Source organism: Geodermatophilus sp. SYSU D00879 (assembly GCF_054050375.1).
This window is the reverse complement of the sequence record NZ_JBJGZF010000001.1, coordinates 222523-333901: the sequence shown is the minus strand read 5'-3', so window position 1 is coordinate 333901 and position 111379 is coordinate 222523. Positions and strand designations below refer to the sequence as shown.

Genomic DNA, 111379 nt, shown 5'->3' with positions numbered 1-111379 from the left:
GCCCTCCCAGACCTCGCTCATCGCCGCGTGCAGCAGGGTCAGCGCGCGGGCGCGCATCTGCGAGACGCGGGAGAGCGTGACGCCGAGGTCGGCGGCGATGTCGGTGAGCGACTCCCCGCCGAAGAAGTTGCGCTCCACGACCTCGTCGAGCCGGTCGGGCAGCGCGCGGATGGCGTCCTGCAGGTAGCGGGCGCGCTCGCCGCGCAGCACCGCCCGCTCGGGGGACTCGCCGGGGTCGGGCAGGTCCAGCGTGCCGCCCTCCGCGCCGGACTCGGCGTCGATGCTCACCATGACGGCGCGGTGGACGTCGACCTGCAGCGCGTCGAGGTCCTCGCGGCGCACGCCGAGGGCGTCGGCGAGCTCCTCGCGCGTCGGCGGGCGGCCGAGCCGGATGGTCAGCGCGTCGGACGCGGCGTCCGTGCGGCGGGCCGCGGCCCGGACCGAGCGGCTGGCCCAGTCGCCCGAGCGCAGCTCGTCCAGGACGGCGCCCTGCAGGCGGGGCAGGGCGTAGGTGGCGAACGTCGCGCCGGCCGACGGGTCGAAGCGGCGGGCCACCTCGACCAGCGCCACCTTCGCGCAGGACAGGAGGTCCTCCCGGCTGACGTGGCCGGGCAGCGAGATGCGCGAGGCCACCGCGTTGACCGCGAACGAGCACAGGGGCAGGTGCTCGGTCACGAGCGCCTCGACCTCGACCTCGGAACGCAGGACCTCGGGGCGCACGGCGTCCGACGGCTGCGGGGGAGCGGAGCGGGCTGCTGGCACGGTCCCTCTCTCGGCAGGGACCGCACCGTCCCGGACGCACAACTCCTGCCAATCCTGGGAACTCGGCTTGAGGGCCGCTTGCCCGCTGCCGACCGTCTGTCCGCGAAGGCGGGGACACCCGCCGGGAGACGAGGGAGGCGGTGGCGGACGTGGACTTCCAGCACCTGTCGACGCTGCTGTGGCGCGAGCAGGAGCTGCTCGACCTGCTGCTGTTCAAGGCAGAGGAGAAGCAGTACCTGATCCTGTCCGGCAAGACCCGCTGGCTGGCCCGGATCGCGCACGAGATCGAGGTCGTCCTCGACCAGCTGCGCGTCCTCGAGGTCGAGCGGGCCGCCGCCACCGAGGCGATCGCCGTCCGGCTGGGCACCGGGGTCAACCCGTCGCTGCGCCAGCTGGCCGAGTCCGCCCCCGCACCGTGGAACGACCTGCTGGCCAAGCACCACGAGGCCCTGCTCGTCCTCGTCACCGACCTGCGCAGCCTCTCCGACGCCAACCGCGAGCTCATCGAGGGCGGCCTGTCCGCGATCGGCGACGCGCTGCTGTCGGTCCGCCACCCCACGGCCGGCACCTACGGCGCCACCGGCCGCTCCGAGCACGGGTCCTCCCGCGCGGTCACCCTGGACGGCGCCCTGTGAGCACCTTCTCCGCCCTCAACACGGCGTCGACGGCGCTGTGGGCCGCCCAGCGCGGCCTCGACGTCACCGGCCAGAACATCGCCAACGTCAACACCGCCGGCTACTCCCGCCAGCGCGTGGACCAGACCGCCATGGGCGGCACCGCCGTCCCCGCGATCCACTCGGTCAGCACCGGCGTGGACGGCGGCGTCGACTCCGACGGGGTCCGCCGCGTGCGCGACGCCTTCCTCGAGGCCCGCGCCCAGCTCGAGACCTCCTCGAGCGCGCAGCTCACCGCGGAGGCCGACGCGCTCTCGCAGATCGAGGACGCGTTCCGCGAGCCCGGCGACACCGGCCTGCAGAGCATGCTGTCCGACGTCTGGTCCGGCTTCTCCGACCTGGCCGACAGCCCGCTCACCCTCGCCTCGCGCAGCCAGGTGCTCGAGCGGCTCGACGTCCTCGCCGACGGCATCCGCACCACCCGGGCCGCGCTGGACCAGCAGTGGGAGCAGACCCGCGACGGCCTGCAGGCCCTGGTCGCCGACGTGGACACCGCGGCCGCCTCGGTTGCCGAGCTCAACGGCGCGATCCGGCAGGCCACCCTGTCCGGCCTGCCGGTCAACGAGCTCTCCGACCGGCGCGACGCGCTGGTCCTGCAGCTGTCGCAGAGCATCGGCGCCACCGCCGTGCCGCGGGCCGACGGGGTCGTCGACGTGACCGTCGGCGGCACCAGCCTGGTCGCCGGCAGCACCGCCACCGCCGTCCGGCTGGCCGGCTCCGACAGCGCGGACGGGATCGGGGCCGACGCGCCGCGGCTGGAGACCCACCCCGGCGGGTCGACGCTGCGCGTGGGCGGCACCGCGGCCGGCCAGCTCACCGCCCTGACGCAGACGGTCCCGGCCTACCGCACGCAGCTCGACGAGTTCGCCCGCTCGGTCGCGACGACCTTCAACGCCGCGCACACCGGCGGGTACGACCTCACCGGGGCGCCGGGGCAGGCGCTGTTCGGCACCGGCGGGTCCGGCACCGTGGTCACCGCCGCCAACATCACCGTGCGCCCGCTCACCCCGCAGCAGGTCGCCGCGGCGTCGACCCCGCCGTCGGGGACCGGCGGCTCGCCATCGGCCGACGGCGACAACGCCGACGCCTTCTTCCAGCTCAGCCTGGACCCCGCCGGCCTGGACGCGTCCTACCGCAGGCTGGTGGTGGCCCTGGGCGTCGAGTCCTCCGTGGCCACGCGCAACGCCGAGGTCCAGTCCGTGGTGTCCGCGCAGGTCGACGCCGCCCGCGAGTCGACCTCCGGCGTCAACCTCGACGAGGAGATGACCAACATGCTCTCCTTCCAGCACGCCTACAACGCCGCCGCGCGCATGGTGAGCGCGATCGACCAGGCGCTGGACACCCTCATCAACCGCACCGGCGTCGTGGGCCGGTGACCGGGATGCGCATCACGCAGCGGGCCGTCGCCCAGACCGCCCTGCAGGGGCTCACCCGCAACCTCGCCGACCTCGGCAAGCTGCAGGAGCAGCTCACCTCCGGCAAGGTCGTCAGCCGCCCCTCGGACTCGCCGACCGCGGTCAACCGGTCGCTGCAGATCCGCAAGGACCAGGCCGCGACGGCCCAGCACGCGCGCAACATCTCCGACGCCCAGAGCTGGATGGAGACGACCGACACCGCGCTGACCTCGATGGTCGCGCAGGTCCGCCGCGTGCGGGACCTGACGGTGCAGGCCGCCAACGACGGCGCCCTGACCGACGCCGGCCGCACCGCGATCGCCGCCGAGATCTCCGCGCTGCGGGACAGCCTGCTCGGCCTGGCCAACGAGAACGTCGACGGCCGGCCGGTCTTCGGCGGCGCCACCAGCGGCGCCAAGGCGTACCAGGCCGACGGCACCTGGGTCGGCGTGGGCAACGCCGACGGCACCGGCGTCGTCCCGATCAAGCGGCGGATCTCCAACGACGAGCAGGTCCGCATCGACGTCACCGGCGTCGAGGCGTTCGGCCCCCCTGGCAACGACCTGTTCGCCGTCGTCGGGAAGATCGCCGCCGACGTGCGGGCCGGCGCCTCGATCGACGGCGACCTCGCCGCCCTCGACGGCGCGATCGACCGGCTGCTCACCGCCGCGTCGACCGTCGGTGCCCGCGCCGCCCGCATCGACAACGCCGCGCAGGTCAACTCCGACCGGTCGCTGGCGCTGCAGAAGCAGCTGGCCAACGTCGAGGACGTCGACCTGCCGAAGACGATCCTGCAGCTGAACATGCAGCAGACCGGCTACCAGGCGGCCCTGCAGGCGACCGCCCAGGTCATCCAGCCCTCGCTCGCGGACTTCCTGCGGTGACCCTCGCCCCGGTCGTCACCCTGCCGCTGCTGGGCATGGTGTCCCCGCTGCCGGGCTTCCCCGACTTCCGCGACTACGTGCTCGTCACGGCCGACGGGGACGGGCTGCTGTTCTGGCTGCAGTCCCTGGACGCCGACGGTCCGCGGTTCCTGGCCGTCCCCCCGGCCCGGTGGTTCCCGGACTACGCGCCCGTGCTGCCGGCCCAGGTGCTGGCCGACCTGGACCTCGCCGACCCGGCCGACGCCTCGCTGTTCTGCCTGGTCACCGTGCCGGCCGGGGGCCCGGCGGCGGCGACGGCGAACCTGCGCGCCCCCGTCGTGCTCAACCCGGCGAACTGGCGGGCCACCCAGGTCGTGCTCCCCGACGGCCGTCATCCGATCCGGCGTCCCCTGCGCCGATAGAGGAGGGGAGCGGTCCGACCGCTCGATCCCCCGCCCCGCCGGGCGGGGTGCCAGGAGGCCGTCACACACCCATGGAGGGGTACCCGTGCTCACACTGACCCGCAGCGTCGGCGAGACCATCCGCATCGGCGACGACATCGAGGTGCACGTCGTGGAGGTCCGCGGCGGCACCGTCCGGCTGGGCTTCAAGGCCCCGCGCGAGGTGACCATCCACCGCGAGGAGGTCTACCGGCAGATCGCCGAGGCCAACCTGCTCGCCGCGCAGGTCACCGCGGACACGCTCGGCGCGCTCGCCGCCTTCGCGCCGCCGGCCGCCCTCGCAGCCCCCGCCGCCCCGGAGCGGCCCGGCTCGCCGGAGCGGCCCGCGCGCTGACGACACGCCACGGACGGCGGGCCGGCGGTTCGGCGAAGATCGCCGATGCGACGGCCCGCCGGACCGGGGAGGGCTCCGTCCTGGGCAAGACCTGACGAAGGTCGCCCAGGAGATTGCACAGGGCACGGCGAGTTGTGTGCCGGTCACCGTCCGCTCATGCGCGAGAGTTGCCCCCGAGCACGACACAGGGGGCGATGAGGATGCAGCACAGCGTGATGGCAGGGACCCAGCAGGCCGACGAGACCGTCGTCGTCCACGTCCAGCTGCGGCCGCGCCGCGGGTCCACCCGGCGCTGCCTGGCCGAGCTGGCCGCGCTGGCCACCGCCCACCCGTCGGTCGCCTTCTCGGTCACCGGGCTCGGCAAGGACGAGCGCGTCGTCCGCGTCACCGTCGGCGTGGAGCTCGGGCCCCGCGAGGCGATCGCCCGCTTCTCGCCGCAGGCGCAGGCCGCCTATGCCTTCGTCAGCGACCTGTTCACGGTCCTGTACGACCACATGCCGGTGTACGCCGCCGAGCCCTCCGCCGCCGAGCGCGCCGCTGCCGAGGCCCTCCTCCGCGCCGACGACGCCGACGTCGAGGCCCCGGACGGCGCCCTCGCCCTCGAGCGCGTCCCGGCATAGCGACCCGCCCCTCGCCGACGCCTTCCCCGCGATCGACCAGGAGTACCCGGTGACCAGCACCTCCCCGTCCGCCGTCCCCACCACCGACCAGCCGGCCGATGCCGGCGCCCGCGCGCCGCTCGTCTTCGGCGGGATCCCCGAGGCCGAGGGTTTCGCGCGGGTCCCGATCACCGCCCGCGACCGGGTGCACTTCCGCGTCGACCGCGACCTGCCGCTGGCCGCGTTCCGCGCCGACCTGCCCGACGGCGTCACGGTCAGCCACGACGAGGGCGAGGGGCTCTACCGGGTCGACGGCCCGTGCGGCCAGGGCCAGGTGCTCGCCGACTGGATCCGCGCCTGGTGCGCGACCCGCGAGGTCGCCACCGTGGGCCTGCGCGCCGAGGCCGGTGTCCGCCGACGCGCGCCGCGGGACCTGCCGCCGGCCTTCCTCGAGGACCTGTGCCGGCACTACCAGCCGGTGAGCCTCAAGCGGCTGCAGCGCAACATGAGCACGATCCGGATGCACCTGCCCGACCCCGACGACCTCGGCCAGCAGGTCGCCGAGTGGATCCTCAAGGCGGTCGGCCAGTACGACGAGACCAAGGGCGTCCCGTTCGGCGCCTTCCTCGCCACCCAGCTGTCCAAGTGGGTGCACGACCTGGGCCGCAACGCCCACGGCCGCACCGCCGCCGACACGGAGAACCGGCAGCAGAAGGCGATCGCCGCCTTCCAGGCCGAGCACCAGCGGCGCCCCACCGAGCGCGAGCTCGCGGCCTTCATGGGGCAGAGCGTGGCCACGCTGCGGCGCAACTCGCAGACGGTCGCCACCCTCAACGGCCTGCGCAACCTGCAGTCCCTCGACGGCGGCCCGGACGCGGCCGAGGTGCTGCTGCCGGACTCCAGCGAGGCGCCCGACCAGATCATGGACGAGGCGGAGCAGACGCTGCTGTCGCACGCGCTGACCGCGGCCTGCGCGCCCGACCCGACCGCCGCGCGCGGGCAGCGGGCCGCGCAGCCCAACGTCCTGGGCTGGGCCACCTGGTACCTGACCACCTGGGGCGGGCAGACCAAGACCCAGGTGTCGGCCGACCTCGGCACCTCGGTGCGCAACATGAACGTGCACGCCGACCGCGTCGAGCGGGCGCTCAAGGACCGGCTCGCCGAGTTGTCCGAGTGACGTCCCGGTAAACGGCCCGAAGACGTCCGGTTGTCAGGGTCCAACCCGGTCCCGGACTGCCGATATCGAGGACGTGACCGCGAGTCCCCGCTGCACCGCCGCCGGGGGACCGCAGACGCCGTCGGGGAGAGGTGTGCGGTGAGCGTGCTGCCTGCGGGCGACCCCGCCGTCGTCCTGCTCCCGCACTGGCTCTCCGGTGCCGACCGCGAACTGCTGGCCGGCGTCGTGCGCGCCGCCGTCGAGCGGCCCGGCGTCCACCCGGTCGCCGCCGTCCACCTCGCCGACGTCCTCACAGAGCTGCACGTGGCCGCCGCCCGCGACGCCGTCTGGCCCGACCCCGCCGCCCGCGTCCGCCGCGTCACCGGCTGGGCCGAGGACGTCCTGCCGGTGCGGCTGTCGGCCGCCGAGCTCGACAGCGTCCTCGGCCTGGCCGAGCTGCCGGGCGACCTGCGCGCGACCCTCGGCGGGCGCCGCCCGTGACGCCCGGGCGCCCCGGCCGCTCCGCGTCGGGTCTGCTGCAGCGGCTGCGCCCGGCGCCGGTCGCCGTGGACGCCGTCCGCGCCGCCGCCGACGCGGTGCTGCCGGGCCTGGCCACCGGTGGGCTGCGGGCCGCCGTGCTCGCCGACCCCGCCCGCGGGCCGGTGCTGGTCCTCGCCGAGGACGAGCGCCGCGTGCGGGTGCCGCTGCACGACCTCGCCGAGGACATGACCGACGCCGGGGTGGCCCCGACCGCCGACGGCGTCGCCGCCGCGCTCACCGCCTTCGTCGCCGCCCGCCCGGTCAGCGACGCCGCGGCCGCCGACGCCGGCGTCGCCGTCCTCGACTGGACCGGCCCCGCGTGCACCGCCGTCGGCTGGCGGGTGGTCGTCCGCCGCGGGGAGCACACCGTCGCGTGGACGCCGTCGGACCGCGCGGATGCCGCCGCGGTGGCCCGCACCCGCACCGCCGCCACCGCCCGCGCCGCCGAGGCCGGGGGCGTCCTCCGCGTCGAGGGGCCGGTGGCGCTGTGGTCGCACCCCGGCGCGCCGATGCTCGCCACGGCCGCGCTGGCCGATCCCGAGCGGCTGCTCGGCCGGATCGCCGAGGCCGGGCTGCGGGTGGCCGAGCCGCACGTCGTCGTCACGCCGCTGCGGCCGCTGGCGTGCGCCTCCGCGGGCGTGACCGACCGCCTGGCCGGGCTGACCGGCGAGGCGTGCGTGCGCCTGCCCTGGGCCGCCCTGCCCGACCTCCGCTGGCTCTGAGGCGGCCCCTCCGCAGGGTCCCGCCGCGAGCCTGCGAGCGGTGGGGGGGCCTTCCTCAGGCCAGGTGACCGAACTCCCAGTGCCAGGGCTCGGGCTTCTCGCCGCCGGGACGGGCCCAGTCGGGGTTGACGAAGCCGAACCGCCCGGCGTGCTCGGTCATCCACGTCCACTGCGGCGTGCCGGCCACGTTCACCCCGCCGCACAGGTCCACCGCCAGCGCCCAGCCGTGGTTCGACGTCCCCGGCACCGCGGCCAGCGCCGGCTTGCGGCGGAACGCGTCCACCTGCGCGGCCATCGGCCGGTAGGAGTCGGTGATGCACAGCGGGCCGCCGAACGCCGCCTCGTAGGCCCGGCCCAGCGCGGCGTAGCCGGCCGCGGCGTCGCAGCGCAGCGCGTGGCCGCGGGCGACCGGGCACAGCGCCTCGGCGGGGATCCGGCCGTTGGACCAGCCGCCCCACGCGGGGCTCACCGGCCCGGCCGGCGCTGGAGGAGCGCCGCAGGCCCCGCGGCCGGACGCCGACGGCGGCAGCGGCGCGTTCGGCGTCGCGGGCGCGGGCAGGGTGACCCGGACGGCGCGGGCGTCGCCGGGCATCGGGCGCACGCCGACCTGGTAGGTGGCCGCCGAGGCGCCGAGCACCTCGCCGTCGCCGAGGTAGACGGCGACGTCCGCGCCGCCGTCGGAGACGACCAGGTCGCCGACCTGCAGCTGCGAGGCGGGCACGACGGCCGCCGCGGCCCACTGCTCCGCCGCGCCGGCCGGCAGGTCGTAGCCGGCCAGCAGCCACGCCGCGGCGGTGAGCCCGCCGCAGTCGAAGGCGTCCGGGCCGGTGGCGCCGGCGGCGTACGGCCGGCCCAGCTGGGACAGCGCGCTGCTCACCGCGGCGACGGTCTCGGCCGGCAGCACGGTCACCGGCCGGTTGCCGACGACGGCCCAGGCCACGCCGGGCACGGCCTGGCCGGCGGCGTCCAGCGCGGGGGAGAAGCCGTCGGGCAGCGTCGCCGGGTCGGCCAGCTCGGCCGCGGACGGCGGTTCGATCCCGGCCGACGCCAGCTCGGCGAGGTGGGCCTGCCAGCGCTGCAGCGCGGCGGTGTTGCGCTCCTGCTGCGCGCCGGCGGCGGGGACGGTGCCCAGCGCGGCCAGCTGCGCGGAGACGTCGAGGCCGAGGTCGTCCACGGTCGCGCGGACGCCGGCCAGCACGGTGCGGGCCTGCGCGGCGGCGGCGTCGACGGCGTCCTGCGCGGCGGTCACACGGGCGGCGGCGGCCCGGGCGGCGGCCGCGGCGCGCTCGGCGCGGACGACGGCGGTCTCCCGCTCCCGGGCGGCGCGGTCGGCCAGCGCCTGGCGGTGGAGGACGTCGCCGGTGGTCGCGGGGGCCGCGGCGGACAGGCCGAGGACCGGCATGCGGGCCAGCGCGGAGGCGCGGTAGAGGTCGGCCGCGGCCGAGCCGACGGTGACCTGCTCGGCGGCGACGGCGGCCCGGGCGGCCTGCTCGGCCTCGACCGCGGCCTGCAGCTCCGCCTGCCGCGTGGCGACCTCGGCCTGCAGCCGGCGGTAGGCGTCGGCGTCCTGCAGCAGGGTGCTGCGGGCGGCCAGAGCCAGGCCCGCGGGGTCGGGAGCCACGGTGGCCGAGCCGGGTGCGGAGGTGGCAGGGGCGAGCAGGACGGTGAGGACGGGCACGAGCAGGGTGGCCAGGCCGACGACCAGCAGCCGGGTGCGCCAGGGGCCGCGCCCGCGCGGCGTCCGGGTGGCGGGCCGGCGGCGGGCGGGCGGCTTCCGGCGCTTCTTCCTCGTCGCGGTGCCGGTGCGGCGCGGGGGAGCCGGGGCGCCGGTGGCGGCGCGGGCGGCCAGCAGGGCGCGCAGCGCCTCTGCCTCGCGGGCGGTGAGCTCGCGGCGGGGAGCGGTGCGTGGAGCGGCGGTCCGGGACGGGGCGGCCGTGCGCGCGGGAGCGGGCGTGCGTGGTGCGGGCACGGCGGGGTCCCCCGGGCGGTCTCGATCGGCTGGCCGCGCTCCGGCGTGGAGCGCTCGCCGTCAGATCGACCGCCGGGGGGACCCGGAGGAGGGACGGGAGGGGCGGCCTCACCCCCACGGGGGAGGGGATGCGCCCGGCCGGGGGACCGGGCCGATGCGCCGTGCAGTTCCGCGGACGTGCACCGCGCACCTCCGCGGAACTGCACGAGGAGGTCAGCGGTCGGGCGGCCACCAGGCGCCGTGCCGCGCCACCAGCGGGATGCGGTGCTCGGCCCCGTCCTCGGTGAGCACGACCAGCTCGACGCCGGTGATCGGCACCGGCCGGTCGTCGTCGTCGCGCAGCAGCCGCCCGGTGGCCAGCGGGATCGGGGGCAGGACCAGCAGGTCGTCGCCGGGCGGCTCGCTGCCCATGGCGGCCCGGGTCAGCGCTCGGCGAGCGGGACGAACGCCCGCTCGGTCTCACCGGTGTAGACCTGCCGCGGGCGGCCGATCTTCGTCGTCGGGTCGGCGATCATCTCCCGCCACTGCGCGATCCAGCCGGGCAGCCGGCCCAGCGCGAACAGCACGGTGAACATCCGGGTCGGGAAGCCCATCGCCCGGTAGATCAGCCCGGTGTAGAAGTCGACGTTCGGGTAGAGCCTGCGCTCGACGAAGTAGTCGTCGGAGAGCGCGACCTCCTCCAGCTGGCGGGCGAGGTCGAGCAGCTGGTTGTCCCCGCCGAGCTTGTCGAGCACCGTGTCGGCGGTCTTCTTCACGATCGCCGCGCGCGGGTCGTAGTTCTTGTAGACCCGGTGGCCGAAGCCCATGAGCTTGACGCCGGGCTCCTTGTCCTTCACGCGGGCGACGAACCGGCCGATGTCCCCGCCGTCGCGCTGGATCGACTCGAGCATCTCCAGCACCGACTGGTTGGCCCCGCCGTGCAGCGGCCCGAACAGCGCGTTGATGCCGGCCGAGACCGAGGCGAACAGGTTGGCCTGCGACGAGCCGACCAGCCGCACCGTCGACGTCGAGCAGTTCTGCTCGTGGTCGGCGTGCAGGACGAAGAGCATGTCGAGCGCCCTCACCAGGTCGGGGTCCTGCTGGTAGGGCTCGGCGGGGAAGCCGAAGGTCATCCGCAGGAAGTTCTCGACCAGCCCGCAGGAGTTGTCCGGGTAGAGGAAGGGCTGGCCGACCGACTTCTTGTAGGCGTAGGCGGCGATCGTCGGCAGCTTGGCGAGCAGGCGCAGCGTGGAGATCTCCACCTGCTGGGGGTCGAAGGGGTCCAGCGAGTCCTGGTAGAAGGTCGACAGCGCGCTGACCGCCGAGGACAGCACCGGCATCGGGTGCGCGTCGCGCGGGAAGCCGTTGAAGAACATCTTCAGGTCTTCGTGCAGCAGCGTGTGCCGGCGGATCCGCGTGTCGAACGCCGCCAGCTGGTCGGCCGTCGGCAGCTCGCCGTAGATCAGGAGGTAGGTCACCTCCAGGAAGCTGGAGTGCTCGGCGAGCTGGTCGATCGGGTAGCCGCGGTAGCGCAGGACGCCGGCGTCGCCGTCGATGTAGGTGATCGCCGAGGTGCACGAGGCGGTGTTGACGAAGCCGACGTCGAGCGCCACCTGCCCGGTGGTCGTCAGCAGCTTGGAGACGTCGAGCCCGGAGGGGCCCTCCGTCGCCGGGACCGTGCGCAGCGGGAGGTCACCCCCCGCGTGTCGCAGGGATACCTCGGAGGTGCTGGCTGTCTCGGTCATGGTGGCCCGACGCTACTGGCGTCGGGCCCCGAGGACGACAGGGACCGTCCCCGTCGGGGTGGGCCGGGTCCCCGGCCCACCCCGGACGGTCACGGGTGGGTCATCGAGAGGACGTCGAGGGCCTCGTCGAGCTGGGCCTCGGTGAGCTTGCCCTGCTCGACGTAGCCGCGCTCGAGCACCACCTGGCGGATCGTCTTCTGCTCGGCCAGCGACTGCTTGGCGACCTTCGCGGCCTCCTCGTAGCCGATGTACTTGTTCAGCGGCGTCACGATCGACGGCGAGGACTCGGCGTAGGTCCGGCACTGCTCGACGTTGGCGACGATCCCGTCGACGCAGCGGTCGGCCAGGATCCGGCTGACGTTGGCCAGCAGGCGGATCGACTCGAGCACGTTGCGGGCCATGAGCGGCAGCGTCACGTTGAGCTCGAAGACGCCGGTGGTGCCGGCGTAGGTGACCGCGGCGTCGTTGCCGATGACCTGGGCGGCCACCTGGATGACCGCCTCGGGGATCACCGGGTTCACCTTGCCGGGCATGATCGAGCTGCCCGGCTGCAGGTCGGGCAGCTGGATCTCGCCGAGGCCGGTGCGCGGGCCCGAGCCCATCCACCGCAGGTCGTTGGCGATCTTCACCAGGCCGACGGCGATCGTCTTGAGCTGGCCGGAGGCCTCGACGAGGGAGTCCCGGGAGCTCTGCGCCTCGAAGTGGTTGCGCGCCTCGGACAGCGGCAGGTCCAGCTCCTCGGCGAGCGTGTCGATGATCGCGGCCGCGAACCCGGGCGGGGTGTTGATCCCGGTGCCGACGGCGGTGCCGCCCAGCGGCAGCTCGCCGATGCGCGGCAGCGAGGCCTCCAGCCGCTCGACGCCGTACCGGATCGCCGCCGCATAGCCGCCGAACTCCTGCCCGAGGGTGACCGGGGTGGCGTCCATGAGGTGGGTGCGGCCGCTCTTCACGACCTCGGCGAACTCCGTCTCCTTGCGGGTGAGGGAGGACTCGAGGTGGCGCAGGGCCGGGACGAGGTCGCGCACGATCGCCCGCGTGGCGGCCACGTGGATGGCCGAGGGGAAGACGTCGTTGGACGACTGCGAGGCGTTGACGTGGTCGTTCGGGTGCACCGACGTCCCGGCGGCCTCGGTGGCGAGGGTCGCGATGACCTCGTTGGTGTTCATGTTGCTCGACGTCCCCGACCCGGTCTGGAAGACGTCGATGGGGAAGTGCTCGTCCCACGTGCCCGAGGCGACCTCGGCCGCGGCGGCGGCGATCGCCCGCGCGACCTCGCCGTCGAGGACGCCGAGGTCGGCGTTGACGCGGGCCGCGGCGCCCTTGATGGCGGCCAGGGCGGCGATGAGCTCGCGCTCGACGGGGGTGCCGGAGATGGGGAAGTTCTCGACGGCGCGCTGGGTCTGGGCCCGCCACTTGGCCCACGCGGGGACACGGACCTCCCCCATGGAGTCGTGCTCTACGCGGTAGTCCTGCTCGGTGGCCACGCTGGCTCCCGTGTGGTGTCGATGGGATCGCTGCTGCACGCGTGACCCTAGAAGGGCCCCGTCCTCCCCACTGCGCGCAGGCTCGGAGTGGGACCCGGGACGGGGCGGCTCCGAGTCCTACGGTGCGGCGACGCCCTCGGCCCGAGGAGGCCCCGTGACCCACCCGCATCCCCCGGGCGCGCCCGGCACCGTCCCCGTGGGCGGCTGGACGCCGTGGGGAACCTGGGACCCCACCGCCGGCCGGGCACCCGCCGCCCCGCCGGCGCCGGTCGCGGGACCCGCGCCGGCCTCGCGCGTGCTCCCCGCCGCCCTGCTCGCGGGCGGCCTCGCCCTGGGGCTGGTGCTCGCCGCCGTCGTCGGCGCGCTCGTCCTGCGCGGCGCCGCGGACGACGCCGGCCGCGCGGTGGGCGAGGCGGTGGGCGAGGCGGTGGGCGAGGCGGTGGGCGACGCCCTCTACGGCGGCGTTCCCTCCGAGTACTACGACTACGGGACCGGGGGCGGGCCGGGCGAGGTCGAGCAGTCCGAGCCGGTGCCGCCCGGCGTCCTCGGGTCCGACCCCGTCCTCGACGCCCACGCCCAGGGCTGCTTCGACGGCGACCTACAGGCCTGCGACGACCTGTTCGCCGAGTCGCCGCCGCTGTCGGAGTACGAGGAGTACGCGCTCACCTGCGGCGGCCGGGTGAAGGCGTGGTCGCTGCCGCTGTGCACCGACCTCGACTGACCGGGCCCGTCCGTGACCTGCCGGTGCTGGTCGCCGCCACCCGGCGCACCTAGCCTGACCGGCGCATCTACCTGATCCGAGGAGTCCGCACCATGTCCCAGCCGCCGTATCCGCCGCCGGGCGGCAACGACCCCCAGGGCGAGCAGCCCGGCCGGCAGGGGTGGGGGCAGTCCGACGACCCGACGAGGCAGTTCGGTCAGCCGGCGCCCCCCACGTCCCAGTTCCAGCCGGGCCAGTACGGCCAGCCGGGCGAGCGCGACCAGACCTCCCCCTTCCCCCAGCCCGGTCAGCAGCCCTACGGCCAGCCGGGCCAGGACCCGACGCAGCAGTACGGCCAGCAGCCCTACGGCCAGCAGCCGTACGGCCAGCAGCCGTACGGGCAGCCCGGCTACGACCCGAACCAGCAGTACGGGCAGCAGGCCTACGACCCGAACCAGCAGTACGGCCAGCCCTACGACCAGTACGGCCAGCAGCCCTACGGGCAGCCGGGCTACGGCCAGCCGCCGCAGAAGGGCAACAGGAAGAACGTCGTCGTCGCCTCGGTGATCGCGGGCGTGCTGCTGGTCGCCGCCGCGGCCGTCGGGCTGTTCTTCCTCCTCCGCGACGACGGCGGCTCGACCGTCGCCGACCCGACGCGGACCGGCACCTCCTCGTCCGCGTCCAGCTCGTCGTCCTCGGGCCCGTCCTCGTCGTCGTCCTCGTCGAGCAGCTCCTCGTCGTCCTCGTCGTCGTCCGGCGGGGGCGGCGGCGCGGGCTCGACGTCGGCGCCGGTGCCCCCGCAGGGGCTCGGCTCGGACCCGGACGGCGAGTTCCAGCCGCTGGCCGAGGCCTGCTTCGCCGGTGACTTCTCCGCCTGCGACGAGCTGTGGGTCTCGACGCCGATCGATTCGGCCTACGAGCAGTACGGGGGCACCTGCGCCGGCCGGGCGCCGTACGAGGCCGGCCAGTGCGTGTCGCGGCTCGGTGAGGGCGCGCCGGAGCAGCAGGGCGACCCCGTCCCGCCGCAGGGCCTCGGGGAGGACCCGGACGGCGAGTTCCAGCCGCTGGCCGACGGCTGCTTCGCCGGCGACTGGGTGGCCTGCGACGACCTGTGGGACTCCTCCCCGTCGGGCTCGCAGTGGGAGCAGTACGCCGGCACCTGCGCCGGCCGGGTGACCTACGAGGTCGCCAACTGCGAGGGCCGGCTCGGCTGAGGCCGGTCCCGCGACGCACGACGGCCCCGGGGCGCTCGCCCCGGGGCCGTCGTCGTCCAGTCGTCGCTCACTCGTCCTCGGAGCGGTCGAAGGGCACCGCGGAGTAGGCACGCAGCTTCTCCAGCGAGTGCAGGCTGTCGATCGAGCGGATGGTGCCCGAGCGCGAGCGCATGACCAGCGACTGGGTGGTGCAGCCGCCGGCCCGGTACTGGACGCCGCGCAGCAGCTCGCCGTCGGTGATGCCGGTGGCCACGAAGAACACGTCGCCGCGCACCAGGTCGTCGATGGTGAGCACGCGGTCGAGGTCGTGGCCGGCGTCGACCGCCTTCTGCCGCTCCTCGTCGTCCTTGGGCCACAACCGGCCCTGCAGCGCACCGCCCATGCACTTGAGCGCGCAGGCGGCGATGATCCCCTCCGGGGTGCCGCCGATGCCCATCAGCACGTCGACGCCGGTGCCCTCGCGGGCGGCGGCGATCGCGCCGGCGACGTCGCCGTCGGTGATGAACCTGATCCGGGCGCCCGCCTCGCGGACCTCGTGCACGAGCTGGTCGTGCCGCGGCCGGTCGAGGATGCAGACGGTGACGTCCTCGGGGCGGCTCCGCTTGGCCTTCGCGACCCGGCGGATGTTCTCGGCGACCGGCGCGGTGATGTCGACGACGTCGGCGGCGGCGGGGCCGGTGGCGATCTTCTCCATGTAGAAGACGGCCGACGGGTCGTACATGGCGCCGCGGTCGGCGACCGCCATGACGGCGATGGCGTTGGGCATGCCCTTGGCCATCAGGGTGGTGCCGTCGATGGGGTCGACGGCGACGTCGCACTCGGGCCCGTAGCCGTCGCCGACCTGCTCGCCGTTGTAGAGCATCGGGGCCTGGTCCTTCTCGCCCTCGCCGATGACGACGACGCCGCGCATGCTCACCGTGCCGATCAGCGCCCGCATGGCGTCGACGGCGGCGCCGTCGCCGCCGTTCTTGTCGCCGCGGCCGACCCAGCGGCCCGCGGCCATCGCGGCGGCCTCGGTGACGCGCACCAGCTCGAGGGCGAGGTTGCGGTCGGGCGCCGGGCGGTCGGTGCGGAAGGTGCTCCGGCGGGGGGCGGGTGGCACGGGGCCGTCGGGTACGGGCAGGGTCACGTGGCCTCCTAGTCCGGCACCGTTGCCGGTGTCCGCCGCCCGCGACCCGTCCCCGGGGCCGGTCGGGCGCGCGGGGCAGTCCGGGAGCGGGGCGGCGGGGTCGTGGATCGGTGCTGCGATCCTAGGGGCATGACCAGTTCCGGCCCGTCGGGCCAGCAGGCCCCCGAGGAGCAGCCGCCGCCGGCGCCGACCGCCGCGGAGCGCGCGAACCGGATGAGCGCGGCCAACATGCTCCGGTCGCTGCTGCCGCTGGTGGTCATCGTCCTCCTGGTCGCCGGCTGGGTCGCCTTCCGGCAGAGCGGCATCGACCCCGTCCGCCCGATCGACCCGACCAGCAGCGTCCGGCTCGCCGCCGAGCGGGCGTCCTACACCGTCGAGGTGCCCGCCGAGCTGCCCGACGGCTACCGGCCGACCAGCGCGCGCACCGACGCGGCGGACGCCGGCGAGGGGGAGCCGGTGACCCTGGAGATCGGCTACGTGACGCCGTCGGACGAGTACGCGGGCTTCCTCACCACCGACGACCCCGACGCCGACCGGCTGACCGCCGTCCTCGACGGCGCGCAGGACGAGGGCAGCGTCGACCTGGCCGGGCGCACCTGGACCCGGCAGACCAACGGGCGCGGGGAGACCGTGCTGTCGCTGGAGACCGGCGAGGTGACCACCGTGGTCACCGGCTCGGCCGCCGACGACGAGCTGGAGACCGTCGCCGCCGCCGTCGCGCCGGTCAGCGTCCCCAGCTGAGGCCCGGCGGGGTCAGCCCTCCCGCTCGGCGGGCGTCGCGGCGGCCAGCCGCTCGCGGGCGCGGTCGAGCCAGTGCTGGCACAGCTGCGCGAGCTGCTCGCCGCGCTCCCACAGGCCGAGGGACTCCTCGAGGGTGAGGCCCCCGGCCTCGAGCCGGCGGACCACCTCGGCCAGCTCCTCGCGGGCCTGCTCGTAGGTCTGCGTCGGCTGCTCCGTCGTCGGCTCGCTCACGGCTCCCCATCCTGCCCGTCCACCCGGACGCCCAGCCGCCCACCCGCGACGCGCACCGACAGCCGCTCGCCGTCGGCCACCTCGGCGGGGTCGTGGACCAGGGCGCCGTCGGCCCGCTGCACGAGCGCGTAGCCGCGCTGCAGCGTCGCCTGCGGGGACAGGGCGGCCACCCGCGCGCGGGCGTGGTCGACGTCGCGCTCGGCGGACTCGACGCGGTGGGTGAGCGTGCGGCGGGCCCGGTCGCGCAGCGCCGCGACGTCGTCGGCCCGGCCGTGCAGCAGCCGCTCGGGGTCGGCGAGCACCGGCCGGCTGCGGACGCTCTCCAGCCACCGCTCGGACTGCTCGAGGCGCACGGTGAGCAGGTGCCGGGCGCGGTCGCGCAGCCCGTCGACCAGCCGCCGCTGCTCGCCGATCTCGGGCACCACGCGGTGCGCGGCGTCGGTGGGGGTGGCCGCGCGGACGTCGGCGACGTGGTCGACCAGCGTGGTGTCGGTCTCGTGGCCGACGGCGGTGACCACCGGCGTGCGGCAGGCGGCGATCGCGCGGACCAGGCCCTCGTCGGAGAAGGGCAGCAGGTCCTCGACGGACCCGCCGCCGCGGGCGATGACGATCACCTCGACCTCGGGGTCGCGGTCCAGCCGCTGCAGCCCGTCGATCACCGACGCGGCGGCGTTCACGCCCTGCACCAGGCTGTGGTGGACGGCGAAGCGCACCGCGGGCCAGCGGCGGCGGGCGGTGACCAGCACGTCCCGCTCGGCGGCGGAGTCCTTGCCGGTGACCAGCCCGACGACGGCGGGGGCGAAGGGCAGCGGGCGCTTGCGGGCGGGGTCGAACAGGCCCTCGGCGGTCAGCAGCCGGCGGATCCGCTCGATGCGGGCGAGCAGCTCACCGAGGCCGACGGCGCGGATCTCGGTGGCGCGCAGGGAGAAGGAGCCGCGGGCGATGTAGTAGTCCGGCCGCGCGCGGACGATGACGCGGGCGCCCTCGGTGAGCTCCAGGCCGGGCCGGTCGGCGACGTCGCGGGCGCAGGTGACCGGCACCGAGAGGTCGGCGGCGGGGTCGCGCAGGGTGAGGAACACGGTCGCGGCGCCGCTGCGCCGGTTGAGCTGGGCGACCTGCCCCTCGACCCAGACCTCGCCGAGCCGGCCGATCCACTCGGCGACCTTGCGGGCCACCGTCCGGACCGGCCAGGGCGACTCGGGGGACGAGGGCGCACTCACGGCCCCGAGGGTGCCAGGCGGGACCGACGGCCCCGCCCGGCACCCCGGTTCACCCCCGCGGCTGCAGGGGGCTGGTCTCGACGGCCTGCTGCTCGAGCTTCTCCAGCCGGTTGCGCAGCATCGTGAGGAACGGCGCCCGCGCGCGGGTGGCCTCCTCGTAGGCGAGCAGGTCCGACACCGTGGCCAGCTGGTAGCCGCGGAGCCGGCCGCGCAGCTGGGCGACGGTGAAGGAGTCGTAGCCCTCGATCGGGGCGGCCCCGGCGGCCTGCGAGCCGGACAGCTCGCTGCCGCCCTGCGCGTCGTCGGTCGGGGCGGCGGAGTCCCCGCCGACGGCGTCGACGGCCGCGCCCTCGGCGATCGCCGCGTCCTCCTCGGCGGTGTCGGCCTCGCCGACGTCGGTGCGCACCCCGGTCGCTGCGGCGACGGTCGTGCCGCCCTCGTCGGTGGCCTCGGCGGCCGGCTCGGGCTCGACCGTGTCGGTGGCCGCGCCGCTGTCCTCGCCGGGGGCGGGCTCGGCGCCCAGCTCCTCGTCGACGCGGGCGTGCTCCCCGGTGACGACGTCGCTGGCCTCGCCGGTGGCCGTGCCCCGGGTGGCGGCGGGCTGCTCGCCGCCGTCCTCGGGGGCGACGACGCCCTCGTCGGTGACGGTGCCCTCGACCGTGGTGACCCGGCCGTCGGGCGTGATGACGTCGACCTCGGTCGCGGCGTCCTCGGCCGCGGCCGCGTCGGCCTCCGCGTCCTCACCCAGCACGCCGGCGTCGGGGGAGGCGGCGCCGTCGGCGAGGCCGATGCCGGTGTCGGGCACGCCGGAGTCCGCGGCGTCGGGCACCACCGTGTCGTCGGTGCCCACGTCGGGGGCGCCGGCCAGCTCGCCGACCGGGGAGCCGCCCGGGTCGCTCGCGGCCGGGGCGCCCTCGGCCTCGAGCAGCGCGCTCTCCAGGGCGTCCTCGGCGGTCAGCGCGGAGTCGGCGGCGTCGAGCGCGGACGCGGCCTCCTCGGCGCCCAGCACCTCGTCGTTGACGTCCTCGACGGCGGCCACGACCGCGGTGGGGGAGGGCTCCGGGGGTAGCCCGGCGAGCTCGTCGTCGACCAGGCCGGCCGCGTCGGTGTCGACGTCGACCTCCACGACGTCGACCTCCACGACGTCCACCTCGGCGGCGTCTCCGACGGTGTCGACGTCGGGGGCGCGGTCGAACGCGGAGTCGCGCAGCACGTCGATCGGCTGGGCCACGAGCGGAGCACCGCCGGCGGCGGCCTCCTCGTCCTCGTCGAAGGTGGCCAGGCCCGGCTCGCGGTCACCGCGCAGCCCGGTGAGCACCTCGTCGCCGCGGGCGACCAGCCCCGACCACTGCTGCTGCAGCTTCATCGCCGCCTGCAGCGCGATGCCGACGATGCGCACCGGCAGGCCCGGCAGCGTCTGCGGGAGGCTGCGGACGTCGTCGAGGACGGTGGCGGCCAGACCGACGGTGGCGCGGATCGGCTCCGGGATCTCACGGGACATGCGCCCAGCCTGCCGCAGCGCGCGTCGAACGGCACAGCGGCCGGTTGCCGGCCCACCCGGTCGGGCGGCGTGCGGCTCGTCACGCTCCCCGCGACGGCGGGGCCGCGGGCCCGGCGCCACCTACCATGGGGTCATGGCTGATCAGCGCGGACGGGTCCTGCTGGCCGATCCCCGGGGCTACTGCGCCGGTGTCGACCGGGCGGTGGTCGCCGTCGAGCGGGCCCTGGAGATCCACGGCGCCCCGGTGTACGTCCGCAAGCAGATCGTCCACAACAAGCACGTGGTGGCCACCCTCGAGCGGCGCGGCGCGGTGTTCGTCGACGAGACCGACGAGGTGCCCGAGGGCGCGGTCGTCGTCTTCAGCGCCCACGGCGTCTCGCCGGCCGTGCACGAGGAGGCGGCCGCCCGCAACCTGCGCACCATCGACGCCACCTGCCCGCTGGTGAGCAAGGTGCACCAGGAGGCCAAGCGGTTCGCCAAGGAGGACTACGACATCCTCCTCATCGGCCACCGCGGGCACGAGGAGGTCGAGGGCACCTCCGGTGAGGCCCCCGAGCACATCCAGCTCGTCGACGGCGCCGACGACGTCGCGAACGTGCAGGTCCGCGACCCCGAGCGGGTCGTGTGGCTGTCGCAGACGACGCTGTCGGTCGACGAGACGCTCGCGACCGTCGACCAGCTCCGGACCCGGTTCCCCGGGCTGCAGTCCCCGCCGAGCGACGACATCTGCTACGCCACGCAGAACCGGCAGCAGGCGGTCAAGCAGATGGCCGGCGAGTGCGACCTGGTGATCGTCGTCGGCTCGACCAACTCGTCGAACTCGGTGCGGCTGGTGGAGGTGGCCCTGGAGGCCGGCGCCCGCGCCGCGTACCTGGTCGACTACGCCGCCGAGATCGACCCGGCGTGGCTGGAGGGCGTCGGCACCGTCGGCGTCACCAGCGGCGCGTCGGTGCCCGAGGTGCTGGTCGGCGAGGTGCTCGACCTCCTGGCCGGGCGCGGCTACCCCGACGTCGAGACGGTGAAGGCGGCCGAGGAGCGGCTGGTGTTCGCGCTGCCGCACGAGCTGCGTCCGGAGGGTGGCCTCAGCGGCGGGCGGCCCAGCGGACGACCGCCAGGACCAGCGCCACGGCGGTGGCGACGGCCATCGTGGGGAAGCCGCGGATGAGCACCGTGGCGAGCGTCGGCAGGCTGAACGTCGCCGACGGCGCCAGGCCGATGTTGACCAGCGCGACCGCCACGAACACCAGCGGCGGCGCGACGACGACCGAGAGCAGGTCGCGGCGGCGCACCAGCAGCGTGCCGACGGCGGCGGCCGCGACGAGGGTGACGAGGGTCAGCGTGCCGAGGCCCGTGCCGAGGAACGAGTCGACGGCGCCCCCGGCGAGGGTGATGACGAAGACGCCGAGGACGACGAGCAGGCCGCGCATCCGGCTCCCCTGGGTCGGCTCCGCGGCGGCCCGCTCGGCCGCGCGCGCGGCGGCACGGGTGCCGTGGGCGCGGGGCGGCGCCGCGGGCTCGGGGCGCTCGGCGAGCGGGTGGGCGCCCGGGTACGGGGTGCGCTGCTGCGCGGGACGGGCGAGCGGCGGGCGGGCCATGGGCCGGGCCTCGACGGGCGGGCGCGCCGGGACGGCCCCCCGGCCGGCGCCGCGGTCGCCGGGACGGCCGCGCGGCGGGGGCGGCGGCACCGGCGGGAGGCCCATGCGCATCGAGCGGTCCGGGCCGGTGGCGTCGGGACGCCCCGCCCGCGGGCCGGCGTGGGGGCGCTGCGCGCCCACCCCGCTGTCCCGCCAGGTGTCGGCAGTGCTCGCCGAGGCCATGGCGTACCTCCCCGTCCGGACGTCCTGGCCCCTCCGGGCCGCTGTCGGTCCTCACGGTAGCGACGGGAGACCGCCCGCAGGGGGAGTTCCCGGGCTCGACGCGCGACAGGTCGCCCTGTCGATTTGGCAACTCTCGGTGGGCCGCGGGGTGGGTGTGACGGACGTGTCCCGCGGGCCGGGAGGGACGTCCCGCGCTCAGCGCCCGTCGGGCAGCCGCCAGCGCAGCGGGGTGGGGTCGTCCTCCCCGGCGTCGTCGAGGGGTGCCGGTTCGTCGCCGGCCGGCCGCAGCTGCCGCACCACCGCCTCGACCTCCGGCGGGGTGGGCACCGGGGTCTCGCCGACGCCGAGGTCGTCGAAGCGGCGGGCGGCGGCGAGCACGGAGCGCTCGTAGGAGCCGACCGTCTCGTTGTAGCGGGTCAGCGTCGAGCCCAGCGCCGAGCCCAGGCGGGTGAGGTGGCCCGAGAGCGTGGTGAGCCGGGCGTGCAGCCGGCGGCCGGTCTCGATGACCTGGTCGGCGTCGCGGGCGAGGCGCTCCTGCCGCCAGGAGTGCGCCACCGTGCGCAGCAGCGCGAGCAGCGTGCTCGGGGTGGCGATGACGACGTCGCGGCCGAAGCCGTACTCGAGCAGGCCCGGCTCGGCCTCCAGGGCGGTGGTGAGGAACCCGTCGGAGGGGACGAACAGCACGGTGAACGGCGCGGCCGGGCGGAACGCGGTGGGGTAGCGGCGCTGGGACAGGGCGTCGACGTGCGCGCGCAGCTGCCGGGCGTGCGCGGCGACCCGCTGCACCCGCACCGTCTCCTCGGTGGCCTGGGTGGCCTCGATGTAGCCGGTGAAGGGGACCTTCGCGTCGACGACGACCTGCCGGCCGTCGGCGAGGGTGACCACGAGGTCGGGCCGGACGCCGGCGCCCTCGTCGTTGGTCGACGACGGCTGCTCGACGAAGTCGCAGTGCTCGAGCAGCCCGGCCACCTCGACCACCCGGCGCAGCTGGATCTCACCCCAGCGGCCGCGGACGTGCGGCGTGCGCAGCGCGGTGACCAGCGCCGCGGTCTCCTGGCGCAGCATCGCGCTGGTCTGCCCGACGGTGCCCATCTGCTCGCGGAGCTCGCCGTGCGCGGTGGCCCGGGCCTGCTCCATGCCGGCGAGCAGCCGGTGCAGGTGGTCCAGCGACTCGTGCAGCGGGTCCAGCCCGGCCCCGGCCGGCCGGCGGCGGGCCAGGAGCGCGACCACCCCGAGGGTCACGGCCGCCCCCAGCAGCACCCCGAGGAGCAGGCCGAGCAGGAGGGAGGCAGCGTCCACGGACAGCAGGGTGCAACACCCGACCGACAACTCCCGGGAGGCGCTTCCGCCTTTCGCGCGCGCGGCCCCCTGCACGGGCCCGCCGGGAGCCTGCGAGTGGCGGGGGCAGGGGGTCCTTCGTCAGGCGTCGACGGGCACCGGGGCGTGCGCCGCCTCGTGGTCGAGCAGCCAGCGCTTGACCGGCGTGCCCCAGCGGAAGCCGCCCAGTCCGCCATCGGAGCCGAGCACCCGGTGGCACGGGATGAACAGCGCGGCGGCGTTGCGGGCGCACGCGTTGGCCGCGGCCCGCACCGCCGAGGGCCGGCCGCAGCGGGCGGCGAACTCGGCGTAGGTGTCCGGCTGGCCGGGCGGCACGGTGCGCAGCACCTCCCAGGCGTCCTCGAGGAACGGCCCGGAGCGCTGCCGCACGGGGACGGCGTCGATCGCGCCGACGTCGCCGGCGGCGTGCGCCTCCACGACGTCGAGGACCGGCAGGTGCTCCACCCGCTCGACCCAGGTGGGCCGCAGCGCGCGGTGCACGACGGGCAGCAGCTCGGCGACGTCGCCGGTCCACCCGGCGGCCAGGACGACGTCGCCGCCGTCCGGCCCGGGTGTGACGACGACGGTGAAGGGACCGGGCGGGGTGGCCACGGTCGCGTAGCGGGCGGACGGGGTCATGACGCACTCCGATCGGCGGGGGAGCGGGTGAACAGTGTGGGCGCCGCGAGCGCCCAGAGGTGCATCGCGGCGTACGAGCGCCACGGCCGCCAGCGGCCGGCGGCCTCGGCGTCGGAGCTGCCGAGGGCGGCGAGGGCGCGGCGCAGCGCGAGGTCACCGGGCAGCCACACGTCGGGATCGCCCAGGCCGCGCATCACCACCAGCGCCGCCGTCCACGGCCCGATGCCGGGCAGCGCCAGCAGGTCGCGGGCCGCCTGCTCGCGGTCGCAGCCGGGGTCGAGGACCACCCGCCCGTCGGCGAGCGCGGCGGCCAGGCCGCCCAGCGTGCGGCGGCGGGCGCCGGTCAGGCCGACGGCGGACAGGTCGGCGCCGGCCAGGGCCTCCGGCCGCGGGAAGGCGTGGGTGAGCGTGCCGACCGGATCGGCCAGCGGCGTCCCGGCCAGGGTCAGCACCCGCGCGGTGAGCGTGCGGGCGCCGGCCACCGACACCTGCTGGCCGAGCACCGCCCGCGCCGCCGCCTCCGGGGCGTCGGGGGAGGCGGGCACCCGGCGGCCGGGCGCGACGGCGACCAGCGGGGCCAGCGCCGGGTCGGTGCCGAGGACCTCGTCGACGGCGGCCGGGTCGGCGTCGAGGTCGAGCAGCCGCCGGCAGCGGGGGACGGCGGCGCGCAGGTCGCGCAGGTCGGTGAGCAGCAGCCGGGCGGTCACCGCGGCGCCGCCCTCGGCGGCGGGGGACAGCCGGACGACGCCGGGGCCGGCGGGCAGGTCGAGGACCCGGGAGAACGTCGTCCCGTCCCACTCCTCCAGGCCCGGGACGGCGTGCGCGCCGAGGAAGTGCAGCACCTCGGCGGCGTCGAACGGGGCGCGGGCGGCCAGCCGCAGGGTCAGCCAGCCCGGCGTCCCGCCGACCGTGCCCGGCCGGCGGCTGCGCAGCTCGGTCGGCGTGCAGGCGAACACCTCGCGGACGGTGTCGTTGAACTGGCGGATGCTGGCGAACCCGGCGGCGAAGGCGACGTCGGCCATCGGCAGGTCGGTGGTCTCGATGAGCACCCGCGCGGTCTGCGCGCGCTGGGCGCGGGCCACCGCCAGCGGGCCGACGCCGAGCTCGCCGACCAGCAGACGGTGCACCTGCCGCTCGGAGTAGCCGAGCCGGGCGGCCAGCCCGGGCACGCCGGTGCGCTCCACCTCGCCGTCGGCGATCAGCCGCATGGCGCGGGCGACGACGTCGGCGCGCACGTCCCACTCGGGGGAGCCGGGGACGGCGTCGGGCCGGCAGCGGCGGCAGGCGCGGTAGCCCGCGGCCTGGGCGCCGGCGGCGGTGCCGAAGAAGGAGACGTTGGTCGCCGCGGGCGTGCGCGCCGGGCAGGAGGGGCGGCAGTAGATGCCGGTGGTGCGCACCGCGGTGAAGAACCAGCCGTCGAACCGGGCGTCGCGGCTGGCGACCGCGCGGTAGCAGCGTTCGGCGTCGAGGGGGGAGAGCACGGCACCGAGCATGGCACCGGTCGGAGCGGGGGACTGGCGGTTTCCGGACGCGGCCGTGGGACCGCGGGGGACCTCTGTGGCCCGCCGTCCGTTGGCCGGGTGTGCAGACGACGGAGGCCGCCCCGCCCCGGCAGCGGCGGGTGGTGGCCCTCGTCGTCGGCGTCCTGGTGCTGCTGGCGGCGGTCCTCGTGGTCCGCCAGGGGACGACGCCGGCGCCCCGGTCGGCGGACTGCGCGGCCGCCGAGCCCGGGGTGCGGGTCGACCCGGCCGCCGTGCCCGACGGGCCGGTCGCCGGGTACCGCGGGGAGCAGCTGGCCAACGCCGCGGCGATCGTGAACGCGGCCGCGGTGCTGGGCCTGGACACCTGCGCGCAGGTCATCGGGGTGATGACGGCGATGGGGGAGTCCTCGCTGCTGGTGCTCGACCGCGGCGACGCCGCCGGGCCCGACTCCCGGGGGCTGTTCCAGCAGCGCGACAACGGTGCCTGGGGCTCCTACGAGGACCGGATGGACCCCACCACCAGCGCCACCAACTTCTTCCTGGCGCTGCAGGAGGTCCCCGACTGGCAGTCGCTGCCGCCGACGATCGCCGCGCACCGCACCCAGCGCAACGCCGACCCGGACCACTACCGGCGCTGGTGGGACGACGCCGTCGAGGTGGTCAGCGCGCTGGCCGGCCGCCCGGTCCTGGCTCCGCGTCCCTGACCTCCTCGTCCACCGGACGGTGGACGGCGGACCCACCGCGCGGCCGTCCCGGCTGGCGACGGGCTGACTGCTCCAGCAACAAGGCGCGAAGCCTGGGCTCGAGACACGCCGCCCGGTTGGCCGGGGCAAAGAGCGGGACGCAGATCCCTGGAGCAGCGGCCGGCCGGCGAGGACCCTCGCCGGCATGACCGGACACGTCCAGCACTCCGTCCGCCCGGCCACGGCCGGGGACGTGGTGCGCTGCTGAGAGTGTTCGCCGCCGACCGGGCCAACACTTGATCATTGGCCCGGCCAAACATCCGCTGCTCGCCCTCTGCGAAGGCTCGTTCAGGGGGCCTGCGGTTGTGCAGGTGATACGCGTGCGGGTTCCCGCAGGTTGGCGCTCAGGCGTCCTTGCGTGCGAGAGCCATGCGTTCGTGGTTCAGCGCCCGCAGCCCGTACCTGTCCTCGATGTCGTGCGGACCGACGTCCTCGATGACAGCGAAGTGGTTCCTGGTCATGAGCTCGGCGAACTCGGTCTGGGTCGGGGTCGTCAGGTAGGGCTCGCCGAGTTCAGCTACCCGGGCTTCGACGACCGCGCCGAGCCGCTGCGCGTCGGTGTCCTGGGCTGCAACCGGGGGGACGTAGCCGGCTCCTAGTGAGCACCCAGCGGGGAGGTCGCTCAGTGTCTGCGCGATGGCGTCTGGTGTCAGGTACGGGATCACCCCTAGCCAACTCACGAACACGTCACGCGCAGGGTCGAGACCGGCTGCCGTCAACGCAGGACCGATGCGCTCGCGCTCGAAGTCGACCGGTACGCGCACAAGCTCGGGCGGCACCGGCGCACCTATGGCCTCCAAGCGCGCCGCCTTCCACGCCTGCGTCGACGGGTGATCTACCTCGAACACGCGGACTGAGCCCGTCTGCCGCCACGCGAAGGAGTCCAGCCCAGCACCCAGCACGACGTACTGCGTGGCTCCCGACGCAGCGAGCCACTCCTCAGCCAGGCGTTGACGCGCCGCGAACCAGGCCGCGAACGGGATCTCGTCCTCACCCAGCAGGGGGCGGACATCGGCGATGACCGCGTCCGCATCAGCACCCACCAGAGGCCAGGCCATCCAGTCGGCGAGGATTGCGCGCGGGCCGCGGTGGATCAGATGAGCCGAACGCGCTAGCGCGGCCGACATCGCGGTTCGGCTCGGCCCCGCTTCTGCATCCACGCTGGATGCTAACGACCGTTCCCCCGTCATCGCTACGTGCAACGGGTCAGTGCGCCGTGCGTCCGATTCTCCGCATGACCGGGCGCCGCGAGCCCCCGAGAAGACCGGCTCTGCTCGCGCAACACGCAGCGGCTATGGGCCGTTCTCAGCGGCCTGCCGAGAGCAGCTGTGGACAACGGCGCTGACCTGCTGCCGGAGGCGTCTTCGAGCTGTCGGATCTCCACGCAGGGCGGGACAAGGGCCGGTGCCTGGCGGTGCCCCCACGAGATGGGCGGGTTGCCGGCGGGCTCCGGCCCGTGACCGTGTCCCACATGGCACTGGACTGCTACGCCGTGAGCCCGGACCAGCCGCTGTTCAGCCGCGAGGCGGTCACCCGCGGCACGCGGTGGAATCCCCCGTCCCCGGTGATCCGCGAGCGCCTGGCGGCGCTGCCTCGCGACCGCGGCACGGACCCGGCGACCGCGGCACGGACCCGGCCACGCCGTGGGTCTGGCGGCCCTCCGACGGCGACCCCCTCGGGTTCCGCGGCGCCGGCTACGCCGACTGGGTCCGGGGCGCCCTCGGCATCGACCTCTACGACCTGCTCACCCCGTTCCAGGTCACCGACCTCTACAGCGCACTGTCCTGGTGGCTGCTGGAGAACTCGCCTGGGCCGGATGGCTGCCACCCGTCACCCGACGGTGACCAGGCGATCCGGCTGGTGCCGGCGTACACCACGTCCCCGACCGGCGGCGCACCGACGGCGGGCACCGGGGCCAAGACGACGCCGGCCCGCTCGCCTTCGAAGTTCAGGTCGCAGGGAAAGAGGACGCCGAGCACGTCGACGTGCACCAGCCCGTCGGGACCGGTGCCGGTCACGTCGACGACGCGGACCAGCAGCGGCCAGTCCGACTCGCCGGCGACCACGACCGCCGGCCACCGGCCACCGGTTGAGGCCGCACTAGCAGCCCAACACCGCGACCGACTCCCCTCAACCGGTCGCAGGTGTCTTCCGTCCCGGCAGCGGTGTCAGAAGAACCGGTGCCCCGGGTGCCGCCCATGATCACGGGAGAGGCACTCGGACTCTGGGCCGCGCAGCCGACCAGCGGCAACGTGATCGGTCTCGACGACGACACCGGGGGCGGGAACTGCCATGAGCACGTCGGAGACCGCGGCCGGCACGGACGTGCAGGTCGCCCGGGCCAACGGCATCGAGATCGCGTACGAGACCTTTGGGAACCCGTCGGCCCGGCCACTGCTGCTGATCATGGGTGCCGGCGCGCAGATGCTGCTCTGGCACGAGGACACGTGTCAGGCGCTCGTCGACCGCGGCTTCTTCGTCATCCGGTTCGACAACCGCGACACGGGGCTGTCCACCCACCTGCACGACGCGGTGCCCGACGTGGCGGCAGCCGCCGCCGGAGACCTGTCCTCGGCGGCCTACACCCTCGAGGACATGGCCGACGACGTCGCCGGGCTGCTGGACGCCCTCGGGCTGGACAGCGCGCACGTCGTGGGCGTCTCTCTCGGGGGGATGGTGGGGCAGACGCTCGCCGTCCGGCACCCCGCCCGGGTGCGCAGCCTGACCTCGATGATGTCGGCCCCGGCGCTGCCGGTGGACCGGATGGGAGCGGAGGCTCAGCCGCCGGCCACCAGCCGGGAGGAGTACGTCGAGCAGGTGCTGCAGCTGTTCCGGCGCGTCGGGTCACCGGGGTATCGCACCGACGAGGCGTGGCTGGCCGACGTCGCCGGTCGGTCCTACGACCGTGCCTACGACCCGGCCGGCGTCGTGCGCCAGGTGCTGGCCGTGCTGGCCTCCGGTGACCGCACCGAGCAACTGCGCGGGATCCGTGTCCCGACGCTGGTGGTGCACGGCGAGGCCGACCCGGTCTTCCCCGTCGCCGGTGGCCGCGCCACCGCCGCGGCCATCGCCGGCGCCGAGCTGCTCGTGCTGCCGGGCGTGGGCCACTCCCTGCCGCGGGAGGTGTGGCCGACGATCCTGGACGCGCTGGTCCGCACCGCCGATCGCGCCGGGGACGCCACGGCGCAGTGAGCGTGCCGGGAGCCGTGCCCACCGGCCGGAGGTCCGGGCCGCGCGCCCGGCAGCCGGCTCAGCGGTCGGCCGGATCGGCGCGCGGGGCGCGGGCGGCTTCGAGGGCAGGAGGTCTCCCGTGAGCGGCAGGTCGGTGATCCGCGCAGCCCGGGCCTTCGACGGCGAGCGGGCGCTCCCCGGCGGCGCGGCCGTGTTCGTCGAGAACGACCGGATCGCCGGTGTCGAGCCCGCAGCGGCATCGGTCCCGGACGGCTGGCCGGTCCACGACTTCGGCGACGCGACGGTCCTGCCGGGGCTGGTCGACGTGCACGTGCACCTGTGCGCCGACGGCCGCAACGGCGCGCTCCAGCGGTTGCCGGGACTCGCCGACGACGAGCTCGCCGGGGTCGTCGACGACTCGCTGCGGACCCAGCTGGCCGCCGGGGTGACCACCGTCCGCGACCTGGGCGACCGCCGCTGGGCGGTGCTCGACCGCCGGGACGAGGGCACCGCGGGCCTGCCGACGATCGTCGCCTCGGGGCCGCCGATCACCAGCGTGCGCGGGCACTGCTGGCACATGGGCGGGGAGGCCGCGGGGCCCGAGCAGCTGCGCGCCGCGGTCGCCGAGCGCGCGGAGCGCGGCGTCGACGTGGTCAAGGTGATGGCCAGCGGCGGGGGCACCACGCCGGGCACCGACGTCCTCGCCTGCCAGTTCACCACCGAGGAGCTGCGGCTGGTGGTCGACGCCGCCCACGCCGCCGGGCTGCCGGTGACCGTCCACGCGCACGCCCTGGCCGCCGTGGAGCAGGCGCTGGCGGCCGGCAGCGACGGCGTCGAGCACTGCACCTGCCTGACCCCGGACGGGCTCCGGCCGCCGCCGGAGGTGCTGGCCGCTCTGGTTCGCCGGCAGGTCGTCGTGTGCCCGACGCTGGGCAGGGCCGCCGGCGAGCCGGCGCCCGCGCCGTTGGTGGCGATGTTCGCCCGGGCCGGGCTCACCCCGGAGAGCGGCCGGGCCGAGCGGCTGGCCGCGGTCGAGGCCATGCACCGCGCCGGCGTCGTGCTGGTGTCGGGGACCGACGCCGGCATCGGCGCCGCCAAGCCGCACGGCCTGCTCCCCGACGCCATCGCCGAGCTGGCCGAGTGCGGGTTCTCCCCGGCCGAGGCGCTCGCCTCCGCCACGTCCGTGCCGGCCCGACACCTCGGGCTCGCCGGCCGCAAGGGGCGCCTGCGGCCCGGCCTCGACGCCGACCTCCTGCTGGTCGCCGGCAACCCACTCACCGACCCGGCCGCCCTGCAGCGGGTGACGGCGGTCGTGGTCGGCGGCGCCTGGACCGACGGGCGCGCGCGGCCCCACACATCCGCCGACCCCACAGCGGGGGTGAGTGCGCCGTGGGCATCGGCTTGAGCCGGATCGAGCACGTCAAGCTGCCGGTCACCGACCTGCAGCGCAGCGCCGCCTGGTACGCCGAGCTGTTCGACCTGGTCCTGGTCACCGAGTACGCCGAGGACGGCGAGGTGCGCGGGGTGTCAATGCGCGACCGGGACGGAGAGATCGAGATCGACCTGCGCCAGCGGGAGTTCTGCGCCGGCCGACCGGACCTCGCCGGGTTCGACGTGTTCGCCCTCACCGCACCCACCGAGCAACTGTTGACCGACGTCGTGGAGCGCTGCGACCGGCTCGGCATCGGGCATACCGAGGTGCGGCGCGCCCCCGGATACGCAGCCGGCGTGGACATCCCCGATCCGGACGGCATCCCGGTGCGGATCGTCTGGCACGACCCCGACGGCCCGCCCGGACGGGCCGAGTTCCTCGGGGTGGACTCCACCGCCGACGGGCGGTGGCACACCTACCTGCGGCCACAGCTGGACCTCGGCCACCGCCACACTTAGCCCGGCCGCCGGCTCTGCGGACAGCCACCCGGCGGCGGGCTGCGGTGGCTCGTCGGGGCCGCGCCGGCCACGGGGGAGCCGGGGGCCGCTCGACCGAACTGAGCCCGTGGCTGGCGGGACCCGACCGCGGGGTCGGTACCGCGGGCGACGGCCGTCACGCCGACGGGAAGTGGCACTGCAGCGACACGCGACCACTGGTCGTGATGACGATGCGTCCCTCGACCGTGGTCGTGGGGCCGTAGCAGGGCACGGAGCCCACGTAGGTCCGGGCAGGTGCCGCCAGGTCCTCGGGCAGTCGGCCGAAGCAGCTCACGTTGATGCCGCCTGACGGAGTCTCGACGACCGTGGAGTTCCCGATCGGGAATGGCGGAGTTCGGGCGGAAGGCGGTCAGCCCGCCGCGTCGAGGAGGGCCTGTCCGGCGTCGCTGCGCCAGTAGAGGACCTCGCGTCCCGACCGGCGGCGCTCGAGCAGGCCGGCGTCGAGCAGCACCCGCAGGTGCCCGCCGACGCTGCCCAGCGGCAGGCCCGTCCCGGCGACCAGCGCGCTGGTGCTGCGCGGCGCGTCGAGGGCGGTGAGGACCCGCGCGCGGTTGCGGCCGAGCAGGCGGACCAGCGGCTCGGGCAGCGGAGCGGGGCCCGACGCCAGCGTGCCGGACACCGGGTAGACGACGGCGTAGGTGTCCGGCAGGCGCCAGCTCACCCAGCTGCCGCGGCTGTGCGCGGCGATGAACAGCAGGTCACGGCCGCGGACGTCGCGCGGCGGGTACGGGTGCGCGTTCACCTGCAGCCGGCCGTCCCGGAGCCAGCGGACCCCGGGCGCGATGCCGTCGAGCGCACCCGACCAGCCCTCCCGGCTCAGCCGGGCGGTCCGCGCGACGACGTCGGCGCGCAGCACCCGCAGCCGCCGCGGCCAGTCGTCGCGGATCGTGTGCTCCCACGTCCAGCGCAGCAGGTCGGCGGCGGTGCGGGCGAGGCCGGTGCCGTGCAGTTCCGGCGGCACCGGTCCGGTGGCCACCTCCAGGTCGGCGCGGACGGCGCCGTCGTCGAGGGACTCGAGGTACGCCAGCTCCTCGTCGAGCCCGAGGTCGGGTGCGGCGGGCGGCACGGTGAGGAAGTCCGCGGTCCAGGTCGCGCCGAACGCGGCGCGCAGCAGGGCGGCGCCGACCGGGTCGGCGTCGAGGCGCTCGCGCAGCGCGGCGGCGTGGGCGTCGCGCCAGGGCCGGTGCCACGGCGGGACCTGCTCGGCGAGCAGCAGCCGCAGCCCGGCGAGGGTCTCGGTGAGCTGCGAGGTGCCGAAGCGGGCGCGCGCCATGACGTCGGCGTCGACGATGAACTCACCCACCTTTCGACCGTAGGCGAAAGTGTGGGACGGCGGCGGCCCGCGCCGCACGGTCCTGACGTGCTCACCTACCGGGCGCTGTTCGCCCACCCCGAGTTCCGGGCGCTGTGGACCGGCGCCGCGCTGACGACGACGGCCGCGACGACGTCGTCGCTGGCGCTGGCCACGCTGGTGCACCGGCAGACCGGGTCGGCGCTGCTCACCGCGGTGGCGATGTTCGGTCCGTCGGTCGCGCAGGCCCTCGGCGCGACGACGCTCATGTCTGCCGCGGACGCCGGCCCGCCGCGGCGCACGCTGGTGCTCGTCGGGGTGCTGTCCACCGCGGCGCTGGCCCTGCAGACGCTGCCCGGACTCGACCCCGTGGCGCGGCTGCTCCTCGTCGTCGCCACGGCGTACGTGGTCTCGGTCAGGTCGGGGGCACGCTGGGGGCTGCTGTCGGAGCTGGTGCCCGCCGAGGCGTTCCCGCTGGCCCGGTCGACGATGAACGTCGCGGGCGGCGCCTTCCAGGTGGTCGGCTTCGCGGCCGGCGGCCTGCTGCTCACCGCCCTGACGACGACGCAGGTGTTCGTGCTGGCCGCGGTCGTCTCCGCCGCCGCCGTGCCGGTGCTGCGGTTCGGGCTGGCCGAGCGGCCGCCGCGCCGGCACGGGCGGGCCGGCCTGGCCGAGACGCTGCGCGGCAACCGGCTGCTGCTGGCACGGCGGGACACGCGGACGCTGCTCGTGGCGCTGTGCGTCCCGAACGGGCTTGTGGTCGGTTGCGAGGCGCTGTTCGTGCCGTACGCGGGGGAGCGGGGCGGCTGGCTGCTGGCCGCCGGAGCCGTCGGCATGATGGCCGGCGACCTGGTGGTCGGGCGGTTCGCGACCCCGGCCGGCCGGCGGCGGTCGAACACCGCCCTGCGGCTGCTGCTCGCCGCGCCGTTCCTCGCCTTCGCGCTCGGGCCGTCCGTGCCGGTCGCCGTCGTGCTGGTCGCGCTCGCCTCGGCCGGCTACGCCGCGTCGCTCGCGCAGCAGGAGTGGCTGGTCGCGCTGACGCCGCCCGGACTGCGCGGGCAGGTGCTCGGCGTCGAGTCCGCGACGCGGATGACCGGGCAGGGGGTGTTCGCGGTGCTGGCCGGGGCGCTGGGCGACGTCGTCCCGCCGGGGACCGCGATGGCGGTGTTCGCGGCGGCGTCGCTGGCCGTGTCCCTCGCGCTGACGCCCGGGCTCCGGCGGGTGGCCGAGCGGGCGGGCGCGCTCGAAGCGTGTCCGCGCGAGGTCCGCGACCGGGTGTGAGACGTGCGGCGCGGATCTGTGGACAGGCTTGTGACCTGGGGATTCGTACTGCACGAGGCTGCCGGATCCCCTGGGCTTCGATCATGTGCTCGGGTGAGCTGAGTGGCGGGGACGTCCTCGACGACGTCGCCGCGCTGGTCGCCGAGCGCAACCGGATCGACGCCGGACTCGCCCGGGCCGTACGGGCGGCGGAGCTCTCCCAGGCACCGGAACGGGACGGGCTGAGGTCGATGGCCTCCTGGCTGCGCGGGCACTGCCGGCTGTCGGTCGCGGAGGCGTCGCGGCTGGTGCGCAACGGCCGGGCGCTGGAGCACCTGCCGGCGCTGGCTGAGGCGCACGACGGCGGTCTGGTGTCGGCCGAGCAGGTCGCCGTCGCGGCGCGGGCGATGACACCCGAGCGGCTGGTGACGGCTGCGGCGGCGGGGGTGGACCTGGCGGTCATCGACGCGGTCCTCACCGGCATGGCGATCGAGCGAGAGCACGCCGACCTGGTGCAGGTGGTGCAGCACTACTGCACCGACCTGGACCCCGACGGCCCGGAACCCGACCCGACCGAGGGGCGGTCGCTGACCCTGGCCAAGCACGCCGACGGCTCGCTGTCCGGCCGGTTCCACCTCGACGCCGTGGGCGGGGAGAAGGTCCAGGCCGCGCTCGAGGCGCACGTGCAGGCCGACCGCCCGGCCGGTGACGCGCGCACCCGCGCCCAGCGGCTGGGGGATGCGCTGGTGCAGGTCGCCGACGACGTGCTCGCCGCCGGGACGCTGCCGCAGTTGCGCGGGCGCAAGCCGCAGATCGCCGTCGTGATCGATGTCGAGGACCTGGTCGACCCGCACGGCGGCCCGAACGCCGGGCGGATGGGCTTCGGGGCCACCATCTCCGCCGCGCGGGCGCGGTGGCTGGCCTGCGACGGGGCGGTGTCCCGGGTGGTGTTCGGGCCCGACGGCGCGCCCCTCGATCTGGGCCGGGAGCAGCGGCTGATGAGCCGGCACATCCGCCGCGCCGCGGAACTCCGCGACGGCGGCTGCGTGTTCGCCTTCTGCGGGGCGCCGACGTGGTGGTGCGACGTGCACCACCTGATCCACTGGATCGACGGCGGCGACACCTCCCTGGAGAAGGCGGCTCTCCTCTGCGAACGGCACCACACCCAGGTCCACCACGGCTTCCGGGTGGAACGACAACCCGACGGCCGATGGTGCACCTGGCGCCCGGACGGCACCGAGATCACCACCCCGGCGCCCCTGCTCGCCCCCGCCGCCTGACCGCGCCCCGGAGAGCGACGGCGGTGCTCGCGGGAAGGTGACGTGGGTCACGGGTGACTACGCTCGCCCAGCACCCAGACCGCACCCGGAGGTGCCCCATGGACGCCGGCGTCGACACCCTGCAGAAGGCCCTGCAGATCAACCTGGACCTGCGCTGGTACGGCACGATCGCCGAGATCGGGGCCGGGCAGGAGGTCGCCCGCTGGTTCTTCCGCGCCGGGGGTGCGGCGGGCACGGTGGCCAAGTCGATGTCGGCCTACGACATGGCGGTCAGCGACGCCGTCTACGGCAAGGCCGACCGCTACGTCTCCAAGGGCCGCCTGCAGGCGATGCTCGACCGCGAGTTCCAGCTCAACGTCGACCGGCTCGCCGACCAGCGGGGCGACGACACGTCGTTCTTCGCGTTCGCCGACACCGTCGTCGCGCGCAGCTACCGCGGCGGCAACGAGTGCCACGGCTGGATGGGCGTGAAGTTCCAGGCCCACCCGCGCGACGAACCCAGCCAGGTCGTCGTCCACGTGCGGATGCTCGACGACGAGGCACCCCAGCAGCAGGAAGCGCTCGGCATCGTCGGCGTGAACCTGCTGCACGCCGCCTTCTTCCAGCACCACGAGCCAGACCGCCTGGTGGAGAGCCTGCTCGACCGGCTGACCACCGGCCGGATCGAGATCGACCTGCTGGAGATGAGCGGCATCGAGTTCCGCATGGTCGACAACCGGGTGATGGCGCTCAAGCTCGTGCAGGTCGGGCTCTCCGGCGCGGCGATGTTCGGCCCCGACCGCAAGGTGCTGCAGCCCAGCGAGGCGCTGCGCAAGAAGGCGATCCTGGTCGAGCGCGGCAGCTTCCGCCCGCCGACGGTGGTCAACCTCGACATGCTCGAGGCGGCCCGCACCGCGTTCGAGCGGGACCCGGCGGTCGCCGAGCGCGACGTGCTCGTCCTCGCCGAGCTCACCATGGCCAACCTGCGCGCCGGCGGGGACGTCGTCGACCGGCGGGACTTCCTCGCCCGGGCCGACCTGCTGGCCGCCTGCGGCCTGCCGGTGCTCATCTCGGACTACCTGGCCCACCACCGGCTCGCCGCGTACCTCGCCTGGCGCACCGACGGCCGGATCGGCATGGTCATGGGGCTGCCCAGCCTGCTGGAGCTGTTCGACGAGGACCGGCACGCCGGGCTGCCCGGCGGCATCCTCGAGAGCTTCGGCCGGCTGTTCAAGAACGACCTGCGGCTGTTCGTCTACCCGATGCTGCGCGACGGCCAGGTGGTCACCGTCGACACCCTCGAGGTGGCCGAGCAGCTGCGCCCGCTGTTCGACTACCTCAACCGGCGCGGCAGCTTCGTCGGGCTCGAGCACAAGCCCGACCACCTGCCGATCCTCAGCCGGGACGTGCTCAAGCGGATCCCGACCGAGGACACCGGCTGGGAGGCGATGGTGCCGCCCGAGGTGGCCGCGCTGATCAAGAAGCGCGGCTTCTTCGGCTACGACCGGTCCCGCTGAGCCCGTCTCAGGCGCTCCGCTCCTCGACCACGGGCGCGGCGGCCGCGGCGAGGGCCCGGTCGACCAGCGCGAGCAGCCGGCGGCTGACCTCGGGACGGCGCTCCAGCTGCACCATGTGCCCGGCCCCCGGGTAGACGGCGAGCTCGGCGGTGGGCAGCGCCGCCGCCAGCGTCCGGCTGTGCTCGACGGGGCACAGCCGGTCGGCGTCGCCGACGACGACCAGCGTGGGGACCTCCGCCAGCGCCTCGAGCGCCGTGGCGCGGTCGTGGTCGGAGAAGGTGGGCAGGAAGGCGGCCACCGTCTCGGCCGAGCAGGCGCGGTGCACCTCCATCGCCGCCTGCAGGTCCGCGGGGTCGGCCGCGGCGCTGAAGATCAACCACATGTCGGCCTTCCCGACCGCGCGCGACTTCCCGGCCTGCTCGGCCCGGACCGCCCGCTCGTTGAGCACCGGCAGCGCCCGCTTGACGACCTTCGCCACCGGCCCGGGCAGCCCGTAGGTGACCGCGTCCAGCCCGCCGGAGCTGGTGCCCACGAACGCGACGCCGGCGACGCGGTCGCCGAACAGCCCGGGCCGCTGCTCGGCCAGCGCCATCAGCGTCATGCCGCCCATCGAGTGGCCGCCGAGCACGACCGGCCCGTCCGGGGCGACCTCGTCGAGCACCCGGGCCAGGTCGCGGCCGAGCTGCTCGATGGTGGCGCGGTCCCGCGACGTCGGGCCGGAGGCGCCGTGGCCGCGGTGGTCGTAGGTGACCACCCGCAGATCGGGGCGGGCCTCCAGCAGGTCGCGGACCTGGCCGGCCCACAGCCGCGAGGACTGCACGTAGCCGTGCGCGAGGACCACGGTCGCCGTCGGCCGCTCGGCGCCGAACTCCTCGACGTGCAGGTCGACGCCGTCCTCGGTGGTCACGGTCCGGACGCGCCCCTGCGGCGGGGGAGCCGGCGCAGGGGTGGGGAGCTGGGCGCCGTCGGGACGGGCGGCGCGGCGGCGGGCGACGACGGCCCCGGCGGCGAGGACGACGAGGCCGGCGGCGGCTGTGGAGGTGCGCATGGGGGTCGGGGGCTCCGGGTCAGACGGGACGGGATCAGGCGGGGACGGGGACGCGGGGGGCCGCGCGCAGCTCGTACGCGTCGGCGTCGAACCGCTGCATCTCCCGCATGAACGTGTACGTGTGCGTGGGCCACAGGGTGAAGTTGCGGCCCTGCTCGTCGCGGTACCAGGAGCGGCAGCCGCCGGCGTTCCACACGGTGTCGGTGAGCTCGGCCTGCAGCCGGGCGTCGTAGGCGTCCTGCGCCGAGCGGCGGACCTCCAGCGCGCCGGCGCCGGTCTCCCGCATCCGCTCCAGCGCCGCGACGACGTAGCCGATCTGCGCCTCGATCATCAGGACGACGGAGGTGTGACCGAGCGCGGTGTTCGGCCCGAGCAGCAGGAACAGGTTGGGGAAGCCGGCGACGGTGGTGCCGCGGTGCGCGCGGACGCCGTCGCGGTCCCACTCCGCGCGCAGGGTGCGCCCCTCGCGGCCCACCAGCCGGTGCCCGAGCGGGATGTCCATGGCCCGGAAGCCGGTGCCGTAGACGACGACGTCGACCTCGTGCTCGGTGCCGTCGGCGTCGACCACCGCGTGCGGGCGGACCTCGGCCACCGGCGAGGCGACCACCTCGACGTTCGGCTGGGTGAGCGAGCGCAGGTAGTCGTCGCTGACGATCACCCGCTTGCAGCCGATGGCGTAGTCCGGCGTCAGCGTGGCGCGCAGCTCCGGGTCGGGCACCTGCTGCTCGAGGAACGCGAGCGCCTGCCTGGTGACGAAGCCGCGCAGCCGGCCGCTGCCGGTCCACATGCCGAGCCGGGCCTCCCGCGCCAGGTACTGCCCGCCCCGGGCCAGCCGGAGCAGCGCCGGCACGCGCGCCCACAGCCGGTGCTCGCGCGCGGTGTAGGCACGGTCCTGCCGCGGCACCACCCACGGCGGCGTCCGCTGGAACACGACCACCTTCGCGGCCACCTTCTGCAGCTCGGGCACGAACTGCGCGGCCGAGGCGCCGGTGCCGACGACGGCGACCCGCTTGCCGGCCAGGTCCACCGAGGGGTCCCAGCGGGCGGAGTGGAACGACGGGCCCTGGAACGTGCCGATGCCCGGCACGTCGGGCAGGTGCGGCTCGACCAGGCCGCCGGCGCCGCTCACCACGACGTCGGCGGTGAGACGGCCGCGCGAGGTCTCCAGGTGCCAGACCAGCGCGTCGTCGTCCCACCGGCCGGAGACGACGTCGGTGCCGCAGTGCAGGTGCGGCAGCACGCCGTACCGGGCGGCGACGTCTTCCAGGTAGGCGCGGATCTCCGGCTGCCGCGAGTAGACGTGCGACCAGTCCCGCTTCGGCGCGAACGAGAACGAGTACAGGTGGCTGGGGACGTCGCAGGCGGCGCCCGGGTACTCGTTGTCGCGCCACGTGCCGCCGAGGCTGTCGGCGCGCTCCAGGACGACGAAGTCGTCGATGCCGGCGCGCTGCAGGGCGACGGCGGTGCCGATGCCGGAGAAGCCGCTGCCCACGATCGCCACGCGGGTGTGCGCGGGCAGCGGGCCGGTGGCGATGGCGTGTCGCGACGTCGTCGTCAGGGTCACAGGACCTCCTGGTCTCGGTGGTGTGACGAGCGTCGCACGTGTTCCACCGGAGCCGACAGGGACCCGCCGCTCGTCGTCCGTGCTCCGGGCGGCCCCGTAGGCTGGACTCCCGTGAGTCTCACCATCGGGATCGTCGGGCTGCCCAACGTCGGCAAGTCGACGCTGTTCAACGCGCTGACCAAGAACGACGTCCTGGCGGCCAACTACCCCTTCGCCACCATCGAGCCGAACGTCGGCGTCGTCGGCGTGCCCGACGAGCGGCTGGGCAAGCTGGGCGAGCTGTTCGACTCGCAGAAGGTCGTCCCGGCGACGGTGTCGTTCGTGGACATCGCCGGCATCGTGCGCGGCGCCAGCGAGGGGCAGGGGCTGGGCAACAAGTTCCTCGCCAACATCCGCGAGAGCGACGCGATCTGCCAGGTCATCCGCGTGTTCAGCGACCCCGACGTCGTGCACGTCGAGGGCAAGGTCGACCCGGCCGACGACATCGAGACGATCAACACCGAGCTCGTCCTCGCCGACCTGCAGACGCTGGAGAAGGCCATCCCGCGGCTGGAGAAGGAGTCGCGCAAGGACAAGGAGCGGGCGGCGCTGCTGTCGGCGGCGCAGTCCGCCGTCGAGGTGCTCAACACCGGCAAGACGCTGTTCGCCGCCGGGGTGGACCCCGCGCCGCTGCGCGAGCTGACGCTGCTGACGACCAAGCCGTTCCTCTACGTCTTCAACGTCGACGCCGACGAGCTGGCCAACGAGGAGCTGATCGCCGAGCTGCGGACGCTGGTCGCGCCGGCCGAGGCGATCCTGCTCGACGCCAAGACCGAGGCCGAGCTCGCCGAGCTGCCCGCCGAGGAGGCCGCCGAGCTGCTGGAGTCGATCGGGCAGAGCGAGCCGGGCCTGGACCAGCTGGCCAAGGTCGGCTTCCGCACCCTCGGCCTGCAGACCTACCTCACCGCGGGCCCGAAGGAGGCGCGCGCCTGGACCATCCCGGTCGGCGCCACCGCCCCGCAGGCCGCCGGCGTCATCCACACCGACTTCCAGCGCGGCTTCATCAAGGCCGAGGTCGTCTCCTACGACCAGCTGATGGAGGCCGGGTCCATGGCCGAGGCGAAGTCCCGCGGCTGGGTGCGCATCGAGGGCAAGGACTACGTCATGGCCGACGGCGACGTCGTGGAGTTCCGCTTCAACGTCTGACCCCCGGACGGCACCGGGCCCCGCCGGTCGTGGTGACCAGCGGGGCCCGGGACGCGTCGCCTACTCCTCGAAGCCGGAGTTCGGGTTGCACGCCTCGCCGGCGCTCGGCAGGTACGGCTTGAGGCCCTGGCGGACGAGCTGCCCGTAGTTCTGCGTGCGGCTCGGGTCCTCGGCGGTGTCGTCGTTGAGGCCCGAGAACGAGCAGACCGACGCGGCGTGCTGCGGCGCGTGGACGACCTTGCCGTTGCCGGTGATCTCGCCGGCCGAGGCGACGCCGGCGCTGGTGACGACGAGGGCGGCTGCACCGAGGCAGACGACGCTGAGCTTCCTGAGCATGGAGGGGGTCCTTCCGACGGGTTGGGGGCCGCGACTCAAGCGGTCCGCCCGTTCGGGGTCAACGGCCTGCGTCGCCGGTACGAGACTTTCTCGTTCCGCTATACGTGCCGCTGACCAGCGGGTTCCCCCCGGACCCGGGTCCGCCGACCCCCCGGCCCCGTTGCCGTCACCGCCTCGACGCCACCTCCCGCCCGTGCACGGTGACGGCGTAAATGACGACGACGTCGAACGCGATCACCAGCACCGACCAGAACGGGTAGGCCGGCAGGAACAGCACGTGCACGAGCGCGCTGAGCCCGGCGAGCGCCACTGCGACGACGCGCGCGACGCGGTTGCCCCGCATCAGGCCCGCGCCGACGGCGATCCCGACCACCCCGAGGACGACGTGCACCCAGCCCCAGACGGCGTAGTCCGCGTCGACGAACAACGCCTCGGGGCGCACCACGTAGAACTCCTCGCTGACGAGCGCGGTGACGCCCTCCATCACCGCGAACAGGCCGTTGAGCACCAGCAGGACCCCGGCGAAGAGGATCCACGACGCCCAGCCGGTGGGCCGCTCGTCGTAGCCGTAGGCGCCGACGTGCGCCTCGGCCTGCCAGTTCGCCTCCGGCCGACTCGTCTGGAAGGCGCCGGTCATGGAGCCACCCCCTCCCGGCGGGAGCGTCCCGCCCGGTGCAGCAGCCTGACCGCCGACGCGGGCGGGCGCCTCACACCGGGCGGACGATGCGCCGGGCCCCCGGCGCGGAGTGCGGAGGGGGCCGGCGCCGTGCCCCTGCCGGAGCCCCCTGCCGGAGCCCCCTGCCGGAGCCGCCCCGGGGCCGCCGGCCGCCTCCGGTCGCGCGCGGTCCCCGCCGGTGGGATCTTCGCTGGTGGCGGCGACGTCCGTCGCCCGTGGTGGCCACCGGCGGCGGGCCCACAGCCCGCGGCCGGGGCCGCAGGGGAGAGGTGGTCGGTGATGCGACTCGGTACGGCGATCGTGCTCCTGGCCCTCGGCGCGATCCTGGCGTTCGCGGTCACGGTCGACGTCAGCGGGGTGGACCTGCGGGTGGTCGGCTGGATCCTCATGGCCGTCGGCGCACTCGGGATCCTCCTCGAGGTGGCGCTGTTCGGGCCGCGGCGGCGCCGGGTCACCCGGACGGACGCGTACGGCACCGCGCCCGACGGCGGCCCGGTCCGGCGCACCCACACCGACGAGACCTTCTGACCCCCGCCGTCACCGCCGGAGGTCCGCGGGCTCGTCCAGGCGGCCGAGCTTGTGCGGGTTGCGCATCGCGTACACGCGGCTGATCCGGCCGTCCTCGACGACGACGGTGATCGCCGTGTCGAACTCGCCGCCGGGGTCGATCCGCAGGGCGACCGCGCCGTTGACCAGCGGCGTGGTGATCTCGACGTCGGGCACGAGGTCGGCGAACCGGGACAGCGCCCGGGCCAGCCGCTCCCGTCCCACGATCGGGCGCAGCACGGCCGGCGCCAGGCCCCCGCCGTCGGCGACCGCGACGACGTCGGGCGCCAGCACGTCCATCAAGCCCTGCAGGTCGCCGGCGGTGAGCGCGGCGAGGAACCGGTCGACGACGCGCTGCTGCTCGGCGCGGCTGACCGTCGTCCGCGGACGGCGCGCGGCCACGTGCTCCCGCGCCCGGTGGGCGATCTGCCGCACCGCGGCGGCGGACCTGCCCACCGCCTCGGCGATCTCGTCGTAGGGCACGTCGAACACCTCGTGCAGCACGAGGACCGCGCGCTCGGTCGGCGACAGCGTCTCCAGCACGGTGAGCATCGCGATCGACACGCTCTCCGCCAGCTCGACGTCCTCGGCGACGTCCGGGCTGGTCAGCAGCGGCTCGGGCAGCCACTCGCCGACGTAGTCCTCGCGGCGGCGGGCCACGGTGCGCAGCCGGTTGAGCGCCTGGCGGGTGACGATCCGCACCAGGTAGGCCCGCGGGTCGCGCACCGCCGCCCGGTCCGCCTCCGCCCACCGCAGCCAGGTCTCCTGCACCACGTCGTCGGCGTCGGCGGCGGAGCCGAGCATCTCGTAGGCGACGGTGAACAGCAGGCCGCGGTGGGCGACGAACGGGTCCTCGGTCATGCCGTGGCGACGCCGTCCGCCGACGGGGCCGCCAGCGGCGGCAGGCCGCAGGACGCCGAGAACTCCTGCGACCGGATGCCGAGGGCCACGTTGCTGCGCGCGCTGGAGTTCATGAAGGCGATCCTGGCGGTCAGCTCCACCAGGGCGGCCGGTCCCAGCTCGTCCAGCAGCGCGGCCGACATCTCGTCGGTCACGGCCGGCGGGGTCCGGCTCATCGCCTCGGCGTACTCCATGACCCGCCGCTCCAGCGGGGTGAAGGCGGCGGACTCGCGCCAGCGCGGCACCTCCCGCACCTTCGCCTCGTCGAGCCCGCGGTCGTGGGCGAGGAAGTGGTGCAGGTCCAGGCAGAAGCCGCAGCCGACCGTGGCGGCCGCGGACATGGCCGCGAACGTCGCGAGGTGCGGGTCCAGCCGGTTCCAGGAGTCGACCTTGCGGCCGAAGGCCATCGAGTCCTTGAGCACCGCCGGGTGGTGCCACAGGACCCCGGCGCCCTCGGGCACCTGCCCGAGCACCCGCCGGCTCATCGTCTTCAGCAGGGCCCCGTACAGGCCGGTGATCTCGGTCGCGGGGACCCGGGTGCTGCTCGCCATGTCTCCTCCAGGGTGTGCGGTGTGTCGACATGGAGACACCGGCCGCGTCCCGCGTGTGACACCCCGGAGGAGACGGGCGAGCAGCCCCCCGGCTACTGGCCGGACTTGGCGGGCGGGATCAGCGGGTCCGGCACCGGGCCGGCCGTCCCCCCGGTCGTCCGCGTGTCCGCGGCGGGGGTGGTCGGCGTCTCGACGTCGGCGTCCTCGAGGACGAACGCCTCCGCGACCGTCGGCGGGGTCGGGGGGACCACCGCGTCGGCGTTGCTGCCCGCGGCCACCGTCCCGGCGTCGACGGTCCCGCCGCCCGTGCCCCCGCCCGCGCCCCCGCCGGTGCCGCCGGCCCCGGACGCCTGCGCGGTGAGCTTGTCGATCCCGCCCTGCAGCGGGGCGGGCGCGGCCTCGCGGGCCTTCTCCAGGGTCTGCTGCACCTCCGGCCGGCCCAGCAGGTCCCGCGCCGTCCTCGCGATCTGCTCGTACCGCTCGCGTCCGGCCCGTGCGCCCAGCACGAACCCGATCCCCAGGCCCAGTCCCAACGACAGCTTGCCCATGTCCGTCCTCCCTCTGGTCGGTCGCTCCCGCCGCCGCTACCCAGGTGGAGGCGGGCCAACCCGTGGACGCCCGCGCCCGGCACCGGCCCGGCTCCTTGCGGCCGGTCCCGGCGGCTGCCACGGTGCCGTCGGCCGAGGGACCGGAGGTGCGGGTGGACGGACAGGTCGCCGGGACCGCTGCACCGCCGCGGGCGTTCCGGCTGCGGCTCCTCGTCGCGGTGACCGCCGGCGTGCTCACCGGGGCCTTCGCCGCCTGGGCCTACCACGACGACCTCCTCCGCCCGCTGTCGCACACCTTCGGGCTGTGGACCACCACGGTCGCGCTGCTCAGCGCCCGGCAGCCGCGGCTGCGGGCCGTCGTGATCTCGTCCCTGACGCTGGCGGCCGCGGTGCCGGCCTTCTACGTCGGCAAGGACGTCGTCTACGGCATCGAGTACCCGGGGATGCCGTACGCGGTGGATCCCGGCCAGGTCGTGCAGTGGCTGGTCCTCGCCGGGGTGGCGGGAGTCGTGCTGGGCGCCGTCTTCGCCGGCATCGGCACCGGGGGCCGCGCGGGCCCGGTCGGCGCGGCGGCCGCCGTCGGACTGCTCGTGGCCGACGCGTACCGGCGCGCCTCCTCGTACCCGGCCGAGGCCCCGGTCGTCGTCGGGTTCGCGGTCCTGGCGGTCCTCGCCGTCCTGGTCGTGGCCGTCCGGGCGCCGCGTCAGCTGCCGGGCATCGCCGCCTGGACGGTGCCGGCGGTGCTGGGCGGGCTCGTGCTGGTGTCCGCGCCCGACGTCCTCGAGCAGCTCCTGCTGACCGGCGGCCCCTGAGGTCACGCCGGCACGGGCACCCGCTGCGGGCTGAGGGCCTCGAGCGCGGCGTCCAGCTCGGCCACCGGCCGGCCCGGCGGCAGGACGACGACGGGCAGCTCGGCGCCCGCCGCGCGCCAGGCGTCGAGCGCCGCCGCCGCGGAGCCGCCGTCGCCGGCCAGCAGCAGCTCGTCGACCAGCACCTCCGCACCCGCCGGCACCTCGCCGGGCCCGGCGGCGAGCACCGCGTCGACGGCGGCACCGAGACCGGCACGGCGCATCGTCCGCGGGTAGAGCGGGCCCATCGCCGTCAGGTAGGTGGTCAGCCACCACGACGCCGTCGCCCGCGCGACCGCCGGGTCGTCGGCCACCGCCACCGGGATGCCGGGGCTGACCAGCGGCACCGGACGTCCCGTGCCGCCCGCGCCCTCCCGCAGGAGGGCGAGGCCCGACGCGAGACCGGACCGCGGGAGGAGGAACGGGTACCAGGCGTCGGCCACCTCCCCGGCCAGCCGCACGGCCGCCGGCCCGAGCGCGGCCAGGTGCACCGGGAGGTGCGGCCGCGGCGGCACGGCCAGCCGCAGCGGCCGCTGCCCGCCCGGCCGCGACGGCGTCATCCGCTCGCCGGCCAGCAGTGCCCGCACCTGCCGGGTGACCGCGCCGAGGCGGGCGACCGGCGCGGTGAACGGCTCGTCGTGCAGGCCCTCGGCGAGCTGCGGCGAGCCCGCGCCCAGGCCGAGGACGAACCGGCCGCCGGACAGCGTGTCCAGCGACGACGCGAGCATCGCCAGGTGCGCGGGGCTGCGCCCGTACACGTTGAGGACGCCGGTGCCGAGGCGGATCCGCCGGGTCCGCGTGGCGATCGCGGCGAGCAGGACCGGCGCGTCGTGCGCCCAGCCCTCGGCCAGCAGGAACGCCTCGTAGCCCAGCTCCTCGGCGCGGTCGGCGAGGTGCAGGACGACGTCGGGACGGGTCTCCATCGGGGTCACGCCGACGGCGAGCCGCCGGACCGGTGCGGTCATGGTGCTGCCTCCTCGTGCAGGTCGGGAGCGGGTTCGCGTCTGGTCGCGCTCCCGGGGCCGCCGCTAGGGTCGGCCGCGCCCGTTGCAGTCCGCTTGCAGGCGAGGCAGCGATGACCGGTGCGACGCACCTGCACTTCCGGGTCCTGGGCCCGCTGCAGGTCGAGGACGGCTCGGGGCCGGTCGCCGTCGGCGGGCACAAGCCGCGCACCCTGCTCGCGGCGCTGCTGGTCGCCCGCGGCGAGGTGGTGCCGGCCGACCGGCTGCTCGCCGCGGTGTGGGGCGACGCGCCGCCCGACGGCGCGGTTCCCGCGCTGCGCGCCTACGTCTCCCGGCTGCGCGGCGTGCTCGGCGACGCCGCGCCGCTCCGGCACCGCCCGCCCGGCTACTGCCTGGACCTCGACGGCGCGACGCTGGACGCCGCCGAGTTCGAGCAGCGGGTCCGCACCGCCCGGGCGGCCGCCGCCGCGGGCGACCCCGCGCGGGCGCTGGCCGACCTCGACGCCGCGCTGGCGCTGTGGCGGGGCGACGCGCTCGCCGAGTTCGCCGACGACGACTTCGCCGCCGCGGAGGCCGCCCGGCTGACCGAGTTGCGCGTCGGCGCGGCCGCCGACCGCGCCGACGCGCTGGTCGAGCTGGGCCGCGCCGCCGAGGCGGTGCCCGAGCTGGAGGCGCTGGTGCGCCGGCACCTGACGTGGGAGCGGCCGGCGGTGGCGCTGATGCGGGCGCGGTACGCCACCGGCCACCAGGCCGACGCGCTCGCCGCCTTCCACGAGCTGCGCACCCGCCTCGACGACGAGCTGGGGGTGGAGCCGGCCGCGCCGGCCCGGGAGCTGTACCGGCGGATCCTCGTGCACGACCCCGCCCTCGCCGCGCGGCCGCCGCCGGGCAACCTGCCCCGCCGGGCCAGCGGGTTCGTCGGCCGGGAGTCCGAGGTCGCCCGGGTGCTGGACGCGCTGCGCGCCGGCCCGCTGGTGACGCTGACCGGCGTCGGCGGGACGGGGAAGTCCCGGCTCGCGGTGGAGGTCGCCGCCCGGGACCGGGCGCGGTTCGACGACGGCGTGTGGCTGTGCGAGCTCGCCGCCCTGCCCGACGGCAGCCCGGTCGGGGACGCCGTCGCCGCGGCGCTGCGCATCCGGCAGCGGTCGGGGCTGTCGGTGGAGGAGACCGTGCTCGACTACCTGCGCGGGCGGTCGCTGCTGCTCGTCGTCGACAACTGCGAGCACGTGCTGCGGCACGCCGCGGCGCTGGTCGCCGAGGTCGTGCAGCGCTGCCCGCGCGTGGTGGTGCTGACGACCAGCCGGGAGCCGCTCGGCGTCGACGGCGAGCAGGTGTGGCCGGTGCCGCCGCTGCCGCTCGCGGACGCCACCGCGCTGTTCGTCCAGCGCGCCCGCGCCGCGACGCCGGACTTCCGCCTGGACCCCGCGGCCGCCGACGCCGTCGCCGCCATCTGCAGCCGCGTCGACGGCCTGCCGCTGGGCATCGAGCTGGCCGCGGCCCGCATGCGGGTGATGAGCCCCGGCGAGGTGGCCGCCCGGCTGGAGGACGCCCCGCTGCTCGGCGGCGGGCGCGGGCCGGTGCCGCGGCACCAGAGCCTCGTGGCCGCGATCGAGTGGTCCTACCGGCTGCTGCCCGAGGACGAGCAGCGGCTGTTCCGCGGCATGTCGGTCTTCGCCGGCGGGGCCGACCTGCGCGCCGTGCACGCCGTCGCCGACCCCGCCGCTCCCGAGGACGACGTCCTGGACCGGCTGACCCGGCTGGTGGACCGGTCCATGGTGGTGGCCCGCAGTGGCGTGCACAGCCGCTACGGGCTGCTGGAGACCCTTCGGGCGTACGGCCGGTCGCAGGCCGGGGCGGCGGGCGAGTCCGCGGAGCTGGCCCGGCGGCACGTCGCCCACCACGTCGACTACGCCGAGCGGGCCGGTGCGGGGCTGCAGGGGCCGGACGAGCGAGCGTGGGCGGAGGAGGCCCTCGGCGTCTACGACGACCTGCGCGCCGCGTTCACCCGCGCCGCCGCCGACCGGGAGTGGGACCTGGCCGTGCGGCTGGTCGCGGCCGTGCCCGAGCTGGTGCACCTGCGGGTCGGCTACGAGGCCTACGCCTGGGCCGAGCAGCTGCTGCCCGTCGTGGACCCCGGCCACCCGCTGTACCCGGCCGCCGTCGGCGCCGCCGCCCGCGGCGCGTGGAACCGCGGCGACTTCGCGCACGCCCGGGCCACGGCCCGCCTGGCCCGGGGCCGGCTGCCGCTGCCCGGCACCGCCCGCATCGCCCACCCGGGCGACGTGCTCGCCGACGTCGCGCTCTACGAGGGCGACGTCGGGACCGCGCTGGCGCACTACGCGGCCGAGGCGGAGCGGGCCCGGGCCGGCGGCGACCGGATCCGGCTGGTGTGGACGCTGTACTACGTCGCGGTGTGCCAGGCCGTGCGCCGCCGGCCGGAGGAGGGTCTGGCCGCCGCCCTGGAGAGCCTCGACGTCGCCGAGGCCACCGCCAACCCGACGGCGCAGTCGATGGGCCGCTACGCCCTCGGCCTGGTGCTCAAGAAGTCCGACCCCGGCCGGGCGCTGGCCCTGTTCGACGAGGCGGGCGCGCTGGCCGCGGCCGTGCACAACTTCTGGTGGCACGGCATCGCGCTGATGGAGGCGGCCGCGACCCGGGCGGTGCACGGCGACCCGGTGGCGGCCGCCCGCGCGCTGCTCGCCGTCATCGACCACTGGGACCGGGTCGGTGACTCGACGCAGCAGTGGCTGGACCTGCGCTACGTGGCCCGGCTGTTGCAGCGGGTGGGCGCGGAGGCCGACGCCGCGGCCCTGCACGCCTGCCTGGTGGCGGCGGGCAAGCCCTCCCCGCTCGGCCCGCCCGCCGAGGGCGCGCCCGCCGGCGACCCCCGCGCCGCGGAGGCGGCGGCGGTCGCGCAGGCCCGCGCCGCACTCGCGCGGATCGTCACCGGGGGGACCGGCGCGTGACCGGTGCACGTCCGCTGCATCCGCGGTGCACGCGGTCTGCAACCCGCCGGCAGCAGCGTCGTCGGCACACCGCGGGGACGCACCCCGCACGACGACGAGGAGCACTCCCGATGACCGACACCATCGACGCGACCGCCGACCGCGCGCTGAAGGCCAAGCACCGGGCGATGTGGGCGCTGGGCGACTACCCCTCCGTGGCCCGGGACCTCATCCCGGAGCTGGGGCGGGTCCTGGTCGCCGCGGCCGGCGTGGGCCCCGGGGACCGCGTCCTGGACGTCGCGGCGGGCACGGGCAACGCCGCCGTGCCCGCCGCGCTGACCGGCGCCGAGGTCGTGGCCTCGGACCTCACGCCGGAGCTGTTCCCGGCCGGCCGCGCGTTCGCCGCGCGCGAGGGCGCCGAGGTGACGTGGGAGGAGGGCGACGCCGAGGCGCTGCCCTACGCGGACGCGAGCTTCGACGTCGTCCTCTCCTGCGTCGGCGTGATGTTCGCGCCGCACCACCGGCAGGCCGCCGACGAGCTGGTGCGGGTGTGCCGCCCCGGCGGGCGGATCGGGCTCGTCAGCTGGACGCCGGAGGGCTTCGTCGGCGAGATGTTCCGGACCATGAAGCCCTACGCGCCCCCGCCGCCGCCCGGTGCGCAGCCGCCGCCGCTGTGGGGCGACGAGCAGCACGTCCGCGACCTGCTCGGCGACCGCGTCACCGACCTCGTCGCCCGCCGGCAGACCGTGACGGTCGGCGGCTACCCGTCGCCGGAGGCGTGGCGGGACTCGTGGAAGGCGGTCTACGGGCCGACGATCGCGACCTACCGCAACGTCGGCGACGACCCCGGGCGGGTCGCCGCGCTCGACCACGACCTCGCCGCGCTGGCCGCCCGGTACGACCGCGGCACCGACGGCGTCGTCCTCGACTGGGAGTACCTGCTGCTCACCGCGCGCCGCGCGTGAGAGCTCCCGGCCGGCGCCGGGGGAGCCCGGCGCCGGCCGGCACGGAGAGGGGAGGGACGACGTGGTCGACGTCCTCGTCCGGCGCGACGACCTGCGGACCGTGCGCTGCGACCCGGGGGAGCCGCTGCGGACCGAGGTGCCGCAGGGCACGGTGCAGTTCGCCGTCGAGCGCTTCGGGCTGACCGCGAACAACCTCACCTACGCCGTCCTGGGCGACTCCTGGCGGTATTGGGATCACTTCCCGGCGCCGGAGGGCTGGGGCCGGGTCCCGGTCTGGGGCTTCGGCAGGGCCACGGCCTCCGGTGTCGACGGCGTCGCGGCGGGGGACCGCTTCTTCGGCCTCTGGCCGATGTCGAGCCGGGTCACCCTCGAGGTGGCCGCGGGCCCGGGCGGGCTGGCCGACCGCTCGGCCGCCCGCGCCTCCCTCGCCCGGGTCTACGGCCGCTACGCCCGCGCCGTGCCCGAGGCGGGCTTCCCACCCGGGCTCGACGACGTCGCGGCGGTGCTTCGGCCGCTGTTCCAGACCGGGTGGCTGCTCGCCGACCGCGTGGCCCGGGCCGGGGCCGGGGTGGTGGTCCTGACGTCGGCGTCGAGCCGCACCGCCGTGTGCACCGCGGCGGCGGTCCGGGCGCTCGGGGACCCGCCGGAGCTGGTCGGGCTGACGTCGTCCCGGCACGCCGCGGCCACGGCGGCGCTCGGCCTGTACGACCGGGTGCTGACCTACGAGGAGGTCGACGCCCTGCCGGCGGACCGCGGCGTCGTGCTGGTCGACCTCGCCGGTGACCCGGACCTGCGCGCCGCGGTGCACCGCCGCACCGCGGGCGTCCTGCGCACCTCGGTCGTGGTCGGCGCGACGCACTGGACGCGGGCGTCCTTCGCGAGCAGCGGCCTGCCCGGGCCCGAGCCGGAGGTGTTCTCCGCGCAGGACGCGGCGGCCGCCCTGGACCCGTCGTCCGCCCGCCGGATCGGCGCCGCCTGGCCGGACTTCGCCGCGACCCGGGCGCCCGGGCTGCTGACCGTCGAGCGCCGCACCGGCGCGGAGGCGGTCACCGAGGCGTGGGCGGCGCTGCTGGACGGCGACGCCGACCCGCGCCGCGGCCTGGTCCTCTCCCTCTGAGCGCCCTCAGCCCGGTTGGTCCCCGGTCCCCGGCTCCGGTGGGCGGGGCGCCGACGCCCGCTGACCCTGCAGCTGCCGGCCGAGCTCGTCCCGCATGCGGTACAGCTCGGCCAGCACCTGCCCCCGCGCGGAGTCGCCGAGGGCGGCCGCCGCCGACCGCAGCGCCGGGCCGTGGTCGCGCCAGTAGGCCCCGACCGCCCGCGCCACCTCGCCGGGGTCGGCCCGGTCCCGGCCGGCCCGCCGGAGCAGCTCCTGGAGCCGCTCCAGCTCGGCCGCGGCCGCCGCCGCGGGCTCGCGCGGTTCCTGCGCGTCGGTCACGCCGCCGCCTGCCGTGCGACCGGCGCGGCGCCGCCGCCGCCTCCGCCGCCGCCCCCGCCGATGCCCTCGAGGAGGCGGATGATCGCGTCGATCAGCTCCTGCAGGAGGTTGCCCAGGACACCGCCCAGGTCGACGCCGTCGAGGAGCCCGGCGATCGCGCACAGCAGGTTGCCCAGGAGGTTGCCCGGCCCGGGGATGGCCTCGATGTCGAGCACCACCTCGTTCAGGTGCACGTGCAGGCCCAGCAGGTTCAGGTCCAGCGGCCCGAGGTTCAGGTCCAGGATCGGGCAGGGGGTGGGTTGCGTCATGGGAGCCCCTCGACTCTGAGGAACTGCCGCCGGTGCGGCAGGTGCCCGACGCAGGGCGCGCGGGAAGTGTGGGAGGGCCCGGACCAGGGCCACAAGGACCCGCTCCGTCACAGTGGGCCCGCCGGCGTCCCGCCGCGTGTGCCCGTCACCTTGCGCGCGCGAGCGGGCTCGCCGGGTGAGACGCCGCCGTCCGAAACGGGGTCGCGCCGCTCCCCACCGTCCGCCTCAGCCGGAGACGGCGGCCACCACGGCGCTCACCCGGCGGGCGCGGGTCTCCGGCTTCTTCGCCTCGGCCACCGACCGCGCGTGCTCCTTGCGGTGTGTGGGGGACAGCCGGTCGAAGGCCTCCCGCACGCCCGCCGCGGCCAGCGCCTCGGCCAGGTCCGGCGGCACCTCGACGGTGCGCTCGGCCCGGTCGAGGGCGACGACGACGTCGACGGTGTCGCCGGTGCTCACGCCGAGCGTGGCCCGGCGCTCCTTGCTCAGCCCGATGAGGTTCTCGCCGCCCATCCGCGCGACCCGCCCCTCCACGGTCACCCCGCCGACGGTGACCCGGACGGGGAACGCCTTGGCGCCGGCGCCGAGGCCCGCGGCCTGCTCGTCGGTCAGCACGATGGCGGCCGCCGGGCCGCGCGGGGCGAGGGTGGTGGTCAGCCGCAGCTCCTGGGTCACCCGGTCACCCTGGCGTCCGGGCGGTCGCGGCGGAAGCCCCCGTCATCCGTCCGGCTCACCGGCGGCCCGCTCGGCGAACCGCCGCTGCGCGTCCTCCAGCGCCGCGACGGCCTGCGCCCGCCGTTCCCACCCGCGGGTCTCGGCCGACTTCTCCGGCGTCAGCGCCTCGTAGATCTCGAAGAAGTGCCAGATCTCCGCGACCTGGTGGATGGGGACGTCCTCGAGCTCCTGCAGGTGCTCCATCCGCGGGTCGCTCGCCGGCACGCACAGCAGCTTCGCGTCCGGGCCGCGCTCGTCGTGCACCCAGAACACGGCGATGACCCGGGCGCGCACCAGGCAGCCGGGGAAGGTCGGCTCGCCGAGCAGCAGCAGGGCGTCGATGGGCTCGCCGTCCTCGGCGAGGGTGTCCGGGACGAACCCGTAGTCGCCGGGGTAGCCGGTGGCGGTGAACAGCATCCGCAGCAGCCGGATGCGGCCGAGCCGGTGGTCGTACTCGTACCTGTTCCGCGACCCCTTGGGGATCTCGACGATCACGTCGGCTTCCACGGGCACCCTCCTCCGGCCGGGACCGCGAGGCGACCCTGGCCCAGTCCCGGCTCCCCGGCAACCCGGGGTCGGCGCGTGGTCCCGGCCGCGGAGGCGGCCGCCGTCCTGGGGTCAGCCGGCGACGCGGACGGCGACCTTGCCCCGCGCGCCGCCGTCGAGGAGGTGCCGGACGGCCGCGGCCGTCTCCTCCAGCGGGAACACCCGGTCGACGGCGGGGGTGAGCGCGCCGGCCTCGACCAGCGCCGAGAGCTCCCGCAGGTCCGCCCCGTCCTCCCGGGCGACGAACGTGCCCAGGTGCTGCCCGACGAACGGCGAGAGCGCCTGGGCGCGCAGCTGGCGGTCCGTCCCGCCCAGCCACCGGCCGCCGTTCTCCCCGCCCACGATCACCAGCCGTCCGTGCGGCGTGAGCGCGCGGCGCAGCGCGCGCAGCGGCCGGTTGCCGCCGGTGTCGAGGACGACGTCGTAGCGGGCGCCCCCGTCCAGCGGGTCCTGCCGGGTGTGGTCGACGACGGTGTGCGCGCCCAGGCCGCGGACGAGGTCGACCTTGGCGGTGCTCGCCGTCCCGGTCACCTCGGCGCCGGCGGCCCGGGCGACCTGCACGGCGAAGCCGCCCACGCCGCCGGACGCGCCCAGCACCAGGACCCGCTGCCCGGCGCGGACGCGGCCGTGGTCGCGCACCGCCTGCAGGGCCGTGAGCCCGGACACCGGCACGGTGGCGGCCTGCTCGGGGCCGAGGCCGGGCGGCAGTGGCGCGAGCTTCCGGGCGGGCGCCACGGCGTACTCCGCGAACGTGGCCCGGCCGATCCCGTACACCTGGTCGCCGGGGGCGACGCCGGCGACCCCGCTCCCCGTGGCGACGACCTCCCCGGCCAGGTTCCGGCCCGGGTTCGCCGCCTTCGGCCGGCGCAGGCCCGACACCGCACGCACCGGGTAGGGGAGACCGGCCATGGAGTGCCAGGTGCCGCGGTCGACGCTGGAGGCCAGCACGCGCACGAGGACCTCGCCCTCGCCCGGCCGCGGCACGGGCGCCTCCCCGACGGCGAGCAGGCCCTCGGGGGCAGGCCCGTAGCGCTGCTGCACCACGGCGGTCATCACGGACGGGACGACGGCGGACTGTCCGGACATGACTCCTCCTCGACGGGGTGGCTTACGACGTAAGGCTGCACCTTACGGCGTAAGGTCGTCAAGGTGCCGGGACGTCGTTCGAACGGGAAGGCGCTGAGCCGGGACCGGGTGTTCCAGGCCGCCGTGGCGCTCGCCGACGAGCACGGCGTCGGGGCGCTGACCATGCGGCGGCTCGGGGAGGCCCTCGGGGTGGAGGCGATGTCGCTGTACCACCACGTCAGCGGCAAGGACGACCTGCTCGACGGCATGGTCGACCTGGTGTTCGCCGAGGTGCCGGTGCCCGACGCCGGGGCCGGCTGGCGGGCGGCGATGCGCGAGCGGGCCGACGCCATGCGGGCGGCGCTGGCCCGGCACCGGTGGGCAGTCGGGCTCCTGGAGTCCCGGCGCTCGCCCGGGCACGCGACGCTCGCCCACCACGACGCCGTCCTCGGCTGCCTGCGCGCGGCCGGCTTCCCCGTGGTGCTGGCCGCGCACGCGTACTCGGCCATCGACAGCTACGTGTACGGCTTCGCGCTGCAGGAGCGCGCGCTGCCGTTCCAGACGCCGGCGGAGACCGCTGAGCTCGCGGCGGAGCTGATGGTCCGGTTCGCCGCGAGCTATCCGCACCTCGCGGAGTTCACGACCGAGCACGTCCTGCGGCCCGGCTACGACTACGGGGCGGAGTTCGGCTACGGCCTCGACCTCGTGCTCGACGGGCTCGAGCGGGCGCTGCGGGACACGGCCGCCTGATCAGCCGGTCACCGCGACCCGGCCCGGCACGCCGTCGCCGAGGAAGGCGGCGAGGCCGGTGCCCTCGGCCTCGACCTCGTCGCGCTCGGCCGGGGTGAGCGGGCGCAGCGGCTGCACGGTCACCGCGACGCCGCCGTCGTCCCGGTCGCGGGTGGTCCAGGTGCCGGCCACGGTGCCGTCGACGAGGACGAGGCGGGCGCCGGCCACGCTCAGGCCGCGGTGCTCGTCGGCGATCAGTCGCGACCGGTCGTCGTAGCCGAGCACCGCGTCGTCGAACGCGGGCAGGAAGCGCACCGGCGCGGGCTCGTCGCGGTCGGGGAGGAGGCCGTCGGGGACGTCGAGCAGCGCGCGGCCGCGCTCGTCGCGGGCGGTCCGCAGCCGTGGCCGCAGCCGGGCGACCACCGCGGGCAGCCCGCTCAGGCCGGACCAGGACCGCAGGTCCGCCGTCGCCGCCGGCCCGTAGGCGCGCAGGTAGCGCAGCACCAGGTCGTCGAGGACGGCGTCGGGCGGCCCGCCCTCCGGGTCGCGCCCCAGCCAGGTGCGCACCGTGGTGTTCCGGGCCGGGGCGCGCTGCCGCCACAGCCCGCGCGGCGGGACCTGCACCAGCGGCACCAGGCTGGACAGCGCGTCGCCGAGGTCGCGGGCGGTGGCGTCCGGCCAGCGGTCGCCGACCAACCGGCCCACCTCGGACAGCAGCCGCGGCGTCTCGGCGAAGCGCGGCTCCCCGGCCGCGGCGAGCTCGGCGAGGTCCACACCGGGCAGCCGGCGCCCCAGCGTGCCGCGTGCGCGGGCGACGAGCATCGCCTGGTGCACCGGCCGCAGGCGCAGGCAGTCGCCCGCGGTGACCAGGTGCAGCGTCCGGCGCATGAGCAGCGTGCGGACGACGCGGCGCGACCCGAGCAGCTCGTCGAGCCCGGCCGGCCGGAACGCCGTCAGCCGCGACCACAGCCCGACGAAGGGCTCCTGCGGCTCCTGTGCCTGCAGCCCGACCAGGTGCTCGACCGCGTCGAGGGCGCCGCGCCCGTCCCGCCGGAGCAGCAGCTGCCGGGCGAGCGTGGCGCGGCCGAGCGCGCGCCGGTCCAGCACCTCGGCTCCCGCACCCCGGCCCACCAGCGCTGTCTACCGCAGGGGGACGACGACGAGCACTCCGTTCCCGCACGTCGGACGCTACGGTCCGGTCTCCCAAGAGGAGTGACCCGGATCACATCGAGGGTCCGGGCGACACCACGGAGGTCCTCGTGCGCCCGTCCATCCGCGCTGCCGTCGTCACCGCCGGCGTGCTCGCCGCCGTCGGCCTCGCTGCGCCCGCCACGGCCGCTCCGCCGCAGGCGGGCACCTGCTCGGCGGGGCTGACGCCGGCCGACGCACGCCAGCTGACCAGGGTCCTCGTGGGCCTGAACCCGGACCAGCCGCGGCAGCAGGTCGTGGCGGACGTCGAGGCAGCCTTCGCCACCCTCGACGCCAACGCGAACGGGTACCTCTGCTACCGGCTGATCGGCCGGGAGGGCTACGTCAACGCGGTCGACGACAGGGCGTAGCCGCAGCGCGGCGGATCAGGCGGCCAGCGGGTGGTGGTGGCAGCGGCCGCCGCTGGTGGCGCGGGCGGCGCACGGTGCGCCGGCCTTCGTGACGCCGCCGGTGTCGCCGCAGCGGGCCGGCCGGGCGGCGGGTGCCTCGGGGACCTGCTCGGCGGGCAGCGCCGGGCGGGGGAAGGGGAGGACGACGGCGTCCCGCGCGACGACCGGCGCGGCCGGCTCGACGGCGGTGTCGACGGCGGTGTCGACGGCGGGAGCCGGGGCCGGGCGGCCGGCGCGGCGGTGCAGCGCGGACGCGGCGGTCAGGCCGGCGGTGAAGGCGGCGAGTGCGGTGGCGACGTGGCTGGCGCGCATGCCCGGCTCATCGGCCGGCGGCGCCCCCGTGGGAAGGTCGCCGTCCCGTGCGTCCCAGGCGTCACGCCAGGTGCGCCTGCTTGGGCGCCAGCCCGCGCTCGGCCTCGGCGGCGACCTGCGCGCGGGAGGCGCCGGTCGACGCCAGCACGACCGCGCCGACCAGCCCCTCCACCAGCGGCGCCGGGGAGAGGGTCACCCGCGACCGGACGTCGTCGTCGAGGAACTCCAGCGCGGTCTCGGCCGAGAGCACCGCGCTGCCGAGGTCCATGAGCACGACGACGCCGTCGCCGGAGTCGGCCTGCCCGACCGCGTCGGCCACCGCGGCGGCGTCGGTGCCGAGCCCGCCGTCCTCGGTGCCCGCCGCGACGGCGATCGCCAACTCCCGCCCCGGCAGCATCTGCCGCGCCAGCTCGACGGCGGCGTCGGCCAGCGCCCGGCTGTGCGAGACGACGACGAGGCCGACGCTCACGACCGTCCCAGGGTCGCCGCGGCGGCCTCGACCAGCAGCGCCGTCGACGTCGCCCCCGGGTCCTGGTGCCCGGCGCTGCGCTCGCCGAGGTAGCTGGCCCGGCCCTTGCGGGCGACCATCGGCACGGTCGCGTCCCGGCCCTGCGCCGCCGCGTCCGCCGCCGCGGTGAGCGCGTCGGCCAGCGGCTTGCCCGCCTCCACCGCGGCGTCGAGGGCGTCGCAGGCCGGGCCCAGCGCGTCGACCATCGTCTTGTCGCCGGGCTCGGCCTTGCCGCGGGCGACCACACCGTCCAGGCCCGCCCGCAGCGCCCGGGCGAACGCGGCGTCGTCGAGGTCGCCGCCGCCGGCCGCGCCGGCCATCCGCAGGAACAGCGTCCCGTACAGCGGGCCGCTGGCCCCGCCGACCTTGCTCACCAGGGTGGCGCCGGTCTTCTTGAGCAGCGCCGCGGCGTCGGCCGGCGGGGCCTCGTCCAGCGTGGCGACGACGGCGGTCATCCCGCGGTCCATGTTGGCGCCGTGGTCGGCGTCGCCGATGGCGGCGTCGAGCGCGGTCAGCCGGTCCCGCTGCTCGTGCACGGACTCCGCGAACCGGCGCAGCCAGGCGGTGAGGTCGCCCACGCCCACCGCCACGCTCAGGCCCCCCACCGCAGGCCCGGGGTGACCACCGGCGCGTCCCACAGCCGCAGCATCTCGTCGTCGGCCTGCAGGAGGGTGACCGAGCAGCCGGCCATCTCCAGGCTGGTCATGTACGGCCCGACCAGCGACCGGGCGATCCCGATCCCCGCCTTCTCGAGGATCGCGGCCACCTCGGCGTAGACGACGTACAGCTCGATCAGCGGGGTGCCGCCCATGCCGTTGACGAAGCAGATGACGCCGTCGGTGTACCTCCGGTCGGCGAGGATGGGCTCGACCAGCATCGCGGCGACCTCGCGGGCGGGAGCCAGCGGCACCCGGCGCCGGCCGGGCTCGCCGTGGATGCCGATGCCGATCTCCATCTCGTCGTCGCCCAGCTGGAAGGTCGGTGTCCCGGCGGCGGGCACGGTGCAGGAGGTGAGCGCCATGCCCATGCTGCGGCCGGCGTCGTCGACCCGCTTGGCCAGGTCGGCCACCTCGATCAGCGGCCGGCCCTCCTCGGCAGCGGCGCCGACGATCTTCTCCAGCAGCACCGTGGTGCCCACGCCGCGGCGGCCGGCGGTGTAGAGGCTGTCGGTGACGGCGACGTCGTCGTCCACGACGACGGTGGCCACCTCGATGCCGCTCTCGGCGGCGACCAGCTCGGCGGCCATCTCGAAGTTCATGACGTCGCCGGTGTAGTTCTTCACGATGTGCAGGACGCCCGCGCCGCTGTAGACGCCCGCGGTGGCCGCCTGCATCTGGTCGGGCACCGGTGAGGTGAAGACCTCCCCGGCGCAGGCGGCGTCGAGCATGCCGCGGCCGACGAAGCCGCCGTGCATGGGCTCGTGACCGGAACCACCGCCGGAGACGATGCCGACCTTGCCCTGCACGGGCGCGTCGCGGCGGAACACCACCCGGTTCTCGTGGTCGACCCGCAGCAGGTCCGGGTGGGCCAGCTCCATGCCGCGGAGGGCGTCGGAGACGACGTCGGCGGGGTCGTTGATGAGCTTCTTCATCGTGCACCTGACCTCGGGGGAGTCGAGCAGGGACCGCCCCGGAGGCTAGGGCTCATGTGATCCGTGGCACAACGAGGCGGCTCAGCGCGAGAGGCACAACATCTCCTGCTCCGGTTGCACGACCAGTGCGCGAAAGGCCCCCGGAGCAGAACTGGCCACCCCGGACGCCGTCGCGCCGAACACCGACCCGAGCAACTGTGCAAGCCCGGCCACGTTCTGCCCGAACGCCTGGCACCCGCCCGGCGTGGCCGAGGCGACCGCGCCGGGGGAGAGGACGGCGAGACCGATGGTCCCGGTGATGACGACGACGGCGCGCCTGGCGTGCACGGTGCCTCCCGCGGGTGCTGGTGGGAGGGCTGATGGTGGACCGAGGCGTCGTCGCTGCCGGGACGGACGGGCGTCGCCGTCCCGGCAGCGAGTGAGGCGGGGCCGAGAGTGATCGTCCGGGCACAAGGAGTGCCCGGACGTCGTCAGCCCCGGCCGGTGACGCGCGCGGCGGCCCGCTGGATCTGCTCGTAGTCGCCGTAGCGGGCGCCGACGACGTAGCCGGTGCCCAGGCCGGCGCCGAGCGAGGTCAGCCGGACGGCGCGGCGGCCGCGCTTGCGGATGCGGTGGCCGACCTCGGCGACCTCCTCGGGCACCGCCTCGACCGCACCGCCGACCCGCGCGGCCGCGCGGAGGGCGGCCTGCCCGATCTCGGCGCCGGCCTCGGTCGCCCGGGAGACCACCGTGGACGTGAGCTCCGGGAGGGCGTCGAGGGCCTGCTTCGCGGCCTCCGCGCCGACGCTGGCGCCGGTCTGCAGCGCGTGGCCCGTGGTGGCCAGCAGCGGAGCGGCCGCCGCGGCGGAGGTCCGGGTCACCTCGCCGACGCGCTGGGCGGCGGTCGCCAGGACGGGCCCCGCCGCGGACGCGCCGCCGCGAGCGGCCTCGCCGACCCCGCGGGCGGCCTCGCTGACCAGGTGCGCGGCGTTGGCCACGGCGGGCCCGGCCGCGGACGCTCCGCCCCGGGCGGCCTCCCGCACCGACGCGGCGGCGTCGGCGACGACCGGCGCGGCCGCGGCCACGAGGTGCTCCACCCGCGCCCGGCCGGCCGCCGGCACCGCGCGCGCCTGCCGGGCGGCCTTCCGCCCGGTCCGCCGGGCGGCCTTCTGCCCGGTGCGCTTCGCGGCCTTCGCGCCGCGCCGGGCACGGCGGGACACGGGCGCGGCCGGCTGCCGGCGCCGCCGCAGCACCGCGAACAGCAGGCCGCCGAGCGCCAGCAGCGCGGCGAGCCCGCCCGCGGCCCCGCCGGCGCGGGCGGTCAGCGACCGGCTCTCGGGCTGGTCGGCGCGGCCGAAGTCCTCGTCGCCCGGCTGGGCCACCGGCGGCGGGGGCGGGAGCTCCTCGTCGGCGTCGGGGGTGGGCAGGGGCGCCACCTCCTCGTCCGCCACCGCCACGGCGGTCGTCGCCGGCGGCTCCGCGTCGGGCGCCGGCAGCAGGCTCTCGGAGGTCTCCGTGGTCGCCTCGATGCCGTAGTGGCGGTAGAGCGCGGCCTCCTGGTCGGTGGTCAGCTCGCGGCTCTCGCCGAAGCGCGGGGCGCCGTCGACCAGCCCGCGGTCGACCACCACCTGCACCCGGTCGCCCTCGCCGGTCGCGTCGAACAGCGGGACGACGACCGTCGTGCCGGCCATGTCCGCGTACAACCACTCCGGCCGGCCGGTGTCCTCGTCGGCGAGCAGGTGCGTCACCGTGCCGATCTCCGCGCCGTGCCGGTCGACCACCGTCCTGCCGACCCAGTCGACAACAGAGTCCCGTTCGGGCAGTGCCATGGTCGCCTCCCCACTTCTCGGGGCCGGGCCAGGGTGGCCCGGCGCTGCCGTCCGGGCGCCCCTACCCCGGTCGTCCCGGCGCCACCCGTGCCGATCACGGGAGCCCGCGGCGGCGGCCCCGACCTCAGTGCACCCCCTCCACCGGCTCGGGGGACGGCGCGCCGACGCCGTGGCGGGCCAGGAAGGCGAGCACGGTGCCGGCCACCTCCTCCCAGCCGGAGTCCGCGCCCAGCGAGTGCCCGCGGTCGGGGAAGGCCACGAACTCGGTGACGCCCGTGCCGTGGCGGCGCTGGATCCGGTACGCGGCGCGCGAGGCAGCCGCCGGCACCGTGCGGTCGCGCCCGGCGGCCAGGACCAGCACCGGCCCGCGCTCCCGCCGGGTCTCGACGGCGGCCTCGCTGCGCGGTGTGAACGCGGCGAACCCCGCCTGGAACAGCGGTCGCGCGGGGGAGGGGATCGCGTAGGCCTCCCAGAGGCGGTCGGCCTCCTCGCGCGGCACCGCGCTGGCGAAGCCGCGCGCCCAGCTGTCCGGCGTGTGCGCCCAGGTCCCCGTGCGCAGGCCGGGACGGGACAGCACCGGCCACGCCGTGCGCAGCTGCACCGGCGGGAGCACCAGGTTGCCGCGGAACTGGGCCGGCGAGAGCGCCACGCAGGCGCGGGTCAGGCCCATGCCGTGCAGCTTCTGGGCGACCAGCCCGCCGAACGAGTGGCCCACCACCACGGGCGCCGCGGGCAGCCCCGCGATGACGTCGGCGTGGTGCTGCGTGACCTCGCCGATGCCCAGGCCGGCGACCGCCTCGGGCCGGGCCCGCGCCTCCTCGGTGGTGGCCGGCTCCCCGGGCCAGCCCGGCGCGACGGGGTCGTAGCCGCGGGCGGCGAACAGCTCCACCCAGGGCGTCCAACTGGTGGCGTGCAGCCACAGGCCGTGCACGAAGACGACGGGGACGGGGGCGGCAGCGGTCACGGCGGGGCCTCCGGGAGAGGGGTGCGGCCACCCGACCGGGCCGCGGACGCCGCGGACGCTAGGGGCGCACCCGCGGCCACGGCTGTGCCCTGCCTGACCGGTGCCGGACCCAGGCTGCCGAGGTCGCCGGGGCGACTGCCTTCCGCCGGCCCGCGCCCCCGGCCAGGATCGGCGCCGAGGCGACGGTGCCGACCCACCCGCCCGCCCCCTGCCGACCCTGCCCGCCGACCTGCTGCCGGCCCTGGAGGCCCCATGGCCACCCTCGTCGACACCGACGCCCTCGCTGCCGCCGACCGCCGTCCCGCGCGGGTGGCCGACCTGCTCGAGGCCACGATGTCCTCGCGGATCCGCTTCCTCGCCCCCTCGGCGCCGGCCCGGGCCCGGCTCGACGGCTGGGACCTGGCGGGGATCTCGGTGCTGCGCCTGGACCTGACCGGCGACGTGATCCTGCTGCGCACCGCCCGCCACGCGCGCGCCGACCCGGAGCCGGTGCTCTCCCTCGCCGTGCAGGAGACCGGCACCGCCCGCCAGGAGCAGTTCGGCTCCCGCCGGCTGGTGGGAGCCGGCGAGCTGTCGTTCAGCGAGGTGTCCTCGGCCTACGCGTACGCCTGGTCCGGGCGGGGCGTGTGCCGGGCGCTGCGCATCCCGGCCGCCTCCCTCGGCCTGCCGATCGACACCGTGCGGCGGGCCCTGCCGGTCGCCGCCCGCAGCCCCCTCTACGACCTGGTGCGCGCGCACGTCACCCGGTTGACCCGCGACGTCGCGCTGCTCGCCGCCGAGCCGCTGGTGCACTCGCTGGCGTCGGCGACGGTCGACCTGGCCCGCGCGCTGCTGGCCTCGGCCGCCGACGGTGCCCGCGGTGCCGACGACGTGCTCGGCGAGACCTTGCCGGCCCGGGTGCGCGGCTACGTGCGCCGGCACCTGACCGAGCCGGACCTCGACGCCGAGCGCATCGCCCGGGCGCACGCGGTGTCGGTGCGGCAGCTGTACCGGATCTGCGCCGCGGCCGGGTTCAGCCTCGAGCAGGAGGTCATCGCGCAGCGGCTGGAGGGCGCCCGGGCCGAGCTGGCCGGGCCGGGTGACCGCTCGATCGCCGCGGTCGCCCGGCGCTGGGGCTTCACCGACGCCTCCTACTTCGCCCGCCGGTTCCGGGCGGGGTACGGCGTCAGCCCGCGGGAGTGGCGGGACCGCGCACGGGCGGGGGCCGCCGCCGGCTGACCGCGGGCGGGTACGCGGAGGCCGCGTCCCGGGCCCCGGGACGCGGCGCCGGCGCACCCGTTCAGCGGTCGCGGCCGACGACGGCGGAGACCAGCAGCAGCTTGACCAGCCAGTCGCCGGCGTGGATCGCGGCCTGCTGCCAGGGCACCCGCTCGTGGACGACCGACCCGGTGAGCAGCACCAGCGGGAACGCCGCCCACAGCCCGGCGCCGAGCGTGAGCGCCGCGCGCGGACCGCGGGCCGGCAGCCGGTCGGCGAGCACCGACACCGCGGCGGCGACCACCCCGCTGCGCACCAGCTCCACCGGGGCGATGGCCGCCGGGGACGGGCCGGGCTGCGCGTAGGCCTCGTCGAGGCGGGCCAGCCGCCCGCCGAAGGCCGTGTACCAGGCCGAGCTCGCCACGAACGCGGCCGCGGACGCGGCCGCGACCCGCCCGGGCGCCACCCCGCTCACCGCGTCCCGATCCGCTCGAGCAGGTGCACCTCGACCTCGTCGCCGGCCTGCTTCCCGATGGCCTTCCGGATCGCCGCGGCCACCGGCAGCTCGTGCGTCCCGTCGCCGAGCGCCATGAAGGAGCTGCGGAACGGCTCGCCGTCGATCGTCCCGGCCACCTTGACCAGCCCGCGGGTGCCGAACACCCGCACCGACTCCGGCCACACCAGGTGGGTCCACCCACCGGGTGCCGGGCTCTTCCGCAGGGTCGCCCTGAACCGCTCGTCCACCGTCCGCCTCCTCATGCCGGGTGCAGGGGAGACCGGCGCCGGCCCCCGCACTCATCGCTCAGCCGCTGCGGGTGGCCAGCAGCGACACCTCGGCGACGTTCGTCGTCGGCGGCAGGGTGAGGGTGAACAGCACGGTCTGCGCGACGTCCTCGGGGAGCAGCGCGTTCCCGCCGTCGGCCGCGGCGGCGGGGGACACCCAGCCGACGGCGACGTGCCGCACCCGCACCAGGGTGCCGCCGAGCTCCAGCCGCAGCGTGCGGGCGAGCTGGGCGGCGCCGGCGGCCGTGGCGGCGTGCACGGCGAACGCGGGCACCAGCTCCGACGCCGCGGCCGACCCGACCAGCACCAGGTCGGCCGCGGAGTCGTTGGCCGCCGCGGTGAGCAGGTCGTCGAGGAACGCGCGCGCCGCCAGCACCGCGTCGCCGGCCCCCTGCTCGATGATCTCCGCCCAGCGCTCGGCCGGCGACAGCCCGAACGGGCCGCCACCGACGCCGCCCAGCACGGCCACCACCAGGTCGACGCCGCCCAGCCGCTCGCGCACGCCGTCCGCGGCCGCGAGCACGTCGCGCGCGGAGCCGACCTGCTCGACCACCGCCCCCGCCGCGGTCAGCTCGGCGACCACGGCGTCGGCGATCAGCGGCAGCCCGATGACGACGGCGCGGCGGCCGGCGACCGGCCGCACCCCTCCCGGCGCGGTCACGCCACCGGCTCCGCGTCGGCGGTCTCGCGCACCGCCGGCGAGCGCACCGGCAGCGCGTCCTCGGCCGGCGCGTCCGCCGGCGCGGCCGCCCGCACCCGCGACCGCCCGGCGGTCTGCTCCAGCGCGGTCCGCATCGGCCCGACGTCGAGCGGCCCGTCGTAGAGCTGGCCGTTGACGAAGAACCGCGGCGGCTCGTCCAGGGCCATCGCGCGGGCGTCGTCGTCGTCCTCGCGGACGCGCGCAGCGTGCGTGCCGGAGGCCACGGCGTCGTCGACCCGGGCGAGGTTCAGCCCGGCGTCGACGGCGCAGCGGCGGATCGCCCGGTCGTCCAGGCGCCCGGCCCGGGCGGCCAGCGCGTCGTGCATCGGCCAGAACCGCGACTGCGCGGCGGCCGCCTCGGCCGCCTCGGCGGCGCGGGCGGAGGCCGGGTCGTCGGTGAGCAGGTGGCGGTAGACGAAGACGAGGTCGTCGCCGAGGACCTGCCGCAGCTCGTCGACCACCTCGGCGGTGCGCCCGGCGTTGGTGAACACGAACGAGGCGTAGACGACGAGCTCCATCGGCGCGCCGACCCGGCCGCGGACGTGGTCGCGCGTGGCGCTCACCGGCCGGGCCAGCCGCTGCCGGCCGGGCAGCCGGGACCGGTCCACCGCCCGGACGACGGCGACCGCGGCCAGCGCCAGCAGCGCCGCGAGGACCGACGCGCCGAGCACGCCGATCCGCGCCTGCGCGGCCAGCGCCTCGTCGTCGAGGGCCAGGTCGATGATGAACAGCGAGATCGTGAAGCCGACCCCGCTGAGCACGCCGGCGGCGAACACGTGCCGCGGGAACAGCCCCGACGGCAGCCGGCCGATCCCGAGCCGGACCGCGGCCAGCGACGCGGTGGTCACGCCGACCACCTTGCCGACGACGAGCCCGATCACGATCGCCCAGGTCAGCCCGGAGGTCGCGGCCGCGGACAGGGTCTCGGCGCTGAGCACCACCCCGGCGTTGGCCAGCGCGAACACCGGGACGACGGCGAGGTTGACCCACGGCCGGAACAGCCGCTGCCCGCGCTCGTTGATCGACACCGACCGGGTCAGGCTGAGCACCGCCCGGTGCGCCCCGCTGGAGGTCGGCGTCCGCCCGTAGTCCCGGGCCGCGGCCTCGGCGGCGTCGACCTCGTCCGCGCTGGGCGGGTACACCGGCAGCAGCAGGCCGATCGCGACGCCGGCCACCGTCGGGTGCACGCCGGAGGCCAGCACGCCGAGCCAGACCGGCACCGCGACCAGCAGGTAGGCCCCGCCGCGCCAGACCCGCATCCGCCGCAGCCAGACGACCGCGGCCAGCCCGACGGCGGCCACCGCCAGCGGCAGCAGGGTGAGGTCCTCGGTGTAGGCGACGGCGATGACCGCCAGCGCGCCGACGTCGTCGACCACCGACAGCGCGAGCACGAACGCGCGCAGGTTGACCGGCACCGCCCGGCCGACGACCGCCAGCAGGCCGAGCACGAACGCGGTGTCGGTGGAGATCACGACGCCCCAGGCGGCGCGCGCCTCGCCGGGCTGGTCGCTGAGCCCGGTCACCGCGAGGAAGACCAGGGCGGGCACGACCAGGCCGGCCAGCGCGGCGACGACCGGGATGCGGATGCGGCGGGTGTCGCGGAACTCGCCGAGCACCAGGTCCCGCTTGACCTCGAGGCTGATCAGGCAGAAGAACAGCGCCATCAGCGCGTCGTTGACCCAGTGCCGCAGGTCCATCTCGAGGACCGTGTCGCCCAGGCTGACGGCGAACGGCGTGTGCCAGGTCTCCTCGTAGGTGGAGCCCGGCACGTTGGCCCACACCAGCGCCACCAGCGTCGCGGCCAGCAGCACGGCAGCGGCCGCGGCGTCGGAGTCGGCCAGCCGGAGCACGCGGCCGAGCGCCGAGGGCCGCTCCAGCTCGCCCCGCGGGGTGCCCCTCACCGGACCCCCGTCCCGCGCCGCGTGGGCAGGTAGGGGTCCTGGCGGGTGGGCAGCACCAGCAGCTCGGCGACGTTGACCCGCGGCGGCAGGCCGGCGCCGAACAGCACGGTGCGCGCGACGTCGTCGGGGTCCATCGGGACGACGACCTCGCGGTGCTCGGCCCAGCCGCGCGCGGTGCCGTCGTGGCTGATCTCGGAGCCGAGGTCGGTGTCGGTGAGGCCGGGGGCGACGACGTGCACGCGCACGCCGCGGCGGCCGTACTCGGCGCGCAGCGCCCGGGCCAGCTGGGCGACCGCGGCCTCGACCGCCGAGTAGACGGCGTAGCCGGGGAAGCGCACCTGGCCGGCGAGCGCGCCGATGAGGAACAGGTCGGCCGGGCGGCCGGTCTCGGCGGTGGCCAGCAGGTCGCGGGCGAAGGTCTGCGCGGTGCGCAGGATGCCGCCGAGGTTGACGTCGATCATCTCGATCCACTCGGCGGGCACGCCGTCCTCGAACGGCGCGCCGGTGAGCACGCCGGCCCCGGCCACGACCAGGTCGGCGGGGCCGAACCGGTCGTGCAGGGCGTCGAGGGCGTCGGCGAGGTCGAGCCCGTCGGAGACGTCGGCGGCGACGGCGAGGGTGCGGGCGGGGTCGGCGGTGCCGTCGGCGACGGCCTGCAGGCGGTCGCCGCGGCGGCCCAGGAGCGCGACCCGGCAGCCGGCGGCCACCAGCGAGCGCGCCGTCGCGGCGCCGATGCCGCTGCTGGCGCCGGTGACGACGGCGACCCTGCCGTCGAGCGCGCCCGGGGCCGGCCGCGAGGCCGGGACTGTGCGGGGAGGTGCGGACACGGTTCCCCTCTCGGAGGTCAGCGGGGGGACCCGCCGATCATGCCGGGCGAGGGGCGTCCCGGTCGATGCGCTCGTCGAGGTCGCGGAGCCGGCCGGGCGCGGACGTCACCAGTCGCCGTCCGGCGGGGTGAACTGGCTGACGGTGAGCTCGGCGCCCTGCGGGTCGCGCAGCAGGGCGGTGCGGGTCCAGGTGTCCTCGGCGGTGCGCAGCACGGTGGCGCCGAGCCGCTCGGCGGTGGCCGCGGACCCGTCCCGGTCGGCGACGGTGACCACGACGTGCCAGTGCGGCGGCTCGTCGCCGGTGACCAGCAGGCCGCCGATGACGTCGGCGAAGCCGGGCGGCGCGGACGCCTGCCGCTCGTGGATGCCCGGGTCGACGGTCGCGGCCAGGTGGTCGCCGTAGCCGGGGACCTGCAGCATCGTGCCGGCGTCCTGGGCCATGTCGACGTCGCGCCAGCCGAACAGCGGCCGGTAGAAGGCCATCGCGGCCGCGCGGTCGGAGGTGTGCAGGTCGGAGAAGTTCCAGGTGCCCGGCACGTTGGTGAGCTGGGCGCCCGGGCGCCGGCGGGCCCGCCACAGCCGGAACGCCGCCCCCTGCGGGTCCACGCAGGTCGCCGTCCGCCCGCCCGGCCCGGCGTCCTCGGGGCCGGAGAGCACCGTGCCGCCCAGCCCGGGCACCGCGGCGGCGGTCGCGTCGGCGTCGTCGACCGCGACGTAGGTGTTCCAGGCCGGTGGGCCGTCGCCGGGCGCGACGGCGGCAACGTCCTGCCCGTCCAGCGTCGCGACGAGGTAGGAGCCGGGCGCGCCCGGCGGCACCGCGTCGGTGAACTCCCAGCCGAAGAGGGCGCCGTAGAAGGCGGCCGCGGCGGCCGGGTCGGGCTGCTCGGTGTCGATCCAGCAGGTCACGCCGTGCGGGTAGGTGCGGATCACGACGGCCTCCGGTCCGCACCGGGCGCCGCGTCGAGGTGGACCTGCGCGCTCACCGGGGTCATGCCGGCTCCTCCCACCGGGATCGGGGTGGCGCGGAGCGCAGCGGCGCCCGCGGACGGTCCCGGGGCGGCGCGAGCGCCGTCAGCGCCCGGCCATCGCCTGGCGGACCTCGCGCAGGCTCGGGTTGGTCAGGTACCGGCCGCCGACGACGACGGTGGGCGAGACCTCCCAGCCCTGCGGGTGGCGTGCCCGGACCTCGGCGGCCGCCTCCGGGTCGTCGGCGAACCGGACCGCGCGGTGGGGGAGCCGGGTGGCGGTCATCCTGGCCCGCAGCGCGGTGCTGTAGGGGCACCCCGGCTTGTAGTAGACGGTGACGGCCTCGTCGGTCATGGCGGACTCCGCTCTCGGGGCGTCGCTGGGTCCCCGGGCCGCCACGGTCCCAGGGCGGCGGCCGGTGGGGCAACGGGGTTCCCGGTGCGTCGGCCCGGCGATGAGTCCGGAGGTCCGCCCCGGTCTGACCGGCATGACCCCCGAGGACCTCGCGACCACGTTCACCGCGCCGATCGAGAAGGACGGCGCGTTCCTCACCTACCTCACCGTCCCCGGCTCGGCCGAGCTGTTCGGCACCCGCAAGGCGGTGAAGGTGGGCGGCACGATCGACGGCCACCCCTTCACCGCCACGTGCATGCCGTCCGGGGAGGGGCCGCACTGGCTGCCGCTGCGGAAGGCGCTGTGCCGGGCGATCGGCAAGGACGCGGCGGGCCAGGAGGTCTCGGTCCACCTGGAGCAGCGGTTCACCTGAGCGCAGTCGTGCTCTGCCCACAGTCGTGGGCAGAGCACGAGCGAGCGCCGGACACCTGTCCGCCTCCCGCTTTCGAGCTCTGCCCACGATCGGGGGCAGAGCACGAGCTGGCGGGGGACACCACCCCGGGGGCGAGATCCCGGGTCTCGGCGCCGGCGAGCAGCACCTCCGGCAGGCCGGCCAGCGCGGTGCGCATCGCGTCCGCGCCGCCGAACTGGAAGCCGAGCTGGGTGGCGTAGCGGGCGCACGCGTCGGCCCGCCGGCCGAGGTCCTGCGGGAGCTCCAGCGGGGTCAGCCCGGGGGGCAGGTCGGGGCCGGGGACGGCGTCCGGAGAGCGCAGCACGTACGGCGAGTCGCGCCACCACAGCACCGGCCGGCCGGTCCCGGCGACGGCACGCAGCACCTGCAGGTGGTCGACGTGCCCGCCCAGCGCCTGCGGGGCCAGCCACAGGTCGCCGGGCAGGCCGGTCAGCGCGGCCCGCACGTCCAGCCACGCGTCGTCGTCCTCGTGCACGCCGGTGAACAGGTCGGCCGCGCTGTGGTAGCCGCGGTGTGGCGCCTCGGCCAGGCCCAGGTGCAGCGGCGTGGCGCCGAGCACGGCCATCGCGGCGGCGTCCTCGTCCCGCCGCAGGGCCATGTAGTCGACGTCGGCCGACAGGCCCTTGTCCAGCTGGCAGGCCAGCGCGAAGCCCTCGGGGCCGGGCACGCTGCGGGTGAAGCAGGTGACCACGGTGACCTCGTGCCCGGCGTCGGCCAGCGCGGCGAGGGTGCCGCCCACGGAGAACGCGGCGTCGTCGAGGTGCGGGCTGACCGCGGTCACCCTCACAGCAGGTGCGCCGCGCCGCGGAACCGGCAGGAGAGGTCGACCGCCGGCGGCATCGTCCAGTCCGCGGACGGCGCCGACCCGGCCACGGAGCGGTAGACGTCGTCGATCGAGGCGGCCAGCACCGGCCACGAGTACAGCCGGCGCACCTCCTGCAGCGCCGTCGCCGCCAGCCGCTGCCGCAGCGCGGCGTCGGACAGCAGCCGGTCCAGCGCGGCCCGCAGCCCGGCGACGTCGCCCGGCGCGTGCAGCAGCCCGTTCCCGCCGTCGCGCAGGCAGTCGACGACGCCGACCGAGTCGGTGCTTACCGTGGGCAGCCCGCTGGCCATCGCCTCGAGCAGCGTGTTGGAGAACCCCTCGCTGTAGGTGGGGCTGACGAAGACGTCGGCCGAGCGGTAGACCGCGGGCGCCTCGCCGGGCGGGACGTAGCCGAGGAACGTCGTCCGCCCGTCGGCGCGGGCGCGGGCCTCGTCCAGGTCGGGGCCGATGCCGGAGACGACCAGCCGGACGCCGTCGGGCAGCGCCTCCAGCAGGTCGAGCACGCCCTTGCGGCGGTCGACGCGGCCGTGGAACAGCAGCACCGGCGGGTCCTGCAGCGCGCCCAGCGGCCGCTCGGCCGGGGCGAACCGGCGGGTGTCGGTGGCGCCCGGGACGATCGTGAACCGCGCCGGGTCGCTGCCCAGGTTGCCGACCACCTCGTCGCGGAAGCTGGCGCTGCCGATGAGCACCGCGCTCGAGGAGTCGACGACGGCGCGCATGGCGTGCGCGTGCGTGGCGCAGCAGGTGCCGACCCAGTGCCCGTCGCCGCCCTGGATGCTCACCACCGCCGGCAGCCCGGTCTCCCGGGCGGCGGCCAGCACCGCCAGCCCCGGCGGGTAGCCGTACTGGGCGTGCAGCACGTCGAACGGGCGCTGCGCGTGCAGGCCGACGACGGTGCGCACGATCTCCTCGACGTCGCCCTCCCAGTCGGCCGGGACGACGGTCTCGCCGCGGCTGGGCAGCGCGTGCACCTCCACCCCGGCGGGCACGCGGTCCGGCGGGGGCGGGCCGCCGCCGTAGACGCGGGTGCCGGCCTCGTCGTCGCGGTACTGGCTGACCAGCACCACCTCGTGGCCGAGCGCGACCAGCTCGCGCAGCAGGTTCTCCGCGTAGACGCTCATCCCGCTCACCGCGGGCCAGTAGCGGCGGCTGACGAAGCAGATCCTCACGCCTGCTCGGCCCTCCTCAGCGTCTCGATCGAGCGCGGCACCATCTCGTGCGCGCGGTGCCCGTCGCGGGACAGCTCCAGCGTCACCAGCCGGCCGAACGACGCCTCCCGCAGCGCGCGCAGCACCGCCGGCAGGTCGACGTCGCCCTCGTCCAGCGGCAGGTGGTCGTGCACGCCGCGGCGCATCCCCTCGACGGCGACCGTGCCCAGGGACGGCGCGAACCGGGTCACCGCCTCCTCCGGCGCGTACGCCCCGGCGACGACGCAGTGCCCGGTGTCCAGCGCCAGCGTGATGCCCGGCGCCTCGGCGGCCAGCCGCGCCCAGCCGTCGCAGTCCTCGACGAGCATCCCGGGCTCCGGCTCGACGGCGAGCGCGTAGGAGCGGCCGCCGTGGCTGTCGACCAGCGCGCGGACGCCGTCGACCACCCAACCCCACGCGGCGTCGCGGTCCACGCCCGGCCTCGGCACGCCGGCCCAGAAGCTCACCGCCTCCGCGCCCAGCACCTCGGCGAGGTCGCAGGCCAGCCGCAGGTAGGCCAGCCGCCGCGCCCGCCCCTCGGCGGAGGCGGTGACCAGCGTCGGCTCGTGCTTGGCCCGCGGGTCGAGCAGGAACCGGGCGCCGGTCTCCACCACCACGCCCAGCCCGAGCTCGTCACACCGCGCCCGCGCCTTCTCGGCCTGGGCGAACGCGTCCGGGGCGAACGGGTCGAGGTGGACGACGTCGAGGGTGAGCGCCACCCCGGCGTAGCCGCAGTCGGCGAGGAAGGGCAGCGCGTCCGACAGCCGGTGCGAGGTCAGCCCGTTGGTGTTGTACGCGTACCGCAGGCTCACCGCGCTCCTGCCTCTGACGCCAGGACCTCCGCGACGACGTGCCGGCCCGGCTCCCGGTACAGCGCGTAGAGGGCGCCCACCCGCCGGTCGGCGCCGGCGCGGTCGAACCAGGCCGGCCCGCCCAGGCGCTCCTCGGCGCCGGCGGTCAGGTGCACCCGCGCCCAGCCGCCCGGGTCGGCACCGACGGCCACCAGCGGGTCGTCCCGCTCCCGCAGCCGGCGCACCCCGCGCTCGCCGATCCGGCCGTAGGACATCGTCTCGACCTCCAGGCCGGTCACCAGCACCTTCGCCGCGACCGCGTCACCGGCCGAGGGCTGCAGCTCCACCAGCACGTCGTGCCCGGCGGCCTGCACCGCGCCGGTGACGTGCGCGTGCAGGTCGTCCCCGGACCAGGCGGGCAGGTCGGCCAGCGCCACGGTGGACCGGCGGGACAGCACGGTGTCCTGCAGCAGGTCGACCAGCGCGGCCGTGCCCATCCGCGTCCAGGCGAGCATCGCCTGCAGCGCACGGTCCTCCTCGACCAGCCGCTCCGGCGGGTGCCCGGTGCGCCAGTGCTCCAGATAGCCCGGCGGCGTCGCCGGCAGGACGACGTCGAACGGCCCGTGCATGAACGCCTTCCGGCTGCGCGCCGAGGCGAACTCGTGCAGCGCCTTGCGGACGGCGGTGTCCCGGTCGGGGTGCGCCGCCTCCCCGCACGCCGTCGCCATGATCGGCACCGGCTCCGAGCCGTCGCGGGAGCAGCCGACCGCGTACACGTCGACGACGCCGAAGTCGGTGGAGGCGAGCTTGACCGTCACGTCGATGCCCGCGGCGTCGAGCCGGTCGAGCAGCGCCCGCGCGTCGGGGTCGGTGAGCCCGGCGAGGTCGACGACGACGCCGCGGTCCATCGCGCGGAACGCGGTGGCGTTGCCGTCGCGCTGCAGCACCTCCAGCAGCGCGTGGGTGACCGCCCGGTCGGCGTCGAACGCCGCGCCCTGCCCGTTGGTGATCACCGTGGTCAGCCAGCCGCCGGGCGGCGGGGCGCCGGGCAGGTCGTCGGGCGCCGACGCCACCAGCTCGGCCGGCACCAGCACCCGCTCGCCGTCGCGCAGGCGGCTCATCGGCAGCCACTGCAGCGGCCGGTCGTCGTCGTATGCGCTGCCGGCCTCGAGGCAGAGGGTGCGCGGGTCGGCCACGCGGTCGCGGCCGTGCCGGCGGGTCATCTCCGCGTGGGAACCCTCCTCGCGGGGGACGCCCTGGTGCGCCCGCAGCGACAGCGCCATCTCGGCCATCTCGCCCATCGCGCCGGTGCGGGCCTCCTCGCGGGTGGCGCCGTAGCCGAGCCCGCTGCCGCCCGGGTGCAGCTCCGAGGGCGGCAGCACCGCCGAGTGCAGCGGCACGTCGAGGACGTCGATGCCCTCGATCGCGAAGTCCTCGACCGGGACCGGGAAGCTGTCGCGGTACCGCTGCGACGGCGTCGTGCCGACCGCCGTCACAGCTCGTCCAGCGGGACGGGCGCGGCATCCGGCGGCCCGGACAGCAGCCGCTGCACCAGGTGGACGACGTGGTCGGTGGTGACCCCGGGGACCATCTCGAACGGCGTCGCGACCACCTCGAAGTCCAGCTCCGCGACGACGGCGAGCATCGCCCGCAGCTCCCCGTGCGACAGCGGGATCTGCGCGTGGAACGCCTTGTGCGCGGAGAGGGCGACCGGGTCGCCGTCGGGGGAGAGGTCGACCTTGAGCGAGTCGCCGCAGAACAGGACCCCGCGGCGGGAGTCGTGCAGCACCGAGTGTCCGGGGAAGTGCCCGCCGGTGCGGTGCAGCGTGAGGTCGGGGGCCAGCGCCAGGACGTCGTCGGCCGGCCAGGTGACCCGGAAGGCCTTGGTCCAGACGAGGTCGTGCACGTTGACGCACACCACCCGCGGCTCGAGCTCCCGCTGCAGCTGCCACAGCGCCCCGTAGCCGTGCACGTGCGACGACGCCAGCACCGGGAAGCCGCCCTTCCCGGCGGCCATCCGGCGCAGCTCGGCGAGCATGTCGGCGGTGTACCAGGGCGCGCACTCGAAGCCGACCAGCCCGATGTCGGTCTCGATCACCCAGCCGCGGCTGTCCAGCCCGAAGCGCGGCTCGGTGCCGAACTCGGTGACGCCGTCGACCGGCGCCGGCCGCCAGAAGCCGGTGACCAGCTCGTCGGCCTGCTTGTCGGTGACGAACTCGAAGCCGTGCTCGGGCAGTGCGTTGCGCACGTCGGCGCAGACCGGGCACACGGCGGGCCCCGGGGCCGGCCAGCGCTGCCAGTGCCCGCAGTTGGTGCAGGCGTAGGCGGGCAGGTCGGGCAGCAGGCCGCGGTAGGGGTTGGTGTCGACACCTCCCTGACGAGCCTGGCTGGACACGTGCCGCGCGCCGTCCTCGGCGGCGGGGTCGGTGGCCCGGTCGATGGCGCCGGGGACGTCGGGCGAGCTCACGGTTTCCCTCCGGGGAGAGCGGCGAGGAGCAGGCGGTGCAGGGCGAGGTCGCGGGTGGGGTCGTACGGCCAGGCCGTCGTCGCCGGGGCGCGGCCCGCGACCGCGGCGGTGAAGGCGGCGAACTGCGCGGTGAAGGGGTCGCCGAACGGCGGGGTGTCGGGGAACGGCACGTCCACCGGGTCGGGGCGGTACAGCGTGAGCGAGCCTCCCGCCGTCTGGCCCATCGTGTCGACGGCGACCGCCATGCCCCGGGTGCCGACCACCTCCAGGCGGCGGCGGGGGAGCGCGTCGGGGGTGTTGAACGCGACGTGCAGGCTCACCAGCACGCCGCCGTCGGTGGTCCCGGTGAGCAGCGCGCCGTCGTCGACGCCGTAGTCGTGCACGCGGGTCTGCAGCAGCGCCGACAGCGAGGTGACGTCCTCGCCGAGCAGTGTGCCGACCAGGTCCAGGCCGTGCGGGGCGAGGTCGATCGCGGCGCCGCCGCCGGCGCGGGCCGGGTCGACCCGCCAGTTGTCGTGCGGGCGGCCGTCGGGCGTCCAGTCCCCGGGCAGCCAGCAGCAGTAGACGATCCGGACCGCGGTGACCGTGCCGAGCTCGGGCACCAGCTCGCGCAGCCGCACGTGCGCGGGGTGCCAGCGCTGGTCGTAGGCGGTGCCGAGGAGCACGCCGGCCCGCGCGCACGCCGCCACCAGCGCCTGCGCGTCGCCGGCGTCGGCGGCCAGCGGCTTCTCGCACAGCACCGCCTTCCCGGCCGCGGCCGCCGCCTCGACCAGCGGCCGGTGCCCGGCGTTCGGCACCGCGACGTAGACGGCGTCCAGGCCGGGGGTGGCGAGGAACTCCGCGAGGTCGGTCGTCCGCCGGGCACCCTCGACCGGCATCCGGTCCATCGCGGCCGGGTCGAGGTCGTGCAGCGCCACCACCCGGGCGCCGTCGACGGCGAGCAGCCCGGGCAGCGCGTGGTCGCGGGCCACCCACCCGCAGCCGGCGACGCCCCACCCGACGCTCACCCCGCACCCCCACGGCACGAGATCGGCGGTCTCGTGGCCATCAGCGCCCGCTCGCCACGAGACCGCCGATCTCGCGGGGAGGGCCGGGCGCTCACCACGCCTCCGGCAGGTCCACCAGCAGCCGGCGGCGGGCGGCGTCGGCGGGCAGCGGGTCGGGCCACAGCGGCGGCAGGTGGCCCGAGCGCGGCCCGTACTCGACGGCGTAGCGCTCGTTCGGCCAGGTCAGGAAGCCGTCGCGGTACAGCGGGTTGGGGGACAGCGGCGGCAGCGGCTCGCCGAGGTCGGCCGGCGCGGGAGACAGCGGGTCCCCGGCCACCAGCGCCACCGCCTCGCTGGCGCGCAGGTCCGCGGGCGGCGCCGGCCGCGGCGGGCGGCCCTCGAGCAGCGAGCGGGTCAGCTCGTCGTCGTCGTAGAGCAGGTCGGTGCCGAGCACCGCCGCGTAGCCCTCCGGCGGCAGCGGCTCCCCGTGCGGGTCGGCGACGTGCGCGTGCCCGACGACGACGGTGCCGCCGTCCCCGGCCAGCGCGTGCATCGCCGCCGCGGCGGCCGGCTTGTCGCGGAGGAAGTAGAAGGCGTCGTGGCACATGACGTACGCGGGGGTGCCGACGGCGGGCGACGGCGCGGCGGTGAGGTCGGCGCACAGGTAGCGCGCCGACGGACAGACGAACCGCCGCGCCAGCCACAGCTTGGCCCAGACGACGTCGACCCCGAGCAGGTCGCGCACCCCGCGGCGGGCCAGCTCGCGCAGGTGCGCGCCGATCCCGCAGGCGACGTCGACCACCGGCCGGTCCCCGGGCCAGTGCGCCTGCAGCAGCGCCAGCCCGGCGAGGTGGGTCGGGTCCGACCAGCGGTGTGCGAAGTAGTCGGCGACCCGTCCCATGCCGAGCAGGGCCATCGCCTCGCGCAGCGTGCGCGCGAAGGGGACCAGCGCCAGCTGCTCGGGCGGGGGCGGCGGCGCGGTCCACCAGTCGTCGGCGTCGGCGAGCAGCAGCACCCGCGCGCGGTCGGTCTCCCCGGCGGCCACCAGCCCGGCGACCTCCGCGCGCAGGTCGTCCCGGCCGGCGCGGGCGAACGGGATCCCGTCGACGACGGGGGCATCGACCGCGAGAGTCACAGCCCGGCCGCCGCGAGGACGTCGAGGTGGTAGGCCTGCACCGGACCGGCGTGCACGAGCTCGAGGTCCTCCAGCGCCTGCGCGGAGGTGAACGCCGCGGCCCGCGCGTGGTGGTGCACCTGCAGCACCCGGTCCAGCACGTCGGCGGCGTGGAAGGCCCGCGCCTCGGGCACGTCGGCGCCCGGCCGCAGCGCCAGCACCCCGCGCACCCGGCCGGCCAGCGCGTCCGGCAGCGCGGCCAGCTCCCGCTCCTCGAGCGTGGCCACCACCCGGTCCAGCGCGTCGCCGAGCAGCACCTCGCCGGCGAACCCGGCGTCGGGCAGGACGACGTTGTGCAGGTGGTGGGCCAGGCCCAGCAGGAACGGCGCGACCGGGTCGGCGCCGACCACCGGAGCCACGAGCACCCCGTAGACGGCGACGGTCAGGCAGTGGTCGCCGTGGCTCTCCGGCGGCTCGACCACGATCCGCGGCCTGCCCGGCGCGGTCGCGCCGGCCCGCGGCTGGGCGTTGAGCGCCGGGGCCAGGTCCGGCGGGGAGCCGGGGGAGGGCAGCGGGCCGAGCGCGGCGCGCAGCCGGTCCCGCAGCCCGGCGTCGAGCGGCCCGGCGACCTCGTCGAAGCCGCGGCGCAGCACCGCGAGCGCCTCGTCGGCGGAGAGCCCGGCGGCGGTCAGCACGCCGGCGTCGATGCCGGCGAGCCGGGCGCGGGCGACCGCGGCCGCCGTCTCCGACTCCGCGACGTCGGCGACGTCCTCACCCGCCACCAGCCGCGCCCAGGCCCGGGCGAAGGCCTGCTCGGCGAGCGAGCCGGGCCGGCCGGCGACGCGCACCCGCTTGGCGTCGCCGATCTCGGCCAGCAGCGGCCGGAGGCCGGCCAGCGCGGTGAGCGTCCCCCGGGAGTCGAGTCCGGTCACCGCGCGGGGGTGCCGGCGGCCAGCCAGTCGAGCAGCGTCGCCTCCTGCGTGTGGAACGCGTGCTCGGGGACGCTGCCGTCGGCGGTCATCGGGGCCTTGAAGAACCAGCCCAGCTGCCGCTGGACCCCGCCCTCGCCGCGCTGCTGCGCGAGGTCGGTGAGCCGGGCGAGCTCCAGCGCCAGCGGGGCGGCGAGGATCGAGTCGCGGCACTGGAAGTCGACCTTGACCTGCATCCGCTGCCCGAGGAAGCCGACCAGGTCGATGGCGTCCCAGGCCTCCTTCTGGTCCCCGCGCGGCCGGTAGTAGTCGATCCGGACGACGTGGTCCTCGACCGGGTAGCCGAGGATCGAGTCCAGGACGCTGCCCTTGGTCTGCAGCTTGCTGTTGAGCGAGTCGGGGTCGTCGAGGGCCAGCCCGTCGCGGTTGCCGAGGATGTTGGTGGAGTACCAGCCCTCGACGGTGAGCGAGCGGGCGCGGAACGCCGGCGCGAGGACGGTCTTCATCATCGTCTGGCCGGTCTTGCCGTCCTTGCCGGCGACCGGGACGCCGCGGGCCTCGGCGAGGGCGACCAGCGCCGGGACGTCGGCGGCCAGCGACGGCGTGAAGTTGACGTACCCGACGCCCTCGGCGATCGCGGCGTAGGCGTAGACCATCGCCGGGGTGATCGCGCGGTCGTCGGCGTCCAGCCCGGTCTCGAACGCCTCGACCGTCTGCAGCGCGGGCGCCGTCGGGTCGGGCCAGCGCTCGGTCGAGGCGAGGTTGACCAGCACCAGGCCGTCGAGGGACTCCTCCTCGCGGAACCGCCGCAGGTCGGCGCGGACGGCGTCGACCTGGTCGCGGCGGGTCTCGGCGAGCACCACGTTGCCGCCGGTGACGTTCCGGCAGAAGTCGGCGTCGCCGGCCGCGGGCCACGGGGTCAGCGCGGACAGCGCCGGCCCGACCTGCTCCAGCTGCCGGGAGTCGAGGACCGCGTGCTGCTCGGCGGCCTTGCGCAGGTCCGAGCCGTCGAGGTCCCAGCCGCGGACGACGAGGGCGTCGTAGCCGGCCAGGCCCGTCGTCGCCTCGACCGGCCCGCCGGCCACCTCCAGCCCGGCGAGCGGCAGCCCGTCGGTGCCCGCGGCCCCGATCCGGAGCAGTTCCAGCCCGGCGACGGCGGTCGTGGCGACCGCACCCCCGAGTCCGACCACAGCGACGCCGACGCGACGGGACCCTTGCGACACCACGACCTCCGCACCTGTGTGAGTGGACACACTCCCCCTGGGGCCGACCCTGGCACAGCGGTTGTGCACTCGCTTGGTGAGGACGAGATTCTCGTGTTCTACCTGGTTGCGCACGGCGTGTCTCTGGACGCGGGGACCACGATGGGGGTCAGGACCCGAGCCCGGAGGTGCCGCCGTGACCGTGCCGTACGCCGACGAGCCCCGCGCCGCGATGGTCGTCCCGCGCTTCGCCGTCCGGCAGCGGATCACCGTGATGGTGAACCGCTACGAGGTCCGCGCCGTCGGCCCGGACGGCACCGAGGGCGAGCTGCTGGCCATGGCGCAGCAGAAGCGGCTCAAGCTCAAGGAGGAGGTGCTGTTCACCGCCGACGAGGAGCGCACCCGGCCGGTCTTCTCCTTCCGCGCCCGCCAGCGCCTCGACGTGCACGCCGAGCACGACGTCCTCGACGAGCAGGGCCGCCCGCTCGGCACGTTCAGCAAGCGGTTCGGCGCCAGCCTGCTGCGCTCGACGTGGGACCTCTCGGTGCCGGGGCTGACCGCCGTCGGCCGGGAGCGGCGGCCGTTCATCGCGATCCTGCGGCGGGTCTGGGAGCTGATCCCGTACCTCGGCGACGTCTGGGTGCCGTTCGTCTTCCACTTCGACTTCGTCGACACCGCGACCGGGCAGCCGGTGCTCGTCGTCGAGCGGCGGAAGTCGGTCCGCGACCGCTACGACGTCACCGTCCCCGACCCTCGGCTGGACTTCCGCGTCGCCGCGTCCATGGCCGTGGCGCTGGACGCGCTGCAGTCGCGATGAGCGACCCCGGCGAGTTCGTCGACGACTTCGACGGCGACGACCTCGACCGCGACGTCTGGGTCCCGCACTACCTGCCGCAGTGGAGCTCCCGCGCGGCGACGGCGGCCTGCTACGAGGTCCGCGACTCCTGCCTGCGGCTGTACCTGCCGGACGACACGCCCCTGTGGTGCCCCGACGACCACCCGCCGCTGCGGGTGTCGGGCATCCAGTCCGGCGTGTTCTCCGGGCCGGTCGGCAGCACGGTCGGGCAGCAGCCGGTGCGGCCCGGGGCGGTGGTCCGCGAGGAGCAGCCGGCGCACTGGGGCTGGACGCCGCGGTACGGGCGGCTGGAGGTGCGCGCCCGCGCCACCGTGACGCCGCGGTCGATGGTCGCCTGGTGGCTGGTCGGGCTGGAGGACGCGCCGGAGCGCTCGGGCGAGCTGTGCGTCATGGAGGTGTTCGGCGACGCCGTCGACCCGGTCGAGGGCGCCGCCGTCGGGATGGGCACCCACCCCTTCCGCGACCCGCGGCTGGCCGAGGACTTCGCCGCGCCCCGGCCCGGCATCGACGTCGCCGACTGGCACACCTACGCCGTCGACTGGCGGCCCGACGGCGCCGCGTTCTCCGTGGACGGGCGGGCGGTGCGCGAGGTCGCGGTGACCCCGGACTACCCGCTGCAGTCGATGGTCGCCGTCTTCGACTTCCCGGAGAAGGCGGTGCCGGGGGAGCCCTACGTCGTCCCCGAGCTCGTCGTCGACCGGTTCCGGGGGAGCCGGGGAACCGGGTGACCGCGGGCGGTCGCGCCGCTACCGTCGCCCGCCGTGTCCGGCCGCACCCACCGCGTCGTCGTGCGGATCCGCCGCCGCTGACTCAGACCGGCAGCGGGAAGACCAGCAGCGAGCTCGACGCCGTGGCGACCACCTTGCCGGCGGCGTCGGTGACCTGCCCCTCGGCGAAGGCGACCCGGCGGCCGGGCTTGACCACCGTGCCGACGGCGGTCAGCGGCCCGCTGGCCTGGGTGACCGCGCGCAGGTAGGTCACCTTGAGCTCGATCGAGGTGTAGCCGACGCCGTGCGGCAGCGTGGTGTGCACCGCGCAGCCGGCGACGGAGTCCAGCAGCGTGCAGACCAGCCCGCCGTGGACGACGCCGATCGGGTTGTAGACCGACTCGTCGACGGCGCAGGCGAACTCGACCCGGCCCTCCTCGACGGCGACCAGGTCCATCTGCAGCAGTTGGGCGATCGGGGGCGGTGGCAGCACGCCGTCGCGCACGGCCTCCAGCGTCTCCAGCCCCGAGCGCTCCCGGCCGCCGGCCGCGGTGACCACCGGGTCGAACCAGGTGACCGTCCGGGAGCGGGGCTCGCCCCACCCGGCCGGCGCGCCGGTGACGGGGTCGGTGCCGGTGCCGGCCTCAGTGCTCATGGGTCTCGGTCGCCGGCAGCCCGGACAGCGCGCGGCCGGCGGGGGTGAGCACCCGCTCGACCCGCGAGGAGTTGACCGGCTCGCCGCAGGTGCGGCACACCCACTCGGCGTCGACGGTGTGCTCCTCGTGCCCGGCCGGCGCGTGCTGCAAGCGAACCGGCGGATCCTCGGCGGCCCAGCGGTCGCCCCACTGCAGCAGCGCCTGCAGCACCGGCAGCAGGTCGCGGCCGGACGCGGTGAGGTGGTAGCCCGACCGGGGCGGCGAGTCGCTGTACTGCCGGCGCTCGAGCACCCCGGCGGCGACCAGGGCGTTGAGCCGCGCGGTCAGCCGGTCCCGGGGCGCCCCGGTGCCGCGGGCGATGTCGCTGAAGCGGTGGTTGCCCAGCGAGACCTCCCGGACCACCAGCAGCGACCACCGCTCGCCGACCAGTTCCAGGGCGGCGGCGATGGTGCACGGGCGGCCGGGCAGGTCCGCGAGGTCGTAGAGCGCGGTCACGCCGTCAGTTTGCACCTCGAACCGACCCGGCGCCACCGCCGGCCCCGCAGACGCCGACGGGCGGGGACCCCGTGAGGAGTCCCCGCCCGTCGGCGGAACGTGCCGGGCTCAGCTCTTGGGACGCGCGCCGGCGCGCAGGGCGCCGAGCAGGTCGTGGTTGAGCCGGGAGATGTTCTCCATCGAGATGCCCTTGGGGCAGCTCGCCGAGCACTCGCCGATGTTGGTGCAGCCGCCGAAGCCCTCGAGGTCCTGCTGGTGGATCATGTTGACCACGCGGTCGTTGCGCTCGGGCTGGCCCTGCGGCATCAGCCCCAGGTGCGTGACCTTCGCGGCCGTGAACAGCATCGACGAGGCGTTCGGGCAGGCCGCCACACAGGCGCCGCAGCCGATGCAAGTGGCGGCGTCGAAGGCGGCGTCGGAGTCCTTCTTGGCGACCAGGATCGAGTGCGCCTCGGGGGCGGTGCCGGTCGGGGCGCTGATGTAGCCGCCCGACTGGATGATCCGGTCGAGGGCCGACCGGTCGACGGCGAGGTCCTTGATGACCGGGAACGCCGTCGCCCGCCACGGCTCGATGTCGATCGTGTCGCCGTCCTTGAACGACCGCATGTGCAGCTGGCACGTGGTGGTCTGCGGGTGGTTGTCGAACAGGCCGTTGCCGTGCGCGCGGCCGTTGATCATCACGCCGCACGACCCGCAGATGCCCTCGCGGCAGTCGTGGTCGAACGAGACCGGGTCCTCACCGTCGAGGATGAGCTGCTCGTTGAGCACGTCGAGCATCTCGAGGAACGACATGTCCGGGGAGACGTCGGTGACCTCGTAGGTCACCATCTTCCCCTTCTCCGCCGCACTCCGCTGACGCCAGACACGCAGCTTGAGGTTCATCACTTGTAGCTCCGCTGGGCGAGGTGGACGTACTCGAACTCCAGGTCCTCCCGGTGGAGGACCGGCGGGACGCCCTCGGGCGTCCACTCCCAGGCCGCGACGTAGGCGAAGTTCTCGTCGTCGCGCAGGGCCTCCCCGTCGGGGGTCTGGCTCTCGGCCCGGAAGTGACCACCGCAGCTCTCGTTGCGGTGCAGCGCGTCGACGCACATGAGCTCGGCGAGCTCGATGAAGTCGGCGACGCGGCCGGCGTGCTCCAGGCTCTGGTTGAAGCGCCCGGCCTCGCCGGGGACCTTCACGTTGGTCCAGAACTCCTGCCGGATCTCGGGGATCCGGTCGAGCGCCTTGCGCAGGCTCTCCTCCGACCGTTCCATGCCGCACAGGTCGAACATCAGCCGGCCGAGCTCGCGGTGGAAGGAGGCCGTGGTCCGGGTGCCGTTGATCGACAGCAGCTTCTCGGTCTGCGCGCGGACGCCCTCGAGCGCCTCGACGGCGGCCGGGTGCTGCGGGTCGACCTTGTCGAACGGGCCGGAGGCCAGGTAGTCGTTGATCGTGTTCGGCAGCACGAAGTAGCCGTCGGCCAGGCCCTGCATGAGGGCGCTGGCGCCGAGCCGGTTCGCACCGTGGTCGGAGAAGTTGGCCTCGCCGATCACGAACAGGCCGGGGATGTTCGACTGCAGGTCGTAGTCGACCCACAGACCGCCCATCGTGTAGTGCACGGCCGGGTAGATCCGCATGGGGACCTCGTAGGGGTCCTCACCCGTGATCTGGGCGTACATGTCGAAGAGGTTGCCGTACTTGGCCTCGATGGCCGGCCGGCCCAGGCGCTGCATGGCCTCGGCGAAGTCGAGGTACACACCCAGGCCGTTGGGGCCGACGCCGCGGCCCTCGTCGCAGACGTTCTTGGCCTGCCGCGAGGCGATGTCGCGGGGGACCAGGTTGCCGAACGAGGGGTAGATCCGCTCGAGGTAGTAGTCGCGCTCGTCCTCGGGGATCTGCCGCGGGTCGCGGGTGTCGCCGCGCTCCTTGGGCACCCACACGCGGCCGTCGTTGCGCAGCGACTCGCTCATCAGCGTGAGCTTCGACTGGTACTCGCCGTGCACCGGGATGCAGGTCGGGTGGATCTGCGTGTAGCAGGGGTTGGCGAACAGCGCGCCCCGCTTGTGCGCCCGCCAGATCGCCGTGGCGTTGGAGCCCTTGGCGTTCGTGGACAGGTAGAAGACGTTGCTGTAGCCACCGGTGGCCAGCACGACGGCGTCGGCGAAGTGCGTGCTGATCTCGCCGGTGATCAGGTTCCGCGCCACGATGCCGCGGGCCCGGCCGTCGACGACGATCAGGTCGAGCATCTCGGTGCGCGCGAACTGCTCGACGGTGCCGGCCGCCATCTGCCGTTCGAGGGCCTGGTAGGCGCCGTAGAGCAGCTGCTGACCCGTCTGGCCGCGGGCGTAGAACGTCCGCGACACCTGGGTGCCACCGAAGGAGCGGTTGTCCAGCAGGCCGCCGTACTCGCGGGCGAAGGGCACGCCCTGGGCGACGCACTGGTCGATGATGTTGACGCTGACCTCGGCCAGCCGGTGCACGTTGTCCTCGCGGGCGCGGAAGTCGCCGCCCTTGACCGTGTCGTAGAACAGCCGGTGCACCGAGTCGCCGTCGTTGCGGTAGTTCTTGGCGGCGTTGATGCCGCCCTGCGCGGCGACGCTGTGCGCCCGGCGCGGGCTGTCCTGGTACCAGAACGACTTGACCTTGTAGCCGGCCTCGCCGAGCGTGGCGGCGGCCGAGCCGCCGGCCAGGCCGGTGCCGACGACGATGACGGTCAGCTTGCGGCGGTTGGCCGGGTTGACCAGCTTCGCCCGGAAGCGGCGCTCGCTCCAGCGCTCGCCGATCGGGACGTCCCGGGGGGCCTTGGTGTCGGCGATCGGGTCGCCGACGGTGAACAGGTCGAGGGCCATGGGGAGTGCTCCTACTCGATGATGCCGACGAGGACGCTGAGCGGCGGGATCAGGAACCCGGCGGTCAGGACGACGGCGAAGACGGTGGCGAACGCGTTGACGGTCCGCTCGCGCGTCTTGTTGCTCTGCCCCAGCGTCTGGGTGGCACTCCAGATGCCGTGCCGCAGGTGGAAGCCCAGGGCCAGCAGCGCGACGACGTAGACCAGGGTGACGAACGGGTTGGAGAACCCGGCGATCGCGCGGTCGTAGGGCGTGGAGTCGTGGCCCTCGGGGTTCGCGACCCCCAGCGTGAGGTCGAGGATGTGGTAGACGATGAACAGCGCCAGGATCACGCCGCCCCAGCGCATGGTGCGCGAGGCGTAGCTCTGGGCCACCGCCTTGCGGGCCACGTACTGGGTGGGCCGGGCGCGCTTGGCCTGCCGCCACAGCGAGATCGCGGCCCACGCGTGGGCGACCACCGCCACCAGCAGGACGACGCGGATGATCCACAGCACCGTCTGGCCCGGGACGGCCGGCTCGCCGATGCGACGGATCCACTCCGAGTAGCCGTTGAAGGTCTCCGCGCCGGCGAAGAGCTTGAGGTTCCCGACCATGTGCGCGATCAAGTACAGGACCAGGATGATCCCGCTGACCGCCATCACGGCCTTCTTCGCGACCGAGCTGGTCTTCGCGACCTTCGGGGTCCGCCGCTGGCCCGAGTTCGTCACCGTCACCACGGCACAAAGTTAGGCTCCATGCCCCCGTGTCGGCCATGTGAACACGACGTGACTCACCTCTCGTAAGGGAACCCTCAGCCCTGGTCAGGACGTTGGTGTCCGCCTGCCGGGGCGTGGGAGCGTGTCGGCACACCCACCCCCCATCGGAGGAGGACGCGTGGCAGGACCGACCAGGGGTTTCCTCGGCCGCAGCCGGCGCGAGCGCGACCCGCGACTGCCCCCCGGCCAGTACGACGTCGGCCGCGACTGGCCCGTGCTGACCGCCGAGCCCACCCCGCGCATCGCGCCGGAGACCTGGAGCATCACCGTCGACGGCCGGGTGGAGAACCCGACCACCTGGACCTGGGACGACGTCCACCGGCTCCCGGCCTCGGACTACCGCGGCGACATCCACTGCGTCACCACGTGGTCGAAGTTCGACACGCACTTCGCCGGCGTCAGCGTGGACACCCTGCTGGAGGCCGCCCGCCCCACCGCCGACGCGCACTTCGTCATCGCGACGTCCAAGACCGGCTACACCACCAACCTGCCGCTCGAGGACGTCACCGGCGGCAAGGCGTGGATCGTCTGGGAGTTCGACGGGAAGCCGCTGCCGATCGAGCACGGCGGCCCGGTGCGGCTGCTCGTGCCGCACCTGTACTTCTGGAAGAGCGCCAAGTGGGTCACCCGGCTGACCCTCCTGCAGCGCGACCAGCAGGGGTTCTGGGAGCAGAACGGCTACCACGACCGCGGCGACCCGTGGCGCGAGCAGCGGTACCAGGGTGATTGACGAAGGACCCCGCTGCCCCCCACCGCTCGCAGGCTCGCGGCGGGACCCTGCAGCGGGGCCGACGGATCCCTCACCTCGCCTGCGGCGGCGGGCGCCCGCCGGCGGCTGGCGCACGGCGACCGTCCGCGAGGTCGAGCGCCCCACCCCGCGCACCGTCCGGCTGCGGCTGGAGGTGCCCGACCGCGTCGACCACCTGGCCGGCCAGCACTACGTCGTCCGGCTCACCGCCGAGGACGGCTACCGGGCCCAGCGGTCCTACTCGCTGGCGTCGGCGCCGGGGGACCCGCTGGTCGAGCTGCTGGTCGAGCGGCTCGACGACGGCGAGGTGTCCACCTACCTCGCCGACGTCGTCGAGCTCGGCGACGAGCTGGAGGTCCGCGGGCCGATCGGCGGCTGGTTCGTCTGGGAGGGCGACGAGCCGGCGCTGCTCGTGGGCGGGGGCACCGGCGTCGTGCCGTTCGTGTCGATGCTGCGCACCGCCCGCGAGCTGGGCCGCGAGGACCTGCTGCGGATCGCCGTCTCCACCCGCACGCTGGCCGAGCTGCCCTACGCCGACGAGCTGCGGGCGGGCGGGGCGCTGGTGGTCACCACCCGCGAGCCCTCGGGCATCCGCCCGGCCGGGCGGCTGACCGCCGCGGACCTGGTGCCGCTGTGGGAGCCGGGTCAGACCGCCTACGTCTGCGGGTCGACGCCGTTCGCCGAGTCGGCCAGCCAGCTGCTGGTCGGCCTCGGCGTGCCGGAGCCGGACGTCCGGGTGGAGCGCTTCGGTCCCAGCGGCTCGTCGGGCTGACGCCCCCCGCGGCCTGTCCGGCGTCTCAGCGGCGGGAGCGCAGCCAGGAGCCGAGGGCCACTCCGGCCAGGGCCCAGAACGCGCCGGCGCCCACACCGGCGAGCACGATCCAGAACGGGACGCGCAGTTCGTCGTCCGCGGGGCGGGGGACCGGGACGGGGCCGGGAGCGTCGGTCATGCCGGCGAGCCTGGCCCGCGGGCGGGCCGGGGTCCAGGGGCCGGGCGGTCGGTGCCGCGCGTCGCGGACGATGATCGGGGGCATGCCGAGCGCCGTGCCGTCTGCCGTGGCCACCGCCGTCGAGGACGTCGGTCCGGAGCTGCGCGAGGCCCTGCTGGCCTGCTGGACCGACGTCTCCAACGCCGGCGGCGCGGTCGGCTTCGTCCCCCCGGTCACCCGCGACGACGTCGCGCCGGTGCTCGACGCCCTGCTCGAGCGGGTGGCGCAGGGCCGCGAGCGGGTCGTGGTGCTGCGCGCGGACGGCGAGCTCGCGGGCTGGGCGGTGCTGTCGCTGTCGGTCAGCCCCCTGCGCCGGCACTGGGCCACCGTGCTGCGGGTGCAGGTCCACCCGGCCCACCAGGGCCAGGGGCTGGGCCGGGCGCTGATGACCGGGGTGCACGAGGCCGCCCGCGACCTGGGGCTGGAGATGCTGCACCTCACCGTGCGCGGCGGCTACGGCATCGAGGGCTTCTACCAGGGGCTGGGCTACCGCGAGTTCGGCCGGATGCCCGGCGCGATCCGGCTCGCCCCCGGGGACGACCGCGAGGAGATCCACCTCTACGTGGAGCTGTAGCCCGCCGCGGGGTCGGTGCCGTCGACGGTGCCGCGGGTGGACAGCACCGCCAGGCGGGCGAACAGCTCCTCGGCGTACCAGCCCTCCTGCGCCGTCCGCCGGACCACCGCGGCGTGCTCGGGGCGGTCGTAGGCGAAGGCGTTGAGCGCCGCCGCGGAGTCCCAGACGCTGAAGGTGCCCTGCAGGCCCAGCGGCGCCTCACCGATGCCGACGGCCATGCGCAGGCCCGGCGCCCGGTGCAGGTCCGCCGACACCGGCGGCACCGCCGACCAGAACCGCGCCGCCCGGCGCAGCACCAGCCGCGCCCGGGTCACCGCGGCCACCGGCCCGTCCCAGCGCTGCGGCCGCGGCCGGCCGAACGGCTCGCGGCCCGACCACAGCCCGCGCGCCGCGAGCGGGCGCAGCCGCGCCGACCACTCCTCGTCGGCGATCCGCCGCCAGCTGGCGGCGACGGGGGAGTCGTCGAGGCCGTCCGCGGCGGCGTCGTCGTCCCAGACCGCCAGCAGGCCCCAGCGGCGCGGGTCGGCGTCGCGGACGGTGAAGGTCCGCCCGTCACCGGTGCCCAGGAGCTTCGCGAACCGCAGCCCCGGCAGGCGGGCGAGCGCCGGGCGGACCGTGGCCATCCGCAGCACCGCCCGCGGCACGGCGCGGCCGGGGACGCCCCACAGGTGCAGGGTCACCGGCCCGGGCTCGGATGGACGCACGCGGCCGAGGGTAGGTGCGCGCGGTGACCGACCAGCGGCGGATCCAGCTCGGCGACACCGACGCGCCCGCGGAGGACGAGGTCGTCCAGGCCTTCGACCGGGTGGTCAGCCAGGGCGCGCAGCGGCTGCACCGCACCTGGCGGGAGGTGCTCACCACCGGGCTCGCCGGCGGCCTGGAGGTGGCGATCGGCGTCCTCGCGCTGCTCGCCGTCTACGCCGAGACCCGCAGCCACCTGCTGGCGGGGCTGGCGTTCGGCGTCGGCTTCGTCGCGCTGCTGCTGGCCCGCAGCGAGCTGTTCACCGAGGGCTTCCTGCTGCCCGTGACCGCCGTCGTCGCCGGCCGGGCGAGCTGGTCGCAGCTGGGCCGGCTGTGGGCCGGGACGCTGGCGGGCAACCTCGTCGGCGGCTGGCTGGCGATGTGGGTGGTGGTGCACGGCTTCCCGCAGCTGGGGCCGACCGTGGTGGAGTCGGCGCGGCACTTCGTCGAGTCGCCGCTGGACCTGCGCGCGGTGTGCCTGGCCTTCCTCGGCGGCGTCGTCATCACGCTGATGACCCGCATGCAGAACGGCACCTCCGCCGACGGCGCCAAGATCGTCGCCGCGTTCGCCGGCGCGTTCGTCCTGGCCGGGCTGCAGCTGTTCCACTCGGTGCTGGACTCGCTGCTGGTCTTCGGCGCCCTCCACACCGGCACCGCGCCGTTCGGCTACGGCGACTGGCTGGCCTGGTTCTGGTACGTCACGTTGCTCAACATGGCCGGCGGGCTGATCGTGGTCACCCTGCTGCGGCTGGTGCGCAGCAAGGAGCTGCTCCAGCGGGAACGCGCCGCGGCCGCCCGGGACTAGCCTGCCGGGCTCTGCGGCCCCCGGTCGCCACACTGTCGGCGTGATCGAGGTCGACGGGCTCACCAAGCACTACCGGGCGCGGGTCGCCGTCGACCACGTCAGCTTCACCGTGCACCCGGGCCGGGTGACCGGCTTCCTCGGCCCCAACGGCTCGGGCAAGACGACGACGATGCGCTGCGTCCTCGGCCTGACCCGGCCCACCGCCGGGACGGCGACGGTGCTCGGCGTGCCCTACCGTGCCCTCGACGTGCCGATGCGGCGGGTCGGCGCGCTGGTGGACCCGCGGGCGCGCCACCCCGGCCGCACCGCGTACGCGCACCTGCTCGCGCTGGCGCAGGGCAACGGCCTGCCCGCCTCGCGGGTGGACGACGTCGTCGAGCTGGTCGGCCTCGGCGCGGTGGCGCACGAGCGGGTGCGCGGCTTCTCGCTGGGCATGGGGCAGCGGCTCGGCATCGCCGCGGCGCTGCTCGGCGACCCCGAGGTGCTGCTGCTCGACGAGCCGGTCAACGGCCTGGACCCGGAGGGCATCCGCTGGGTGCGCGGGCTGCTGCGCGACCTGGCCGACGAGGGCCGCACGGTGCTGGTGTCCAGCCACCTGATGAGCGAGATGGAGGACACCGCAGACCACCTGGTCGTGCTCGGCCGCGGCCGGCTGCTCGCCGACGTCCCGATGGCCGACCTCCTCGGCCGGCACGCCGCGGTGCGGGTGCGCAGCCCGCAGGTGCCGCTGTTGGCCGCCGCGCTGCGCCGGGCGGGGGCCGGGGTGGCGCTGGAGACCGACGGCGCGCTGCGGGTGGAGGGCCTGGCCCCGGCCGCGGTGGGCGACGTCGCCTTCGCCGCGCGGGTGCCGGTGCACGAGCTGACGCCGGTGGTCGCCTCGCTGGAGGCGGCCTACCTGGAGCTGACCGGCGAGGACGTCGAGTACCGGGCGGGTGCGGCGTGAGGGTCGGCCCGGTGGCGGTGCTGCGCGCCGAGTGGACCAAGCTGCGGACGCTGCGCTCGACCTGGTGGTGCAGCGCCGTGTACCTGCTCGTCGTCGGCGCGTTCGGGTGGCTGGCCGCAGCGACCACACCGACGGCGCCGGACGCGGACGCCGCGGTCGGAGTCGCGCTGATCGGGTTCGCCTTCGGCCAGGTGGTGCTCGTCGTCCTCGGGGTGCTCGCGGTGACCTCCGACCTGGGCAGCGGGATGGCGCTGTCCTCGCTGGTCGCCGCGCCGCGCCGCACCCGGCTGCTGGTGGCCAAGACGGCCGTCGTCGCGGCCTGGGCGGCGCTGCTCACCGCGCTGCTGGTGGCCGCGTGCGCCCTGGCCGCGCGGACGCTGGTCGCGGTGCCCGGCGGCGTGCCCCTGGGCGACCCGGACGTGCTGCGGTCGGCCGGCCTGCAGGTGGCCGGCGCGGTGCTGGTGACCGTGCTCGCCGCTGGCCTCGGGGCGGTGCTGCGCTCGACCGCCGGTGCGCTCGGGGTGGGCGTCGCGCTCGTGTTCGTCGCCCCGCCCGCGCTGGCGCTGGCCGGCGGGCGGACCGCCGAGCTGCTGTCGCAGGCGCTGCCGGCGCTGCGGGTGGGGGAGGAGTCCTTCCTCGCCGTCCCCACGAGCTGGCAGATGGGCCTGGCGGTGTCGGCGGCGTGGGCGGTCGGGGCCTGGGTGCTGGGCGCGGGCCTGGTCGAGCGCCGCGACGTCTAGCGTCGCGACGCCTGGCGCAGGGACCGGTCGCCCGGGCAGCATCCCCGCAGCCGCCCGAGCCCGAGGAGCCCGCGATGCCCGTCCCCGCCACCGTCGAGGAGTACCTGGCGGCCCTGCCCGAGGAGGCGCGGACGGCGCTCGGGCGGGTGCGCGCCGCCGTGCTCCGCGGCATGCCCGGGGCCACCGAGACGATCCGCTACGGCATGCCGGCCGCGATGCTCGGCAGCCGCTACGGGCTGCACTACGCCGCGTGGAAGCGGCACGCGGCGCTCTACCCGGTGCCCGTGTTCGACGGCGACCTGGAGGCCGAGGTCGCGCCGCACCGCTCGGGCAGGGACGCGGTCCACCTGCCCTACCGCCGCCCGGTGCCCGAGGACCTCGTCGAGCGGGTGGCCGCGGCGGTGGCGGCCCGGCGCGCCTAGCGGGGACCGAAGGCGGCCGCGCGGAAGGCGTCGAACACCGCCGGCGGCGTCGGCGAGGACCACATCTGGTTGGTCAGCAGGACCGCGGTGGTGCCGGTGACCGGGTCGGTCCACCACGTGCTGCCCAGCCCGCCGTCCCAGCCGAAGGAGCCGGCGTGCCGGCCGCCGGGCTCGTCGCTGCGCCGGACGCCGAGGCCCAGGCCCCAGCCGCCGCCCTCGTCGTCGACCGGGCCGGCCTGCTCGGTGAGCATCGCGCGCACGGTCGGCTCGCGCAGCACCGGCTCCCCGCCGGCGAGCAGCACCCGCGCGAGGACGCCGAGGTCGTCGACGGTGGAGACCAGGCCGTCCCCGCCGTCGGGGAAGGGCGGCGGGGACGCCCACTGGCCGTCGGCGGGGTCGTGGACCTGCCGCTCGCCGTGCTCGTCCGGCGGCGTCCAGTGCGGGCCGAACCGGCCGCGGGCCGGCGCCGGCACGCCGAAACCGGTGTCGGTCATCCCGAGCGGGACCAGCACCCGCTCGGCGAGCACCTCGGGCAGCGGCCGGCCGGCGGCGCGGGCCACGAGGACGCCGAGCACGCTCGCGCCGGTGTGGTACAGCCAGCGCTCGCCGGGCTGGTGGGCCAGCGGGACGCCGGCCACCCGGCGCAGCCACTCGTCCGGCGGGGGAGCGGCCTGCGGCGCCGGCGGCCCGGCGGGCAGGCCCGCCTCGCCGAGCGCGGCGACGGTCGGGGTGGGCCAGGGCGCGGTGAAGTCGATGCCCAGACCGAGCCGGAAGGTGAGGACGTCGCGCACCGTGACCGCCCGCCGGGCCTCGACCGTGCCGGCGGCCGCGTCGGCGGGGTCGGCGAGCACCCGCCGGCCGGCCAGCTCGGGCAGCAGCCGGTCCACCGGCTCCTCGAGGGCCAGCGTGCCGTCGTCGACCAGGGTGAGCGCGGCCGTGGCCACCACCGGTTTGGTCACCGAGGAGATCCGGAAGACGGTGTCCGGGGCGACCGGGTCGTCCCCGCCCGGGGTGTGCGTGCCCGCCGCGCCGCGGGCCACCTCGTCCCCGCGCCGCACCAGCCACGCGGCGCCCGGCACCGCGCCGTCCGCCACGGCGCCGGACACCACCTGCTCGATCTCCTCGGCCAGACCCATGCAGGGGTGACCGCCCGGGGTGCCCGGGCTCATCGGTCGCGGGCGGCCCGGCGCAGCGTCGCGCGGTAGCGGGCGGTGGCCAGCCGCTGCAGGGCCCAGCTCACCGGCGGCACGAGGCGGGCGGCGGGGGAGGCCAGCCGGGAGAACACCCGGATCGAGGCGACGACGTCGCCGCCGGGGTCGAGCCGGACGGTGAAGCACTCCTCGCCGCTCTCGGGGTGGCCGGGCAGCGAGCCGTAGGCGAAGCCGCGCTCGTCGCCGGTGGTCGACGCCCAGACGACCCGGCAGGGGATGTCGTAGCCCAGCCGCGGCAGCCCCGCGGTGAGGACGACGACCGTGCCCACCTCGCCGGGCGGGCCGGTCGCGCGCACCCGCAGGCCGGTGCTGCGCTGCGGGGCCCAGGCGAACACCGCCGCGGCGACCCGCTCGAACGCCGCCCGGCCGGAGCCGACGACCTCGGTCCACGTGCCGGTGCGGTAGCCGGCGGGGAGCTCGGCGGCGCGCGTGGCGCCGACCTCGGCATAGGTGAGCGGCGCGTCGCGCAGGCCCTCGGGCGACACGGCCCGGAACAGGCCCATGGGCACAGTCTGGACCGGCGTAGGTTGACCGGCACTGTGCTGCCCGCCGTCACCGCCACCCGCTACGTCACCCCGCTGCGCGAGGGTGGCTCGCTGCCCGGGCTCATGGAGGCCGACGACCTCGGCACCTACGTGGTCAAGTGGCGGGCGGCCGGCCAGGGCGTGCGGGTGCTCGTGGCCGAGGTGGTCTGCGGCGAGCTGGCCCGCGCGCTGGCGCTGCCGGTGCCGGCGCTGGTCACCGTGGACGTCGTCCCGGAGCTGGCCGTCGGTGAGCCCGACCCCGAGGTGCAGGAGCTGCTGCAGCGCTCGGCCGGGCGCAACCTGGGGCTGGACTACCTGCCCGGCGCCCTGGACTTCGAGGCCGGGGTGGGCGAGGTGGAGCCCGAGCTGGCCGGCCGGGTGCTGTGGTTCGACGCGCTGGTGGGCAACGTCGACCGGTCCTGGCGCAACCCCAACATGCTGTTCTGGCACGGCCGGCTGCAGCTGATCGACCACGGCGCCGCGCTCACCTTCCACCACTCGTGGACGGGCGCGCCGGCCGCCGTCGCCCGCCCCTACGACGCCGCCCAGCACGCGCTGGTCGAGTGCTCGCCGGACCTGCGCGCCGCCGACGCCGACCTCGCGCCGCGGGTCACCCGGCCGCTGCTGGAGCGCGTGCTGGCCCAGGTGCCCGACGACTGGCTGGAGGGACCGGAGCCCGGCGAGCCGCCGGCCGCCGTCCGGGAGCGCTACGTATCCCAGCTGCTGGCCCGCCTGGCCGCCCGCGACGCGTGGCTGCCCGGCGTGGTGGCCGCGGCCGCCGCGGGCGCGGGGGGCCGCCGCCGGTCGCCGCGCGGGGAGAACCGGCCGGCGTGGCTGGGCCCGCCCCCGCCGCCGGGGGTGACCCAGCGGTGAGCCGGGAGACCTTCGAGTACGCCGTCCTGCGGGTGGTGCCGCGGGTGGAGCGGGGCGAGGCGCTCAACGCCGGCGTCCTCGTCTACTGCCGGCAGCGCGACTACCTGGGCAGCCGGGTGCACCTCGACGTCGACCGGCTGCGCGCGCTGGACCCGACCGCCGACCCCGCCGCCATCGGCCGGGCGCTGCAGGCCGCCGCCGACGTCTGCGCCGCCGACCCCGCCGCCGGCGCCGCGGGCCGGGAGGCGCTGGGCTCCCGGTTCCGCTGGCTCACCGCACCGCGCAGCACCGTCGTCCAGCCCGGTCCGGTGCACACCGGCCTCACCGAGGACCCCGACGCCGAGGCCGACCGCCTGCTGCGCCTGCTCGTGCTGCCGGTCGAGGGCTGAGCCCCGGTCCGGTTGCTCCGGCCGCGTCCGGAGGCTCGCCCCGAGCTCGCGAGGGGTGAGGGGGACGGGGTCCCTCACCGAGGGCTGAGCGCCGGTCCGGTCGCCTCGGCCCGCCGCTTGAGCGCGGCGCCCATGGCGTGGAACGCCGCGAGCCGGTGCTGGTTCAGGGACCGGACGAGCAGCGGGGCCAGCAGGCCCCCGAACCGGTCCTGCTGCCACAGCCGCACGCCCCCGTCGTGGTCGGTGAGGGTCACGGTGTGCTCGACGGAGAACAGGCCCGGGACGCCCAGCCGGTCCAGCCGGCTCCACACCCGCAGCCGGCGGAGGGGGACCACCTGCCGGACCGTGGGCCGCAGGTCCGAGCGGACGAGGGCGTTCACCGGCGGCACCCGGACGGACAGCCGGCTCCCCTCGACGACGTCCCCGCCCGCCTCGGTGACGAACGGGTTCCACTCCGCGTAGGCGGGCAGGTCGGTGAGCACCGCCCACACGCGCTCGGGCGGGGCGTCGATGTCGACGGACGTCCTCAGTTCGGCGGTCATCGGGACCATCTCCTGATCGGGAGGCCGCCCCGGCCCGTGCTCCGCGGGACCGGCGCTACCCCGGGAGCAGCTCGTCGATGCGGCGGGCGAGCTCGAGGTCGAGCGCGCTCACCCCGTCCGCGGAGTGGCTGACGAGGGTGAGGTGCAGCGTGCGCCACCGCAGGTCGACGTCGGGGTGGTGGTCCATCTCCTCGGCGACGTCGGCGACGGCGACGATCGCCTCCACCGCGGCGCGGAACGAGGACAGCTGCACGGTCCGGTGCAGGCCGGTGACGTCACCGGACCACAGCGGCAGCGCGCGCAGGCCGGCCGCGACCTCGTCGGGGGACAGTCGCGGCGGCCGGGGCACGTCGGGATGCTCCTACAGGTGCAGGCCGCACTCGGTCTTGCCGCGGCCGGCCCAGCGCCCGGCGCGCGGGTCCTCGCCCGGAGCGACCGGGCGGGTGCACGGCGCGCAGCCGATCGAGGCGTACCCGATCTCCTGCAGCGGGTTGACCGGCACCCGGTGCTCGGCGATGTAGGCGTCGACGTCGTCCTGCGTCCAGGCGGCCAGCGGGTTGACCTTCACCATGCCCCGCTTGGCGTCCCAGTCGACGACCCTCGTGCCCGCGCGGGTGGCGGCCTCGTCGCGGCGGACCCCCGAGCCCCACGCGGCGTAGCCGGCCAGCGCGGTGGCCAGCGGCTGCACCTTGCGCAGCGAGCAGCACAGGTCCGGGTCGCGGTCGTGCAGCGCCGGGCCGTGCTCGGCGTCCTGCTCGGCCACCGTCTGCGGCGGCGTCACGTTCACCAGCGTGATCGGCAGGACGCCGCTGATCCAGTCCCGCGTGCCGATCGTCTCGGCGAAGTGGTAGCCGGTGTCGAGGAAGACCACGTTGACCCCGGGCACCGCCCGGGAGGCCAGGTGCGCGAGGAGCCCGTCGGCCATCGACGAGGTGATCGCGAAGTCGTCGCCGAAGGTCTCCCCGGCCCAGCGCAGCACGGCGAGGGCCTGCTCGACGGGGTCGGCGATGCCCTCGAAGCGGGCGTCGGCCTCGGCGGCGAGCTCCGGCGTGGGCCGGACGGCGGTCGTCATGCCTGCACTCCTGTCCCGGTGAGCCGGACGGTGAAGGTCCGCAGGCACGCGGCGCAGTGCCACTCGCCCTCGTCCCCGTGCGGGGTCAGCTCCTCGTCCCCGCAGTACGGGCAGTGGAACACGGGCAGCTGGCGCTGCCTTCCCCCGCGGCCGCCCGTGTCCTCCGCCTCCTCGCTCACAGCAGCCAGCTCTCCTCGGCGCGCGCCACGTAGGCGGCGAACCGCTCGCCGGGCTCGCGCCGCTCCAGGTAGCCGCGCAGCACCCGCTCGCAGTAGTCCGCCGTCTCGGCCTTGGTCACCTTGTGGCCGCGGAACTTCCGGCCGAAGGCGGCGTCGACGCCGAGGTGGCCGCCCAGGTGCACCTGGAAGCCCTCGACCATCTCGCCGCTCTCGTCGCGGACCATCGAGCCCTTGAAGCCGATGTCGGCGGTCTGGAACCGGGCGCAGCTGTTCGGGCAGCCGTTGACGTTGATGCCGATCGGCTCGTCGAAGCCGGGCAGCCGCTTCTCCAGCTCGGCGTACAGGTCCTGGGCGTGCTGCTTGGTCTCGACGATGGCGAGCTTGCAGAACTCCAGGCCGGTGCAGGCCATGGTGCCGCGGCGGAAGGCGCTCGGGCGCACCAGCAGGTCGTGCTCGGCGAGCGCGGCGACCAGGTCCTCCACGTGCTCGTCCGGCACGTCGAGGACGACCATCTTCTGCTGGGTCGTCGTCCGGATGCGGCCCGCGCCGTACCGGTCGGCGAGGTCGGCGATCCGGGTGAGCACGGTCCCGCTGATCCGGCCGGTGCGCAGCGCGAAGCCGACGGCGTTGCGGCCGTCCTTCTGCCGCGCGACGCCGACGTGGTCGCGGGACTCGTTCTTCGGCGGCGCGGCCGCGGGGCCGTCGGGCAGCGCGCGGTGCAGGTACTCGTCCTGCAGCACCTGGCGGAACCGCTCCGGGCCCCAGTCGGCCATGAGGAACTTGATCCGGGCCCGGTTGCGCTGCCGGCGGTAGCCGTAGTCGCGGAACACCGAGGTGCAGGCCGCCCACACCTCGGTGACCTCCTCCGGCCGCACGAAGACGCCGACGCGCTGGGCGAACATCGGGTTGGTCGACAGGCCGCCGCCGACCCACAGGTCGTAGCCGGGCTCGCCGTCGGGACCCACGACGCCGACGAAGGAGACGTCGTCGATCTCGGGCTCGGTGCAGTGGTCGACGCAGCCGGACATCGACGTCTTCCACTTGCGCGGCAGGTTGCTGAACGCGGGGTCGCCCACGTACCGGGCGACGGTCTGCGCCATGACGTCGGTTGCGTCGAGGACCTCGTCCTCCAGGACGCCGGCCAGCGGGCAGTTGAGCATGCCGCGCGGGGTGTCGCCGCAGGCCTCGGTCGTGGTCATGCCGACGGCCTCGAGGCGGTCCCAGATCTCGGGGACGTCCTCGATGCGGATCCAGTGGTACTGGATGTTCTGCCGGTCGGTGACGTCGGCGACGTCGCGGCCGAACTCGGTGCTGATGCCCCCGAGGGTGCGCAGCTGCTCGCTGGTGAGCGCCCCGCCGTCGGTGCGCACCCGCATCATGAAGTAGGAGTCCTCGAGCTCCTCGGGCTCCAGCACGGCGGTCTTGCCGCCGGGGATGCCGGGGGCGCGCTGGGTGTAGAGGCCCATCCAGCGCATCCGGCCGCGCAGGTCGCCGGGGTCGATGCCGTCGAAGCCGGTCCGCGAGTAGATGTCGAGGATCCGCTGACGGACCTCGAGCCCGTCGGAGTCCTTCTTCATCCGCTCGTTGGGGTTCAGCGGCTCCCGGTAGCCCAGCGCCCACTGGCCCTGGCCGCGCTGGGGGGCGTCATGGCGCGCGGGCCGGTTGCTCGGACGGGGAGGTGCGGACACGGTGCACTTCTTCCTGCGCCGTCCGCGCCGGTCTGCACCCGCGCGGGAGGGCGCTGCCAGGTCGGGGTCGCGGCTCCGGGCCGCGGGGGAGGACTGGTGGTCAGCGCGAGGCGCGACAGGCGGCGCTGCTGACGAGAGCGAGGTCGACGTGCAGACGCGCGACGAGGAGGCTGCCGCGGTCCGTCACGCCCCCCATGGTCGCACACGTCCGGCCCCGGCCGGTGTGACCCGAGGGGACGGCGTCCGCGGGGGTCGTCCTCAGGGGGAGTCGTCGCCGAACGAGCGCCAGGCGCTCTCGACGGCGGCGAGCTCGGCCACGTACCCGGGCAGCTTCCCCGCGACGACGTCGGCGAGGGTGACCTCCTCCAGCACCCGCCGGTAGGCGGCGCGGGCGGCGACCCACACGCTGGCCAGCTCCTCGGCGGCGCCGGGGTAGCTGACGTCCTCGGGCCGCTGCCCGTGCACCTCGGCGAGGAAGCCCTGCTCCACCCGCATGACCCGGGCGATGGAGATCTCCGACGGCGGCAGCGCCAGCCGGTACCCGCCCTCGCGGCCGCGCTGGCTGGTGACCAGCCGGGCGTGCTGGAGGTCGCCGAGGATCCCCTGCAGGAAGCGCGCGGGGAGGCCCTGGTTGGTGGCGATCCGGTCGCAGGTCAGTGCGCCCGGCGCCGCGGCGGCCAGCTCGAGCGCCGCGCGGACGGCGTAGTCGACCCGGGCGGTGATGCGCACGGTGCTCCCTCCTGCGGGCCGGCTGCCGGGTCCCGCGGGCCCATCCTGCCCGGTCTGCCAGGGTGACGGCGTGTACCGGCTGCGCTTCACCACGGTCGTGGCGGCGCCGCTGACCGTCGCCTTCGACGTCGCCCGGGCCCTCGGCCGCCCCTGGCCGTTCCCGCTGGAGGAGGTCGAGTCGGTCCGCCCGGTGCGCGACCTGTACGCCGCCGGGCCGGGGCGGAGGTGGCGCAGCCTCACCCACGAGCGCCGGTTCACCGCGACCGGCGCCGGCACCGTCGTCGACGAGCAGGTCGACTGGGACACCGGCCTGCCCGGGGCGCTCGGCGGCCTGGTCGACCAGACGGTGCTGCGCCGGCGGGTGCTGCGGGCGATGCGCCGGCACCTGGACGGCTTCGCCGCCGCGGCCGCGGTGCGCGCCCTCGACGTCGTCCAGGTGGTGGGCGCGGCGGTCGTCCGCGGGGACCGGGTGCTGGTCGCCCAGCGGGGGTCGGGGCCGCTCGCGGGACTGTGGGAGTTCCCCGGCGGCAAGGTGGAGCCGGGGGAGGACGACGTCGCCGCGCTGGTCCGCGAGTGCGCCGAGGAGATGGGCGTCGTCGTCGCGCCCCAGGCCTTCCTCGGCGAGGTCCCGCTGGACGGCCGGGTGGCGGGCGGGGCGCCCGGCGCCTCGACGCTGCGGGTCTGGTGGGCCCGGCTGGCCTCGGGCGAGCCGGTCGCGCACGAGCACCGCGAGCTGCGCTGGATGGGCGCCGCCGACCTCGACGGCCTGGACTGGATCGCCGCCGACCGCCCCCTGCTGCCCGCGGTCCGGGACCTGCTCGGCCGCCTCTGAACGCACCTGGGGCGCCGTCCCGTGCGGAACGGCGCCCCAGGTGCGGTCGTCCGGGCTCAGCCCTTGAAGACGTCCTTGACCTTCTCGCCGGCCTGCTTGAGGTTGCCGGCGGCCTTGTCGTTGGCGCCCTCGGCCTGCAGGTCGCGGTCGCCCGTGGCCTCGCCGACGCGCTCCTTGCCCTCGCCCGCCAGCTCCTGGGCCTTGTTCTGCAGCTTGTCGATGCCGCTCATGGTGGTCTCCTCCCTCTCGGATGGCCGTGGAGTACCCGGGAGTAGGGTGAGCACACCCGGATCGCCCGTATGGCGGAAGTCCTCCGGGGTGAACCACTGCGGACCGTAAGCCCTGCGGTGCGCGCCCTCGTCGACCGGTGCTGTTGCAGTGGTGTGACAGGAGTCGTGAGCCTCGGTCACAAATCGGTTGCGGACGTGGACGGTCCTCGTCGGGGGTGCCTAGGGTCGCCCACGGCGTTCCGGCTCCGTTCCGCGGTGTTCACCCGGAGGACGCCGGCGCTCGGCCAGTGCGCCCGGGTGCGCAGTGTCCCGGTACGCAGAGACCAGTCCGTTCCCCCCGCACGCGCGGGACGAGGGAGGCATCACACGTGAAGTTGAGCAAGCGCCGGTCGGCGCTCGTCGCCGTCGGCCTGTCCGGCGCTCTCCTGCTGTCCGCCTGTGGCGGCGGCAGCGACGACAGCGGCTCCGGCGACAGCGGCAGCGGTGCCGCGAGCGGCGGCACCTTCAGCGTCTACATCGGTGAGCCGGAGAACCCGCTCGTCCCGGGCAACACCACCGAGTCCGAGGGTGACCAGGTCGTCAACTCGCTGTGGACCGGCCTCGTGAAGTACGCCGAGGACGGCTCCGTCGACTACTCGGGTGTCGCCGAGTCGATCGAGTCCGACGACAACACCACCTGGACCGTCACGCTCAAGGACGGCTGGACCTTCCACGACGGGAGCCCGGTCGACGCCGAGTCCTTCGTCAACGCGTGGAACTACACCGCCTACAGCCCGAACGCCCAGGGCGCCGCGTCCTACCTGTCGCGGATCGCGGGCTACGCCGACCTGCAGGCGCCGACCGACGACGCCGGCAACGTGACCGGTGAGCCGGCCGCCCAGCAGATGAGCGGCCTGCAGGTCGTCGACGACCTCACCTTCACGGTGACGCTGTCCTCGCCGTTCTCGAACTTCCCCGCGGTCGTGGGCTACAACTCCTTCTACCCGCTGCCGCAGGCGTTCTTCGACGACCCCGAGGGCTTCGGCACCAAGCCCATCGGCAACGGCCCGTTCAAGGCCGACGAGGAGTTCGTCCCGGGTCAGGGCATCACCCTCACCCGCTACGAGGACTACGCCGGTGACGACAAGGCGCAGGCCGACGGCGTGCGGTACGCGGTCTACGCCGACGTCAACACCGCCTACACCGACGTGCAGGCCGGCAACCTCGACATCGTCGACGTGATCCCGCCCGACGTCATCCAGTCGGCGCGTGACGAGTTCGGTGACCGGTTCATCGAGACCGAGTCCTCGCAGATCACCTACCTGGGCTTCCCGACCTACGACCCGCGCTTCGCCGACCCGCGGGTCCGCCAGGCGATCTCCATGGCGGTCGACCGGGAGGCCATCTCCGAGGCGATCTTCCAGGGCACCCGTGCCCCGGCGGACTCGTTCATCCCGCCGGTCGTCGACGGCTACCGCGAGGGCAGCTGCACCTACTGCACCTTCGACCCGGACCAGGCCAACCAGCTGCTGGACGAGGCCGGCTTCGACCGCAGCCAGCCGGTCGACCTGTGGTTCAACTCCGGCGCCGGCCACGACGCGTGGATGGAGGCCGTGGGCAACCAGCTGCGCGAGAACCTCGGCGTCGAGTACACCCTGCAGGGCAACCTGGACTTCGCCGAGTACCTGCCGCTGCTCGAGTCGAAGGGCGGCACCGGTCCGTTCCGCTACGGGTGGAGCTTCGACTACCCGGCCCCGGACAGCTACCTGACCCCGCTGTTCACGACGCAGTCGCTCGCGCCGGCCGGCTCGAACTACTCCTTCTGGACCAACCCCGAGGTCGAGAGCCTGATCACCCAGGGTGACCAGGCCGAGACGGTCGAGGCCGGCGTGGAGGACTACCAGGCGGCGGAGGACATCATCGCCGAGGAGATGCCGATGGCGCCGATGTTCTTCACGGAGATCCAGTCCGTGACCTCCGAGAACGTCTCCAACGTCCGCCTGGACCTGTTCCAGCGGATCGTCACCTCCGAGGTCACCGTCAACAACGCCTGACCCGGCCCCGCAGGACCCGCACCACCCGCCGGGGGCGCCCGTCCGACCAGGACGGTCGCCCCCGGCGGCGCGTGTGTGGCCCTGCGGGCACGATGGACACCGGCGCCGCCGCAGCCCCGGCGGCGCACACACCCCGAGGGGGACCATGGGCCGCTACGTAGCGCGCCGCCTGCTGCTCACCATCCCGGTCCTGCTGGGCGCGTCTTTCCTGATCTTCGCGATGGTGTACGCCCTGCCGGGCGACCCCATCCGCGCGCTGGGCGGTGACCGGCCGCTCTCGCCCGCCGTCATCGCCGAGCTCCGCGAGCGGTTCAACCTCAACGACCCGCTCTACGTCCAGTACTGGGAGTACCTGAAGAACCTGTTCCAGGGGGACCTGGGCACCGACTTCCGCGGCCGCCCCGTGATCGACACCATCGAGCGGACGCTGCCGGTGACGGTCAAGCTGGCGATCGCCGCGATCATGTTCGAGATCGTCATCGGGCTGGTCGCCGGCGTGCTGGCCGGCATCCGGCGCAACAGCTTCTTCGACAGCCTGGTGCTGGTCTCGACGACGCTCATCGTGTCGATCCCGATCCTGGTGCTGGCCTTCGTCGCCCAGCTGCTGTTCGGGCTCAAGCTCGGCTGGTTCCCCATCGCGGGCACCAACGAGGGCTTCTACAGCTACCTGCTGCCCGGCCTGGTGCTCGCCTCGGGCTCCCTGGCCTACGTGGCGCGGCTGACCCGCACGAGCATCGCCGAGAACCTGCGTGCGGACTACGTGCGGACGGCGCGGGCGAAGGGCCTGCCCGGCCGGACGGTCATCGTCCGGCACACCCTGCGCAACAGCCTGATCCCGGTCGTGACCTTCATCGGCGCGGACATCGGCACGCTGCTGGGCGGGGCGATCGTCACCGAGACGGTGTTCAACCTGCCCGGCATCGGCCGGGAGGTGTTCAACTCCGTCCGCGCCCAGGAGGGCGCGGTCGTCGTCGGCATCGTCACCCTGATGGTGTTCTTCTTCATCTTCTTCAACCTGGTCGTCGACGTGCTCTACGCCGTCCTCGACCCGAGGATCCGCTATGACTGAGCAGCAGCAGTTGGACCTGCGCAAGGACGAGGTCGAGGCCGGTACCACCACCGGCCTGGCCAGCCCCTCGGTCGACGTCACCAAGGAGCGGCAGAACAGCCTCTGGAGCGACGCCTGGGGAGACCTCAAGCGCAACCCGCTGTTCTGGATCGGCGCCGTCCTGGGCGTCTTCTTCCTCCTGATGGCGCTGTTCCCCCAGCTGTTCGCCCGGGGCGCGGACCCGCGCGCCTGCGACCTGTCCGACTCCCAGGGCCGGCCCTCGGCGCAGCACTGGTTCGGGTTCGACCAGCAGGGCTGCGACTACCTGGCCAACGTCGTCTACGGGGCGCGTGGCTCGCTGATCATCGGCGTGACCGCCGTGCTGGTCGTGCTGGTCCTCGGCATCCTCGTGGGGGCCATCGCCGGCTACGCCGGCGGCTTCACCGACGGGATCCTGTCCCGGCTCGCCGACATCTTCTATGCGCTGCCGCTGATCCTCGGTGCGCTGGTGCTGCTGCGGGTCGGGCCGGCCACCGACATCCCGATCATCAACAGCCGCGGTCCCGGGGCGGTCGCCATCGCCCTGGCGCTGTTCGGCTGGATGACGGCGATGCGGCTGGTCCGCTCCCAGGTCATCGCCGTGAAGAGCCAGGACTACGTGGCCGCGGCCCGCGCGATGGGCGCCTCGAGCCGGCGGATCCTGGTCCGGCACATCCTGCCCAACGCGGTGGCGCCGGTGCTGGTCTACGCGACCATCACCATCGGCGTGCTGATCGCCGCGGAGGCGACGCTGACCTACCTCGGCGTGGGGCTGCAGCGACCGGCGATCTCCTGGGGCCTGCAGATCGCGGCCGGCCAGAGCCAGGTCCGCAGCGCACCGCACCTGGTGCTGTTCCCCAGCCTGATCCTGACCCTGACCGTGATGGCGTTCGTGATGATGGGTGACGCCCTGCGCGACGCCCTCGACCCGAGGCAGCGCGCATGACCAACCTCGACCTGACCAAGCCGACCGCGGAGCTCGCCGGGCAGGGCACGCCCCTGCTCGAGGTCGACGACCTGCACGTGGAGTTCCGCACCCGCTCGGGCACGGTGCACGCCGTCAACGGCGTGAGCTACAGCCTGGCCGCGGGGGAGACCCTGGCCATCCTCGGCGAGTCCGGCTCCGGCAAGTCCGTGTCGGCCCAGGCGATCATGGGGATCCTCGAGACCCCGCCCGCGGTCATCACCGGCGGCGGCATCTGGTTCCAGGGCAAGAACATGCTGGAGATGTCCGCCGAGGACCAGCGGAAGATCCGCGGCCCGGGCATCTCGATGATCTTCCAGGACGCCCTGTCGTCGCTGAACCCCGTGTACAGCGTGGGCTTCCAGATCGGCGAGATGTTCCGGGCGCACCGCGGCACGAGCAAGAAGGAGGCCCGCAAGCGGGCCATCGAGCTCATGGACCGGGTGCGCATCCCGGCCGCGGCCCGCCGCGTCGACGACTACCCGCACCAGTTCTCCGGCGGCATGCGCCAGCGCGTGATGATCGCCATGGCCATCGCCCTGGACCCGCGGATCCTCATCGCCGACGAGCCGACCACCGCCCTCGACGTCACCGTGCAGGCGCAGGTCATGGACCTGCTCAAGGACCTGCAGGACGAGACGGGGATGGGGCTGATCCTCATCACCCACGACCTCGGCGTCGTCAACGAGGTCGCCGACAACGTCGCGGTCATGTACGCCGGCGAGATCGTCGAGCGGGGTACCGTCGACGACGTCTTCACCCGCCCCGCGCACCCCTACACCGAGGGGCTCATGGGCTCGGTGCCGCAGGTCGAGGCCAAGGGCGGGCGGCTGCAGCCGATCGCCGGCCAGCCCCCGAACCTCGCGCGCATCCCCAGCGGCTGCCCCTTCCACCCGCGGTGCCCGCACCGCCGGCTCGGCGACGCGGCCGCGCCGGGGCGGGAGTGCGCCACCGACGTCCCGCCGCTGCGGCTGGTCGTGCCGGGACGCGAGGCGGCCTGCCACTACAGCGAGGAGGTCCTCGGTGTCGCAGCCGAGTGAGTCCGGCGCCACCGCGGCGTCGTCCCTGTCGAAGTCGTCACCGTCCACCGCGGCGGTGCCGGGCACCCCGACGCTGGCGAAGCCCGCGCCGGCGGGCGCCCGCGGCGCGATCGGGGAGACGCTGCTCGAGGTCCGCGGGCTGCAGAAGCACTTCCCGCTGACGCAGGGCATCGTCTTCAAGCGCACGATCGGTCACGTCCGCGCGGTCGACGGCGTGGACCTGGCCCTGCGCCGCGGCGAGACCGTGGGCCTGGTGGGCGAGTCCGGCTGCGGCAAGTCGACGGTCTCGAAGCTGATCGTGGCGCTGGAGAAGCCGACCGCCGGGTCGATCCTCTACAAGGGCAAGGACGTCGCCCGCATGGGCGGCCGCGCGCTCAAGGACTACCGGCGCGAGGTCCAGATCATCTTCCAGGACCCGTACGCGTCGCTGAACCCGCGGATGACCGTCGGCGACATCGTCGCCGAGGGCTGGGCCGTGCACGACGACGTCGCCCCGAAGAAGGGCCGGCTCAAGCGCACCCAGGAGCTGCTCGACCGCGTCGGCCTCAACCCCGACTACGTCAACCGCTACCCGCACCAGTTCTCCGGCGGCCAGCGGCAGCGCATCGGCATCGCCCGGGCGCTGGCGCTGCAGCCGGAGGTCATCGTCTGCGACGAGCCGGTGTCCGCGCTCGACGTCTCGGTGCAGGCGCAGGTGGTCAACCTGCTCGAGGACCTGCAGGACGAGTTCGGCCTGTCCTACCTGTTCATCGCGCACGACCTGTCGGTGGTGCGGCACATCTCCGACCGCGTCGCGGTGATGTACCTGGGCAGCATCGTGGAGGAGGGCACCGACGAGGAGGTCTACGCCTCGCCGTCGCACCCCTACACCCAGGCGCTGCTGTCCTCGGTGCCGCTGCACGAGCCGGCCCTGCGCGGGCAGAAGGACCGGATCCTGCTGCAGGGCGACGTGCCCAGCCCGGCCGACCCGCCGTCGGGCTGCCGGTTCCGCACCCGCTGCTGGAAGGCGCAGGACGTCTGCGCCACCGAGGCGCCGGCGCTGGTCGACCGCGGCCAGGGCCACCCCTCGGCCTGCCACTTCGCCGAGGCCCGGATGGTCGTCCCGGTCGACGTCGAGTAGCACCTCCCGCACCGCGACGACGGCGCGGCGGCTCCCTCCCCGGGGAGCTGCCGCGCCGTCGCCGTCAGGGGGTGCCGACCAACGGCAGCACCCGCTCCCGGACCAGCTCGAGCTGGCGCACCGGGTCGGTCAGCGGCCAGAGCAGCACCCGCTGCACGCCGGCCGCCGCGAACCCGCGGAGCCGGTCCGCGCAGACCTCCGCCGGCCCGATCGGCAGCTGCCGCAGCGCGTCGGGGGACCGCCCGAGCAGCGGGGCCAGGACGCCGGTGCGCACCCGCTCGCCCTCGCCGGCGTCCTCGACGACGTGGACCCACGTCGTCGCCAGGGCGTTGGGCAGCGGGACGGCGCGGCCGGCCGTGAGCTCCCGGAGCGTGCCGAGGGCCTCGCGGAACCGGTCGGGGGTGGTGTTGTAGGCCGAGGCGACCCAGCCGTCCCCGAGGCGGGCGACGCGCCGCAGCCCGGCCGCGCTGCCCCAGCTGGCCACCCACACGGGCAGCCGGGGGGCGGCCGGCTCCAGCCGCGGCCCGCCGGCGCCCGCGGGGTCGCCGCGCAGCAGGCCGCGGAGGGCGCGCAGGTCCTCGTCGAAGCGGCGCCAGCGGTCCTCGAACGGGCGGCCGGCCAGCGCGTGGTCCGCCGCCGAGGAGCCGGGGCCCACGCCGGCCACCAGGCGCCCGCCGGACAGCACGTCGAGCGCCGCCAGCGTCTTCGCCGTCGCGGCGGCGCCGCGGACCACCGGGAGGGCCACCGTGGTCGCCAGCGTCAGGTCGCCGGAGTCCCCGGCCACCGCGGCCAGGGCGGTCGGGCCGTCCAGCCACGGGCGGGCGAAGACGAGGTGGTCGTTCGCGCACAGCCACGCGTACCCCAGGTCCGCCGCCGCCCGCGCGTACTCCCGCAGCCCGGACGGCGAGAACCCGCCGTCGAGGTCGGCGAGGGGGAGGTGGGCGCCGTACTCCACGCCCGCACGGTCGGTCCCGGCGGCGGCCCGTGCCAGGGGCGCAGGTCCGTGCGCCGCGCGGGCCGGTGGGAGACTGTGCGCCCGTGACCGCCGACCGCCGCATCCTCCTGGTCCACGCCCACCCCGACGACGAGACGATCAACAACGGCGCGACGATGGCGCGCTACGTCGCCGAGGGTGCGCAGGTCACGCTGCTCACCTGCACGCTGGGGGAGGAGGGGGAGGTCCTCGTCCCGGAGCTGGCGCAGCTGGCCCCCGACGAGGCCGACCAGCTCGGCGGCTACCGGATCGGCGAGCTGGCCGCCGCGATGGGTGCGCTCGGTGTCACCGACAGCCGCTTCCTCGGCGGCGCCGGCCGCTACCGGGACTCCGGGATGATGGGGACGCCGGCCAACGACCACCCCCGCGCCTTCTGGAACGCGGACCTCGACGAGGCGGTGGGCCACGCGGTCGCCGTCGTGCGGGAGGTGCGGCCGCAGGTCGTGGTCACCTACGACGAGAACGGCGGTTACGGGCACCCCGACCACATCCAGGCCCACCGGGTCGCGATGGCCGCCGTCGAGCGCGCCGCCGACCCCGCCTGGCGCCCGGAGCTGGGCGCGGCGTGGGACGTCGCCAAGGTCTACTGGGCCTGCGTGCCGCGGTCGGTGCTGCGCGAGGGCGCCGAGGCCATGGCCGCGCTCGGGGAGGCCTCGCCGTTCGAGCAGCTCGGCGAGATCGACGACATCCCCTTCGCCGTCCCCGACGAGGTGGTGACCGCCGCCGTCGACGGCCGCGCCCACGCCGCCCGCAAGGACGCCGCCATGCGGGCACACGCCACCCAGATCACCGTCGACGGGCCGTTCTTCGCGCTGTCCAACAACTTCGGCCAGGAGGTGCTCGGCGTCGAGCACTACCGGCTGGTGCGCGGCGAGCGTGGCCCCGCGGGGGACGGGCCGCACGGCTGGGAGGACGACCTGTTCGCCGGCCTGGACGCGTGAGCCGGCTCCCCGGGCTGGTCCTCGCCGGGCTCGCGGCGGTGCTGGTCGCCGGGTGGCTGGCACTGGTCGAGGTGTTCTGGCTGCCGCTGCGGGTGGCCGGCGTCCTGCTGCCGCTGTCGGTCCTGGCCGCCGTCGCGGGCAACTGGCTGCTGGTCACCGGCGCGCACCGGCTCACCGGCTCGCGCGTGGTGGCGCTGCTGCCGGCGGTCACCTGGCTGGTGGTCGCGGTCGGCGCCACGATGCCGCGGCCCGAGGGCGACCTGGTCGCCGTCGGCACCGGCGGGCTCGGCGCGGTCACCCTCGCGTTCCTCGGCCTCGGGGTGGTCGCCGCGGCGGTCGCCGTGGGCCGGGTGCTGGCGACGCCGCGCCGCCCGGCCGGCCCGCCGGCCTGAGGGTCAGCGCGCCGCCCGCTGCCGGGGGGACCGCGCTGCGCCCCGGAGTGCGGCACGTGTCCCCCCGGCGGGGTGAGCCGGGGACTCAGTCCGGCGCCCACCGGTAGTGGTAGCGGTGGTGCTCGACGTAGCCGGCCCGGCGGTACAGCGCCCGGGCCGCCGCGTTCGAGACGGTGACCTGCAGGTACACCCAGCGCGCGCCGCGGTCCGCGCCCCACCGGGTCACCGCCGCCATCACCGCCGTCGCGAGGCCCCGGCGGCGGGCGTCCTCGGCGACGGTGACCGCGCTGACGCCCAGCCAGTCGTCGGTGACGACGCCGCGGGCCACCGCGACCGGCGCCGCGCCCGGCTCCGGCCGCACGGCCGCGAACACGACGACGGGGGCGTTGCCGAGCACGGCGGGCGCGGTGGGCGGCAGGGCGTTCCCGAGGTGCCGGTAGGCGCCCAGCCAGCCCTCGTCGGGGGTGGGGGAGAGCTCGACCGGCACCCCGTCGCCGGCGCCGGGGACCAGCGGGGCGGTGAGCACCAGGACGTCCTCGCCGCGCTCCCAGCCCGCGGCGGCGAACGCGGCGTCGGCCGGGCGGGCCTGCACGCCGGGCAGCGCCGCGCCGGGCCGCAGCCCGCGCGCGCGGTACCAGTCGGCCACCGCGCCGACCGCCTCCGGCAGCGGGCGGCCGGGGTCGCCGGTGACCAGCGCGGTGTTGGCCCGGCCGGTGAACCCGCCCCCGGCGCGCAGCAGCCAGTCGCCGAGCGGCTCCTCCTCCGTGCCGCGCCAGCCGCGCGCGGCCACCCGCTCCAGGTCGGCCACGCCGAGGGGCGAGCGGCTCTGTCCCACGACCCGATCCTGCGGGGCGCGCCCCCGCGTCCCTCCACCGGGGCGGGCGGGTCCACCCGTCGCGCCCGGCCCCGGGAGCCGGGGCCATACTGACGGGCGACACGCGCGGGTCCGGCGCAAGCCGGGGCCGCTGCCCGCACGTCCCCCAGGGAGGACCCTCCGTGACCTACGTGATCACCCAGGCCTGCGTCGACGTCCTGGACAAGGCGTGCATCGACGAGTGCCCGGTGGACTGCATCTACGAGGGCGACCGGATGCTCTACATCCACCCCGACGAGTGCGTCGACTGCGGCGCCTGCGAGCCGGTCTGCCCCGTCGAGGCCATCTACTACGAGGACGACGTCCCGGACAAGTGGAAGGACTTCTACAACGCCAACGTGGAGTTCTTCTCCGACCTGGGCAGCCCCGGCGGCGCGGCCAAGACCGGGAAGATCGGCAAGGACCACCCGCTGGTGGCGGCCCTCCCGCCGCAGGGCGAGGGGCACTGACGACCACCGCCCCGGGGACGGCGGCCGGCCGGCTGCCCGACTTCCCCTGGGACAGCCTCGAGGCCGCCCGGGCGCGCGCCGCGCAGCACCCGGGCGGCCTCGTCGACCTGTCGATCGGGACGCCGGTCGACGAGACCCCCGAGATCCTGCGCACGGCGCTCGCCGCCGCGGGGGACTCCCCGGGCTACCCGACGGCGCTCGGCACCCGTGAGCTGCGGGCCGCGGCCGCCGGCTGGCTGCACCGCCGGCTCGGCGTGACCGTGGCCGACCCGTTCGCCGCGGACCCGTCGGTGATCCCGACCGTGGGCTCCAAGGAGCTCGTGGCGCTGCTGCCCACGCTGCTCGGCCTGCGCGAGGGCACGGTGCTGATCCCCGAGGTCGCCTACCCGACCTACGAGGTCGGCGCGGTCCTGTCCGGGCTCGCCGTGCGCCGCACCGACACCCCGCCCGACGACCCCGCCGGCGTCGTCCTGGTGTGGCTGAACTCCCCGGGCAACCCGCACGGCCGCGTCCTGTCCGACGACGAGCTGCGCACCTGGGTTGCCTGGGGCCGGGCGCACGGCGTGCCGGTCGTCTCCGACGAGTGCTACGCGACGCTCGGCTGGGACGTGCAGCCGCGCTCGCTGCTGCACCCCGCCGTCGCGGGTGAGGACCACACCGGCCTGCTGGCGGTGCACTCGCTGTCCAAGCAGTCGACGGCCGCCGGCTACCGCGCCGGACTGCTCTCGGGCGACCCCGCGCTGGTCCGGCAGGTGTGGGAGGTGCGCCGCCACCTGGGGCTGCTGGTGCCCGGGCCCGTGCAGGCGGCCATGGCCGCGGCGCTGGCCGACGACGCGCACGTCGACGCGCAGCGCGAGCGCTACCGGGCCCGCCGGGAGCGGCTGGCCGCGGCGGTGCGGGCGACCGGCGCGCGGATCGACCACTCCGAGGCGGGCCTGTACCTGTGGGTCACCCGCGACGAGGACTGCTGGGCGACCGTCGACTGGCTGGCCGGCCTGGGCATCGTCCCCGCGCCCGGCTCGTTCTACGGCCCGGCCGGCGCGCGGCACGTGCGCATGGCGCTGACCGCCACCGACGAGCGCATCGACGCCGCCGTGGAGCGGCTGACCGCCTGACCGCGGAGCGGCGTCGACCCGCGCGCCCCCTCACACCGCACACGACGAGGCCCCGCCCGGCTGGCAGCCGGGCGGGGCCTCGTCGTCGTACTGCTACTGGCTCGTGATCACCGGAGGCCGATGTTCACGTAGTAGGTCTGGCCGTCGTCGAGGGTGACGCCGATCCGCCAGTAGTTGCCGCTGGTCGACCCGGACTTCCAGTTGTAGATGTACTGGGCCGCCGAGCCGTCGTAGCGGTAGGTCGAGCCGCTGTCGGTCGAGGCGTTGTACACCGTCTCGTCCACCGGGGCGCTGGTGGCGTTGCCCTTGACCGGGGTCAGCCACGTGGCGGGACCGCCCTGGACCACCGTGCCGTCGGCCCGCTTGAGCTGGAACTTCACCGGCACGGTGCTGCCGGCCTTGAAGACGCTCGTCGAGGTACCGACCTGGTGGGCCGTGTCGTTGATCGGCTGCAGGAACCCGTCGAACCGGTAGATCACCCGGAAGGTGCCGGTCACCGTGCTCGTGTTGCCGACCTTGTCGGTCGCCGTCGCGGTGTAGGTGAAGGTGCCCACCCCGTTGGCGTTGCCGCCCGTGACGGTCACCGTGCACGACGCCAGACCGGAGAAGCTGTCCCTCGCCGTGCAGGTCGCCGCCGGGACGCTGCCCAGGGTGAACGTGCCGCCCGCGACGTTGACGTCGGACGTGGTGAGCGTCGGCTTCTCCTGGTCGATCCGGATACCGCCGACCGTGGCGCTGGCCGTGTTGCCGGCCTTGTCGGTCGCCGTGCGGGTGACGGTGTTGTCGCCGTTGGCCGACAGCACGACCGGGTCGGGGCAGGCGGCCACGCCGGAGAGCGTGTCCGAGCAGGTGAAGGTCACCGTGACCGGTCCGCTGTACCAGCCGGAGGCCGTCATGGTGCCGCTGGTGACCGCCCCGGTGATGGTCGGCGCGGTCTTGTCCAGCTTGACGGTCACCGAGTCGGTGCCGACGTTGCCCGCGGTGTCCCTCGCCGTGCCGGTGACGAGCTGGCCTGCCGTCTCCGTGGAGACGGTCACCGGAGCGGTCAGCGTGCCGGCGGCGACACCGGAGCCGGCGTCGTCGTCCGATGCGGAGAAGGTGACGGTGACGTCGCTGTTGTTCCAGTCGTCCGCGTTGGGCCGGGGCGACAGGGTGTGCGTCACCGCGGGGGCGATGTTGTCCCACTTGAGCGCGACGGCGTTGGCCGACTCCGCGTTGCCGGCGTTGTCCACGGCCCAGTACGTGACCGTGCCGGCGCCACTGCCGTCGAGCGGCACGCTCACCGTCTTGGTGGTGCCGGAGGCGACCTGCTCCGCCCCGCCGTTGATGCGGTAGTGGATCTCCTTGACGCCGGACAGGGCCGCCTGGTCGGTCGCGGTGAGGACCACGGCGGCGGTCGAGCCGGTGCACCAGCCGTTGGTCCGCGTGCACTGGTTGTCGGCGGAGGTCGTCGGCGCGGTGCCGTCGATGTTGATGCCGCCCACCGTCCGGCCGGCGCTCGCGTTGCCCGCGACGTCGGTGGCCGGGTCGCTCGTCACGCTCTGGCCGGCGCCGTCGCCCTTGATCGGCTTGCTCGTCGGGCAGGACGCCACCCCGGAGAGGTTGTCCGTGCAGGTGAAGTCGACGGTGACCTCGTCCCTGTACCAGCCGGCCGCGTTCGGCTGGGTGGTGGCACGCCCGGCGACGACCGGAGCGGTCCGGTCGATCTTGATGCCGCTGACCGAGGCCGGGGCGCTGACGTTGCCGGCCCTGTCCGCGATGGTGACCGGGCCGGCGCCCAGGTCGCGGCCCTCACCGGTGATGGTGCTGGCCGCCGGCTGGGTGGCCAGGTCGATGCCGGAGAGCGCGTCGTTGCCGACCCACGTCACTCGGACGTCGTCGTTGTACCAGCCGGCGGCGTTCGCGTCGGTCGGGACGCCGACGAGCGTGGGCGGGGTCGTGTCGATGTTGACCGGCCCGTAGGCGGTGCTGCTCCGGTTGCCGGCCACGTCCACCGCGTCGCCGCGGACCGTCTGGCCCGCGCCGTCGTTGGTCAGCCTGGTGTCACCGGCGCAGCCCGCGACACCGTCGATCCCCGAGTCGGCGTCGGTGCAGGTGAAGCGCACGTCGACGGCCGTGTTGTTCCAGCCTGACCTGTTCGCGGCCGGCGTCTGGGCGCCCGTGATGCTCGGCGCGACGGTGTCGACCTTCACCTCGACGGTGTTGGTCGTCTCGTGGGCCTCCTCGTTGCCGGCCAGGTCCACGCTCCAGTACGCGATGGTGTGCGTACCGGTGGACAGGTCCGCGGTGAACGGCTCGCCGTAGGTCTGCCGCTCGCCGCCGTCGATCGTGTAGTAGGTCGCCGCGACGCCCGAGCCCTCGTCGGTGGCGCGGAACGCCACCGGGATGCCGCTGGTGACGAACCAACCGCTGTCGGGCGAGATCGGGTTGATCACCGTGGTCACCGGGGCCTTCGGGTCGACCCGGAGGGTGAGCGGAGCGCCCGCGCGCTCCGCGTTGCCGGCCAGGTCCACGCTCCAGAACGCGACGGTGTGCGTGCCCTCGCCGACGGAGAACGGGTCGCCGTAGGTCTGCCGGGCCCCGCCGTCGACCGTGTAGTAGGTCGCCGCGACGCCGGACAGGCTGTCCGTGCCGGTCAGCGCGACCTCCACGTCGCCCCGGTACCAGCCGCTC

Annotated in this window: 123 protein-coding genes (2 of these 123 running past the window's edge); 51 read left to right on the top strand and 72 right to left on the bottom strand. The window is 75.8% G+C overall.

Going from position 1 to position 111379, the window contains the following annotated elements; all coding sequences use genetic code 11:
* On the bottom strand, positions 1-762 hold the 5' portion of the coding sequence (locus tag ACI79B_RS01760) for a sigma-70 family RNA polymerase sigma factor (RefSeq protein WP_456926406.1). It extends 174 nt beyond the left edge of the window; the window shows 762 of its 936 coding nt (coding positions 1-762); its start codon is at positions 760-762; the stop codon falls past the left edge of the window.
* 140 nt (positions 763-902) lie between these two features.
* Here ACI79B_RS01760 and ACI79B_RS01755 point away from each other — a divergent pair, with 140 nt between their 5' ends.
* The 9 genes from ACI79B_RS01755 (at position 903) to ACI79B_RS01715 (ending at position 7505) form a co-directional block, all read left to right on the top strand.
* Positions 903-1397: a flagellar protein FlgN gene (locus ACI79B_RS01755; RefSeq protein WP_456926405.1), complete on the top strand. Its 495-nt coding sequence runs from the start codon at positions 903-905 to the stop codon at positions 1395-1397.
* The gene (gene flgK / locus ACI79B_RS01750; protein WP_456926404.1) at positions 1394-2812 is read left to right on the top strand and encodes a flagellar hook-associated protein FlgK; all 1419 of its coding nucleotides are present in this window, start codon (positions 1394-1396) and stop codon (positions 2810-2812) included. Before ACI79B_RS01755 ends, flgK begins: the two co-directional genes overlap by 4 nt.
* Before the next feature lie 5 nt (positions 2813-2817).
* Positions 2818-3714 carry a flagellar hook-associated protein FlgL gene (flgL, locus tag ACI79B_RS01745; protein ID WP_456926403.1) on the top strand — a complete coding sequence of 299 codons (897 nt, stop codon included), beginning with the start codon at positions 2818-2820 and terminating at the stop codon, positions 3712-3714.
* Entirely contained in the window at positions 3711-4115 is a 405-nt protein-coding gene (gene fliW, locus ACI79B_RS01740; RefSeq protein ID WP_456926402.1) for a flagellar assembly protein FliW, read from the top strand. The genes flgL and fliW overlap by 4 nt, the downstream gene beginning before the upstream one ends.
* An 85-nt stretch (positions 4116-4200) precedes the next feature.
* Positions 4201-4488, top strand: a complete 288-nt coding sequence (csrA, locus tag ACI79B_RS01735; RefSeq protein WP_456926401.1) for a carbon storage regulator CsrA — start codon at positions 4201-4203, stop codon at positions 4486-4488.
* Positions 4489-4703: 215 nt separating this feature from the next.
* A complete protein-coding gene (locus tag ACI79B_RS01730) occupies positions 4704-5108 on the top strand; it encodes a hypothetical protein (protein ID WP_456926400.1) in 405 nt (134 codons plus the stop codon).
* 49 nt (positions 5109-5157) lie between these two features.
* On the top strand, positions 5158-6264 hold the full coding sequence (locus tag ACI79B_RS01725; RefSeq protein ID WP_456926399.1) for a flagellar biosynthesis protein FliA: 1107 nt from the start codon (positions 5158-5160) through the stop codon (positions 6262-6264).
* A gap of 138 nt (positions 6265-6402) precedes the next feature.
* Positions 6403-6744: a hypothetical protein gene (locus tag ACI79B_RS01720; protein WP_456926398.1), complete on the top strand. Its 342-nt coding sequence runs from the start codon at positions 6403-6405 to the stop codon at positions 6742-6744.
* Positions 6741-7505 carry a hypothetical protein gene (locus ACI79B_RS01715; protein WP_456926397.1) on the top strand — a complete coding sequence of 255 codons (765 nt, stop codon included), beginning with the start codon at positions 6741-6743 and terminating at the stop codon, positions 7503-7505. Before ACI79B_RS01720 ends, ACI79B_RS01715 begins: the two co-directional genes overlap by 4 nt.
* Before the next feature lie 55 nt (positions 7506-7560).
* Here the strand turns inward: ACI79B_RS01715 and ACI79B_RS01710 are convergent, their stop codons facing one another.
* The 4 genes from ACI79B_RS01710 to ACI79B_RS01695 form a co-directional block, all read right to left on the bottom strand.
* Positions 7561-9474 carry an NlpC/P60 family protein gene (locus ACI79B_RS01710; RefSeq protein WP_456926396.1) on the bottom strand — a complete coding sequence of 638 codons (1914 nt, stop codon included), beginning with the start codon at positions 9472-9474 and terminating at the stop codon, positions 7561-7563.
* A gap of 213 nt (positions 9475-9687) precedes the next feature.
* Positions 9688-9885 carry a hypothetical protein gene (locus ACI79B_RS01705; RefSeq protein WP_456926395.1) on the bottom strand — a complete coding sequence of 66 codons (198 nt, stop codon included), beginning with the start codon at positions 9883-9885 and terminating at the stop codon, positions 9688-9690.
* Between the two features lie 11 nt (positions 9886-9896).
* The gene (locus ACI79B_RS01700) at positions 9897-11198 is read right to left on the bottom strand and encodes a citrate synthase (protein ID WP_456926393.1); all 1302 of its coding nucleotides are present in this window, start codon (positions 11196-11198) and stop codon (positions 9897-9899) included.
* Positions 11199-11287: 89 nt separating this feature from the next.
* Positions 11288-12682, bottom strand: coding sequence for a class II fumarate hydratase (locus tag ACI79B_RS01695; protein ID WP_456926392.1), 1395 nt, complete (start codon positions 12680-12682; stop codon positions 11288-11290).
* A 154-nt stretch (positions 12683-12836) separates the two neighbouring features.
* On the opposite strand from ACI79B_RS01695, the gene ACI79B_RS01690 reads away from it, so the two are divergent.
* Positions 12837-13403: a hypothetical protein gene (locus tag ACI79B_RS01690; RefSeq protein ID WP_456926391.1), complete on the top strand. Its 567-nt coding sequence runs from the start codon at positions 12837-12839 to the stop codon at positions 13401-13403.
* A 92-nt stretch (positions 13404-13495) separates the two neighbouring features.
* The gene (locus ACI79B_RS01685) at positions 13496-14596 is read left to right on the top strand and encodes a hypothetical protein (protein ID WP_456926390.1); all 1101 of its coding nucleotides are present in this window, start codon (positions 13496-13498) and stop codon (positions 14594-14596) included.
* Positions 14597-14663: 67 nt separating this feature from the next.
* On the opposite strand, the gene glpX is transcribed toward ACI79B_RS01685, so the two are convergent.
* The gene (gene glpX / locus ACI79B_RS01680) at positions 14664-15725 is read right to left on the bottom strand and encodes a class II fructose-bisphosphatase (RefSeq protein WP_456926389.1); all 1062 of its coding nucleotides are present in this window, start codon (positions 15723-15725) and stop codon (positions 14664-14666) included.
* 129 nt (positions 15726-15854) lie between these two features.
* Here glpX and ACI79B_RS01675 point away from each other — a divergent pair, with 129 nt between their 5' ends.
* Positions 15855-16466, top strand: coding sequence for a DUF4245 domain-containing protein (locus ACI79B_RS01675; RefSeq protein ID WP_456926388.1), 612 nt, complete (start codon positions 15855-15857; stop codon positions 16464-16466).
* A gap of 12 nt (positions 16467-16478) precedes the next feature.
* Here the strand turns inward: ACI79B_RS01675 and ACI79B_RS01670 are convergent, their stop codons facing one another.
* Genes ACI79B_RS01670 through ACI79B_RS01660 form a run of 3 tightly spaced genes read right to left on the bottom strand, consistent with a single transcriptional unit; the run spans position 16479 to position 19418 of the window.
* Complete coding sequence (locus tag ACI79B_RS01670; RefSeq protein WP_456926387.1) at positions 16479-16697, bottom strand: exodeoxyribonuclease VII small subunit; 219 nt, start codon at positions 16695-16697, stop codon at positions 16479-16481.
* Positions 16694-17917, bottom strand: a complete 1224-nt coding sequence (gene xseA, locus ACI79B_RS01665) for an exodeoxyribonuclease VII large subunit (protein WP_456926386.1) — start codon at positions 17915-17917, stop codon at positions 16694-16696. Before xseA ends, ACI79B_RS01670 begins: the two co-directional genes overlap by 4 nt.
* A gap of 49 nt (positions 17918-17966) precedes the next feature.
* Complete coding sequence (locus tag ACI79B_RS01660; RefSeq protein WP_456926384.1) at positions 17967-19418, bottom strand: hypothetical protein; 1452 nt, start codon at positions 19416-19418, stop codon at positions 17967-17969.
* Positions 19419-19551: 133 nt separating this feature from the next.
* On the opposite strand from ACI79B_RS01660, the gene ACI79B_RS01655 reads away from it, so the two are divergent.
* On the top strand, positions 19552-20583 hold the full coding sequence (locus ACI79B_RS01655; RefSeq protein WP_456926383.1) for a 4-hydroxy-3-methylbut-2-enyl diphosphate reductase: 1032 nt from the start codon (positions 19552-19554) through the stop codon (positions 20581-20583).
* Here ACI79B_RS01655 and ACI79B_RS01650 read toward each other — a convergent pair.
* The 4 genes from ACI79B_RS01650 to ACI79B_RS01635 form a co-directional block, all read right to left on the bottom strand.
* Complete coding sequence (locus tag ACI79B_RS01650) at positions 20501-21235, bottom strand: DUF6542 domain-containing protein (RefSeq protein ID WP_456926382.1); 735 nt, start codon at positions 21233-21235, stop codon at positions 20501-20503. The genes ACI79B_RS01655 and ACI79B_RS01650 overlap by 83 nt on opposite strands.
* Before the next feature lie 195 nt (positions 21236-21430).
* Positions 21431-22534, bottom strand: coding sequence for a DNA recombination protein RmuC (locus ACI79B_RS01645; protein ID WP_456926381.1), 1104 nt, complete (start codon positions 22532-22534; stop codon positions 21431-21433).
* Positions 22535-22654: 120 nt separating this feature from the next.
* A complete protein-coding gene (locus tag ACI79B_RS01640; protein ID WP_456926380.1) occupies positions 22655-23191 on the bottom strand; it encodes a methylated-DNA--[protein]-cysteine S-methyltransferase in 537 nt (178 codons plus the stop codon).
* On the bottom strand, positions 23188-24672 hold the full coding sequence (locus tag ACI79B_RS01635) for an AlkA N-terminal domain-containing protein (protein WP_456926379.1): 1485 nt from the start codon (positions 24670-24672) through the stop codon (positions 23188-23190). The genes ACI79B_RS01640 and ACI79B_RS01635 overlap by 4 nt, the downstream gene beginning before the upstream one ends.
* A 101-nt stretch (positions 24673-24773) precedes the next feature.
* On the opposite strand from ACI79B_RS01635, the gene ACI79B_RS01630 reads away from it, so the two are divergent.
* Positions 24774-25376, top strand: coding sequence for a hypothetical protein (locus ACI79B_RS01630; RefSeq protein ID WP_456926378.1), 603 nt, complete (start codon positions 24774-24776; stop codon positions 25374-25376).
* Positions 25377-25759: 383 nt separating this feature from the next.
* Here the strand turns inward: ACI79B_RS01630 and ACI79B_RS01625 are convergent, their stop codons facing one another.
* Together ACI79B_RS01625 and ACI79B_RS01620 are read right to left on the bottom strand one after the other, a co-directional pair.
* Complete coding sequence (locus ACI79B_RS01625; RefSeq protein ID WP_456926377.1) at positions 25760-26575, bottom strand: class I SAM-dependent methyltransferase; 816 nt, start codon at positions 26573-26575, stop codon at positions 25760-25762.
* Between the two features lie 609 nt (positions 26576-27184).
* Positions 27185-27481, bottom strand: a complete 297-nt coding sequence (locus ACI79B_RS01620; protein WP_456926376.1) for a hypothetical protein — start codon at positions 27479-27481, stop codon at positions 27185-27187.
* A gap of 226 nt (positions 27482-27707) precedes the next feature.
* Between ACI79B_RS01620 and ACI79B_RS01615 the strand changes: the two genes are divergently transcribed.
* The 3 genes from ACI79B_RS01615 to ACI79B_RS01605 all read left to right on the top strand — a co-directional run bounded on the left by ACI79B_RS01615 (position 27708) and on the right by ACI79B_RS01605 (position 30476).
* A complete protein-coding gene (locus ACI79B_RS01615; RefSeq protein WP_456926375.1) occupies positions 27708-28607 on the top strand; it encodes an alpha/beta fold hydrolase in 900 nt (299 codons plus the stop codon).
* A 118-nt stretch (positions 28608-28725) separates the two neighbouring features.
* Entirely contained in the window at positions 28726-29991 is a 1266-nt protein-coding gene (locus tag ACI79B_RS01610) for an amidohydrolase family protein (protein WP_456926373.1), read from the top strand.
* On the top strand, positions 29976-30476 hold the full coding sequence (locus ACI79B_RS01605; protein WP_456926372.1) for a VOC family protein: 501 nt from the start codon (positions 29976-29978) through the stop codon (positions 30474-30476). Before ACI79B_RS01610 ends, ACI79B_RS01605 begins: the two co-directional genes overlap by 16 nt.
* A 388-nt stretch (positions 30477-30864) precedes the next feature.
* Here the strand turns inward: ACI79B_RS01605 and ACI79B_RS01600 are convergent, their stop codons facing one another.
* The gene (locus ACI79B_RS01600) at positions 30865-31818 is read right to left on the bottom strand and encodes an ArsR/SmtB family transcription factor (protein ID WP_456926371.1); all 954 of its coding nucleotides are present in this window, start codon (positions 31816-31818) and stop codon (positions 30865-30867) included.
* Between the two features lie 57 nt (positions 31819-31875).
* Here ACI79B_RS01600 and ACI79B_RS01595 point away from each other — a divergent pair, with 57 nt between their 5' ends.
* The 3 genes from ACI79B_RS01595 (at position 31876) to ACI79B_RS01585 (ending at position 35842) form a co-directional block, all read left to right on the top strand.
* On the top strand, positions 31876-33087 hold the full coding sequence (locus tag ACI79B_RS01595) for a hypothetical protein (protein WP_456926370.1): 1212 nt from the start codon (positions 31876-31878) through the stop codon (positions 33085-33087).
* Between the two features lie 83 nt (positions 33088-33170).
* On the top strand, positions 33171-34346 hold the full coding sequence (locus ACI79B_RS01590) for a DUF222 domain-containing protein (protein ID WP_456926369.1): 1176 nt from the start codon (positions 33171-33173) through the stop codon (positions 34344-34346).
* A 98-nt stretch (positions 34347-34444) separates the two neighbouring features.
* Positions 34445-35842 carry a TonB-dependent receptor gene (locus ACI79B_RS01585; protein ID WP_456926368.1) on the top strand — a complete coding sequence of 466 codons (1398 nt, stop codon included), beginning with the start codon at positions 34445-34447 and terminating at the stop codon, positions 35840-35842.
* A 7-nt stretch (positions 35843-35849) separates the two neighbouring features.
* Here the strand turns inward: ACI79B_RS01585 and ACI79B_RS01580 are convergent, their stop codons facing one another.
* Together ACI79B_RS01580 and ACI79B_RS01575 are read right to left on the bottom strand one after the other, a co-directional pair.
* Positions 35850-36890, bottom strand: coding sequence for an alpha/beta fold hydrolase (locus tag ACI79B_RS01580; protein ID WP_456926367.1), 1041 nt, complete (start codon positions 36888-36890; stop codon positions 35850-35852).
* A gap of 34 nt (positions 36891-36924) precedes the next feature.
* Positions 36925-38454 carry a flavin-containing monooxygenase gene (locus tag ACI79B_RS01575; protein WP_456926366.1) on the bottom strand — a complete coding sequence of 510 codons (1530 nt, stop codon included), beginning with the start codon at positions 38452-38454 and terminating at the stop codon, positions 36925-36927.
* Between the two features lie 111 nt (positions 38455-38565).
* On the opposite strand from ACI79B_RS01575, the gene ychF reads away from it, so the two are divergent.
* Positions 38566-39639, top strand: a complete 1074-nt coding sequence (gene ychF / locus ACI79B_RS01570; protein ID WP_456926365.1) for a redox-regulated ATPase YchF — start codon at positions 38566-38568, stop codon at positions 39637-39639.
* Between the two features lie 60 nt (positions 39640-39699).
* Here ychF and ACI79B_RS01565 read toward each other — a convergent pair whose 3' ends face one another.
* A complete protein-coding gene (locus ACI79B_RS01565; protein ID WP_456926364.1) occupies positions 39700-39975 on the bottom strand; it encodes a hypothetical protein in 276 nt (91 codons plus the stop codon).
* A 166-nt stretch (positions 39976-40141) separates the two neighbouring features.
* Positions 40142-40612 carry a DUF7144 family membrane protein gene (locus ACI79B_RS01560; protein ID WP_456926363.1) on the bottom strand — a complete coding sequence of 157 codons (471 nt, stop codon included), beginning with the start codon at positions 40610-40612 and terminating at the stop codon, positions 40142-40144.
* 318 nt (positions 40613-40930) lie between these two features.
* Between ACI79B_RS01560 and ACI79B_RS01555 the strand changes: the two genes are divergently transcribed.
* The gene (locus ACI79B_RS01555) at positions 40931-41179 is read left to right on the top strand and encodes a DUF6458 family protein (RefSeq protein WP_456926362.1); all 249 of its coding nucleotides are present in this window, start codon (positions 40931-40933) and stop codon (positions 41177-41179) included.
* Between the two features lie 9 nt (positions 41180-41188).
* Here ACI79B_RS01555 and ACI79B_RS01550 read toward each other — a convergent pair whose 3' ends face one another.
* From ACI79B_RS01550 to ACI79B_RS01540, 3 genes are all read right to left on the bottom strand, one after another.
* Entirely contained in the window at positions 41189-42058 is an 870-nt protein-coding gene (locus tag ACI79B_RS01550) for an RNA polymerase sigma-70 factor (RefSeq protein WP_456926361.1), read from the bottom strand.
* Complete coding sequence (locus ACI79B_RS01545; protein WP_456926360.1) at positions 42055-42648, bottom strand: carboxymuconolactone decarboxylase family protein; 594 nt, start codon at positions 42646-42648, stop codon at positions 42055-42057. The genes ACI79B_RS01550 and ACI79B_RS01545 overlap by 4 nt, the downstream gene beginning before the upstream one ends.
* Before the next feature lie 92 nt (positions 42649-42740).
* Positions 42741-43196, bottom strand: coding sequence for a hypothetical protein (locus tag ACI79B_RS01540; RefSeq protein WP_456926359.1), 456 nt, complete (start codon positions 43194-43196; stop codon positions 42741-42743).
* 152 nt (positions 43197-43348) lie between these two features.
* On the opposite strand from ACI79B_RS01540, the gene ACI79B_RS01535 reads away from it, so the two are divergent.
* Positions 43349-44008 carry a DUF6518 family protein gene (locus ACI79B_RS01535; RefSeq protein WP_456926358.1) on the top strand — a complete coding sequence of 220 codons (660 nt, stop codon included), beginning with the start codon at positions 43349-43351 and terminating at the stop codon, positions 44006-44008.
* 2 nt (positions 44009-44010) lie between these two features.
* On the opposite strand, the gene ACI79B_RS01530 is transcribed toward ACI79B_RS01535, so the two are convergent.
* Positions 44011-45009, bottom strand: coding sequence for an LLM class flavin-dependent oxidoreductase (locus tag ACI79B_RS01530; RefSeq protein ID WP_456926357.1), 999 nt, complete (start codon positions 45007-45009; stop codon positions 44011-44013).
* A gap of 110 nt (positions 45010-45119) precedes the next feature.
* Between ACI79B_RS01530 and ACI79B_RS01525 the strand changes: the two genes are divergently transcribed.
* From ACI79B_RS01525 to ACI79B_RS01515, 3 genes are all read left to right on the top strand, one after another.
* Positions 45120-47972, top strand: a complete 2853-nt coding sequence (locus ACI79B_RS01525) for an AfsR/SARP family transcriptional regulator (RefSeq protein WP_456926356.1) — start codon at positions 45120-45122, stop codon at positions 47970-47972.
* Positions 47973-48082: 110 nt separating this feature from the next.
* Positions 48083-48916: a class I SAM-dependent methyltransferase gene (locus tag ACI79B_RS01520; protein WP_456926355.1), complete on the top strand. Its 834-nt coding sequence runs from the start codon at positions 48083-48085 to the stop codon at positions 48914-48916.
* Positions 48917-48977: 61 nt separating this feature from the next.
* Positions 48978-50033, top strand: coding sequence for a DUF2855 family protein (locus ACI79B_RS01515; protein WP_456926354.1), 1056 nt, complete (start codon positions 48978-48980; stop codon positions 50031-50033).
* Between the two features lie 6 nt (positions 50034-50039).
* On the opposite strand, the gene ACI79B_RS01510 is transcribed toward ACI79B_RS01515, so the two are convergent.
* The 5 genes from ACI79B_RS01510 to ACI79B_RS01490 form a co-directional block, all read right to left on the bottom strand.
* Positions 50040-50351, bottom strand: coding sequence for a hypothetical protein (locus ACI79B_RS01510; RefSeq protein ID WP_456926353.1), 312 nt, complete (start codon positions 50349-50351; stop codon positions 50040-50042).
* A complete protein-coding gene (locus tag ACI79B_RS01505; RefSeq protein ID WP_456926352.1) occupies positions 50348-50659 on the bottom strand; it encodes a hypothetical protein in 312 nt (103 codons plus the stop codon). The genes ACI79B_RS01510 and ACI79B_RS01505 overlap by 4 nt, the downstream gene beginning before the upstream one ends.
* A 225-nt stretch (positions 50660-50884) precedes the next feature.
* On the bottom strand, positions 50885-51331 hold the full coding sequence (locus ACI79B_RS01500; protein ID WP_456926351.1) for a YdeI/OmpD-associated family protein: 447 nt from the start codon (positions 51329-51331) through the stop codon (positions 50885-50887).
* Positions 51332-51373: 42 nt separating this feature from the next.
* Complete coding sequence (locus ACI79B_RS01495) at positions 51374-51877, bottom strand: inorganic diphosphatase (protein ID WP_456926350.1); 504 nt, start codon at positions 51875-51877, stop codon at positions 51374-51376.
* Positions 51878-51988: 111 nt separating this feature from the next.
* Positions 51989-53002: an NAD(P)-dependent alcohol dehydrogenase gene (locus ACI79B_RS01490; protein WP_456926349.1), complete on the bottom strand. Its 1014-nt coding sequence runs from the start codon at positions 53000-53002 to the stop codon at positions 51989-51991.
* 63 nt (positions 53003-53065) lie between these two features.
* On the opposite strand from ACI79B_RS01490, the gene ACI79B_RS01485 reads away from it, so the two are divergent.
* Positions 53066-53731 (top strand): TetR/AcrR family transcriptional regulator, encoded by a 666-nt coding sequence (locus ACI79B_RS01485; RefSeq protein ID WP_456926348.1) that lies wholly within the window; start codon positions 53066-53068, stop codon positions 53729-53731.
* Here the strand turns inward: ACI79B_RS01485 and ACI79B_RS01480 are convergent, their stop codons facing one another.
* Complete coding sequence (locus ACI79B_RS01480; RefSeq protein ID WP_456926347.1) at positions 53732-54841, bottom strand: winged helix DNA-binding domain-containing protein; 1110 nt, start codon at positions 54839-54841, stop codon at positions 53732-53734. It abuts the gene before it with no gap.
* A gap of 128 nt (positions 54842-54969) precedes the next feature.
* Between ACI79B_RS01480 and ACI79B_RS01475 the strand changes: the two genes are divergently transcribed.
* On the top strand, positions 54970-55269 hold the full coding sequence (locus tag ACI79B_RS01475; protein ID WP_456926346.1) for a hypothetical protein: 300 nt from the start codon (positions 54970-54972) through the stop codon (positions 55267-55269).
* 15 nt (positions 55270-55284) lie between these two features.
* Here ACI79B_RS01475 and ACI79B_RS01470 read toward each other — a convergent pair whose 3' ends face one another.
* From ACI79B_RS01470 to ACI79B_RS01440, 7 genes are all read right to left on the bottom strand, one after another.
* Positions 55285-55620 (bottom strand): hypothetical protein, encoded by a 336-nt coding sequence (locus ACI79B_RS01470; RefSeq protein WP_456926345.1) that lies wholly within the window; start codon positions 55618-55620, stop codon positions 55285-55287.
* A gap of 61 nt (positions 55621-55681) precedes the next feature.
* Positions 55682-56089, bottom strand: a complete 408-nt coding sequence (dhaM, locus tag ACI79B_RS01465) for a dihydroxyacetone kinase phosphoryl donor subunit DhaM (RefSeq protein ID WP_456926344.1) — start codon at positions 56087-56089, stop codon at positions 55682-55684.
* Positions 56086-56718: a dihydroxyacetone kinase subunit DhaL gene (gene dhaL, locus ACI79B_RS01460; protein ID WP_456926343.1), complete on the bottom strand. Its 633-nt coding sequence runs from the start codon at positions 56716-56718 to the stop codon at positions 56086-56088. The genes dhaM and dhaL overlap by 4 nt, the downstream gene beginning before the upstream one ends.
* 2 nt (positions 56719-56720) lie before the next feature.
* Complete coding sequence (gene dhaK / locus ACI79B_RS01455) at positions 56721-57719, bottom strand: dihydroxyacetone kinase subunit DhaK (RefSeq protein ID WP_456926342.1); 999 nt, start codon at positions 57717-57719, stop codon at positions 56721-56723.
* An 81-nt stretch (positions 57720-57800) separates the two neighbouring features.
* Positions 57801-58046 carry a hypothetical protein gene (locus ACI79B_RS01450; RefSeq protein ID WP_456926340.1) on the bottom strand — a complete coding sequence of 82 codons (246 nt, stop codon included), beginning with the start codon at positions 58044-58046 and terminating at the stop codon, positions 57801-57803.
* A gap of 143 nt (positions 58047-58189) precedes the next feature.
* Positions 58190-59527: a PRC-barrel domain-containing protein gene (locus ACI79B_RS01445; RefSeq protein ID WP_456926338.1), complete on the bottom strand. Its 1338-nt coding sequence runs from the start codon at positions 59525-59527 to the stop codon at positions 58190-58192.
* Between the two features lie 124 nt (positions 59528-59651).
* A complete protein-coding gene (locus ACI79B_RS01440; protein ID WP_456926336.1) occupies positions 59652-60491 on the bottom strand; it encodes an alpha/beta hydrolase in 840 nt (279 codons plus the stop codon).
* A gap of 252 nt (positions 60492-60743) precedes the next feature.
* Between ACI79B_RS01440 and ACI79B_RS01435 the strand changes: the two genes are divergently transcribed.
* On the top strand, positions 60744-61709 hold the full coding sequence (locus ACI79B_RS01435; protein WP_456926335.1) for a helix-turn-helix domain-containing protein: 966 nt from the start codon (positions 60744-60746) through the stop codon (positions 61707-61709).
* Between the two features lie 61 nt (positions 61710-61770).
* Here the strand turns inward: ACI79B_RS01435 and ACI79B_RS01430 are convergent, their stop codons facing one another.
* The 7 genes from ACI79B_RS01430 to ACI79B_RS01400 all read right to left on the bottom strand — a co-directional run bounded on the left by ACI79B_RS01430 (position 61771) and on the right by ACI79B_RS01400 (position 67219).
* Positions 61771-62163: a DUF1761 domain-containing protein gene (locus ACI79B_RS01430; protein WP_456926334.1), complete on the bottom strand. Its 393-nt coding sequence runs from the start codon at positions 62161-62163 to the stop codon at positions 61771-61773.
* The gene (locus tag ACI79B_RS01425; RefSeq protein ID WP_456926333.1) at positions 62160-62432 is read right to left on the bottom strand and encodes a DUF1905 domain-containing protein; all 273 of its coding nucleotides are present in this window, start codon (positions 62430-62432) and stop codon (positions 62160-62162) included. Before ACI79B_RS01425 ends, ACI79B_RS01430 begins: the two co-directional genes overlap by 4 nt.
* Before the next feature lie 58 nt (positions 62433-62490).
* Positions 62491-63132, bottom strand: coding sequence for an SDR family NAD(P)-dependent oxidoreductase (locus ACI79B_RS01420; RefSeq protein ID WP_456926332.1), 642 nt, complete (start codon positions 63130-63132; stop codon positions 62491-62493).
* Positions 63129-65072, bottom strand: a complete 1944-nt coding sequence (gene nhaA, locus ACI79B_RS01415; protein WP_456926331.1) for a Na+/H+ antiporter NhaA — start codon at positions 65070-65072, stop codon at positions 63129-63131. The genes ACI79B_RS01420 and nhaA overlap by 4 nt, the downstream gene beginning before the upstream one ends.
* The gene (locus ACI79B_RS01410; RefSeq protein WP_456926329.1) at positions 65069-65899 is read right to left on the bottom strand and encodes an SDR family oxidoreductase; all 831 of its coding nucleotides are present in this window, start codon (positions 65897-65899) and stop codon (positions 65069-65071) included. Before ACI79B_RS01410 ends, nhaA begins: the two co-directional genes overlap by 4 nt.
* 105 nt (positions 65900-66004) lie before the next feature.
* A complete protein-coding gene (locus ACI79B_RS01405) occupies positions 66005-66829 on the bottom strand; it encodes a VOC family protein (RefSeq protein WP_456926328.1) in 825 nt (274 codons plus the stop codon).
* A 141-nt stretch (positions 66830-66970) separates the two neighbouring features.
* Positions 66971-67219: a glutaredoxin family protein gene (locus ACI79B_RS01400; protein ID WP_456926326.1), complete on the bottom strand. Its 249-nt coding sequence runs from the start codon at positions 67217-67219 to the stop codon at positions 66971-66973.
* Between the two features lie 133 nt (positions 67220-67352).
* Here ACI79B_RS01400 and ACI79B_RS01395 point away from each other — a divergent pair, with 133 nt between their 5' ends.
* Positions 67353-67631, top strand: coding sequence for a DUF1905 domain-containing protein (locus ACI79B_RS01395; protein ID WP_456926325.1), 279 nt, complete (start codon positions 67353-67355; stop codon positions 67629-67631).
* Here ACI79B_RS01395 and ACI79B_RS01390 read toward each other — a convergent pair.
* From ACI79B_RS01390 to ACI79B_RS01350, 9 genes are all read right to left on the bottom strand, one after another.
* Positions 67624-68451 carry a PIG-L deacetylase family protein gene (locus ACI79B_RS01390; protein WP_456926323.1) on the bottom strand — a complete coding sequence of 276 codons (828 nt, stop codon included), beginning with the start codon at positions 68449-68451 and terminating at the stop codon, positions 67624-67626. The genes ACI79B_RS01395 and ACI79B_RS01390 overlap by 8 nt on opposite strands.
* A gap of 2 nt (positions 68452-68453) precedes the next feature.
* A complete protein-coding gene (locus tag ACI79B_RS01385; protein WP_456926321.1) occupies positions 68454-69662 on the bottom strand; it encodes a glycosyltransferase family 4 protein in 1209 nt (402 codons plus the stop codon).
* Positions 69659-70492: a sugar phosphate isomerase/epimerase family protein gene (locus ACI79B_RS01380; protein ID WP_456926320.1), complete on the bottom strand. Its 834-nt coding sequence runs from the start codon at positions 70490-70492 to the stop codon at positions 69659-69661. Before ACI79B_RS01380 ends, ACI79B_RS01385 begins: the two co-directional genes overlap by 4 nt.
* Positions 70489-71967 carry a YcaO-like family protein gene (locus ACI79B_RS01375; RefSeq protein ID WP_456926319.1) on the bottom strand — a complete coding sequence of 493 codons (1479 nt, stop codon included), beginning with the start codon at positions 71965-71967 and terminating at the stop codon, positions 70489-70491. The genes ACI79B_RS01380 and ACI79B_RS01375 overlap by 4 nt, the downstream gene beginning before the upstream one ends.
* Positions 71964-72938: an MBL fold metallo-hydrolase gene (locus ACI79B_RS01370; protein ID WP_456926317.1), complete on the bottom strand. Its 975-nt coding sequence runs from the start codon at positions 72936-72938 to the stop codon at positions 71964-71966. Before ACI79B_RS01370 ends, ACI79B_RS01375 begins: the two co-directional genes overlap by 4 nt.
* Complete coding sequence (locus ACI79B_RS01365) at positions 72935-73945, bottom strand: Gfo/Idh/MocA family protein (RefSeq protein WP_456926316.1); 1011 nt, start codon at positions 73943-73945, stop codon at positions 72935-72937. Before ACI79B_RS01365 ends, ACI79B_RS01370 begins: the two co-directional genes overlap by 4 nt.
* A gap of 91 nt (positions 73946-74036) precedes the next feature.
* The gene (locus tag ACI79B_RS01360) at positions 74037-75059 is read right to left on the bottom strand and encodes a class I SAM-dependent methyltransferase (protein WP_456926315.1); all 1023 of its coding nucleotides are present in this window, start codon (positions 75057-75059) and stop codon (positions 74037-74039) included.
* Positions 75056-75970: a hypothetical protein gene (locus tag ACI79B_RS01355; protein WP_456926314.1), complete on the bottom strand. Its 915-nt coding sequence runs from the start codon at positions 75968-75970 to the stop codon at positions 75056-75058. Before ACI79B_RS01355 ends, ACI79B_RS01360 begins: the two co-directional genes overlap by 4 nt.
* Entirely contained in the window at positions 75967-77157 is a 1191-nt protein-coding gene (locus ACI79B_RS01350) for an inositol-3-phosphate synthase (protein WP_456926312.1), read from the bottom strand. The genes ACI79B_RS01355 and ACI79B_RS01350 overlap by 4 nt, the downstream gene beginning before the upstream one ends.
* A 208-nt stretch (positions 77158-77365) precedes the next feature.
* Between ACI79B_RS01350 and ACI79B_RS01345 the strand changes: the two genes are divergently transcribed.
* Positions 77366-77986, top strand: a complete 621-nt coding sequence (locus ACI79B_RS01345) for a hypothetical protein (RefSeq protein WP_456926311.1) — start codon at positions 77366-77368, stop codon at positions 77984-77986.
* The gene (locus ACI79B_RS01340; protein ID WP_456926310.1) at positions 77983-78753 is read left to right on the top strand and encodes a glycoside hydrolase family 16 protein; all 771 of its coding nucleotides are present in this window, start codon (positions 77983-77985) and stop codon (positions 78751-78753) included. Before ACI79B_RS01345 ends, ACI79B_RS01340 begins: the two co-directional genes overlap by 4 nt.
* An 82-nt stretch (positions 78754-78835) precedes the next feature.
* Here the strand turns inward: ACI79B_RS01340 and ACI79B_RS01335 are convergent, their stop codons facing one another.
* The 5 genes from ACI79B_RS01335 to ACI79B_RS01315 form a co-directional block, all read right to left on the bottom strand.
* On the bottom strand, positions 78836-79387 hold the full coding sequence (locus ACI79B_RS01335) for a PaaI family thioesterase (RefSeq protein ID WP_456926309.1): 552 nt from the start codon (positions 79385-79387) through the stop codon (positions 78836-78838).
* Positions 79377-79883 (bottom strand): winged helix-turn-helix transcriptional regulator, encoded by a 507-nt coding sequence (locus tag ACI79B_RS01330; RefSeq protein ID WP_456926308.1) that lies wholly within the window; start codon positions 79881-79883, stop codon positions 79377-79379. Before ACI79B_RS01330 ends, ACI79B_RS01335 begins: the two co-directional genes overlap by 11 nt.
* 108 nt (positions 79884-79991) lie before the next feature.
* A complete protein-coding gene (locus ACI79B_RS01325) occupies positions 79992-80711 on the bottom strand; it encodes a succinate dehydrogenase/fumarate reductase iron-sulfur subunit (RefSeq protein ID WP_456926307.1) in 720 nt (239 codons plus the stop codon).
* 53 nt (positions 80712-80764) lie between these two features.
* Positions 80765-82711, bottom strand: coding sequence for a fumarate reductase/succinate dehydrogenase flavoprotein subunit (locus ACI79B_RS01320; protein WP_456926306.1), 1947 nt, complete (start codon positions 82709-82711; stop codon positions 80765-80767).
* Positions 82712-82722: 11 nt separating this feature from the next.
* A complete protein-coding gene (locus ACI79B_RS01315; RefSeq protein WP_456926305.1) occupies positions 82723-83427 on the bottom strand; it encodes a succinate dehydrogenase cytochrome b subunit in 705 nt (234 codons plus the stop codon).
* Positions 83428-83584: 157 nt separating this feature from the next.
* Here ACI79B_RS01315 and ACI79B_RS01310 point away from each other — a divergent pair, with 157 nt between their 5' ends.
* Together ACI79B_RS01310 and ACI79B_RS01305 are read left to right on the top strand one after the other, a co-directional pair.
* Positions 83585-84196, top strand: a complete 612-nt coding sequence (locus ACI79B_RS01310) for a sulfite oxidase-like oxidoreductase (RefSeq protein WP_456926303.1) — start codon at positions 83585-83587, stop codon at positions 84194-84196.
* A gap of 160 nt (positions 84197-84356) precedes the next feature.
* Positions 84357-84986 (top strand): FAD-binding oxidoreductase, encoded by a 630-nt coding sequence (locus ACI79B_RS01305; RefSeq protein WP_456926485.1) that lies wholly within the window; start codon positions 84357-84359, stop codon positions 84984-84986.
* A gap of 25 nt (positions 84987-85011) precedes the next feature.
* Here ACI79B_RS01305 and ACI79B_RS01300 read toward each other — a convergent pair whose 3' ends face one another.
* Entirely contained in the window at positions 85012-85164 is a 153-nt protein-coding gene (locus ACI79B_RS01300; protein WP_456926302.1) for a hypothetical protein, read from the bottom strand.
* 82 nt (positions 85165-85246) lie between these two features.
* Here ACI79B_RS01300 and ACI79B_RS01295 point away from each other — a divergent pair, with 82 nt between their 5' ends.
* Positions 85247-85777 (top strand): N-acetyltransferase family protein, encoded by a 531-nt coding sequence (locus tag ACI79B_RS01295; RefSeq protein WP_456926300.1) that lies wholly within the window; start codon positions 85247-85249, stop codon positions 85775-85777.
* On the opposite strand, the gene ACI79B_RS01290 is transcribed toward ACI79B_RS01295, so the two are convergent.
* Positions 85762-86481, bottom strand: coding sequence for a monooxygenase (locus ACI79B_RS01290; RefSeq protein ID WP_456926299.1), 720 nt, complete (start codon positions 86479-86481; stop codon positions 85762-85764). The genes ACI79B_RS01295 and ACI79B_RS01290 overlap by 16 nt on opposite strands.
* A gap of 23 nt (positions 86482-86504) precedes the next feature.
* On the opposite strand from ACI79B_RS01290, the gene ACI79B_RS01285 reads away from it, so the two are divergent.
* The 4 genes from ACI79B_RS01285 to ACI79B_RS01270 all read left to right on the top strand — a co-directional run bounded on the left by ACI79B_RS01285 (position 86505) and on the right by ACI79B_RS01270 (position 89428).
* Complete coding sequence (locus ACI79B_RS01285; protein ID WP_456926298.1) at positions 86505-87323, top strand: formate/nitrite transporter family protein; 819 nt, start codon at positions 86505-86507, stop codon at positions 87321-87323.
* 40 nt (positions 87324-87363) lie between these two features.
* Positions 87364-88266, top strand: a complete 903-nt coding sequence (locus ACI79B_RS01280; protein WP_456926297.1) for an ABC transporter ATP-binding protein — start codon at positions 87364-87366, stop codon at positions 88264-88266.
* Positions 88263-89006 carry a hypothetical protein gene (locus ACI79B_RS01275; RefSeq protein WP_456926296.1) on the top strand — a complete coding sequence of 248 codons (744 nt, stop codon included), beginning with the start codon at positions 88263-88265 and terminating at the stop codon, positions 89004-89006. The genes ACI79B_RS01280 and ACI79B_RS01275 overlap by 4 nt, the downstream gene beginning before the upstream one ends.
* Positions 89007-89080: 74 nt before the next feature.
* Positions 89081-89428, top strand: a complete 348-nt coding sequence (locus ACI79B_RS01270) for an iron chaperone (RefSeq protein ID WP_456926295.1) — start codon at positions 89081-89083, stop codon at positions 89426-89428.
* On the opposite strand, the gene ACI79B_RS01265 is transcribed toward ACI79B_RS01270, so the two are convergent.
* Positions 89425-90564, bottom strand: coding sequence for a serine hydrolase domain-containing protein (locus ACI79B_RS01265; RefSeq protein WP_456926294.1), 1140 nt, complete (start codon positions 90562-90564; stop codon positions 89425-89427). The genes ACI79B_RS01270 and ACI79B_RS01265 overlap by 4 nt on opposite strands.
* 29 nt (positions 90565-90593) lie before the next feature.
* On the bottom strand, positions 90594-91142 hold the full coding sequence (locus tag ACI79B_RS01260; RefSeq protein ID WP_456926293.1) for a DUF1990 family protein: 549 nt from the start codon (positions 91140-91142) through the stop codon (positions 90594-90596).
* A 24-nt stretch (positions 91143-91166) separates the two neighbouring features.
* Between ACI79B_RS01260 and ACI79B_RS01255 the strand changes: the two genes are divergently transcribed.
* The gene (locus ACI79B_RS01255; RefSeq protein ID WP_456926292.1) at positions 91167-92036 is read left to right on the top strand and encodes a HipA family kinase; all 870 of its coding nucleotides are present in this window, start codon (positions 91167-91169) and stop codon (positions 92034-92036) included.
* Entirely contained in the window at positions 92033-92425 is a 393-nt protein-coding gene (locus tag ACI79B_RS01250; protein WP_456926291.1) for a DUF3037 domain-containing protein, read from the top strand. The genes ACI79B_RS01255 and ACI79B_RS01250 overlap by 4 nt, the downstream gene beginning before the upstream one ends.
* A gap of 74 nt (positions 92426-92499) precedes the next feature.
* On the opposite strand, the gene ACI79B_RS01245 is transcribed toward ACI79B_RS01250, so the two are convergent.
* The 6 genes from ACI79B_RS01245 to ACI79B_RS01220 all read right to left on the bottom strand — a co-directional run bounded on the left by ACI79B_RS01245 (position 92500) and on the right by ACI79B_RS01220 (position 96635).
* Entirely contained in the window at positions 92500-92967 is a 468-nt protein-coding gene (locus tag ACI79B_RS01245) for an SRPBCC family protein (RefSeq protein ID WP_456926290.1), read from the bottom strand.
* Between the two features lie 55 nt (positions 92968-93022).
* Positions 93023-93316 (bottom strand): 4a-hydroxytetrahydrobiopterin dehydratase, encoded by a 294-nt coding sequence (locus ACI79B_RS01240; RefSeq protein WP_456926289.1) that lies wholly within the window; start codon positions 93314-93316, stop codon positions 93023-93025.
* A 12-nt stretch (positions 93317-93328) separates the two neighbouring features.
* Entirely contained in the window at positions 93329-94039 is a 711-nt protein-coding gene (locus tag ACI79B_RS01235; protein ID WP_456926288.1) for a phosphoadenylyl-sulfate reductase, read from the bottom strand.
* Complete coding sequence (locus ACI79B_RS01230; RefSeq protein WP_456926287.1) at positions 94036-94218, bottom strand: hypothetical protein; 183 nt, start codon at positions 94216-94218, stop codon at positions 94036-94038. Before ACI79B_RS01230 ends, ACI79B_RS01235 begins: the two co-directional genes overlap by 4 nt.
* Complete coding sequence (locus tag ACI79B_RS01225; RefSeq protein WP_456926286.1) at positions 94215-95906, bottom strand: nitrite/sulfite reductase; 1692 nt, start codon at positions 95904-95906, stop codon at positions 94215-94217. Before ACI79B_RS01225 ends, ACI79B_RS01230 begins: the two co-directional genes overlap by 4 nt.
* A 258-nt stretch (positions 95907-96164) precedes the next feature.
* Positions 96165-96635 (bottom strand): RrF2 family transcriptional regulator, encoded by a 471-nt coding sequence (locus tag ACI79B_RS01220; protein ID WP_456926285.1) that lies wholly within the window; start codon positions 96633-96635, stop codon positions 96165-96167.
* Positions 96636-96705: 70 nt separating this feature from the next.
* On the opposite strand from ACI79B_RS01220, the gene ACI79B_RS01215 reads away from it, so the two are divergent.
* Positions 96706-97467, top strand: a complete 762-nt coding sequence (locus ACI79B_RS01215) for an NUDIX domain-containing protein (RefSeq protein ID WP_456926284.1) — start codon at positions 96706-96708, stop codon at positions 97465-97467.
* A 56-nt stretch (positions 97468-97523) separates the two neighbouring features.
* Here the strand turns inward: ACI79B_RS01215 and ACI79B_RS01210 are convergent, their stop codons facing one another.
* Positions 97524-97697, bottom strand: a complete 174-nt coding sequence (locus ACI79B_RS01210) for a CsbD family protein (protein ID WP_387986309.1) — start codon at positions 97695-97697, stop codon at positions 97524-97526.
* Positions 97698-98065: 368 nt separating this feature from the next.
* On the opposite strand from ACI79B_RS01210, the gene ACI79B_RS01205 reads away from it, so the two are divergent.
* The 5 genes from ACI79B_RS01205 (at position 98066) to ACI79B_RS01185 (ending at position 103941) form a co-directional block, all read left to right on the top strand.
* Positions 98066-99730, top strand: a complete 1665-nt coding sequence (locus ACI79B_RS01205) for a peptide ABC transporter substrate-binding protein (RefSeq protein ID WP_456926283.1) — start codon at positions 98066-98068, stop codon at positions 99728-99730.
* A 145-nt stretch (positions 99731-99875) separates the two neighbouring features.
* Complete coding sequence (locus ACI79B_RS01200) at positions 99876-100799, top strand: ABC transporter permease (protein WP_456926282.1); 924 nt, start codon at positions 99876-99878, stop codon at positions 100797-100799.
* Entirely contained in the window at positions 100792-101763 is a 972-nt protein-coding gene (locus ACI79B_RS01195; RefSeq protein WP_456926281.1) for an ABC transporter permease, read from the top strand. Before ACI79B_RS01200 ends, ACI79B_RS01195 begins: the two co-directional genes overlap by 8 nt.
* Entirely contained in the window at positions 101760-102821 is a 1062-nt protein-coding gene (locus ACI79B_RS01190; RefSeq protein ID WP_456926280.1) for an ABC transporter ATP-binding protein, read from the top strand. Before ACI79B_RS01195 ends, ACI79B_RS01190 begins: the two co-directional genes overlap by 4 nt.
* Positions 102805-103941 (top strand): ABC transporter ATP-binding protein, encoded by a 1137-nt coding sequence (locus tag ACI79B_RS01185; protein ID WP_456926279.1) that lies wholly within the window; start codon positions 102805-102807, stop codon positions 103939-103941. The genes ACI79B_RS01190 and ACI79B_RS01185 overlap by 17 nt, the downstream gene beginning before the upstream one ends.
* Before the next feature lie 64 nt (positions 103942-104005).
* On the opposite strand, the gene ACI79B_RS01180 is transcribed toward ACI79B_RS01185, so the two are convergent.
* Entirely contained in the window at positions 104006-104896 is an 891-nt protein-coding gene (locus ACI79B_RS01180; RefSeq protein ID WP_456926278.1) for an LLM class flavin-dependent oxidoreductase, read from the bottom strand.
* Between the two features lie 83 nt (positions 104897-104979).
* Here ACI79B_RS01180 and mshB point away from each other — a divergent pair, with 83 nt between their 5' ends.
* Positions 104980-105876 carry an N-acetyl-1-D-myo-inositol-2-amino-2-deoxy-alpha-D-glucopyranoside deacetylase gene (gene mshB / locus ACI79B_RS01175; RefSeq protein ID WP_456926277.1) on the top strand — a complete coding sequence of 299 codons (897 nt, stop codon included), beginning with the start codon at positions 104980-104982 and terminating at the stop codon, positions 105874-105876.
* On the top strand, positions 105873-106268 hold the full coding sequence (locus ACI79B_RS01170) for a hypothetical protein (protein WP_456926276.1): 396 nt from the start codon (positions 105873-105875) through the stop codon (positions 106266-106268). Before mshB ends, ACI79B_RS01170 begins: the two co-directional genes overlap by 4 nt.
* Before the next feature lie 85 nt (positions 106269-106353).
* On the opposite strand, the gene ACI79B_RS01165 is transcribed toward ACI79B_RS01170, so the two are convergent.
* Positions 106354-107103, bottom strand: coding sequence for a GNAT family N-acetyltransferase (locus ACI79B_RS01165; protein ID WP_456926275.1), 750 nt, complete (start codon positions 107101-107103; stop codon positions 106354-106356).
* Between the two features lie 161 nt (positions 107104-107264).
* On the opposite strand from ACI79B_RS01165, the gene fdxA reads away from it, so the two are divergent.
* Together fdxA and dapC are read left to right on the top strand one after the other, a co-directional pair.
* Positions 107265-107591: a ferredoxin gene (gene fdxA, locus ACI79B_RS01160; protein WP_012947287.1), complete on the top strand. Its 327-nt coding sequence runs from the start codon at positions 107265-107267 to the stop codon at positions 107589-107591.
* Entirely contained in the window at positions 107588-108706 is a 1119-nt protein-coding gene (gene dapC / locus ACI79B_RS01155; RefSeq protein ID WP_456926484.1) for a succinyldiaminopimelate transaminase, read from the top strand. The genes fdxA and dapC overlap by 4 nt, the downstream gene beginning before the upstream one ends.
* Positions 108707-108813: 107 nt before the next feature.
* On the opposite strand, the gene ACI79B_RS01150 is transcribed toward dapC, so the two are convergent.
* On the bottom strand, positions 108814-111379 hold the 3' portion of the coding sequence (locus tag ACI79B_RS01150; RefSeq protein ID WP_456926274.1) for an OmpL47-type beta-barrel domain-containing protein. It continues 2129 nt past the right edge of the window; 2566 of the gene's 4695 nt are visible here — the last part of the coding sequence; its start codon lies off the right edge, out of view; the stop codon is at positions 108814-108816.

Excerpts from the sequence above, each read along its gene's own strand:
- flgL (WP_456926403.1), top strand. The coding sequence starts at position 2,818 with ATGCGCATCACGCAGCGGGCCGTCGCCCAGACCGCCCTGCAGGGGCTC.
- ACI79B_RS01730 (WP_456926400.1), top strand. The coding sequence starts at position 4,704 with ATGGCAGGGACCCAGCAGGCCGACGAGACCGTCGTCGTCCACGTCCAG.
- ACI79B_RS01705 (WP_456926395.1), bottom strand. The coding sequence starts at position 9,885 with ATGGGCAGCGAGCCGCCCGGCGACGACCTGCTGGTCCTGCCCCCGATC.
- ACI79B_RS01700 (WP_456926393.1), bottom strand. The coding sequence starts at position 11,198 with ATGACCGAGACAGCCAGCACCTCCGAGGTATCCCTGCGACACGCGGGG.
- ACI79B_RS01685 (WP_456926390.1), top strand. The coding sequence starts at position 13,496 with ATGTCCCAGCCGCCGTATCCGCCGCCGGGCGGCAACGACCCCCAGGGC.
- ACI79B_RS01675 (WP_456926388.1), top strand. The coding sequence starts at position 15,855 with ATGACCAGTTCCGGCCCGTCGGGCCAGCAGGCCCCCGAGGAGCAGCCG.
- ACI79B_RS01660 (WP_456926384.1), bottom strand. The coding sequence starts at position 19,418 with ATGTCCCGTGAGATCCCGGAGCCGATCCGCGCCACCGTCGGTCTGGCC.
- ACI79B_RS01655 (WP_456926383.1), top strand. The coding sequence starts at position 19,552 with ATGGCTGATCAGCGCGGACGGGTCCTGCTGGCCGATCCCCGGGGCTAC.
- ACI79B_RS01650 (WP_456926382.1), bottom strand. The coding sequence starts at position 21,235 with ATGGCCTCGGCGAGCACTGCCGACACCTGGCGGGACAGCGGGGTGGGC.
- ACI79B_RS01640 (WP_456926380.1), bottom strand. The coding sequence starts at position 23,191 with ATGACCCCGTCCGCCCGCTACGCGACCGTGGCCACCCCGCCCGGTCCC.
- ACI79B_RS01615 (WP_456926375.1), top strand. The coding sequence starts at position 27,708 with ATGAGCACGTCGGAGACCGCGGCCGGCACGGACGTGCAGGTCGCCCGG.
- ACI79B_RS01590 (WP_456926369.1), top strand. The coding sequence starts at position 33,171 with ATGTGCTCGGGTGAGCTGAGTGGCGGGGACGTCCTCGACGACGTCGCC.
- ACI79B_RS01585 (WP_456926368.1), top strand. The coding sequence starts at position 34,445 with ATGGACGCCGGCGTCGACACCCTGCAGAAGGCCCTGCAGATCAACCTG.
- ACI79B_RS01580 (WP_456926367.1), bottom strand. The coding sequence starts at position 36,890 with ATGCGCACCTCCACAGCCGCCGCCGGCCTCGTCGTCCTCGCCGCCGGG.
- ACI79B_RS01565 (WP_456926364.1), bottom strand. The coding sequence starts at position 39,975 with ATGCTCAGGAAGCTCAGCGTCGTCTGCCTCGGTGCAGCCGCCCTCGTC.
- ACI79B_RS01560 (WP_456926363.1), bottom strand. The coding sequence starts at position 40,612 with ATGACCGGCGCCTTCCAGACGAGTCGGCCGGAGGCGAACTGGCAGGCC.
- ACI79B_RS01555 (WP_456926362.1), top strand. The coding sequence starts at position 40,931 with ATGCGACTCGGTACGGCGATCGTGCTCCTGGCCCTCGGCGCGATCCTG.
- ACI79B_RS01550 (WP_456926361.1), bottom strand. The coding sequence starts at position 42,058 with ATGACCGAGGACCCGTTCGTCGCCCACCGCGGCCTGCTGTTCACCGTC.
- ACI79B_RS01545 (WP_456926360.1), bottom strand. The coding sequence starts at position 42,648 with ATGGCGAGCAGCACCCGGGTCCCCGCGACCGAGATCACCGGCCTGTAC.
- ACI79B_RS01540 (WP_456926359.1), bottom strand. The coding sequence starts at position 43,196 with ATGGGCAAGCTGTCGTTGGGACTGGGCCTGGGGATCGGGTTCGTGCTG.
- ACI79B_RS01530 (WP_456926357.1), bottom strand. The coding sequence starts at position 45,009 with ATGACCGCACCGGTCCGGCGGCTCGCCGTCGGCGTGACCCCGATGGAG.
- ACI79B_RS01525 (WP_456926356.1), top strand. The coding sequence starts at position 45,120 with ATGACCGGTGCGACGCACCTGCACTTCCGGGTCCTGGGCCCGCTGCAG.
- ACI79B_RS01520 (WP_456926355.1), top strand. The coding sequence starts at position 48,083 with ATGACCGACACCATCGACGCGACCGCCGACCGCGCGCTGAAGGCCAAG.
- ACI79B_RS01505 (WP_456926352.1), bottom strand. The coding sequence starts at position 50,659 with ATGACGCAACCCACCCCCTGCCCGATCCTGGACCTGAACCTCGGGCCG.
- ACI79B_RS01490 (WP_456926349.1), bottom strand. The coding sequence starts at position 53,002 with ATGTCCGGACAGTCCGCCGTCGTCCCGTCCGTGATGACCGCCGTGGTG.
- ACI79B_RS01470 (WP_456926345.1), bottom strand. The coding sequence starts at position 55,620 with ATGCGCGCCAGCCACGTCGCCACCGCACTCGCCGCCTTCACCGCCGGC.
- dhaK (WP_456926342.1), bottom strand. The coding sequence starts at position 57,719 with ATGAAGAAGCTCATCAACGACCCCGCCGACGTCGTCTCCGACGCCCTC.
- ACI79B_RS01445 (WP_456926338.1), bottom strand. The coding sequence starts at position 59,527 with ATGGCACTGCCCGAACGGGACTCTGTTGTCGACTGGGTCGGCAGGACG.
- ACI79B_RS01435 (WP_456926335.1), top strand. The coding sequence starts at position 60,744 with ATGGCCACCCTCGTCGACACCGACGCCCTCGCTGCCGCCGACCGCCGT.
- ACI79B_RS01400 (WP_456926326.1), bottom strand. The coding sequence starts at position 67,219 with ATGACCGACGAGGCCGTCACCGTCTACTACAAGCCGGGGTGCCCCTAC.
- ACI79B_RS01395 (WP_456926325.1), top strand. The coding sequence starts at position 67,353 with ATGACCCCCGAGGACCTCGCGACCACGTTCACCGCGCCGATCGAGAAG.
- ACI79B_RS01340 (WP_456926310.1), top strand. The coding sequence starts at position 77,983 with ATGAGCGACCCCGGCGAGTTCGTCGACGACTTCGACGGCGACGACCTC.
- ACI79B_RS01335 (WP_456926309.1), bottom strand. The coding sequence starts at position 79,387 with ATGAGCACTGAGGCCGGCACCGGCACCGACCCCGTCACCGGCGCGCCG.
- ACI79B_RS01325 (WP_456926307.1), bottom strand. The coding sequence starts at position 80,711 with ATGGTGACCTACGAGGTCACCGACGTCTCCCCGGACATGTCGTTCCTC.
- ACI79B_RS01320 (WP_456926306.1), bottom strand. The coding sequence starts at position 82,711 with ATGGCCCTCGACCTGTTCACCGTCGGCGACCCGATCGCCGACACCAAG.
- ACI79B_RS01300 (WP_456926302.1), bottom strand. The coding sequence starts at position 85,164 with ATGACCGACGCTCCCGGCCCCGTCCCGGTCCCCCGCCCCGCGGACGAC.
- ACI79B_RS01295 (WP_456926300.1), top strand. The coding sequence starts at position 85,247 with ATGCCGAGCGCCGTGCCGTCTGCCGTGGCCACCGCCGTCGAGGACGTC.
- ACI79B_RS01270 (WP_456926295.1), top strand. The coding sequence starts at position 89,081 with ATGCCCGTCCCCGCCACCGTCGAGGAGTACCTGGCGGCCCTGCCCGAG.
- ACI79B_RS01265 (WP_456926294.1), bottom strand. The coding sequence starts at position 90,564 with ATGGGTCTGGCCGAGGAGATCGAGCAGGTGGTGTCCGGCGCCGTGGCG.
- ACI79B_RS01260 (WP_456926293.1), bottom strand. The coding sequence starts at position 91,142 with ATGGGCCTGTTCCGGGCCGTGTCGCCCGAGGGCCTGCGCGACGCGCCG.
- ACI79B_RS01245 (WP_456926290.1), bottom strand. The coding sequence starts at position 92,967 with ATGACCGCCGAACTGAGGACGTCCGTCGACATCGACGCCCCGCCCGAG.
- ACI79B_RS01235 (WP_456926288.1), bottom strand. The coding sequence starts at position 94,039 with ATGACGACCGCCGTCCGGCCCACGCCGGAGCTCGCCGCCGAGGCCGAC.
- ACI79B_RS01210 (WP_387986309.1), bottom strand. The coding sequence starts at position 97,697 with ATGAGCGGCATCGACAAGCTGCAGAACAAGGCCCAGGAGCTGGCGGGC.
- ACI79B_RS01200 (WP_456926282.1), top strand. The coding sequence starts at position 99,876 with ATGGGCCGCTACGTAGCGCGCCGCCTGCTGCTCACCATCCCGGTCCTG.
- ACI79B_RS01195 (WP_456926281.1), top strand. The coding sequence starts at position 100,792 with ATGACTGAGCAGCAGCAGTTGGACCTGCGCAAGGACGAGGTCGAGGCC.
- ACI79B_RS01190 (WP_456926280.1), top strand. The coding sequence starts at position 101,760 with ATGACCAACCTCGACCTGACCAAGCCGACCGCGGAGCTCGCCGGGCAG.